The sequence below is a fragment of the Streptomyces sp. NBC_00510 genome, assembly GCA_036013505.1.
Taxonomy (GTDB): domain Bacteria; phylum Actinomycetota; class Actinomycetes; order Streptomycetales; family Streptomycetaceae; genus Actinacidiphila.
Genome location: CP107851.1, coordinates 7,468,283 through 7,581,147, shown reverse-complemented (window position 1 = coordinate 7,581,147; position 112,865 = coordinate 7,468,283). Strand labels below are relative to the sequence as shown.

At 73.5% G+C, this 112,865-nt stretch carries 100 protein-coding genes, 7 tRNA genes and 2 pseudogenes (2 of these 109 running past the window's edge); 37 read left to right on the top strand and 72 right to left on the bottom strand.

Annotated features, from left to right (window positions below; genetic code table 11):
• From pdxT to OG937_34275, 6 genes are all read right to left on the bottom strand, one after another.
• A protein-coding gene (pdxT, locus tag OG937_34300) for a pyridoxal 5'-phosphate synthase glutaminase subunit PdxT (GenBank protein ID WUD76400.1) crosses the window boundary here: on the bottom strand, positions 1 to 523 show its 5' portion. Its footprint begins 77 nt before the window's first position; only the first 523 of its 600 coding nucleotides appear in the window; its start codon is at positions 521 to 523; its stop codon lies beyond the left edge, outside the window.
• Between the two features lie 85 nt (positions 524 to 608).
• Positions 609 to 1,523, bottom strand: coding sequence for a pyridoxal 5'-phosphate synthase lyase subunit PdxS (gene pdxS / locus OG937_34295; GenBank protein ID WUD76399.1), 915 nt, complete (start codon positions 1,521 to 1,523; stop codon positions 609 to 611).
• Positions 1,524 to 1,671: 148 nt separating this feature from the next.
• A complete protein-coding gene (locus tag OG937_34290) occupies positions 1,672 to 2,229 on the bottom strand; it encodes a hypothetical protein (GenBank protein WUD76398.1) in 558 nt (185 codons plus the stop codon).
• A gap of 88 nt (positions 2,230 to 2,317) precedes the next feature.
• Positions 2,318 to 3,529 carry a glycosyltransferase family 4 protein gene (locus tag OG937_34285; GenBank protein WUD76397.1) on the bottom strand — a complete coding sequence of 404 codons (1,212 nt, stop codon included), beginning with the start codon at positions 3,527 to 3,529 and terminating at the stop codon, positions 2,318 to 2,320.
• A complete protein-coding gene (locus OG937_34280; protein WUD76396.1) occupies positions 3,526 to 4,509 on the bottom strand; it encodes a phosphatidylinositol mannoside acyltransferase in 984 nt (327 codons plus the stop codon). Before OG937_34280 ends, OG937_34285 begins: the two co-directional genes overlap by 4 nt.
• On the bottom strand, positions 4,506 to 5,165 hold the full coding sequence (locus OG937_34275) for a CDP-alcohol phosphatidyltransferase family protein (protein WUD76395.1): 660 nt from the start codon (positions 5,163 to 5,165) through the stop codon (positions 4,506 to 4,508). Before OG937_34275 ends, OG937_34280 begins: the two co-directional genes overlap by 4 nt.
• A 247-nt stretch (positions 5,166 to 5,412) precedes the next feature.
• On the opposite strand from OG937_34275, the gene OG937_34270 reads away from it, so the two are divergent.
• Together OG937_34270 and OG937_34265 are read left to right on the top strand one after the other, a co-directional pair.
• Positions 5,413 to 7,617: an elongation factor G-like protein EF-G2 gene (locus OG937_34270; protein ID WUD76394.1), complete on the top strand. Its 2,205-nt coding sequence runs from the start codon at positions 5,413 to 5,415 to the stop codon at positions 7,615 to 7,617.
• 179 nt (positions 7,618 to 7,796) lie between these two features.
• Positions 7,797 to 9,440: a hypothetical protein gene (locus tag OG937_34265; GenBank protein WUD76393.1), complete on the top strand. Its 1,644-nt coding sequence runs from the start codon at positions 7,797 to 7,799 to the stop codon at positions 9,438 to 9,440.
• 60 nt (positions 9,441 to 9,500) lie between these two features.
• Here the strand turns inward: OG937_34265 and OG937_34260 are convergent, their stop codons facing one another.
• Positions 9,501 to 10,061: an HIT domain-containing protein gene (locus OG937_34260; GenBank protein ID WUD76392.1), complete on the bottom strand. Its 561-nt coding sequence runs from the start codon at positions 10,059 to 10,061 to the stop codon at positions 9,501 to 9,503.
• 66 nt (positions 10,062 to 10,127) lie between these two features.
• On the opposite strand from OG937_34260, the gene OG937_34255 reads away from it, so the two are divergent.
• A complete protein-coding gene (locus tag OG937_34255; protein ID WUD76391.1) occupies positions 10,128 to 10,802 on the top strand; it encodes a potassium channel family protein in 675 nt (224 codons plus the stop codon).
• Positions 10,803 to 10,839: 37 nt separating this feature from the next.
• Here the strand turns inward: OG937_34255 and thrS are convergent, their stop codons facing one another.
• The 3 genes from thrS to OG937_34240 all read right to left on the bottom strand — a co-directional run bounded on the left by thrS (position 10,840) and on the right by OG937_34240 (position 14,709).
• The gene (gene thrS, locus OG937_34250) at positions 10,840 to 12,822 is read right to left on the bottom strand and encodes a threonine--tRNA ligase (protein ID WUD76390.1); all 1,983 of its coding nucleotides are present in this window, start codon (positions 12,820 to 12,822) and stop codon (positions 10,840 to 10,842) included.
• Between the two features lie 133 nt (positions 12,823 to 12,955).
• Positions 12,956 to 14,143, bottom strand: a complete 1,188-nt coding sequence (locus OG937_34245) for a hypothetical protein (protein WUD76389.1) — start codon at positions 14,141 to 14,143, stop codon at positions 12,956 to 12,958.
• Positions 14,143 to 14,709, bottom strand: coding sequence for a DUF4365 domain-containing protein (locus OG937_34240; protein WUD76388.1), 567 nt, complete (start codon positions 14,707 to 14,709; stop codon positions 14,143 to 14,145). Before OG937_34240 ends, OG937_34245 begins: the two co-directional genes overlap by 1 nt.
• Before the next feature lie 171 nt (positions 14,710 to 14,880).
• Between OG937_34240 and OG937_34235 the strand changes: the two genes are divergently transcribed.
• Positions 14,881 to 15,621, top strand: coding sequence for an exonuclease domain-containing protein (locus tag OG937_34235; protein ID WUD76387.1), 741 nt, complete (start codon positions 14,881 to 14,883; stop codon positions 15,619 to 15,621).
• Between the two features lie 47 nt (positions 15,622 to 15,668).
• On the opposite strand, the gene OG937_34230 is transcribed toward OG937_34235, so the two are convergent.
• A tRNA-Val gene (locus OG937_34230) sits at positions 15,669 to 15,740 on the bottom strand.
• Positions 15,741 to 15,778: 38 nt separating this feature from the next.
• Positions 15,779 to 16,255: an SRPBCC family protein gene (locus tag OG937_34225; protein WUD76386.1), complete on the bottom strand. Its 477-nt coding sequence runs from the start codon at positions 16,253 to 16,255 to the stop codon at positions 15,779 to 15,781.
• An 80-nt stretch (positions 16,256 to 16,335) separates the two neighbouring features.
• On the opposite strand from OG937_34225, the gene OG937_34220 reads away from it, so the two are divergent.
• Entirely contained in the window at positions 16,336 to 18,681 is a 2,346-nt protein-coding gene (locus OG937_34220) for a hypothetical protein (protein ID WUD76385.1), read from the top strand.
• A 626-nt stretch (positions 18,682 to 19,307) separates the two neighbouring features.
• On the opposite strand, the gene OG937_34215 is transcribed toward OG937_34220, so the two are convergent.
• The 6 genes and pseudogenes from OG937_34215 to OG937_34190 form a co-directional block, all read right to left on the bottom strand.
• Positions 19,308 to 19,877, bottom strand: coding sequence for a hypothetical protein (locus tag OG937_34215; GenBank protein ID WUD76384.1), 570 nt, complete (start codon positions 19,875 to 19,877; stop codon positions 19,308 to 19,310).
• A gap of 5 nt (positions 19,878 to 19,882) precedes the next feature.
• Positions 19,883 to 20,736 (bottom strand): annotated as a pseudogene (locus OG937_34210) (carbohydrate ABC transporter permease).
• Entirely contained in the window at positions 20,733 to 21,713 is a 981-nt protein-coding gene (locus tag OG937_34205; protein ID WUD76383.1) for a sugar ABC transporter permease, read from the bottom strand. The pseudogene OG937_34210 and the gene OG937_34205 overlap by 4 nt, the downstream one beginning before the upstream one ends.
• A gap of 9 nt (positions 21,714 to 21,722) precedes the next feature.
• Positions 21,723 to 22,938, bottom strand: a pseudogene (locus tag OG937_34200) (extracellular solute-binding protein).
• A gap of 297 nt (positions 22,939 to 23,235) precedes the next feature.
• Positions 23,236 to 23,307: transfer RNA gene (locus OG937_34195), tRNA-Val, on the bottom strand.
• Positions 23,308 to 23,369: 62 nt separating this feature from the next.
• The gene (locus OG937_34190; protein WUD76382.1) at positions 23,370 to 23,843 is read right to left on the bottom strand and encodes a TIGR02611 family protein; all 474 of its coding nucleotides are present in this window, start codon (positions 23,841 to 23,843) and stop codon (positions 23,370 to 23,372) included.
• A 190-nt stretch (positions 23,844 to 24,033) separates the two neighbouring features.
• Between OG937_34190 and OG937_34185 the strand changes: the two genes are divergently transcribed.
• The gene (locus OG937_34185; protein WUD76381.1) at positions 24,034 to 24,447 is read left to right on the top strand and encodes an SsgA family sporulation/cell division regulator; all 414 of its coding nucleotides are present in this window, start codon (positions 24,034 to 24,036) and stop codon (positions 24,445 to 24,447) included.
• A 156-nt stretch (positions 24,448 to 24,603) separates the two neighbouring features.
• A complete protein-coding gene (locus tag OG937_34180; GenBank protein WUD76380.1) occupies positions 24,604 to 25,188 on the top strand; it encodes a CGNR zinc finger domain-containing protein in 585 nt (194 codons plus the stop codon).
• Here the strand turns inward: OG937_34180 and OG937_34175 are convergent.
• Together OG937_34175 and OG937_34170 are read right to left on the bottom strand one after the other, a co-directional pair.
• Positions 25,167 to 25,301 (bottom strand): hypothetical protein, encoded by a 135-nt coding sequence (locus OG937_34175; protein WUD76379.1) that lies wholly within the window; start codon positions 25,299 to 25,301, stop codon positions 25,167 to 25,169. The genes OG937_34180 and OG937_34175 overlap by 22 nt on opposite strands.
• 143 nt (positions 25,302 to 25,444) lie before the next feature.
• Complete coding sequence (locus OG937_34170) at positions 25,445 to 25,891, bottom strand: hypothetical protein (protein WUD76378.1); 447 nt, start codon at positions 25,889 to 25,891, stop codon at positions 25,445 to 25,447.
• A 126-nt stretch (positions 25,892 to 26,017) separates the two neighbouring features.
• Between OG937_34170 and OG937_34165 the strand changes: the two genes are divergently transcribed.
• Complete coding sequence (locus OG937_34165; GenBank protein WUD76377.1) at positions 26,018 to 26,524, top strand: DsbA family protein; 507 nt, start codon at positions 26,018 to 26,020, stop codon at positions 26,522 to 26,524.
• A gap of 373 nt (positions 26,525 to 26,897) precedes the next feature.
• Here OG937_34165 and OG937_34160 read toward each other — a convergent pair whose 3' ends face one another.
• The 3 genes from OG937_34160 to OG937_34150 form a co-directional block, all read right to left on the bottom strand.
• A complete protein-coding gene (locus tag OG937_34160) occupies positions 26,898 to 27,758 on the bottom strand; it encodes a GNAT family N-acetyltransferase (protein WUD76376.1) in 861 nt (286 codons plus the stop codon).
• A gap of 65 nt (positions 27,759 to 27,823) precedes the next feature.
• Positions 27,824 to 28,687: an aminodeoxychorismate lyase gene (locus OG937_34155; GenBank protein WUD76375.1), complete on the bottom strand. Its 864-nt coding sequence runs from the start codon at positions 28,685 to 28,687 to the stop codon at positions 27,824 to 27,826.
• Positions 28,674 to 29,741 carry a chorismate-binding protein gene (locus OG937_34150; protein WUD76374.1) on the bottom strand — a complete coding sequence of 356 codons (1,068 nt, stop codon included), beginning with the start codon at positions 29,739 to 29,741 and terminating at the stop codon, positions 28,674 to 28,676. The genes OG937_34155 and OG937_34150 overlap by 14 nt, the downstream gene beginning before the upstream one ends.
• Before the next feature lie 202 nt (positions 29,742 to 29,943).
• Here OG937_34150 and OG937_34145 point away from each other — a divergent pair.
• The 5 genes from OG937_34145 (at position 29,944) to OG937_34125 (ending at position 30,413) form a co-directional block, all read left to right on the top strand.
• Positions 29,944 to 30,016, top strand: a tRNA-Gly gene (locus OG937_34145).
• 27 nt (positions 30,017 to 30,043) lie between these two features.
• A tRNA-Cys gene (locus tag OG937_34140) sits at positions 30,044 to 30,114 on the top strand.
• A 4-nt stretch (positions 30,115 to 30,118) separates the two neighbouring features.
• A tRNA-Val gene (locus tag OG937_34135) sits at positions 30,119 to 30,190 on the top strand.
• A gap of 47 nt (positions 30,191 to 30,237) precedes the next feature.
• Positions 30,238 to 30,309, top strand: a tRNA-Val gene (locus OG937_34130).
• Positions 30,310 to 30,338: 29 nt separating this feature from the next.
• Positions 30,339 to 30,413 (top strand) — tRNA-Val (locus tag OG937_34125).
• 41 nt (positions 30,414 to 30,454) lie between these two features.
• On the opposite strand, the gene OG937_34120 is transcribed toward OG937_34125, so the two are convergent.
• The 4 genes from OG937_34120 to OG937_34105 all read right to left on the bottom strand — a co-directional run bounded on the left by OG937_34120 (position 30,455) and on the right by OG937_34105 (position 32,633).
• Positions 30,455 to 30,745: a zf-TFIIB domain-containing protein gene (locus OG937_34120; GenBank protein ID WUD76373.1), complete on the bottom strand. Its 291-nt coding sequence runs from the start codon at positions 30,743 to 30,745 to the stop codon at positions 30,455 to 30,457.
• A gap of 7 nt (positions 30,746 to 30,752) precedes the next feature.
• A complete protein-coding gene (locus OG937_34115) occupies positions 30,753 to 31,697 on the bottom strand; it encodes an aminoglycoside phosphotransferase family protein (GenBank protein ID WUD78979.1) in 945 nt (314 codons plus the stop codon).
• Positions 31,698 to 31,922: 225 nt separating this feature from the next.
• Positions 31,923 to 32,126 carry a hypothetical protein gene (locus OG937_34110; GenBank protein ID WUD76372.1) on the bottom strand — a complete coding sequence of 68 codons (204 nt, stop codon included), beginning with the start codon at positions 32,124 to 32,126 and terminating at the stop codon, positions 31,923 to 31,925.
• Positions 32,127 to 32,390: 264 nt separating this feature from the next.
• Positions 32,391 to 32,633, bottom strand: a complete 243-nt coding sequence (locus OG937_34105) for a hypothetical protein (GenBank protein ID WUD76371.1) — start codon at positions 32,631 to 32,633, stop codon at positions 32,391 to 32,393.
• A 208-nt stretch (positions 32,634 to 32,841) separates the two neighbouring features.
• Here OG937_34105 and OG937_34100 point away from each other — a divergent pair, with 208 nt between their 5' ends.
• The 3 genes from OG937_34100 to OG937_34090 all read left to right on the top strand — a co-directional run bounded on the left by OG937_34100 (position 32,842) and on the right by OG937_34090 (position 37,097).
• Positions 32,842 to 34,077, top strand: coding sequence for a protein kinase (locus tag OG937_34100; protein ID WUD78978.1), 1,236 nt, complete (start codon positions 32,842 to 32,844; stop codon positions 34,075 to 34,077).
• Positions 34,078 to 34,791: 714 nt separating this feature from the next.
• Entirely contained in the window at positions 34,792 to 35,976 is a 1,185-nt protein-coding gene (locus OG937_34095) for an acyl-CoA dehydrogenase family protein (protein WUD76370.1), read from the top strand.
• Positions 35,973 to 37,097 carry an acyl-CoA/acyl-ACP dehydrogenase gene (locus OG937_34090; protein WUD76369.1) on the top strand — a complete coding sequence of 375 codons (1,125 nt, stop codon included), beginning with the start codon at positions 35,973 to 35,975 and terminating at the stop codon, positions 37,095 to 37,097. Before OG937_34095 ends, OG937_34090 begins: the two co-directional genes overlap by 4 nt.
• 1 nt (position 37,098) lies before the next feature.
• On the opposite strand, the gene OG937_34085 is transcribed toward OG937_34090, so the two are convergent.
• The 5 genes from OG937_34085 to OG937_34065 form a co-directional block, all read right to left on the bottom strand.
• The gene (locus tag OG937_34085; GenBank protein WUD76368.1) at positions 37,099 to 37,917 is read right to left on the bottom strand and encodes an RNA methyltransferase; all 819 of its coding nucleotides are present in this window, start codon (positions 37,915 to 37,917) and stop codon (positions 37,099 to 37,101) included.
• A gap of 46 nt (positions 37,918 to 37,963) precedes the next feature.
• Positions 37,964 to 39,211, bottom strand: a complete 1,248-nt coding sequence (cobA, locus tag OG937_34080; GenBank protein WUD76367.1) for a uroporphyrinogen-III C-methyltransferase — start codon at positions 39,209 to 39,211, stop codon at positions 37,964 to 37,966.
• A 711-nt stretch (positions 39,212 to 39,922) separates the two neighbouring features.
• Positions 39,923 to 43,102 (bottom strand): nicotinate-nucleotide--dimethylbenzimidazole phosphoribosyltransferase, encoded by a 3,180-nt coding sequence (cobT, locus tag OG937_34075; protein ID WUD76366.1) that lies wholly within the window; start codon positions 43,100 to 43,102, stop codon positions 39,923 to 39,925.
• Between the two features lie 251 nt (positions 43,103 to 43,353).
• Positions 43,354 to 44,577, bottom strand: coding sequence for a precorrin-6y C5,15-methyltransferase (decarboxylating) subunit CbiE (gene cbiE / locus OG937_34070; GenBank protein WUD76365.1), 1,224 nt, complete (start codon positions 44,575 to 44,577; stop codon positions 43,354 to 43,356).
• A 101-nt stretch (positions 44,578 to 44,678) separates the two neighbouring features.
• The gene (locus OG937_34065) at positions 44,679 to 45,314 is read right to left on the bottom strand and encodes a GNAT family N-acetyltransferase (GenBank protein ID WUD76364.1); all 636 of its coding nucleotides are present in this window, start codon (positions 45,312 to 45,314) and stop codon (positions 44,679 to 44,681) included.
• A 212-nt stretch (positions 45,315 to 45,526) separates the two neighbouring features.
• On the opposite strand from OG937_34065, the gene OG937_34060 reads away from it, so the two are divergent.
• Both OG937_34060 and OG937_34055 read left to right on the top strand, forming a co-directional pair.
• The gene (locus tag OG937_34060) at positions 45,527 to 46,294 is read left to right on the top strand and encodes a class I SAM-dependent methyltransferase (GenBank protein WUD76363.1); all 768 of its coding nucleotides are present in this window, start codon (positions 45,527 to 45,529) and stop codon (positions 46,292 to 46,294) included.
• Between the two features lie 39 nt (positions 46,295 to 46,333).
• Positions 46,334 to 46,720 carry an MmcQ/YjbR family DNA-binding protein gene (locus OG937_34055; protein ID WUD76362.1) on the top strand — a complete coding sequence of 129 codons (387 nt, stop codon included), beginning with the start codon at positions 46,334 to 46,336 and terminating at the stop codon, positions 46,718 to 46,720.
• Between the two features lie 34 nt (positions 46,721 to 46,754).
• On the opposite strand, the gene OG937_34050 is transcribed toward OG937_34055, so the two are convergent.
• Genes OG937_34050 through OG937_34040 form a run of 3 tightly spaced genes read right to left on the bottom strand, consistent with a single transcriptional unit; the run spans position 46,755 to position 49,376 of the window.
• Entirely contained in the window at positions 46,755 to 47,585 is an 831-nt protein-coding gene (locus tag OG937_34050; GenBank protein ID WUD76361.1) for a MetQ/NlpA family ABC transporter substrate-binding protein, read from the bottom strand.
• Between the two features lie 37 nt (positions 47,586 to 47,622).
• A complete protein-coding gene (locus OG937_34045) occupies positions 47,623 to 48,342 on the bottom strand; it encodes an ABC transporter permease (protein ID WUD76360.1) in 720 nt (239 codons plus the stop codon).
• Entirely contained in the window at positions 48,339 to 49,376 is a 1,038-nt protein-coding gene (locus OG937_34040) for an ATP-binding cassette domain-containing protein (protein ID WUD76359.1), read from the bottom strand. The genes OG937_34045 and OG937_34040 overlap by 4 nt, the downstream gene beginning before the upstream one ends.
• A 452-nt stretch (positions 49,377 to 49,828) precedes the next feature.
• Here OG937_34040 and OG937_34035 point away from each other — a divergent pair, with 452 nt between their 5' ends.
• The gene (locus OG937_34035) at positions 49,829 to 50,197 is read left to right on the top strand and encodes a hypothetical protein (protein WUD76358.1); all 369 of its coding nucleotides are present in this window, start codon (positions 49,829 to 49,831) and stop codon (positions 50,195 to 50,197) included.
• A complete protein-coding gene (locus OG937_34030) occupies positions 50,190 to 50,630 on the top strand; it encodes a hypothetical protein (protein ID WUD76357.1) in 441 nt (146 codons plus the stop codon). The genes OG937_34035 and OG937_34030 overlap by 8 nt, the downstream gene beginning before the upstream one ends.
• A gap of 16 nt (positions 50,631 to 50,646) precedes the next feature.
• Here the strand turns inward: OG937_34030 and OG937_34025 are convergent, their stop codons facing one another.
• From OG937_34025 to OG937_34015, 3 genes are all read right to left on the bottom strand, one after another.
• A complete protein-coding gene (locus OG937_34025; GenBank protein WUD76356.1) occupies positions 50,647 to 51,156 on the bottom strand; it encodes a GNAT family N-acetyltransferase in 510 nt (169 codons plus the stop codon).
• A gap of 124 nt (positions 51,157 to 51,280) precedes the next feature.
• On the bottom strand, positions 51,281 to 51,805 hold the full coding sequence (locus OG937_34020; GenBank protein WUD76355.1) for a sigma-70 family RNA polymerase sigma factor: 525 nt from the start codon (positions 51,803 to 51,805) through the stop codon (positions 51,281 to 51,283).
• 89 nt (positions 51,806 to 51,894) lie between these two features.
• Entirely contained in the window at positions 51,895 to 53,088 is a 1,194-nt protein-coding gene (locus OG937_34015; GenBank protein WUD76354.1) for a glycerophosphodiester phosphodiesterase, read from the bottom strand.
• 262 nt (positions 53,089 to 53,350) lie between these two features.
• Between OG937_34015 and OG937_34010 the strand changes: the two genes are divergently transcribed.
• A complete protein-coding gene (locus OG937_34010) occupies positions 53,351 to 54,046 on the top strand; it encodes a 1-acyl-sn-glycerol-3-phosphate acyltransferase (protein WUD76353.1) in 696 nt (231 codons plus the stop codon).
• Positions 54,047 to 54,105: 59 nt separating this feature from the next.
• Here the strand turns inward: OG937_34010 and OG937_34005 are convergent, their stop codons facing one another.
• Positions 54,106 to 58,527, bottom strand: a complete 4,422-nt coding sequence (locus OG937_34005; GenBank protein WUD76352.1) for a tetratricopeptide repeat protein — start codon at positions 58,525 to 58,527, stop codon at positions 54,106 to 54,108.
• Positions 58,528 to 58,688: 161 nt separating this feature from the next.
• On the opposite strand from OG937_34005, the gene OG937_34000 reads away from it, so the two are divergent.
• Entirely contained in the window at positions 58,689 to 59,411 is a 723-nt protein-coding gene (locus tag OG937_34000; GenBank protein WUD76351.1) for a hypothetical protein, read from the top strand.
• A gap of 48 nt (positions 59,412 to 59,459) precedes the next feature.
• On the opposite strand, the gene OG937_33995 is transcribed toward OG937_34000, so the two are convergent.
• The 4 genes from OG937_33995 to OG937_33980 form a co-directional block, all read right to left on the bottom strand.
• A complete protein-coding gene (locus OG937_33995) occupies positions 59,460 to 60,908 on the bottom strand; it encodes an MFS transporter (protein ID WUD76350.1) in 1,449 nt (482 codons plus the stop codon).
• Entirely contained in the window at positions 60,905 to 61,462 is a 558-nt protein-coding gene (locus OG937_33990; protein WUD76349.1) for a TetR/AcrR family transcriptional regulator, read from the bottom strand. The genes OG937_33995 and OG937_33990 overlap by 4 nt, the downstream gene beginning before the upstream one ends.
• A 99-nt stretch (positions 61,463 to 61,561) precedes the next feature.
• Positions 61,562 to 62,989 (bottom strand): argininosuccinate lyase, encoded by a 1,428-nt coding sequence (gene argH, locus OG937_33985; protein ID WUD76348.1) that lies wholly within the window; start codon positions 62,987 to 62,989, stop codon positions 61,562 to 61,564.
• A 90-nt stretch (positions 62,990 to 63,079) separates the two neighbouring features.
• Complete coding sequence (locus OG937_33980) at positions 63,080 to 64,273, bottom strand: argininosuccinate synthase (protein ID WUD76347.1); 1,194 nt, start codon at positions 64,271 to 64,273, stop codon at positions 63,080 to 63,082.
• 281 nt (positions 64,274 to 64,554) lie between these two features.
• Here OG937_33980 and OG937_33975 point away from each other — a divergent pair, with 281 nt between their 5' ends.
• Genes OG937_33975 through OG937_33960 form a run of 4 tightly spaced genes read left to right on the top strand, consistent with a single transcriptional unit; the run spans position 64,555 to position 68,077 of the window.
• On the top strand, positions 64,555 to 65,940 hold the full coding sequence (locus tag OG937_33975) for a ferredoxin reductase family protein (protein ID WUD76346.1): 1,386 nt from the start codon (positions 64,555 to 64,557) through the stop codon (positions 65,938 to 65,940).
• A 7-nt stretch (positions 65,941 to 65,947) separates the two neighbouring features.
• A complete protein-coding gene (locus OG937_33970) occupies positions 65,948 to 66,484 on the top strand; it encodes an FMN-binding protein (protein ID WUD76345.1) in 537 nt (178 codons plus the stop codon).
• A gap of 2 nt (positions 66,485 to 66,486) precedes the next feature.
• Positions 66,487 to 67,263 (top strand): FAD:protein FMN transferase, encoded by a 777-nt coding sequence (locus tag OG937_33965; GenBank protein ID WUD76344.1) that lies wholly within the window; start codon positions 66,487 to 66,489, stop codon positions 67,261 to 67,263.
• 34 nt (positions 67,264 to 67,297) lie between these two features.
• The gene (locus OG937_33960) at positions 67,298 to 68,077 is read left to right on the top strand and encodes an SDR family oxidoreductase (GenBank protein WUD76343.1); all 780 of its coding nucleotides are present in this window, start codon (positions 67,298 to 67,300) and stop codon (positions 68,075 to 68,077) included.
• Positions 68,078 to 68,096: 19 nt separating this feature from the next.
• Here the strand turns inward: OG937_33960 and OG937_33955 are convergent, their stop codons facing one another.
• From OG937_33955 to OG937_33925, 7 genes are all read right to left on the bottom strand, one after another.
• A complete protein-coding gene (locus tag OG937_33955; GenBank protein WUD76342.1) occupies positions 68,097 to 68,633 on the bottom strand; it encodes an arginine repressor in 537 nt (178 codons plus the stop codon).
• Positions 68,634 to 68,640: 7 nt separating this feature from the next.
• Positions 68,641 to 69,858 (bottom strand): acetylornithine transaminase, encoded by a 1,218-nt coding sequence (locus tag OG937_33950; protein ID WUD76341.1) that lies wholly within the window; start codon positions 69,856 to 69,858, stop codon positions 68,641 to 68,643.
• Entirely contained in the window at positions 69,855 to 70,787 is a 933-nt protein-coding gene (gene argB, locus OG937_33945) for an acetylglutamate kinase (GenBank protein WUD76340.1), read from the bottom strand. Before argB ends, OG937_33950 begins: the two co-directional genes overlap by 4 nt.
• The gene (gene argJ, locus OG937_33940; protein ID WUD76339.1) at positions 70,784 to 71,935 is read right to left on the bottom strand and encodes a bifunctional glutamate N-acetyltransferase/amino-acid acetyltransferase ArgJ; all 1,152 of its coding nucleotides are present in this window, start codon (positions 71,933 to 71,935) and stop codon (positions 70,784 to 70,786) included. The genes argB and argJ overlap by 4 nt, the downstream gene beginning before the upstream one ends.
• Complete coding sequence (locus OG937_33935; protein WUD76338.1) at positions 71,932 to 72,120, bottom strand: hypothetical protein; 189 nt, start codon at positions 72,118 to 72,120, stop codon at positions 71,932 to 71,934. The genes argJ and OG937_33935 overlap by 4 nt, the downstream gene beginning before the upstream one ends.
• Positions 72,117 to 73,145: an N-acetyl-gamma-glutamyl-phosphate reductase gene (gene argC, locus OG937_33930; protein WUD76337.1), complete on the bottom strand. Its 1,029-nt coding sequence runs from the start codon at positions 73,143 to 73,145 to the stop codon at positions 72,117 to 72,119. Before argC ends, OG937_33935 begins: the two co-directional genes overlap by 4 nt.
• 300 nt (positions 73,146 to 73,445) lie before the next feature.
• On the bottom strand, positions 73,446 to 74,204 hold the full coding sequence (locus OG937_33925) for a LysR substrate-binding domain-containing protein (protein ID WUD76336.1): 759 nt from the start codon (positions 74,202 to 74,204) through the stop codon (positions 73,446 to 73,448).
• A gap of 59 nt (positions 74,205 to 74,263) precedes the next feature.
• Between OG937_33925 and OG937_33920 the strand changes: the two genes are divergently transcribed.
• The 4 genes from OG937_33920 (at position 74,264) to OG937_33905 (ending at position 77,426) form a co-directional block, all read left to right on the top strand.
• Complete coding sequence (locus OG937_33920) at positions 74,264 to 74,659, top strand: DUF5997 family protein (protein ID WUD76335.1); 396 nt, start codon at positions 74,264 to 74,266, stop codon at positions 74,657 to 74,659.
• Between the two features lie 231 nt (positions 74,660 to 74,890).
• Positions 74,891 to 76,351: an aldehyde dehydrogenase family protein gene (locus OG937_33915; protein WUD76334.1), complete on the top strand. Its 1,461-nt coding sequence runs from the start codon at positions 74,891 to 74,893 to the stop codon at positions 76,349 to 76,351.
• A gap of 32 nt (positions 76,352 to 76,383) precedes the next feature.
• Positions 76,384 to 77,127, top strand: coding sequence for a nucleotidyltransferase domain-containing protein (locus tag OG937_33910; protein WUD76333.1), 744 nt, complete (start codon positions 76,384 to 76,386; stop codon positions 77,125 to 77,127).
• 95 nt (positions 77,128 to 77,222) lie between these two features.
• Positions 77,223 to 77,426, top strand: coding sequence for a DUF1918 domain-containing protein (locus OG937_33905; protein WUD76332.1), 204 nt, complete (start codon positions 77,223 to 77,225; stop codon positions 77,424 to 77,426).
• A gap of 71 nt (positions 77,427 to 77,497) precedes the next feature.
• Here OG937_33905 and OG937_33900 read toward each other — a convergent pair whose 3' ends face one another.
• Positions 77,498 to 78,790: a family 10 glycosylhydrolase gene (locus OG937_33900; protein WUD76331.1), complete on the bottom strand. Its 1,293-nt coding sequence runs from the start codon at positions 78,788 to 78,790 to the stop codon at positions 77,498 to 77,500.
• Between the two features lie 314 nt (positions 78,791 to 79,104).
• Here OG937_33900 and OG937_33895 point away from each other — a divergent pair, with 314 nt between their 5' ends.
• On the top strand, positions 79,105 to 79,968 hold the full coding sequence (locus OG937_33895) for a 3-hydroxybutyryl-CoA dehydrogenase (GenBank protein WUD76330.1): 864 nt from the start codon (positions 79,105 to 79,107) through the stop codon (positions 79,966 to 79,968).
• Here OG937_33895 and OG937_33890 read toward each other — a convergent pair.
• From OG937_33890 to infC, 10 genes are all read right to left on the bottom strand, one after another.
• On the bottom strand, positions 79,959 to 82,550 hold the full coding sequence (locus OG937_33890) for an AAA family ATPase (GenBank protein ID WUD76329.1): 2,592 nt from the start codon (positions 82,548 to 82,550) through the stop codon (positions 79,959 to 79,961). The genes OG937_33895 and OG937_33890 overlap by 10 nt on opposite strands.
• Positions 82,551 to 83,429: 879 nt before the next feature.
• A complete protein-coding gene (locus OG937_33885; protein WUD76328.1) occupies positions 83,430 to 83,723 on the bottom strand; it encodes a hypothetical protein in 294 nt (97 codons plus the stop codon).
• Positions 83,724 to 83,812: 89 nt separating this feature from the next.
• Positions 83,813 to 84,988 carry a serine/threonine-protein phosphatase gene (locus OG937_33880; protein ID WUD76327.1) on the bottom strand — a complete coding sequence of 392 codons (1,176 nt, stop codon included), beginning with the start codon at positions 84,986 to 84,988 and terminating at the stop codon, positions 83,813 to 83,815.
• A 218-nt stretch (positions 84,989 to 85,206) separates the two neighbouring features.
• Positions 85,207 to 87,708, bottom strand: a complete 2,502-nt coding sequence (gene pheT, locus OG937_33875; protein WUD76326.1) for a phenylalanine--tRNA ligase subunit beta — start codon at positions 87,706 to 87,708, stop codon at positions 85,207 to 85,209.
• On the bottom strand, positions 87,708 to 88,841 hold the full coding sequence (pheS, locus tag OG937_33870; protein WUD76325.1) for a phenylalanine--tRNA ligase subunit alpha: 1,134 nt from the start codon (positions 88,839 to 88,841) through the stop codon (positions 87,708 to 87,710). The genes pheT and pheS overlap by 1 nt, the downstream gene beginning before the upstream one ends.
• A 135-nt stretch (positions 88,842 to 88,976) precedes the next feature.
• Positions 88,977 to 90,101 (bottom strand): ATP-binding protein, encoded by a 1,125-nt coding sequence (locus OG937_33865; protein WUD76324.1) that lies wholly within the window; start codon positions 90,099 to 90,101, stop codon positions 88,977 to 88,979.
• A gap of 45 nt (positions 90,102 to 90,146) precedes the next feature.
• On the bottom strand, positions 90,147 to 90,980 hold the full coding sequence (locus tag OG937_33860; GenBank protein WUD76323.1) for an RNA methyltransferase: 834 nt from the start codon (positions 90,978 to 90,980) through the stop codon (positions 90,147 to 90,149).
• A 106-nt stretch (positions 90,981 to 91,086) separates the two neighbouring features.
• On the bottom strand, positions 91,087 to 91,470 hold the full coding sequence (gene rplT, locus OG937_33855; protein ID WUD76322.1) for a 50S ribosomal protein L20: 384 nt from the start codon (positions 91,468 to 91,470) through the stop codon (positions 91,087 to 91,089).
• 100 nt (positions 91,471 to 91,570) lie between these two features.
• Positions 91,571 to 91,765, bottom strand: coding sequence for a 50S ribosomal protein L35 (rpmI, locus tag OG937_33850; GenBank protein WUD76321.1), 195 nt, complete (start codon positions 91,763 to 91,765; stop codon positions 91,571 to 91,573).
• Between the two features lie 120 nt (positions 91,766 to 91,885).
• Positions 91,886 to 92,635 (bottom strand): translation initiation factor IF-3, encoded by a 750-nt coding sequence (infC, locus tag OG937_33845; protein WUD78977.1) that lies wholly within the window; start codon positions 92,633 to 92,635, stop codon positions 91,886 to 91,888.
• A gap of 275 nt (positions 92,636 to 92,910) precedes the next feature.
• On the opposite strand from infC, the gene OG937_33840 reads away from it, so the two are divergent.
• Positions 92,911 to 93,288: a DUF1844 domain-containing protein gene (locus tag OG937_33840; protein WUD76320.1), complete on the top strand. Its 378-nt coding sequence runs from the start codon at positions 92,911 to 92,913 to the stop codon at positions 93,286 to 93,288.
• 70 nt (positions 93,289 to 93,358) lie between these two features.
• Here the strand turns inward: OG937_33840 and OG937_33835 are convergent, their stop codons facing one another.
• Positions 93,359 to 94,093 carry an SseB family protein gene (locus OG937_33835; protein ID WUD76319.1) on the bottom strand — a complete coding sequence of 245 codons (735 nt, stop codon included), beginning with the start codon at positions 94,091 to 94,093 and terminating at the stop codon, positions 93,359 to 93,361.
• Between the two features lie 97 nt (positions 94,094 to 94,190).
• Between OG937_33835 and OG937_33830 the strand changes: the two genes are divergently transcribed.
• Positions 94,191 to 95,168, top strand: a complete 978-nt coding sequence (locus tag OG937_33830) for a class A beta-lactamase-related serine hydrolase (protein WUD76318.1) — start codon at positions 94,191 to 94,193, stop codon at positions 95,166 to 95,168.
• On the opposite strand, the gene mycP is transcribed toward OG937_33830, so the two are convergent.
• A complete protein-coding gene (mycP, locus tag OG937_33825) occupies positions 95,134 to 96,327 on the bottom strand; it encodes a type VII secretion-associated serine protease mycosin (GenBank protein ID WUD76317.1) in 1,194 nt (397 codons plus the stop codon). The genes OG937_33830 and mycP overlap by 35 nt on opposite strands.
• Positions 96,324 to 97,547, bottom strand: a complete 1,224-nt coding sequence (locus OG937_33820) for a hypothetical protein (protein ID WUD76316.1) — start codon at positions 97,545 to 97,547, stop codon at positions 96,324 to 96,326. The genes mycP and OG937_33820 overlap by 4 nt, the downstream gene beginning before the upstream one ends.
• A 147-nt stretch (positions 97,548 to 97,694) precedes the next feature.
• Between OG937_33820 and OG937_33815 the strand changes: the two genes are divergently transcribed.
• Positions 97,695 to 98,897 (top strand): amino acid deaminase/aldolase, encoded by a 1,203-nt coding sequence (locus OG937_33815; GenBank protein ID WUD76315.1) that lies wholly within the window; start codon positions 97,695 to 97,697, stop codon positions 98,895 to 98,897.
• A gap of 58 nt (positions 98,898 to 98,955) precedes the next feature.
• Here the strand turns inward: OG937_33815 and OG937_33810 are convergent, their stop codons facing one another.
• The 4 genes from OG937_33810 to OG937_33795 are packed head-to-tail and all read right to left on the bottom strand — an operon-like array spanning position 98,956 to position 103,521.
• Entirely contained in the window at positions 98,956 to 99,906 is a 951-nt protein-coding gene (locus OG937_33810; protein ID WUD76314.1) for a DUF2510 domain-containing protein, read from the bottom strand.
• A 47-nt stretch (positions 99,907 to 99,953) separates the two neighbouring features.
• The gene (locus tag OG937_33805) at positions 99,954 to 100,742 is read right to left on the bottom strand and encodes a 3-oxoacyl-ACP reductase (protein WUD76313.1); all 789 of its coding nucleotides are present in this window, start codon (positions 100,740 to 100,742) and stop codon (positions 99,954 to 99,956) included.
• 8 nt (positions 100,743 to 100,750) lie between these two features.
• Positions 100,751 to 102,136 (bottom strand): aldehyde dehydrogenase family protein, encoded by a 1,386-nt coding sequence (locus tag OG937_33800; protein WUD76312.1) that lies wholly within the window; start codon positions 102,134 to 102,136, stop codon positions 100,751 to 100,753.
• Positions 102,137 to 102,144: 8 nt separating this feature from the next.
• On the bottom strand, positions 102,145 to 103,521 hold the full coding sequence (locus OG937_33795; GenBank protein WUD76311.1) for a glutamine synthetase family protein: 1,377 nt from the start codon (positions 103,519 to 103,521) through the stop codon (positions 102,145 to 102,147).
• Between the two features lie 105 nt (positions 103,522 to 103,626).
• On the opposite strand from OG937_33795, the gene OG937_33790 reads away from it, so the two are divergent.
• Positions 103,627 to 104,322 carry a gamma-glutamyl-gamma-aminobutyrate hydrolase family protein gene (locus OG937_33790; protein WUD76310.1) on the top strand — a complete coding sequence of 232 codons (696 nt, stop codon included), beginning with the start codon at positions 103,627 to 103,629 and terminating at the stop codon, positions 104,320 to 104,322.
• A gap of 5 nt (positions 104,323 to 104,327) precedes the next feature.
• Here the strand turns inward: OG937_33790 and OG937_33785 are convergent, their stop codons facing one another.
• On the bottom strand, positions 104,328 to 104,780 hold the full coding sequence (locus OG937_33785) for a GNAT family N-acetyltransferase (GenBank protein WUD76309.1): 453 nt from the start codon (positions 104,778 to 104,780) through the stop codon (positions 104,328 to 104,330).
• 295 nt (positions 104,781 to 105,075) lie between these two features.
• Between OG937_33785 and OG937_33780 the strand changes: the two genes are divergently transcribed.
• Complete coding sequence (locus OG937_33780) at positions 105,076 to 108,165, top strand: alpha-L-rhamnosidase N-terminal domain-containing protein (protein ID WUD76308.1); 3,090 nt, start codon at positions 105,076 to 105,078, stop codon at positions 108,163 to 108,165.
• 79 nt (positions 108,166 to 108,244) lie between these two features.
• Here OG937_33780 and OG937_33775 read toward each other — a convergent pair whose 3' ends face one another.
• The 3 genes from OG937_33775 to OG937_33765 all read right to left on the bottom strand — a co-directional run bounded on the left by OG937_33775 (position 108,245) and on the right by OG937_33765 (position 112,054).
• Positions 108,245 to 109,006 (bottom strand): helical backbone metal receptor, encoded by a 762-nt coding sequence (locus OG937_33775; protein WUD76307.1) that lies wholly within the window; start codon positions 109,004 to 109,006, stop codon positions 108,245 to 108,247.
• Positions 109,007 to 109,113: 107 nt separating this feature from the next.
• Positions 109,114 to 110,913 (bottom strand): ABC transporter permease/substrate binding protein, encoded by a 1,800-nt coding sequence (locus tag OG937_33770; GenBank protein WUD76306.1) that lies wholly within the window; start codon positions 110,911 to 110,913, stop codon positions 109,114 to 109,116.
• Positions 110,906 to 112,054 carry a glycine betaine/L-proline ABC transporter ATP-binding protein gene (locus tag OG937_33765; GenBank protein WUD78976.1) on the bottom strand — a complete coding sequence of 383 codons (1,149 nt, stop codon included), beginning with the start codon at positions 112,052 to 112,054 and terminating at the stop codon, positions 110,906 to 110,908. Before OG937_33765 ends, OG937_33770 begins: the two co-directional genes overlap by 8 nt.
• A gap of 175 nt (positions 112,055 to 112,229) precedes the next feature.
• On the opposite strand from OG937_33765, the gene OG937_33760 reads away from it, so the two are divergent.
• Positions 112,230 to 112,865, top strand: partial view of a 5'-3' exonuclease gene (locus OG937_33760; GenBank protein WUD78975.1) — the 5' portion only. 282 nt of this gene lie beyond the right edge of the window; 636 of the gene's 918 nt are visible here — the first part of the coding sequence; its start codon is at positions 112,230 to 112,232; its stop codon lies off the right edge, out of view.

Here is a 112,865-nt window from a genome sequence, read left to right as displayed (position 1 = left end):
TGGCCAGGAGGTTGCCCTGGCGCACGGCGACGATCGTTCCGTCGTCGAGCCGGGCCAGCGTGGCGACCCCGCTGCCGGTGGACTCGACCCAGGGCGCACGGATGAAGACGCCCTCGACCGGGCCACCTTCCACGCCCTCGACCTCGACCGCGGTCTCGAAGGACTCGTTCTGCCGGCCGAAAGCGTTGCGGCGCACGATCATGTCGATACCGCCGAAGGTCTCCTGGTCGTCCCTGCCGTCCAGGATCTTGTCGGCGAGCATGATCATCCCGGCGCAGGTGCCGTAGACCGGAAGCCCGTCCCGGATGCGGTCGCGCAGCGGTTCCATCATGCCGAAGAGCGTGGCGAGCTTGGACATCGTGGTCGACTCGCCACCCGGGACCACCAGACCGTCCACCTCGGCCAGTTCCTCGGGCCGCCGCACGGGGCGGGCCAGGGCGTCGGCCTCGGCGAGCGCGACCAGGTGCTCGCGGACGTCGCCCTGCAGGGCGAGGACTCCGATGGTCGGGGGGCTGCTGGACACGGGGTGGGACCTTCCGGAACGTCGGGTGGGGCAACGGACGATGGGCAGGCCATCGCGGGCCTGCCCATCGCGGGGCGTGGGGCGCCTACCAGCCGCGGTTGGCGTAGCGCTCGGCCTCGGGGAGGGTGTCGCAGTTGATGCCGACCATGGCCTCGCCCAGGTTGCGGGAGGCGTCCGCGATGATCTTGGGGTCGTCGTAGAAGGTGGTGGCCTTCACGATGGCGGCGGCCCGCTTGGCGGGGTCGCCGGACTTGAAGATGCCGGAGCCGACGAAGACGCCCTCGGCGCCGAGCTGGCGCATCAGCGCGGCGTCGGCCGGGGTGGCGACACCACCCGCGGAGAACAGCACGACCGGCAGCTTGCCGAGCTCGGCGACCTCCTTGACGAGCTCGTACGGGGCGCGCAGCTCCTTGGCGGCGGCGTACAGCTCGTGGTTGTCGTAGCCGCGCAGGCGGGCGATCTCGTTCTTGATCTGGCGCAGGTGACGGACGGCCTCGACCACGTTGCCGGTGCCGGCCTCGCCCTTGGAGCGGATCATGGCCGCGCCCTCAGCGATGCGGCGCAGGGCCTCGCCCAGGTTGGTGGCGCCGCAGACGAAGGGCGTGGTGAAGGCCCACTTGTCGGAGTGGTTGACCTCGTCGGCCGGGGTGAGCACCTCGGACTCGTCGATGTAGTCGACGCCGAGCGACTGCAGGACCTGGGCCTCGACGAAGTGGCCGATGCGGGACTTGGCCATGACCGGGATCGAGACGGCGTCGATGATGCCCTCGATCATGTCCGGGTCGGACATGCGGGCCACGCCGCCGTCCTTGCGGATGTCGGCGGGGACCCGCTCCAGCGCCATGACGGCGACGGCGCCCGCGTCCTCGGCGATCTTGGCCTGCTCGGGGGTGACGACGTCCATGATCACGCCGCCCTTGAGCTGCTCGGCCATACCGCGCTTGACGCGGGCGGTGCCGGTCTCGGGGGACTCGGGGGTGCTGGGAAGCGTGGTGGACACGGGGACCTCACTCAAAGACGCAACTGCAGGGTCACGGCAGCCCGCGGCGTCTGCGGGCCTCCTCACGGGCGGCCGGCGGAACACCGATGGTTGCTCTGTCTTTCATGGTGGACCGCACGAAGTGGACCGCAAAAGGGCCAATCGCTCCTCAGTGGCCTGCCACGCCCTCCGCGGTCAGGACGACCGGGGGCTCGTCGTCCATCTCGAACGTCACCGGCTGCGCCGCGTGCCCGGCGAGCCGGAACCAGCGCACCTTGCGGTGCTCGCGCAGCGCCCTGGCGGCGCGCACGGCGTCGTTGTGGAAGCGCCGCGCCATCGGCACCCGGCGCACCGCCTGGGTGAGCTCGCGGGCGGCCTCGTCGCCGCCGGGGGCGGCCCGGACGGCGTCGACCGCGTCGGACTCGGCGAAGACCGCGCGCAGTGCCTGGCTCAGTTCGCTCTCGGCCACCTCGCGCTGTTCGTCCAGGGCCTGCCGGGCGGAGTGCGCGGCCTCGTAGAGCACGATGCTCGCCGCCGGGTCCAGCACCCCCGCGGTGGCCAGCTCCTGGGCCACGGAGGCCCTGCGCAGCAGTTGCGCATCCAGCGCGGCGCGGGCGGCGTCGATACGGGCGTGCAGGCGGTCCAGCCGGCCCGCGGTCCAGCTCAGGTAGAGGCCGACGGCGACCAGCGCCACGGCGACCCAGATGAAGGTGGTCACGGGCCGCAAGGCTACCGGTGCGCCCGGTGCGGCCCACCGGGCGGCGGACCGCCGGGGCGCCGGCGGCGGGCTTCGGCCGCGGGTGGCGGCTCCGGTGTCAGTCGCGGGCGAAGCCCAAGCGTGCCCGCAGGCCCACCCGCTCGTCTGCGGCCACCGCCACGGCGCCGGCGGTGACGGTCTCGTACACCGCGAGGATGTCGGCGGCCACGACCGACCAGTCGAAGCGCCGGACGTGCCGGGAGCCCAGCTCGCGCAGCTGCGCACGCCGCTCGTCGTCGCCCAGGAGCCGTACGGCGGAGGCGGCCAGCGCGTCCGGGTCCTCGTTGGGGAAGAGCTCGCCGGCCGCGCCCCCGTCGAGCACCTGGCGGAAGGCGTCCAGGTCGCTGGCGAGCACCGGCGCCCCGGCCGACATGGCCTCGACCAGGATGATGCCGAAGCTCTCACCGCCGGTGTTGGGCGCCACGTACAGGTCGACGCTGCGCAGCAGCCGCGCCTTGTCCTCGTCGCTGACCATGCCGAGGAACTCGACCCGGTCGCGCATCTCCTTGGGCAGGCCCTCCACGGCCTCGGCCTCGTCGCCGCGCCCGGCGACCAGCAGGCGGGTGCCCGGCCGCTCGGCGAGGATCTTCGGCAGGGCCTTCATCAGCACGGGCAGGCCCTTGCGGGGCTCGTCGATCCGCCCGATGAAGCCGATGGTCCTCCCCCTGTCTTCGCCGGGGGGACCCCCGGTGTCGTCGCCGGGGAGACCTCCGCCCTGCCACTCCGTCTTGGGCTCGGCGTCGGCGAAGAAGCCCACGTCGACGCCGTTCGGGATGACCACGGCGTCTCCGCCCAGGTGCTCGACCAGGGTGCGCCGGGCGTACTCGCTGACCGCGATGCGTGCGCTGATCTTCTCCAGCGCCGCCTGCAGGATCGGGTAGGCGGCGATCATGGCCCGGGAGCGCGGGTTGGAGGTGTGGAAGGTGGCCACGATCGGCCCCTGCGCGGCCCAGCAGGTCAGCAGGCCGAGGGAGGGCGAGGAGGGCTCGTGGACGTGGATGACGTCGAAGGCGCCCTCGTGGAGCCAGCGGCGCACCCGCGCGGCCGACAGGAAGCCGAAGTTGAGCCGCGCGACCGAGCCGTTGTACGGCACGGGCACGGCACGGCCGGAGGAGATGACGTAGGGCGGCAGCGGGGTGTCGTCGTCGGCCGGCGCCAGGACGGAGACCTCGTGGCCGAGCGCGATGAGGTGCTCGGCGAGGTCGCGGATGTGGAACTGGACGCCGCCGGGGACGTCCCACGAGTACGGGCTGACGATCCCGATCCTCAAGGCTTCTCCGTTCCGGAGCGGTCGGTGGGGTCGCCGGACACCGGGGAGGACGCCGCGTCGCGCCCTGCGGGTTGCCCGGCCGGCGCGTCCGCCCGCGGTTCGAGGTCGGCGAGCCACAACCGCTGCAGCATGTGCCAGTCCTCGGGGTGCTCGGCGATGCCGGCGGCGAAGACGTCCGCCAGGCGCTGCGTCATGACGGCGGTCCGCTCCGCCCGTGTGCCGTCCTCCGGCACCTCGACCGGTGCGTGGACCTGGCCCTGGAGGGTGGGCGAGTCGTCGTACCACAAGGTGACCGGCAGCAGCAGCGCCCCGGTCTGCTGGGCGAGGAGGGCGGGGCCCGCGGGCATGCGGGTGGCCTCGCCGAAGAAGTCCACCTCGACGCCGGAGGAGGACAGGTCGCGGTCGGCGACCAGGCACACCAGGCCGCCGCCGCGCAGCCGCCGCGCCAGCGCGCCGAAGGCGGCGCCGCCGGTGTGCGGCAGCACCTCCATGCCCAGGCCCTCGCGGTAGGCGACGAAGCGGTCGTACAGGGTCTCGGGCTTGAGCCGCTCGGCGACGGTGGCGAAGGGCACCCCGAGCCGGGTGGTGACCCAGGCGCCCGCGAGGTCCCAGTTGGCCATGTGCGGCAGGGCGAGGACGACGCCGCGGCCGCTGGCCAGGCCGTCCTCGAGGTGGTGCAGGTCCTTGCAGTCGAACGAGGAGCGGATGCGTTCCTTGCTCCAGGCCGGCAGCCGGAAGGACTCCATCCAGTAGCGCAGGTACGAGCGCATGCCGGCCTTCGACAGCTCGCGCAGCCGCGCCTCGTCGGCGTCGGGCACGACCCTGGCCAGGTTGGACTCCAGGCGCTGCACGCCCTTGCCGCGGCGGTTCCAGGCCAGGTCGGCGATGGACCGGCCGAGCCGTGCCGCGGCGGGTTCCGGCAGCCGTTTGACCGCGCCCCAGCCCAGTCCGTACAGCGCGTCGGTCAGCCCGTCCTTCACGCCCGCCCGCTCCCTTCGTGCGCCGCCGCGTCGGCCTCGAAGGCCTCGCGGCGCACGGTGATCACCCGCTGCACCAGCGTCACCAGGCTGCCGACGGCCACGATCCACAGGGCGATCGGCAGCAGCCACTGGATGCCGGGGACGCCGAACTTGTGGAGCCCGGCGAAACCGCAGGCCACCAGTGAGATCACCAGTCGCTCGGCCCGTTCGACCAGACCGTTGACCGCGACCGGCAGTCCGATGCTCTCACCGCGCGCCTTGGTGTACGAGACCACCTGGCCGCTGGCGAGGCAGAAGATCGTCACCGCGCACAGCGCGAGGTCGTCCCCGCCCCCGGCGTACCAGAGCGCCAGCCCGCCGAAGATGGCCGCGTCGGCCACCCGGTCCAGGGTGGAGTCCAGGAAGGCGCCCCAGCGGCTGGAGACGCCCGCCTGGCGGGCCATGTTGCCGTCCACCAGGTCCGAGAAGACGAACAGGGTGATGACGACCGTGCCCCAGAAGAACTCGCCCCTGGGGTAGAAGACCAGCGCTCCCGCGACCACGCCTCCCGTGCCGATCAGCGTGACCGTGTCCGGGCTGACGCCCCGGCGGAGCAGAAACGCGGCGAACGGTGTGAGGACACGCGTGAAGAAAGCACGCGCGTACTTGTTCAGCATGGCCTTCCCGGAGGTTCGTGGGGTGCACCGGCACGACCCCGTCGGCCGTCCGGCTGGCCCATCGTAGCCAGGCGCGTTCCGCGGCAGGTCCGTGGCTCCCGTCCTACCGCGGCACGTACGACGTATGGACGCACCGTGACGGGCGTGGGAAGGTCGAATTACCGCGGGCGTCACTGCAGACCGCCCTGGGCGGGTGGTCTCCCGTGGCGCCAGTCCCCATGCCGTGACGGACCGGGAGGCGAGGCACATGGGCGACAGGAGAGACGCAGGTCCGGGAGCCGCCGGAAGGGCATTGGCGGCCGGCCGGCCCGAGGATGTACGCAACGTGGTGCTGGTCGGCCACAGTGGCTCCGGGAAGACGACGCTGGTCGAGGCGCTCGCCCTGGCGACAGGGGCGGTGAACCGCGCCGGGCACGTGGCCGACGGCGGGACCGTCTCCGACCACGACGAGATCGAGCACCGTCAGCAACGCTCGGTACAGCTCTCGCTGGTACCGGTGGAGTGGGACGGAATCAAGATCAATCTACTGGACACCCCCGGGTACGCCGACTTCGTGGGGGAACTCAGGGCCGGTCTGCGGGCAGCGGACGCGGCCCTCTTCGTCGTCTCGGCGGCCGACGGCGTCGACGGCGCCACCCGGATGGTCTGGGAGGAGTGCGCGGCGGTCGGCATGCCGCGTGCGGTCGTCGTCACGCACCTGGAGGCGGCACGGGCCGACTTCGAGGAGATGACCGAGACGTGCCGTGAGGCCTTCGGGGGCGACTCCCCCGACACGGTGCTGCCGCTGTACCTCCCGCTCCACGGGGAGGAGACCGCGGACGGCCACACGCCCGTGACCGGGCTCATCGGCCTGCTGTCGCAGCGGGTCTACGACTACTCCTCCGGCAAGCGCGAGGAGCGCCCGCCGGACGAGGCGCAGCTGCCCGTGATGGACGACGCGCGCGCCCGGCTCATCGAGGGGATCATCGCCGAGAGCGAGGACGAGACCCTCATGGACCGCTACCTGGGCGGCGAGGAGCTCGACCTCAAGACGCTGGTCCAGGACCTGGAGCGGGCCGTGGCGCGCGGCTCCTTCCACCCCGTGCTGGCCGCGGCGCCGGCCGCGGAGGGCTGCAAGCAGGGCATCGGCACCGTGGAGCTGCTGGAACTGGTCACCGGCGGCTTCCCGACGCCGCTGGAACGTGAGGTCCCCCAGGTCAGCACGCCCCAGGGGACGTCGCACGCGCAGCTCACCTGCGATCCGGACGGACCGCTGGCCGCCGAGGTCGTGAAGACCTCCTCCGACCCGTACGTGGGGCGGATCAGCCTCGTGCGGGTGTTCTCCGGCACCCTGCGCCCCGACGAGACCGTCCACGTCTCCGGCCACGGCCTGGAGGACCGCGGCCACGAGGACCACGACGTCGACGAGCGCGTCGGCGCCCTGTCCTCGCCCTTCGGCAAACAGCAGCGGACGGTGCCGCACTGCGTGGCCGGCGACCTGGCCTGCGTCGCCAAGCTGACCCGCGCGGAGACCGGCGACACGCTCTCCGCCAAGGACGACCCGCTGCTCATGGAGCCCTGGCTGATGCCGGACCCCCTGCTGCCGGTCGCGATCCAGGCGCACAGCAAGGCCGACGAGGACAAGCTCTCCGTAGGCCTGTCCCGGCTCGTCGCCGAGGACCCCACGATGCGGCTGGAGCAGAACCCCGACACCCGGCAGGTCGTGCTGTGGTGCCTGGGCGAGGCCCACATGGACGTGGCGCTGGAGCGGCTGCGCACGCGCTACGGCGTGCAGGTCGACGCCGTGCCGCACAAAGTGGCGCTCCGCGAGACCTTCGGCGAGAAGTCGACGGCGCGCGGACGGCACGTCAAGCAGTCCGGCGGGCACGGCCAGTACGCCATCTGCGACATCGAGGTCGAACCGCTGCCGGTCGGCTCCGGCATCCAGTTCGTCGACAAGGTCGTCGGAGGCGCGGTACCGCGGCAGTTCATCCCCTCGGTGGAGAAGGGCGTCCGCGCCCAGGCCGCCAAGGGCGTGGCCCTCGGCTTCCCGGTCGAGGACATCCGCATCACCCTGGTCGACGGCAAGGCGCACTCGGTGGACTCCTCCGACGCCGCCTTCCAGACCGCGGGCGCGCTCGCCCTGCGCGAGGCGGCCACGCAGTGCCGCATCCACCTGCTGGAACCGGTCAGCGAGATCCGGGTCATGGTGCCGGACGAGTACGTCGGGCCGGTCATGAGCGACCTGTCCGGTCGCCGCGGACGGGTGCTGGGCACCGAACCGGTCGGCCTGGGACGCACCTTGGTGCGGGCCGAGGTACCGGAGATCGAGATCGGGCGCTATGCGGTCGACCTGCGGTCGCTGTCGCACGGCACCGGACGGTACGGCCGCAGCTACGCCCGGCACGAGCCGATGCCACCCCAACTGGCGCAGAAGCTGAGGGAGCAGCACGCCCAGGAGTCCGGCAAGTAACCCCCGCACGAGGGACGTTGGCGGCCCGGCGGAACGATCTTCTTCCGCCGGGCCGATGACGCACGTCACACCCCCCGTATACGCTGGGTGGGCGGCGTCGCAGGTGTGCCGGTGCCGCGACCGGGGAAAGGGCCGGGCGGGTTCGCGTCCGCACGGGCGGGGACCAGAAGGGGGCGGCAGTGACCGACGGTTTCGACTTCCTGAGCCCGGGCGCGCAGATACCGCTGAGCGGTGTCGACGGGCAGACGGGGGCCACCCAGGCCCTCGCGTCGGCCGCGTACCGTGACAGTCCCATGGATGCCCTCTCCACGGCCGACGCGGGCAAGTCGTCGGTCAAGGAGGCGAAGGTCAAGCTGCTGCAGGCGAACCTGGGTGAGGCCTTCGCCCGCGCCGTGCAGAACCGGATGCTGGGCGCCTCCCGCAACGAGCTGGTGCAGTCCTTCGGCGCGGAGCCGCAGACCGTCGTCGAGCACTGCCTGGCCGCCAACCGGATCCGCCAGGAGCGCGACAACAAGCTGACGGCCGTGATGGCCGTGTTCGGCCTGCTCTTCCTGCCCGGGATGCTGGTCTGGCTGGGCGCCTTCCAACTGCGCGCCCTCGTACGGAAGTCCGAGGGCTCCCGGGCAGGGCTCCTCGGCTCGGTGGTGCTGCTCGTGGTCGGCTTCTTCGCCGTCCTCTTCGTCGTCAACCCGCCGCTCACCGGCTTCTGGTCGCAGTACCTGAGGGTGATGATGGTCGCCCCGGTCCTCGGCTGGTTCTGGGCCAAGCGGCTCTGCGAGCAGACCGCCAAGGACCTGCGCGAACGCTGGGCGGGGCTGGTATCGGGCAGCGGCGTCGGCGCGAAGATCCCCGAGGCCGTGCCGCGCAACCCCAACCAGACCCGGGCCGAGAAGCTGCGCCAGAGCCTGGCCAAGCTCTCCGCCGAGCAGCAGAGCAACGTGGTCTTCTACGCGGGCCCCAAGGGCGTGCTCGGCATGGGCGCCCGGTGGGGCGCCTGGCACATGGCCGAGGAACTGACGCCCCGCGAAGGCCTGAGCGAGATCCACCCCTTCCGCAGCTGGGACGTGATCAAGGTGATCCACGGCAAGTTGCGCGGGCTGCAGCGCGGCCCCCTGCACACCGGTGGCTTCCCCAAGCCCCTGATACAGCACTGGGTCGTCTCCCACGTCGGCGAGGGCGCCAAGAAGATCACCCGCCCCACCGGCTCCGACGTCGACGGCTACACCGTCCGCGACTTCGAGATCCAGCGGATCTGCAACGAGCAGCAGTTCGACAAGGGCAACCGGCACTACCTGGGTCTGCAGTTCGTGGTCTGGGACGGTCAGCTGGTGATCACCATGATGGTCACCGTGACCGTGCTGGCGAGCACCCTGCGGATCGAGGTGACCGGGCACGCGCTCGGACCGGTGCACTCCCTGTTCACCACGGCACCGGAGGCCAAGGAGAAGGAGATAGCCCACCCGGTCAAGTTCTGGGAGACGAAGAAGGTGCAGCTGCCGCTCGTGACGAGCGACGAGGTGGTGCGGCTGGCCGCCCGCGCCCCCCTGACCCGTTTCCCCCAGGTGCTCGACCATCTCGGCGGCAAGATCGTCCTGCCCGAGCCCTTCGGTCTGCGGCACAGCTGGGCCTCACAGCCCTGGACGCACCGTTTCATGGCCGACGACGCCCTGCGCGCGGCCACCCCCGTGCTGCGGGCGGTGCACTCCGCGGCCATCACCGTCATGGAGGAGAACGGGGTGGACGTCTCGAAGTTCAACAACCGCTCGGGCATATTGAGCAACATGGTGCAGGACGCCTCGCCCAGCGAGGCCGACGTCTTCTGACGGGGCCCCGGGCCGGACGGCTCGCACGCCGCCCCGGCCCGGTCGGCGGGACGGACCGGGTCAGCCGGCCGGCCAGGCGTCGGCGAGCATCTTGCGGGTGTCGGCGAGGAGCTGCGGCAGCACCTTGGTGTGGCCGACCACCGGCATGAAGTTGGTGTCGCCGCCCCAGCGCGGCACCACGTGCTGGTGCAGGTGCGCGGCGATCCCGGCGCCCGCCACGGTGCCCTGGTTCATGCCGATGTTGAAGCCGTGCGCGCCCGAGGCCGAGCGAAGCGCGCCCATGGCGCGCTTGGTGAACTCGGCGAGCTCGACGGTCTCCGGCCCGTCGAGGTCGGTGTAGTCCGCGACGTGACGGTAGGGCACCACCATCAGGTGGCCGCCGTTGTACGGGTAGAGGTTGAGGACCGCGTAGACGGCGTCGCCGCGCGCGATGACCAGCCCGTCCTCGTCGCTCATCTCCGGAATCGCACAGAAGGGACAGCCGTCGCCGGCCCCGGGGCCGGTCGGCTTGTTCTCGCCCTGGATGTACGCCATGCGGTGCGGCGTCCACAGGCGCTGGAACGCGTCCTGCGTCCCGACTCCGTTCTGCAGTTCCGGCTCACTCGTCATGCCTTGCAGCATATGGCGTCGTCCCGGCCCTGCGTGTCGCCGGGGGCGCTCCCGCCCGCGGGGCACGATGCTGGCCCCATGCCCATGGATGACGAGCGGCGGCTGCGGGAGTGGGAGCGTCGGGGCAGTGTGCCGCTGTCCATCGCGTCCCTGGTGTTCCTCGTCACGTACGCGGTGCGTGTGCTCGTCCCGGACCTGCCGCCCGAATGGTCCGACCTGCTGCTGACGATCACCATCGTGACCTGGGGACTCTTCGTGCTGGACTACCTGGTCCGGGTGGCCGTCGCACCGCACCGCTGGAGTTACGTCCGCCGCCGCTGGCTCGACCTGGTCGTGGTCGTCCTGCCGCTGCTGCGCCCGCTGCGTCTGCTGCAGATCTACGGGAGGGTCCAGGACCTCCACAAGCAGCCGCGGTTCTCCCTGGAGGCCCGGGTGATGGGGTACGCGGGGCTCAGCGCGCTGCTCCTCGGCTTCGCGGCGAGCCTGCAGGTGTACGCGGACGAGCACGACGCGCCCGGCGCGCAGATCCGCACCTACGGCCAGTCGGTGTGGTGGCTGTGCTCCACGATCACCACGACCGGGTACGGCGACCTCGTGCCGGTGACGGTGCGCGGACGGGTGATCGCGGTGGGCGTGATGTTCCTGGGCGTCGTCCTGATCGGCGCGGTCGTCGGGTCGTTCTCGGCCTGGCTCACCCAGAGCTTCCGCCGTGCCGACGAGCGGCCGGACGCGGGCAGGCCCCCGGAGGGCTGACCTCCGGGGGCCCGTCGCCGTTCCTCGTGCCGGCGGCTCAGACCTGGACGCGGTCCTCGACGGCCTTGGCGATCTCGGCGATCGCCTCGTCGCGCGGGATGCCGTTCTTCTGCGAGCCGTCCCGGTAGCGGAAGGAGACCGAGCCCGCCGCCATGTCCTCGTCGCCGACGATGACCATGAACGGCACCTTGCTGCGCTGTGCGTTGCGGATCTTCTTCTGCATCCGGTCGGCGGAGGCGTCCACCTCCACGCGCAGGCCCTTCCTCTTCGCCTCGGCGGCGAACTCCTGCAGGTAGGACACGTGCGCGTCGCCGATCGGGATGCCGACCGCCTGGACGGGGGCCAGCCACGCCGGGAAGGCGCCCGCGTAGTGCTCGAGCAGCACCGCGAAGAAGCGCTCGATGGAACCGAAGAGCGCGCGGTGGATCATGACCGGGCGCTGCTTGGTGCCGTCGGCCGCCGTGTACTCCAGGTCGAAGCGCTCGGGCAGGTTGAAGTCGAGCTGCACGGTCGACATCTGCCAGGTGCGGCCGATGGCGTCCTTGGCCTGGACGGAGATCTTCGGACCGTAGAACGCGGCGCCGCCCGGGTCGGGGACGAGCGGGAGGCCCTGCTTCTCGGCCACCTGCCGCAGCGTCTCGGTGGCCTCCTCCCAGATCTCGTCGGAGCCGACGAACTTCTCCGGGTCCTTGGTGGACAGCTCCAGGTAGAAGTCGGTCAGGCCGTAGTCGCGCAGCAGGTTGAGGACGAAGGTGAGCGTCTTGTCGAGCTCGTCCGCCATCTGCTCCTTGGTGCAGTAGATGTGCGCGTCGTCCTGGGTGAAGCCGCGGGCACGGGTGAGGCCGTGCACGACACCCGACTTCTCGTACCGGTACACGGTGCCGAACTCGAACAGGCGCAGCGGCAGTTCACGGTACGAGCGGCCGCGCGCGTCGAAGATCAGGTTGTGCATCGGGCAGTTCATGGGCTTGAGGTAGTAGTCCACACCCTCGTCGAGCTGCATGGGCGGGTACATGCCGTCGGCGTACCAGTCCAGGTGGCCCGAGGTCTCGAAGAGCTTCCCCTTGGTGGCGTGCGGGGTGTAGACGAACTCGTACCCCTCCTCCTCGTGCCGGCGGCGCGAGTAGTCCTCCATGACCCGGCGGACGATGCCGCCCTTGGGGTGGAAGACCGCCAGGCCCGAGCCGATCTGCTCCGGGATGGAGAACAGGTCGAGCTCGGAGCCGAGCTTGCGGTGGTCGCGCTTCTCGGCCTCGACGAGGAAGTCCAGGTACTCCTTGAGCTCGTCCTTGGACGGCCAGGCGGTGCCGTAGATGCGCTGCAGCTGCTTGTTCTTCTCGCTGCCGCGCCAGTAGGCGGCGGCCGAGCGCATCAGCTTGAACGCCGGGACGAACCTGGTGCTGGGCAGGTGCGGACCGCGGCAGAGGTCCTTCCAGCACAGCTCGCCGGTCTTGGCGTCCAGGTTGTCGTAGATGGTCAGCTCGCCGGCACCGACCTCCGCGGAGGCGCCCTCGGCGGCCTCGGCTGCGGAGCCCTTGAGGCCGATCAGCTCCAGCTTGTACGGCTCGTCGGCGAGTTCCTCGCGGGCCGCGTCGTCGCCGACGGCACGGCGGGAGAAGCGCTGGCCGCGCTTGACGATCTCCTGCATCTTCTTCTCGATGCGCTTGAGGTCGTCGGGGTGGAAGGGCTTCTCGACGTCGAAGTCGTAGTAGAAACCGTCCTTGATCGGCGGGCCGATGCCGAGCTTGGCCTCCGGGAAGAGCTCCTGCACGGCCTGGGCCATCACGTGCGCGGTGGAGTGGCGCAGGATGTTGAGGCCGTCCTCGCTGGCGATCCCGACGGGCTCGACCTCGTCGCCGTCGGCGACCTCGTAGGCGAGGTCCTTCAGCTGGCCCCCGACCCGCGCGGCGACGACGGTGCGGTCGCCGTCGAAGAGCTCGGCGGCCGTCGTGCCCGTCGTGACCAGCCGCTCTTCCTGCTCATCGGAATCGCGCTTGATGATCACACGGACGTCTGACACCGGTCTCTCCTGACGTATGTCCCACTGGGTCCGGCAGCGGAAAGCTGCACCGGTGAATCCTACCGAGCCGGGCGGGTGCCCCGCGAAGCGATGGCCCCCGGCGTCGGGGGCCATCGCCCGGTGCGCCCCCCGGTCAGCCGCCGAAGGAGTCCTCGAAGGTGTCGACGCCGCCGTGCAGGGCCTTCATCAGCCGGTCGCGGTCGGCCTCGTCGACGTGCACGGGGGTCAGCGCCGACGGGTGGGTGAGGTGACGGAAGCCGGTACGCCGCTCCAGCCGCCCGGAGAGCCGGACGGGCAGCCCGACCAGGTGCGCCTGGGCCGCGATGCGGTACCCCTCCTCGGGCAGGCGGATGCGTACGTGGCGGACGTCCGCGCCCGCCAGGACGCGCAGCCGGATGGTGCCGCCCCCGGAGGGGCGCGGCCGGCGCAGCCGGGTGACGGTGCCGGTGACGCGCACGTCGACCGAGGGTTCCTCGCGCACGTAACGCTCACTGGCGGCCTCCAGCGCGGGGAGGTCGCCAGGGGAGAACTCGACCGGCTCCGGCACCCTGGCGAACCCCACGGGCGGCCCGGCCGCCGGGGCCCAGGCGAGGGTGACCACCACGCCCTCGGTGCCGCGCACCATCCGGATCAGGGAGTCGGCCAGTTCGTGGCAGACGCCGAGACCCACCGCCGCGTCGAAGGCCTCCATGCCGCCGGTGGTCCGCTGGTAGTCCACCGCGTCCCGGGCCGCCTGCAGCGCGCGCAGCAGTGTGGTCACGGTGCGGCGGCCCTCGGGGACCGGCGCGTACGCGGTGAGCTGGTGCCCCGGCGCGGCACCGACCAGCACCTGCTCCAGGAAGGCGTTGGCGTGCCCGGTGTGGCGCGCGCCGAAGTAGCCGAAGCGGTCCCGCTCGGCGCGGGCGGCGGACATGAGCATGGCGCGGGCGGCCGCGCGCAGCTGCTCCCCCGCCGTCCACGGCACGGCCGCGCCGGCGGCCGGCGGCAGCTCGCGGTGCCAGTGGATCTCGTCGCCGGGGACGGCGAGCGCGGTCAGCACCTCGCGCGCCGACGGCTCGCCGCAGCGGGCGAGGGCGTCGAGGGCCTCGCCCAGCAGCTCGGCGTGGTCGGCGTAGCGGGCGCCCGCGGTACGCCGCTCCGGCACCAGGAGGCTGGTCCGGGCGGCGGACTCCGGCTCGCCCGGGGGCGTCCAGCGTGTGTAGCGGCCCGGGGCGCCGCCGCGCCGCCGCCAGCCGTGGCGGGCGAGCAGCGCGACGAGGACGCCGGGGTCGACCCGCTCGGGGTCGGGCGGGACGATTGCGTCGTCTGCCGTCCGGCTCATCAGGGCCTCCCTCCCGCCCCGACCCGCGTCATGATCTCGCACAGGGCCCGGTCGTCGAAGATCCGCGCGGTGGGTATCCGCACGGTCGTCTTGCGCTTGCCGGTCGCGGCGTGACCGGCGAGGTTCGTCCAGTAGCAGCAGTGCCGCAGCTCCAGCCGGTCGTGGCCGGCGCGAAGCCATTCCTCCTGGGTGCGCGGCACGAGCATCACCACGAGGATCTTGTGCACCGAGACCGGGGTCCGGGCCAGCTTCACCAGGTGCTCGTTCTCCAGGGTGAAACCGAAGGTCGGACCGGGCGGCCGCGGGGCGACCTGGTAGGTGCACTTGAGCTGCACCTTGATCGTGACCTCGTCGTCCACACCGTGGCCGTGCGAACTGTGGCTTATGTGCCAGTCGATGCCATTGTCCGGGAAGGGCTGGGCGAGCGAACAACCGGCGGCCGCCGCCACCGCGTGCAGATATCCCACTTGGAGGGTTTCCATGCAGCTGGTGGTGGCGAGTCCGCCGCGCAGCGGTGCGTTCGGTTCGGACAGCAGCCCACCCGGGCCGGGCTGCTCGAGCGCCATCGCTCTCCGTGCCTTTCCGGGCGCGGGAATCCAGTGATCCCCGTTGCCCTCTTCATCCCCACCAGCGACAAGTCGCAAACCGTTGCGGTTCGGTGACGTGCGGTCACGGGTACGTACCGTAAGGGCGGCCGCCGGCCGCCCACATCCTGCGATCCGCACGGGAGGTGCGCCATGCCGCACTGGTACGACGGCCCGCTGGCCGCCTTCGACACGGAGACCACGGGGGTCGACGTGGAACACGACCGGGTCGTCTCGGCCGCGTTGGTGGTCGAGGACGCCCCCGGCATACCGGCCAGGACGACCCGCTGGCTGGTGGACCCGGGGGTCCCGGTGCCCGAAGGGGCCCGCGCGGTGCACGGGCTGGACGACGACTACCTCCGGGCGAACGGACGCCGTCCCGGCCCGGTGATGGAGGAACTGGCACGCGCGCTGGCCGACCAGGCCGCGGCCGGCGTGCCGCTCGTGGTGATGAACGCACCCTTCGACCTGACGCTGCTCGACCGGGAGTTGAAGCGCCACCGCGGCATGGCGCTCGACGCCTACCTGGTCCGCGGCCCGCTGCGCGTCCTCGACCCCCGGGTCCTGGACAAGCACCTCGACCGCTACCGCAAGGGCCGCCGCACCCTCACCGACCTGTGCGCGCACTACGGCGTGGTGCTGACCGACGCCCATGACGCCGCGGCGGACGCCCTCGCCGCGCTCGCGCTCGTACGGGTGCTGGGACACCGCTTCGCCACACGGATCGGCGGGGTGCCGCCCGCCGAACTCCACGCCCGCCAAGCCCTCTGGCACGCCGGCCAGGCCCGCGGGCTGCAGGCCTGGTTCGCCCGCAGCGGCACGGACGACCGGGTCGACCCGGCCTGGCCGCTGCGGCCGACGCCCGCACGGACCCCCGAGGAACCGGCGGCCTAGGCACACGACGAAGGGCCGGTCCGTGATGGACCGGCCCTTCGTGAGGGTGGGCGATACTGGGATCGAACCAGTGACCCCTTCGGTGTGAACGAAGTGCTCTCCCGCTGAGCTAATCGCCCGGGACGACCAGAACAATACAGGGCGCGGGCGGCTGCGTTCAAACGGCTTCCCGGCCCGGTGCCCCCGCCGCGCGCAGCCGGGCGGACAGGCCCCGCCGCCCCTGCCGCATCATCAGGGCGTGGTTCGCCCGGAACAGCGGCCGGCACGGGACGGCCAGCCGTCGCATCAGCGGCTTGTTGACGATCACGTCCTCCTCGAAGAGCAGCCGGGTGCCGCCGCCCGGCCCGTCCGCGCCGACCGTCCACCGCACCCACCCCTCCAGGTCCCCGTACATCGCCACCTCCAGGACCCCCGCGCGCGGGTCGCGTCGGGTCTGGTGCGCGGTGACGAACAGGTCGTACGGCAGGACCGAGCGGAAGCGCAGGGTGCCGGCGGTCTCGCCGGTCCGCCGCACCTCGCGGACCTGGGGCCACCAGGCCGGGTACTCGTGCGGGCGCTCCAGGAGGCCGTACACGGCCTCGGGCGGGGCGGCGATCCGCCACAGACTGCGGAAACGGTAACGGCTCCAGTCCATGGAGCCAGTGTGCGTACTCAGCACGGATCTGAGTACCAGCGCGCATGTCCGCGCACGTGGGCCGCGCCACACTCCGAGCCATGGAGACGATGCCCCCGCCGCACGACCGCTGCCCCGCGTGCGGCACCTACCTGCCCGCGACGGCGCCGCCCGCGTGCCCGCGCTGCGCGCTGCCCCTGGTCGGGCCGGTCGCCGAGGAACTGCGCGAGACCGACCGCGCCCTCCTGCGGCTGGACGCCGAACGCGGCCGCCTCATCGCGCGCCGCGGGCAGTTGCTGGCGCAACTGCGTCCGCCGTACCCGCCGGCGCCGTGGGGCACGCCATGGGGTGCCCCGCCGCGCCGCGAGACGTCGCCCCGCGCGGTGCAGAACCTGCTGCTCGCCCTGGGCGGTGTGCTGCTGGCGGTCGCCGCGATCGCGTTCACCGTCATCAGCTGGGGCCACCTCGGCATCGGCGGACGTGCCGCCGTCCTGGGCGCGCTCACCCTCGCGGCGACGGGCGTCCCCGTCCTGCTGCTGCGCCGCACGCTGACCGCGACGGCCGAGGTGGTCGCCTGCCTCGGCCTCGTCCTGCTGCTGCTCGACGCGTACGCGCTGCACCGCGTGGCGTTCTCCGGCGCCGACGGGCTGCGCTTCGCGGCGGTGTCCCTGGCCGTCGTCGCCGCGCTCTGGGCCGGATACGGGAAGGCGCTCGGGCGGCTGGTGCTGCCGGTGCCCCTCGCCGTGGTGATCGGTCAACTCCCCCTGGCGCTTTGGGCGTCGGCCGCGGAGTCGGCGTACGGGCTCGCGGCCGCCCTGCTCGTCACGGCCGCGCTGGACGCGGCGGCCGCCCTCCTCACCGGCGGGCGCGGGACGCGGATCACCGCCGCCGTCGCCGGGACGGCCGTCGGTCTGGGCGCGCTGCTCACCGCGGGCGGGCTCTCCGTCTCGGCCGACGACGGCGGAGCGGCACTGCGCGCGGGCGTGCTGCTGCTGGGCGCCGCCGCGGTGGCGCTCACCGTCGCGCTGCGGCCCGCGGTGCCCGCCTCCGTGTCGGGGATCCTGTCCGGGGTCGCGGCGCTCGCGGTCGTGGGCGCGGCCGGCGGGATCGTACGGTCGGGTGTGCCCGGCGACTGGATCGTGCCGGGATACCTGGCGTGCGCGGCGCTCGTCCTCGGCGCGGCGGCCCTCGCCGTCCCGGCCCGCCTCCGCCCGGTGGCCGCCGGTCTCGCGGCCGGCGCCGCCGCGGTGCACGCCCTGGCACTGCTGTGGGCCCTGCCCTCGCTGATCGTGGGCGTGGTCACGCCCGACGCGTGGGAGGGCCCGTACAGCGCGGTCGCTGTCACCGGCCTGCTCGCCGCGGAACTGGCCACGGCCGCGCGGCTGCACCGCGCCACCCCGTACGCCCCCCTCGCCGCCTCCGGCGCCCTGGTGGCGGCCTCGGTCGCCGTGTGCGTGCCCGGCCCGCTGCCCGTACGGCTCGTCGTCGTGGCCGCCCTGCTCGCGCTGTCGGCCCGGGCGCTCACCTGGACCGCCCTGGTGAGCGCGTGCGGGCTCGCCGTGACGGCCGTCGCGTGGGCCCACCCGGAGCGCACGACGACGCTCACCGTGCTCGCCGTGCTGCTGGCCTGCTTCGGCGCGCTGTACGCCGTGGCCCCGCGCACCCGCGTGGTGAGCGCCGCCGCCGTGGTCGCCTGCGCGGCGGGCCTGGCCTGGACCGGACTGCCCGCCCACGCGGCCGCGTTCACCCTCCTCGCGATCGCCGCGGCCGCCCAGGCCGCCGCCCTCCGCGCCCCCGGACGCCCCTTCGAGCACCCCGGCCACGCCGCGGCCCTGCTCGCGATCGGCCTCGTCGCCGACGACCCCGCACTCCTCGCCCTGGCCCTCGCCCTCGCGGGCGTCCTCGCCGCGGCCGTCGCGGCGCTGCGGGCCGACCGGCGGTGGCTCGGCTACGCCGCGACCTGCCTGATGATCGCCGCGAGTTGGGTACGCCTCGCGGCGTCCGACGTCCACGTCCCGGAGGCGTACACCCTCCCCATCACGGTCGCCGCCCTGGCCGTCGGCGCCCTGCGGCGGCGCCGCGACCCCGCGTTCTCGTCCTGGGCCGCCTACGCCCCCGGGCTCTGCGCGACCCTCCTGCCCAGCCTCGCCGCCGCCTGGGGCGACCCCGGCTGGGTCCGCCCCCTGACCCTGGGCGCGGCCTCGCTCGCCGTGATGCTCCTCGGTGCCCGCCACCGGTTGGCGGCGCCGCTCCTCCTGGGGGCGGGCGTGCTCGCGCTCGACGCGCTGCACGAACTCGCCCCCTACATCGCCCAGGCCCTCGGCGCGGTCCCCCGCTGGGTGCCGCTCGCCCTGGCGGGCGTCCTCCTGCTCGGGGTCGGGGCGACGTACGAGCGCCGTCTGCGCGACGTCCGGCGCGTGCGGGACGCACTGGGGCGCTTCCGCTAAGAATGTGCCGGTGGGTCGTGGTTGCGGCCCGCTTGTCGTGTGCGGGTTCGTTGCGCCTGCGGGCGGCTGCGCCGGGCTGGCCGGTTGTTGCGTGCGGGTTGTTTGCGCCTGCGGCGGGCATCCCCCGCCCGCCCGCCCGATTGCCCGGCGCGGTCAGTGACCGCCTCGCGCGGTCGTTGTGGGGTCGGTGCCGCGCCGGGGTACGCCCCCAGCCTTCGGCCGGGGGGACCCCCATGGGCGCACCCCGCCACACCCCCTCCCGGTCGTGTGGGCGCATGACGGCCGGACGGGGTCAGAAAGCGGTCCGGGGTCACCGCAAGTGCCTTACCCACCCCCCCACCGGCCGTCGTGCGCCCCGACAACCGGAGGGGGTGTGGCGGGGTGCGCCCGGAAGCGACGAGCGGTGAACGCGGTGCCAGAAGATGTGGACGTAAACCGCGAGCGCTGTGGGGGTCCCCCCGGCCGAAGGCTGGGGGAGTGCGCCGGCGCGGCCCCGACCCAGGCACACGATGCGCAGGCCCGCACCAATCGCGCCGGGCAACCGGGAGGGCGGCGGGGAACCGCCCGCCGCAGGCGCAAACAACCCGCACACAGCCACCGGGCCACAAGGGGCACCCCGGCCGCCATCACAGCGCACCCGCACGGCGTTCCACCGCCACGCACCCCAACGCCACCGCCCCCAGCGGCAGAAGCATCCACGCGGCCACCCCGACCACCACCACCCCGCCCGCGAGCAGCAGCGTCCCCCCGGGGTCGCCCACGACGCACCGCACCGCCCGGCCGGCCGCACCCCGGCCGCCCTCCCCGGGCCGCCAGAGCGCAGCCGCGCGAAGCCCCGTCACCACGAGGGCGACCGCTGCCAGGACACCAACACACGTGAACGCTCCCCCACCGGGCATCCCGGAGCGGGCCACCGCCAGGTCGAGCCCGAGCAGCGTGAGCACGCCCCACCACAGCAGCGTCCAGCGCCACCCGGCGCGGGTCGCGACCGCGGTCTCCGCCGCGAAGTCGCGCCATGTGGACCGCTCCCCGTCAAGGTGCCGCCGCAAGTGCCCGCAGGCGGCGGCGAACGCGGGCAGCGCGGTGACCAGCGGCAGCGCGGCGGCCACCAGCCACACCCCGGTCAGCAGGCACTCGGCGAACAGCGCGAACCGGTCCGCACGGGGACGCGCACCGTCGGCACCGCCGAACGCCATGGGCCTCAGCCCTTCAATCCGGAGGTGGCCGCTCCCTCGACCAGGTGGCGCTGGAAGGCGAGGAAGAAGAGGAGCACGGGCAGGAGGGCGACCAGCGACATGGCGACCATGCCGCCATAGTCGGCCACGCTGTCCTGGTCGATGAACATCTTCAGCCCGAGCGAGACCGTGTACTTGTCGGGCTCGTTCAGGTACAGCAGGGGCCCGATGAAATCGTTCCAGGACCAGATGAACGTGAAGATGGCGCTCGCGATGAGGGCGGGCCGGCACAAAGGGAGCACGATGCTCCAATAGATGCGCAGATGTCCGCAGCCGTCGATGCGCGCCGCCTCGTCCAATTCCCGCGGGAGATTGCGCATGAATTGCGCCATGAGAAAGACGAAGAACGCGTCCGCGGCGAGGTATTTCCCGAGCAGCAACGGAACGTAAGTGTTGATCAGGCCGAGCCGGAAGAGCACGTACTGCGGGATGATGAGCACCTGGAAGGGCAGCAGCAGCGTCGAGATCATGACCGCGAAGAGCAGGTTGCGCCCGGCGAAGCGGATCCTGGCGAAGGCGTAGGCCGCCAGCGAGCAGGAGATGAGCACGCCCACCACAGAACCGACGGCCAGGAAGAGCGAGTTGGTGAAGAAGGTGGAGACGGGATGTCGGCGATGCCACGGGTCAGCCGCCGGTAGTTGTCGGCGATGGGGCGGCCGGGCAGCAGTTCCAGGCTGCCGACGATCTCGTCGCCGGGCTTGAGCGAGGCGCCCACCAGCCACACCACCGGGTAGAGGATCACCACGAGCAGGGCCAGGGCGCCCGCGTGCCAGGCGAGGGTGCGCGCCGTGCGGCGGCGGGCCGTGGCGAAGGAGGTCATCGGGCGTCCGTCCCTTCCTCGTAGTGGACCCAGTTGCGCTGGGTGCGGAACAGCAGCGCGGTCAGCAGGCCGATGCCCAGCATCAGCATCCAGGCCATGGCGGACGCGTAGCCCATGCGGAGGTTGCGGAAGCCCTGTTCGTACAGGTACCAGGTGTAGACGAGCAGGGAGTCGGCCGGGCCGCCGGCCCCGCCGCCGCTCCCTCCGAGGACCACCGCCGAGGTGAAGACCTGGAAGGAGTGGATGAGTTCGAGCAGCAGGTTGAAGAAGAGCACCGGCGAGATCAGCGGCAGGGTGATGGACAGGAACCGCCGCCAGGCCCCGGCCCCGTCGACCTCCGCCGCCTCGTACAGTTCCCGCGGCACCTGCTTCAGCCCCGCCAGGAAGATCACCATCGGGGCGCCGAATTGCCAGACGGTCAGGGTGACGAGGGTGGGCAGCGACCAGTCCGGGTCGCCGACCCAGCCGCCGACGTCCCAGCCGGCGAGGTGCAGCGCGCGGTCCACGACGGCGTCGTCCTGGAAGACCGAGCGCCACACGATGCCGATGCTGACGCTCGCCCCGATCAGCGACGGGGCGTAGAAGGCGGAGCGGTAGAAGCCCTGGCCGCGACGGGGCCTGACCAGCAGCAGTGCCACGGCATGTGCCGCGGCGAGCTTGAGCGGGGTGCCGACCAGCACGTACTCCAGCGTCACGCGCACCGAGTGCCACCAGCGGTCGTCGGCGAACATGTCGCGGAAGTTCCTCAGCCCGATCCACCTCGGGGAGTCGAAGAGGTTGTAGTCGGTGAAGGCCAGGTAGAGCGAGACGAGCATCGGGCCCAGCGTCAGCAGCAGGACGCCGATGCACCACGGGGTCAGGAACAGGTGGCCGGCCTGGGTCTCCCGGCGTCCCCGCCGCCGGCCTTCCGGGGGCCGGTCCTGCGGGGTGCGGCGCCGCTCGGCGACATCCGGCCCGGCGGTCTGGGTGCGCGTCACGGGATGTCCTCAGGAGCCGAGCGCGGTCTTCGCCTCGCTGAAGAACTGTGTGACGGCGTCGTCGACCGAGGTCTTGCCCAGGGCGACGTCGCCGTAGATCCGCAGGAAGGCCGCCTCCGCGACGTCCGCACCCGCCGGGTGCGGGGTGATCGGCTCGATGACGCCGCTCACGGACTTCTCGTACGCGGCGATCTGCGCGTCGACGCCGGTCGGCCGGTAGGCGTCGAACTGGGCGTTCGTGGGCAGGACGCCGCGGTTGTAGCCCATGATCTTCCCGACCTCGGGGTCGTGGACCGTGAAGTCGATGAACTCCGCGACCTCCTCAGGGGTGCTCGGTGTGGGCCGAGCCGCTGAGCATGAGCGAGGAGATGTACTGACCGGTCCTGGTGCCGTCGGTGGTCGGGACCGGGGCCAGGGCGAGCTCGGTGCCGGTCTCGGCGGCGTAGCGGACGATGAAGTTGTCCCAGGTGAACTCGGCGGCGGAAAGGTCGCCGCTGACCGAGGACTTGGGCTTGATCTGCTCGCTCTTCTTGGCCGGGACCAGGTCGCCCGCCTTGTTGTCGGCGTAGTGGTCGCCCCACCACTGCCGGAGGTCGGCCTCGGCGAAGCCGAGCTCGTTGTCGGCGGTGAAGAACGCCTTGCCGTTCTGGCGCAGGTAGAGGTCGTACAGGTACATGACCCCGCCGTTGTCGCTGGCGCCGTAGCGGTCGCCCTCGGCGGCGCTGATCTTGTGGACGGCGGCGTCGAACTCGTCCCACGTCCAGCCGGCGGCGGGGGTGACGCCGACGCGCTCGAAGGCCGCGGGGCTGTAGACCAGGGCGAAGGTGTTGCCGCCGACGGGGACGCCGAGCAGCTTGCCGTCGACCTCGCCGGCCTTCTCCAGGCCGGCCCGGAAGTCGTCCATGCCGAGGTTGCCGGCCTTGACCTGGGTGTTCAGGTCGAGCAGCAGGTCCTTCTCGCCGTACTTGCGCAGGAAGGCGACGGAGTTCTGGAAGACGTCGGGGGCGTTGCCGCCGGCGGCCTGCGTGTTGAACTTGCTCCAGAAGTCGGCGTACTCGGCGAAGTCGGTCGTGACCTTGATGTGCGGGTGGCCCCTCTCGAAGAGCGCGACCGTCTTCCGGATCAGCTCCGCCCGGTCCTGGGCGCCCCACCACGAGTAGCGGATGGTCACGGTCCCGCCGTCCGGGTCGCCACCGCCCCCGCAGCCGGCCGCCAGCAGCCCCAGCGCGGCGATCGCGGCCGCGCCGGCCCCAAGGCCCCGCGGCCCCGCGGCCCGCGCACACTCCGTCGAACGCCCACGACATGCCTCCTTCGGGCAGACGCCACCCCGCGTCCCGCGGAGGGCCTGAAACGATTAAGGCAAGCGCTTGCCGAGAAACCGTAGGGAGACCCCGCCGAGGCGTCAATCGGTAAGGCGGAGAATGACGGAAAGCGCTTCCCATGCTCACCGGAACAGCACAACCGCCGGACACGACGACGAGGGCCCGGAAGCCGCTCTCGGCTTCCGGGCCCTCGGTCCGGGTGGGCGATACTGGGATCGAACCAGTGACCCCTTCGGTGTGAACGAAGTGCTCTCCCGCTGAGCTAATCGCCCCGGTGCGGGAACAACATTACCGCATGTCAGCGGGTGCCCCGACCATCGCGGACGGTGCGCCCTCAGTGCAGGTCGGCCTTCCACGGCATCACGAAGCCGAACCGCCAGAGGTAGTACCCCAGCAGGACGCCGATGATCACCAGCCCGATGGCGGTCAGCGTCAGGTTCCGCCGCCGCACCTTCGGGTCGAGCGCCTTCTGTGCCGCCTCGGTCACCTTCCGCTTCGTCCAGCGCAGCACCAGCTGGGCCCAGACGAACTCGGTCGCCCAGACGGCCATGCCGGCGAAGATCACCACCCAGCCGGGCCCCGGCAGCGGGAGCAGGACCACGCCCGTCCCGACGATCGCCAGACCCACCAGGAAGACCCCGACCTGCCAGCTCACGTGCAGCGCGCGGGAGCGCCGGATGAAACGTGGCGCCCTCGACCCCAGCGGGCGCTCGGAGCCCTCGGGCTCCACGTCCCCGCCGTCCCCGTTGTCGACGGTCGCGGGATCCATGGCCACGGCCACCTCCCGCTCGTCACTCTCCGCAGTCATGCTCCCAAACTTACCCGAAGCCACTTCGTCACCGGAATGGCTCGCCGGGGAGGAAAAGAACTCGGCCGGACGAGGTACCGGAACCCTCACAAACCCGTCAGAGGGGTTTACAACGTCCCCGCAGGTGGCATGTCGATTTCGCCGACGTGCGAATCCCCGAGCGCACACTGAGCGAAAGGCCCTGGCGCTTATGAACACCACGGTCAGCTGCGAGCTGCACCTGCGCCTCGTTGTGTCGAGCGAATCGTCACTGCCCGTACCCGCGGGCTTGCGGTACGACACGGCCGATCCCTACGCCGTGCACGCCACCTTCCACACCGGTGCCGAGGAGACAGTCGAATGGGTCTTCGCCCGCGACCTGCTCGCCGAAGGTCTGCACCGGCCCACCGGCACCGGCGACGTCCGGGTCTGGCCGTCCCGCAGTCACGGCCAGGGCGTCGTGTGCATCGCCCTCAGCTCTCCGGAGGGGGAGGCGCTGCTCGAGGCCCCTGCGCGGGCCCTGGAGTCGTTCCTCAAGCGGACCGACGCCGCGGTGCCCCCCGGCACCGAACACCGTCATTTCGACCTGGACACCGAGCTCTCGCACATCCTCGCCGAGAGCTGAGTCCACCGACCGTCCGTCGCCGTACGCATCTCGGGGGTACGGCGCGGACCCGACCTGCCGGAGCCGTCGTCGGGGAGCACCACGCTCCACGGCGACGGCTCTCGCGCTAAAGTCACCGGAACGCCCGACCCACCAGGCCAGGGAGAGAGCGATTCCGTGCTGATCAACCATGACACCAGGTGCGCACTCGACTGCGTGGTGGATCTCATCAACACCACCCCGGAGAGTGACGGCCGCGAGGGTCTGGCCGACCTCGCGGCGCTGCGCGCCTTCGTGGAGCGCAACGAGGTCAGCGACGTCGGATCGCTCGACGAGGACGACCTCGTCGCGGTGCGCGCCGTACGGCAGCTCTTCTCCCAGGTCTTCTCCGCGCCCGCCACGCCCGAGGCCGCGGCGCTGGTCAACTCGCTCGTCGCCGAGGCCGGCACCACGCCCCGGCTCACCGACCACGACGGCTACGACTGGCACGTCCACTACTTCGCCCCGGGCGCCTCCCTCGCCGAGCACCTGGCCGCCGACTGCGGGATGGCCCTGGCCTTCCTCCTCGTCGCCGGGGAGCGGGAGCGGCTGCGCCGCTGCGACGCCCCGGACTGCCGGCGCGCCTTCGTCGACCTGTCACGCAACCGCTCGCGGCGCTACTGCGACAGCCGCACCTGCGGCAACCGGCTCCACGTCGCCGCGTACCGGGCGCGCCGCCGCGAGGCCGTCGCCGTGCCGGCTCAGAACGGCCAGAGGTCGTAGAGCCCGCCGAAGGCGAGCAGACTGCCGATCACGGTCAGGAACAGCATGAGCGGCGGCTGGGAAAGCGCGAACAGGCAGCCGCGGGGCTCGTCGTCGTCTGCTTGGGCTTCCATGGCCTTACGGTGTGCTCGGAGGGGCGCGAACTCGCACAACCGTACGCCCCCGGACACACCAAATCCCGCTCAGGGGGCGGTAGTTGAGGTCCGCCAGGGCGATGATGACGTAACCTCGCCACCCCCTGCCACCAACACGCCGCTCAGATCCCCCTGCGCTTGAGGATCTCCTCGATCTCACCGAATTCGGCCAGGTCGGGATCGGTCTTCGCCGCCTTCGGGACCGGTTTCTTCCCCTGCGCCAGAGCCGGCGCCCCCGCCCCCGACGCGACCGCCCGGCCCGGGCTCGCCTCCGCGACGCCCTTGCGGCGCCCCGACACCCGCGCGAGGAAGTACAGCACGACCGACAGGGCGAGCACGGCGAAGCCCGCCCACACCGACGGCTTGAACACCAGGTCCGCCGCCCAGTCGGCGACGGCCCGGACGACGGTCCCGGCCAGCGAGACCAGGCCCGTCATGTACAGGCCGACGGGCAGCAGCGCCGCCGCCGCGATCATCGTCGCCCTGCGGAACCTGCGCCGGTAGGCGGTGAGCAGGGCGATCGCCAGGCCCGCCGCGGACAGCGCGACACACACGGTCGAGGTCAGCATGCGGAGCTCCTCCGAAAGGGTCTGCTCGCTCCATCGTGCACCCGCCCCCCACCTGCGGGCCACGGCCCGGCGGCAACCTCAGGGTGATCTCCGGGACGGCTCCTCCCCCGGTGGGAGACTGGCCCCATGAACGAAGCGACTCCCCGCACCGTCGTCCTCGAGTACTGGTGCGAACTCCAGTGCCCCGACTGCGCCACCGCCCTCACCGACCTGCACGCCCTGCGCGACCGGTACGGCGACGCCCTGGAGATCCAGCTGCGGCACTTCCCCCTGGAGAAGCACAAGCACGCCTACGCCGCCGCCCAGGCCGCGGAGGAGGCCATCGCCCAGGGCCGCGGCTGGGAGTACGCGGAGGCGGTCCTCGCCCGCACGGACGAGCTGGGCGAACGGGGCGAGGCACTGCTGGTCGAGATCGCGGCGGACCTGGGCCTCGACGCGGAGGAGGTCGACACCGCGCTCGTCGACGGGCGGCACCTCCTCGTCGTCGACGCCGACCAGGCCGAGGGCAAGGCCATCGGCGTCACCGGCACCCCCACCTACGTCATCTCCGGCGAACGCCTCGACGGCGGCACGTCCCAAGACGGCCTCCGCACCCGCATCGAGTCCCTCGCGGACGCCGCCCTGGGCCGGTAACCGACATCCCGACGTGTGCACGCCGGTGGGTAGGACGGCTGCCCGCTACCCCACCTCGTCCGGCCGTCAGTCGCCCACACGACCGGAGGGGGTGTGGCGGGGTGCCCCCGCAGGCGACGAGCGGGGGACCCGGCTCCGAACGACGTAGGGGTAAACCGCGAGCCCCGAGGTGGGGGTCCCCCCGGCCGAAGGCTGGGGGCGTGCCCCGGCGCGGCACCGACCCCACAACGACCGCGCGAGGCGGTCACTGACCGCGCCGGATGGGGGTCCCCCCGGCCGAAGGCTGGGGGAGGGCGGGCGGCGGGGAAACCGCCCGCCGCAGGCGCAAACAACCCGCACGACAACCACCGGCCGCAACCCCCACCCCGGGCACTCAGAGAAGCGGCTTCGCCAAATGCACCTCCGTCACCCCGTACCCCAGCGCCCCGTATAGCCCCTCCGCCGCCTCGTTCCCGGCGAAGACGTTGAGCCCGATCCACCGCAGCCCCGCCGCCAGGCACTCCCGCTCCGCGGCGAGCATGAGCGTGCGCCCGTGGCCCCGGCCCCGGTGCCCCTCGGCGACGTGGACGTCGAACACGAACCCCGTGGTTTCGTCCCTGCGCCCCACCCACAACTCCCCCACCACCTGCCCGGCCTCCCGGGCCTCCCCGGCCCCACCGGCCCCACCGACCTCCAGCACCCTCAGCACCGCGCCGGGCGTCGCGAGCCCCTCGGGGAGGGCGGCCAGGTCGTCCGCCCGGGCCTTGGCGCGGGCCTGCGCCTCGGGCACGCCGCGCCGCGTCCAGGACCGGACGTACTCGTCCTGCTTGCGGGCCGCCCACCCCGGGTACTCCGCCTCCGTCATGGGCCGCACGACGCTGCCGCCGGGCAGCGCGGGCGGCGCGTCGGGCAGCGCCTTGAGCATGTTCCGATTGCGGACGACGTACCCCAGCACGCCCGCGAGCCGGAGCGCGGCCGTGTCTTCCGTCCGCACCGAGACCTCGATGCGGCGGCAGCCCCATCCCCGCAGGACCTCCTCCGCGGCGAGGGCCGCGACCGTGCCGCGGCCGCGGCGCTGCTGGTCGTGGTCGATCCGCAGTGCGGCGATGCGCCCGACCTCGGGCCCGAACCGGGCGTCGGTGCACAGGGTGGTCTCCCCCACCGGGCGCCCGTTGACACAGACGTGGAAGCGGCGGGCGCGTACTCCGCCGCGCCAGCGCTGTTCGGGCTCGGCCGGGCGCAGGGTGGTGGTCATGGTGTGGAGTTCTACCGGGTCGCCGCGGTTACGTCACGGGTTCAACCACCGGGGACCGCCCCGGTTCAGGGGTTCGGGTGCTCCACGGACCGCTCCGCGAAGACCCGCATCGCCTTGGCCGTGACCGGGCCGGGGCGGGCCCCGGTGGCCATCTCGCGGTCGTCGACCCGGTGGACGCCCTGGACGTCGCGGAGCGAGGAGGTCACGAAGATCTCCTCCGCCTCGGCGAGGGACTCGAAGGGCAGGTCGGCCTCCTCGGCGCCGGCCCACTCGATGACGAGCTCCCGGGTGATCCCGGCGAGGCACCCGGAGGCGAGCGGCGGCGTGAGCAGCTTGCCCCCGAGGACGACGAAGACGTTGGAGCCGGTGCCCTCGCAGAGCCGTCCCTGCGTGTTGGCGAAGAGCGCCTCGGAGGCGCCGTGCTGGTGGGCGCGGGCCAGGGCCACGACGTTCTCCCCGTACGAGGTGGTCTTGAGCCCCGCGAGGGCGCCCTTCTCGTTGCGGGTCCAGGGGACGGTGACGACGGCCGTCGTGTCGGGGCGGACGGTCGCGGCGCCGAGGGCGACGACCAGGGTGGGGCCGGTGGTGCCGCGCTCGGAGCCGAGCGGCGAGGTGCCGCCGGTGTACGTGACGCGGAGCCGGCCGTGGGGCGCCGGGTTGGCGGCGAGGACGGCCTCGCAGGCGTGGCGCACCTCGTCCAGGTCGGGCTCGGGCAGGCCGAGGCCGCGCGCGGAGCGGGCCAGCCGGCGCAGGTGGCGGTCCATCGCGAAGGCGGTGCCGCCGGTGGCCTTGAGCGTCTCGAAGACGCCGTCCCCGACGGTCAGACCGTGGTCCATGACGGACACGGACGCCTCGTCGGTCTCGCGCAGCGCGCCGTTGACCCAGATCGCGCCGGCGGTGGTCGTGCTCACGGTGTCACTCTGCCCCATGGTTCCGTTCGCCTTCGTTCGAGTCGTACGTACCCGACGCTACTGCCAGCAGCCGGGAGGCCTTCAGTTCCGTCTCGTCCCACTCCCGCTCGGGATCGGAGCCCCAGGTGATCCCGGCACCGGTGCCGAAGCGCAGCACGGGGCCGCCGGGGGCGGCGCGGTCGATCCAGAAGGTGCGGATGCCCACGGCGAGCTCGCCGGTGCCGCGGTCGGCGTCGACCCAGCCGATGCCGCCGCAGTAGGGGCCGCGGGGGGCGGTCTCCAGTTCGGCGATGATGCGCAGGGCGCTGGACTTGGGCGCGCCGGTGACGGAGCCCGGCGGGAACGCGGCGTCCAGCAGTGCGGCCCAGCCGGCGCCCTCGCGCAGTTCGCCGCGCACGGTGGAGACGAGGTGGACCAGGCCGGGGTGCTTCTCCACGACGCAGAGGTCGGGGACGCTGACCGTGCCGGTGGCGCAGACCTGCCCGAGGTCGTTGCGGACCAGGTCGACGATCATGACGTTCTCGGCGTGGTCCTTGGGGAGCAGGTCGGCCTCGGTGCGGCCGGTGCCCTTGATGGGTCCGGACTCGACCACCTCGCCGCGGCGGCGCAGGAAGAGTTCGGGGGAGGCGCTGGCCACCTCTATGCCGTGCGCGGGCAGCCGGACCGTTCCCGCGTGCGGGGCGGGGTTGCCGCGGGCCAGGACGGCCGCGAGGGCGTCGACGTCGGCGTCCGGATCGGGCAGCGGCGCGGTGAGCACCCGGCAGAGGTTGGCCTGGTAGACCTCGCCGGCCGCGATGTACTCGCGGACGCGGCGCACTCCGGCGGTGTACCCGGCGCGGTCCAGCGAGGACGTCCAGTCGCCGCGGGCGGGGCCCTTCCAGAGCCGGTGCGGGGCGGCCACGGCGGGTTCCGGCCGTACGTTCCCGAAGCGCGCGCAGACCATGTCGCCCTCGAAGCCGGCGACCACCGCCCAGAAGCCGGAGGAGTCCAGCGCGGCCGGGTCGGTGGTGACATCCCGCAGGTCGGAGGCGACGAGGCCGCCGAATCTGGCGAGGGGCTCGAGGTCGGGCACGGGGCTTCCCAGGTCGGTCCGGTGGGGCGAGTGCGAGTCTAAGTCGGCGGCGACGAGCGAGATGCGCTGGTCACCGACCCGGCACGCTGCGGAAACGCGTTTTGGTGGCGGAGCCGTAATCCGCTAGAGTTCAACTCGTCGCCGGGACGCGGAAGCGTACCGGCGGAGGTCCCGCCCGGGTGCGAGCTCCGGGGGAGACACTGCGGACGTGGCTCAGTTGGTAGAGCATCACCTTGCCAAGGTGAGGGTCGCGAGTTCGAATCTCGTCGTCCGCTCGAAGTGGGGGTCACCGCCCCCGCGCTGGTGGAGTGGCCGAGAGGCGAGGCAACGGCCTGCAAAGCCGTCTACACGGGTTCAAATCCCGTCTCCACCTCTGAGGACGATTAGCTCAGCGGGAGAGCGCTTCCCTGACACGGAAGAGGTCACTGGTTCAATCCCAGTATCGTCCACTGGGCCCGGGAGGGCCTTCTCCAACGCTTCGGCACGGGGGACCCGAGCGCGATTAGCTCAGCGGGAGAGCGCTTCCCTGACACGGAAGAGGTCACTGGTTCAATCCCAGTATCGCGCACGCTGCACCAGAACCACCCGCAGTACCGAGGACGATTAGCTCAGCGGGAGAGCGCTTCCCTGACACGGAAGAGGTCACTGGTTCAATCCCAGTATCGTCCACCAGCAGCCGAGGGCCGGAGCGTTCGCTCCGGCCCTCGGTCGTGTCATGACGAGAAGAGCATGTGCGCCCAGCTCTGCTGCTTGTGGTGGCCGTGGTGGCCCCCGTGGTGCCCGCCGTGCGGGGCACCCCAGGCCGGGGCGGCGTGCTGCTGCGGGTACGCCTGCGGGTAACCGGGCGGCGGCGGGGCGGGCTGGGCGTACTGCGACTCCATGCGGGTCAGCGCCTCGAGCTCCCCGTAGTCCAGGAAGATCCCCCGGCAGTTGCCGCACTGCTCGATCTGGACGCCGCTGCGGGTGAACGTCTGCATCGGGCCATGACACTTGGGACAGAGCATCGTCGGCTCATCTCCTCGTTCGCGCCGGCCGGGGGTCCTCCCCCGGCGTAGAACTGCACCTTACTTCCGCGATTCGGCGGCACGTATCGAGGACGGTCCGTTCCGTCCCGTCGAGTGCGCGGCCCTCCTGCGCGGCCTTGGCGACGGCTGTCGCCGCGGTCTGGACCGCCAACGCCCGTGCCGCCACGTCGAGATGCGGCCACGGGTCGCCGTCCGCGGGAACGGCGGGGCCGCCGCCGGCGCGGTACGCGCCGAGGAAGCGGCCCCAGTCGGCGGGGTCGAGCAGCCCGGCGGCGAACCACATCGCCGGCCGGGCCAGGTCCCAGGCGGGCTCGCCGAGCCCGAGGTCGTCCACGTCGATGAGGCACCACGGCCCGTCGGGCGCCGGGTGGCGTACCAGTTGGCCCATGTGCAGGTCGCCGTGGCAGAGCACCTGCCGCGGCTGCGGGGCCTCGCCGCGCGCCCAGGGCGGCAGGCCGTGCCAGGCGGCGAGCACCGCCGGGTCGCCGGTGCCGGCGGCGAGCATCCTCGCGACCGCGCCGGCCGCGCTGCCCGGCCCGCGCATCTGCGGCGGCGGGCCGGGTAGCGCGGACACCGGCACGGTGTGCAGACGGGCCAGGAGCGCGCCGGCCTCCGCCCAGGGCGCGGAGTCCGGGTCGTCGCGGTCGACCGGCTCGCCGAGGGGCCACAGGCTCACGGTGCGGCCGAGGAGCGGGGCGCTCAACGCGCCGCCGTGATCGGGCAGCGGCGCCGGGGGCAGCAGGACGCCGTCCAGCAGAGGATGGGCGGCCACGCGCAGGCGCAGGGCGAGCTCTTGCGGATCGGTGCCCGGGGCGTGGGCCTTGGCGACGAGGCGGCCGCCACGGACGACGGTGGCGTCGGGCCGTTCGGCGAGCACGGCGGGCCGTGCCTGGCCGGGTACCCGCGAGGCCGCTGCCGCGACCGCCCCCAGGGCGTGCGTCAGCGGTGCTCCGCTGCTGGTCACTTCTTCCCCCACCGCCCGTGTCACCGGCCCACTGTGCGGCAGTGCGCCGCACCATGGCAATGCCGGGTGTGATGCCCGGGTACCGCCACGGTACCCGGGCATTCATGCCGTCCGCCGTACCCCCGTCCCCACGGGGTTGGTTCACCGGTCCTCGCGGACCCGGACCGCTCTTCCGGGGCCGCGGGGCGTCTGTCAGCGCCCCATCAGACCGGCTACGGACGACGCCTGTGTGACCACCGCGTCCCAGCCCCCGAAGGCCACCGCGAGCAGCACCGCGAGCGGCAGCACCATCGCCACCGCCACCAGCGGATGCCGGGTGCCCGACGGGCGTATGCCGAAGGCGGCGATCCTGCTGCCGCGCGCCGGCCGCACCGTACGGCTCACCGTGTTCGCCATGGCCCTCTCCCGGGTCGTGGTCCGTGATCATGCACAGTTGTCGGGGCGGCGGGCGTTTGACCTCGGGGGACGAGTGCTCCGCCCGCCGCTTGACCTCAACATTAGGCGCGGCGCCGGCGCCGGTCGTCATGCCCTCGTACCGCTTCCCTGGCCTCCCCGAGGATGACTCCGGGTCCGGTCGCGTACTCCCCTGGGTGGAGGGACCCGGCCGCACCCCCGGGACATCCCCGAGGGGATCTCCCGGGCGGGCGCGGACGGGGCCCGTCAGCCCCGCTCCTCGTCCTCCGCGTCGCCGGTCGGCATGGGCTGCTCGACCAGTGCGAGGACCCGTGTGGCCATGAAGCGCGCGGTGCGCACCACGGAGCCGGACCGGGTGACTTCGCTCACTTCCACCACCCCTCGGCGGACCGCCGTCTCGACCCTGCGGCCCGCCCTGGTGGCGACCACTTCGTACGTCCTCGTCGTGTCGCCCGCGTCGACGACTATCTCCACGCGGTCACCCTTCATGGCGTCAATCCCCCTTGTCCGACGGACTGTTGACGGCATGACGAAATTCCTGGCCCGTCAGCGGCCGGAACTTTCCCCACTCTTCAAGGATCCCATCCGGCACTGACAATCCGCCGCCCCGCGCGGGCGCGGCCTCGCGGCGCGACGGGCGGTCAGTCCGTAAGCTGTCGGCGTCAGACTGGCCAGGCAGGCAGCGGGGATGGACGACATGGCGATGATGCGGCTCCGGCGCGAGGACCCGCGTGTCGTCGGCTCGTTCCGCCTGCACCGGAGGCTGGGCGCGGGCGGCATGGGGGTCGTCTACCTGGGCGCCGACAAGCGCGGCCAGCGGGTCGCGCTGAAGGTGATCCGCCCCGAGCTGGCCGAGGACCAGGAGTTCCGCTCGCGCTTCGCGCGCGAGGTGTCCGCGGCGAGACGCATCCGCGGCGGCTGCACGGCCCGGCTGGTCGCCGCCGATCTGGAGGCGGACCGCCCGTGGTTCGCCACGCAGTACGTTCCCGGGCCCTCCCTGCACGACAAGGTCGCGCGGGACGGCATGCTCCCGGCCGCCGAGACCGCGTCCATCGGCGCCGCGCTGGCGGAGGGACTGGTCGCCGTCCACGAGGCCGGGGTCGTCCACCGCGACCTGAAGCCCTCCAACATCCTGCTGTCGCCCAAGGGCCCCCGGATCATCGACTTCGGCATCGCCTGGTCCACCGGCGCCAGCACCCTCACCCACGTGGGCACCGCCGTCGGCTCCCCCGGGTTCCTCGCGCCGGAGCAGGTCCGCGGGGCGGCGGTCACCCCGGCCACCGACGTCTTCGCCTTCGGCGCGACGCTGGCGTACGCGGCGATGGGCGACTCTCCGTTCGGGCAGGGCAGTTCGGAGGTCATGCTCTACCGGGTCGTCCACGAGGAGCCGGACCTCACCGGTGTGCCGGACTCGCTGGCCCCGCTGGTGTACGCCTGCCTCGCCAAGGACCCGGAGCAGCGGCCCAGCACGGTCCAACTCTCCGAGCGGCTGGCCGAGATCGCCGCCCGTGAGGCCCGTGGCCTCGGCGCGGCGCCGGGCCGGCGCGACATCGTGCCGAGGGCGTCCGGTCCGCGCGCCGAGCGGCCCACCGGCCCGCGGGCGCAGGCGTACGCGGACCAGCAGACCGAGCGGCGGACGGCGGCGGGCACGCCCGCCGCGCCGCGCACCCCGGCTTCCCCCCGCACGCCCGCCACGCCGCGCACCCCGGCCCGGACGCCCTCCGGCCGCACCCCGGCTCCCCGCACCCCGGCCAACCGCCGGCCCGTGGGTGCCGACCGCAGGCTGCTGCGGCAGCGGCTCATCGTCTTCGTCACCGTGACCCTCCTCGTCGCGCTCGGCATCGCCGCCGCCCAGGGCTGCCAGGGCCCCAGCCGCGGCATCGGCCTGCTGCCCGGGGCCGGCGCCGACGCGACGGCGCCGCACGCGCCGTAGGCCTGCCACCGCGTAGGCACTGCCACCGGGACGTCCGCCCTGCGGGTCGGGGTCCTCCGCGAGGGGGACGAGGAGGGCGTCCGAAAAGCCGGGCAGGACGGCGGCGGTCGCCCGGTGTTTGTGTGCGGGTGCGTTGCGCCTGCGGCGGGCGGTTTCCCCGCCGCCCGCCCTCCCCCAGCCTTCGGCCGGGGGGACCCCCATGGGCGCACCCCGCCACACCCCCTCCCGCAGGTTGGGGCGACTGACGGCCGGTGGGGGGTGAGTGAGGCACTTGGGGCGACCCCGGACCGCTTTCTGACCCCCCTCCGGCCGTTGGCCGCCCGCGATAGGGAGGGGGCGGGGTCGTTGGGGGCACCCCCGGACGAAGGCTGGGGGAGGGTGGGCGTTCTGGACGCTGACGTGTATTTGTTGTGCGGCACAGACGGCACAACCTGGACCGCCCGCCATGCACATAAATATGCGGTCCAGAATGCCCAGCCCCGCAGGCCCCGACCCCGGCCCACCACGAACCGCGCGAGGCCCGCACCAACCGCGTCGGATGGGGGTCCCCCGGCCGAAGGCTGGGGGAGGGCGGGCGGGGGGAGAAACCGCAACAGCAACCACCACGGCGCCGCACACGAGACGCGCCGCACCAGGGGGTGACGGGAGGGCACCCCGTGAGCTAGTTTCTAAGCGCTTGCTTAGTGCTACGCACACGCGGAGGGACGCATTCGCATGACGGTCACACCGGAGGAGCTGCGCGAGCGGGTGCGCGCGCTGCTGGCCTCTCACGATCCGGCGGCGACGGACCGCCTGGACTTCCTGCGGGCCAGGTTCGACGCCGGCCTGGCGTGGGTGCACTACCCGGAGGGCCTCGGCGGGCTGGGTGCGCCGCGCACCCAGCAGGGGGTCGTGGACGCCGAACTGACGGCCGCCGGGGCGCCGGACAACGAACCGCGCCGGATCGGCATCGGCCTCGGGATGGCGGCCCCCACCGTCCTCCGGTACGGCACCGAGGAGCAGAAGGCGCACTTCCTGCGCCCGCTGTGGACCGGGGAGGAGGTCTGGTGCCAGCTGTTCAGCGAGCCCGGCGCCGGCTCGGACCTGGCGGGCCTGCGCACCCGCGCGGTGCGCGACGGCGACGGCTGGATCGTCACCGGCCAGAAGGTGTGGACGTCCAACGCCCACAACGCGCGCTGGGCGATCCTGATCGCCCGCACCGACCCGGACGTGCCCAAGCACCAGGGCATCACGTACTTCGTGTGCGACATGACGGACCCGGGCGTCGAGGTGCGGCCGTTGCGGCAGATCACGGGTGAGGCCGAGTTCAACGAGGTCTTCCTCACGGACGTGCGGATCCCCGACGCCCACCGACTCGGCGAGGTCGGTGACGGCTGGCGCGTGGCGCAGACGACGCTGATGAACGAGCGGGTCGCCATCGGCGGCACCGCGCTTCCCCGCGAGGGCGGGATGATCGGCACCGTCACCGCGACGTGGCGGGAGCGGCCCGAGCTGCGCACGCCGGACCTGCACGACCGGCTGCTGCGGCTGTGGGTGGACGCCGAGGTCACCCGCCTCACGGGCGAACGGCTGCGCCAGCAGCTCGCCGTGGGCGCCCCGGGCCCCGAGGGCTCGGGCATGAAGCTGGCGTTCGCCTCGCTCAACCAGCACATCAGCGGTCTGGAGGTCGAGCTGCTGGGCGAGGACGGGCTGCGGTACGGCGACTGGACGATGAGCCGCCCGGAGATCGTCGACTTCTACGGCCGCGACGCCGGTTACCGCTATCTGCGGGCCAAGGGCAACTCGATCGAGGGCGGCACGTCCGAGATCCTCCGCAACATCATCTCCGAGCGCGTCCTCGGCCTGCCCTCCGAGCCCCGTACGGACAAGGACGTCCCCTGGAAGGACCTGCCGCGATGAGCTCCGACCTGCTCTACTCCGACGTCGAGAACGACCTGCGCGCCGCGGTGCGCGGTCTGCTCACCGACCGGTGCGCACCGGCGGACGTCCTGGCGCGCTGCGAGGGCGACGCGCCGTACGACGCGGCGCTGTGGCGGACCCTGGCCCGGGAGGTGGGGGTCGCGGGGCTGCTGGTGCCGGAGAAGCTCGGCGGCCAGGGCGCCTCCGCGCGGGAGGCCGCGGTCGTTCTGGAGGAGCTGGGGGCCTTCGTGGCGCCCGTGCCCTTCCTGGGCAGCGCCGTGCTGGCCACCGCGGCCCTGCTGGCGGCCGGCACCGCGGAGGCCGACGCCGTCGTGACGCGCCTCGCGGAGGGCGAGCAGACGGCCGCCCTGGCCGTGCCGCTGCCCACGGCGCCGGGCGCGGACGTCTCCCAGGGGGTACGGGCCGACGCGGACGGCGTCCTCGCCGGGCGCGTGACCAGCGTCGCCGACGCGACCGCCGCGGACGTGCTGATCGTGCCCGGGAACGGTCCGGACGGGCCCGGGCTCTACGAGGTGCGCACCGACGCGCCCGGGGTCGCCCTGTCCGTACCGGTGCCGCTCGACCTGACCCGGCCGATCGCGGACGTCTCCTTCGACGGGGCGGCGGCCCGCCGGCTCGCCGGGCCCGGGACCGCCGCGGCGGCCGTGGAACGGGCCCTGCTGACGGGGGCGGGGCTGCTGGCCTCCGAGCAACTGGGCCTGGCCCAGTGGTGCCTGGACGAGACGGTGGCGTACCTGAAGGAGCGTCACCAGTTCGGCCGGGTCGTGGGCTCCTTCCAGTCCCTCAAGCACCGGCTCGCGGACCTGTGGCTCGAGGTCGTCCAGTCCCGCGCCGCCGCGCGCAACGCAGCCGACGCGCTCGCGGGCGACAGCGCGGACGCCCCGGTCGCGGTGGCCGTGGCGCAGTCGTTCTGCGCGCCGGTCGCCGTGCGGGCCGCCGAGGAGTGCGTCCAACTGCACGGCGGCATCGGCATGACCTGGGAGCACCCGGCCCACCTGCGGCTGAAGCGCGCCAAGGCCGACGAGATCGCCCTGGGCACGCCCGGCCGCCACCGGGCGGCCCTCGCCGCCCTGGTGGACCTGCCGGCCGCGGCGGGCTGAGTCAGTCCCGGGGGCGGCCGGTCGCCACCGCGTAGAACGCGACCGCGGCGGCCGCCCCCACGTTCAGGGAGTCCACCCCGTGCGCCATGGGGATGCGCACCCACTCGTCGGCGGCGACCAGGGCGCGGGTCGACAGGCCGTCGCCCTCGGCGCCGAGCATCAGCGCCGCGCGTTCCAGGCGGTGCGGGGCGGCCTCGTCGATGTCGGTCGCCTTCTCGTCGGGGGTCAGCGCGAGCAGCTTGAAGCCCGCCTCCCGGACCGCCTCCAGGTCCCGGGGCCAGCTCTCCAGCCGGGCGTACGGGACGGAGAAGACGGCGCCCATCGAGACCTTGACCGACCTGCGGTACAGCGGGTCGGCGCAGTCCGGGGAGAGCAGGACGGCGTCCATGCCGAGGGCGGCGGCGCTGCGGAAGATGGCGCCGATGTTGGTGTGGTCGTTGACCGACTCCATGACGACGATCCGCCGCGCGTCGCCCAGCAGGGCCGCCGCGTCGGGCAGTTGCCTGCGCTGCATCGAGGCGAGGGCCCCGCGGTGCACGTGGTAGCCGGTCACCTGCTCGGCGAGTTCCGGGCTGACCGCGTAGACCGGCGCCGGGACCTCGTCGATGACGTCCCGCATGACGTCGACCCACTTGGCGGACAGCAGCATGGAGCGCATGCGGTAACCGGCCTGCCGGGCGCGCCGGATGACCTTCTCGCCCTCCGCGATGAACAGCCCCTCGGCCGGCTCGCGGCGTCGGCGCAGCTCCACGTCGGTCAGCGACGTGTAGTCGTGCAGACGCGGGTCGTCGGGATCGTCGATGGTGATGAGCTCAGCCACAGGGTGATACTGCCTTGTCCGAAGTGCGGTGCCAACGGCACCGACGTCACTGGTTACCGCCGGTTACGCGATCGCCCACGGCGACGACCTCGCCGATGACGATCACCGCGGGCGGCCGGATGCCCTCCTGCGCCACCCGCTCCCCCACCGTCGCGAGCGTCGCGTCGACCCGGCGCTGGGCCGCCGTCGTGCCCTCCTGGATCACCGCGACGGGGGTGTCCGCGCCCCGGCCGTGCTCCACGAGCGCCGCCGCGATCGAGCCGATCCGCTCCACGGCCATCAGCAGCACCAGCGTTCCGCGCAGCCGGGCGAGGGCCGCCCAGTCCACGAGCGAGCGCGGGTCCTCCGGGGCCACATGGCCGCTGACCACGGTGAACTCGTGCGCCACGCCCCGGTGCGTGACCGGGATGCCGGCGGCGGCCGGGACGCTGATGGAGCTGGAGATCCCCGGCACGACGGTGCACGGGATGCCCGCCTCCGCGAGCGCCTCCGCCTCCTCCATGCCGCGCCCGAACACGTACGGGTCCCCGCCCTTGAGCCGCACGACCGCCTTGCCGGCCTTCGCGTGCTCGATGAGCGCCGCGTTGATCGCCTCCTGGGCCATCGCCCGGCCGTACGGGATCTTCGCGGCGTCGATCACCTCGACGTGCGGCGGCAGTTCGTCGAGCAGGTCGCGGGGGCCGAGCCGGTCGGCGATGACGACGTCCGCCTCCGCGAGCAGCCGGCGGCCGCGCACCGTGATCAGGTCCGGGTCACCCGGGCCGCCGCCGACCAGCGCCACGCCCGGGGTCCTCCCCCGGTGCTGCGGCGCGGCGAGCGAACCGTCGCGCAGGCCCTCCACGATCGCGTCCCGCACGGCCGCGGAACGCCGCGGGTCCCGGCCCGTGAGGACGGCGACGGTCACGCCCTCCGTACGGCCGGTCGCCGGCGTCCACGCGGTCGCCGCCTCGGCGTCGTCGCTGCGGACGCACCACACGCGGCGCTCCTCCGCCTCCGCGGAGGCCGCGGCGTTCGCCTCGGGGTCGGTGGTGGCGATGAGCGCGTACCAGGCGTCGGCCAGGTCGCCCGGCCGGTAACGGCGGCGCTCCCAGCGGATCTCGCCCGCGGCGGCCATCGCGTCGACGGACGGCGTCGCGGACGGGGAGACCAGGACGACCTCGGCGCCGGCCGCGACCAGCGGGGGCAGCCTGCGCTGGGCGACCTGGCCACCGCCGAGGACGACCACGCGGCGGCCCGTGAGGCGCAGTCCGACGGGGTAGGCGGGTGCGTCGTTGCGGTCCTCGGCGGCAGTCATGGCGGTGCGGCTCCTCGGGTGTGCCTTGCGGCGCGACGGGGGGTGGGGTTGCGGGGGTGCGGGGGTGCGGGGCGACCCTGCCCCGCCCCAACCCTACGGTGCGGGGTGGCTGCGCCGCAGCGCCCAAGATCACACCTGCGGTGCGCTTGCCGTTGTTGTCGTGTGCGGGTTGTTTGCGCCTGCGGCGGGCATCCCCCGCCCGCCCGCCCGATTGCCCGGCGCGGTTGGTGCGGGCCTGCGCGCGTGCATGGTGGGCCGGGGGCGGGGCCTCCGGGGCTGGGCATTCTGGACCGCATATTTATGTGCATGGCGGGCGGCACTTGTTGTGCCGTCTGTGCCGCACAACAAATACACGTCAGCGTCCAGAACGCCCACCCCTACGACCCCGCCCCCTCCGTATCGAGCGGCGACCAACGGCCGGTGGGGGGTGAGAAGGCGGTCCGGGGTTGCCGCAAGTGCCTTACTCACCCCCACCGGCCGTCAGTCGCCCATACGACGGGAGGGGGTGCGGCGGGGTGCCGCCGCAGGGGACGAGCGGGGGACTCGGCGCCGAACGATGTAGGGCCAAACCGCGAGCCCCGAGGTGGGGGTCCCCCCGGCCGAAGGATGGGGGGAGGGCGGGTGGTGGGGGATGCCCGCCGCAGGCGCAAACAACCCGCACACACCCACCGGGCCGCAAGGGACACCCCACGCCCACCACGACCGCCCGGGTCAGGACTTCTCGGTGACCCCCGCAGAGTCGAACGTCGCCACCTCGTGCATCGCCCGCGCAGCACTCTGCACCAGCGGCAGCGCCAGCAGCGCGCCGGTGCCCTCGCCGAGGCGCAGGTCGAGTTCGACGAGCGGGCGCAGGCCCAGCTTGGTCAGCGCCGCGCGGTGGCCGGGCTCCGCGCTGCGGTGGCCGGCGATGCAGGCCGCGAGGACCTCGGGGGCGATGGCGCGGGCCACCAGGGCGGCCGCGCCCGCGCTGACGCCGTCGAGGATGACCGGGGTCCGCAGGGACGCGGCGCCGAGCAGCAGGCCCACCATGGCCGCGTGCTCGAGGCCGCCGATCGCCGCGAGGACCTCGATCGGGTCGGACGGGTCGGGCTGGTGGAGTTCGAGGGCGCGCCGCACGACGTCGATCTTGCGGGCGTGCATCTCGTCGTTGATGCCGGTGCCGCGTCCGGTGACCTCCGCCGGGTCGACCCCGGTGTAGACGGAGATCAGGGCCGCGGAGACGGTGGTGTTGGCGACCCCCATCTCCCCGGTGAGCAGCGCCTTGTTGCCCGCGGCGACGAGGTCTCGGGCGGTCTCGATGCCGACCTCGATCGCGCGCAGTGCCTCCTCGCGCGACATGGCGGGCCCGGCCGTCATGTCGGCGGTGCCGGGCCGGACCTTGCGGGGCAGCAGACCGGGGGTGCTGGGCAGGTCGGAGGCGACGCCGACGTCCACCACGCACACCTCGGCGCCCACCTGGTGGGCGAAGGCGTTGCACACGGCCCCGCCGCCGAGGAAGTTGGCGACCATCTGGCCGGTGACCTCCTGGGGCCAGGCGGTGACGCCCTGGGCGTGCACCCCGTGGTCCCCGGCGAAGATCGCGACGGCCGCGGGCTCCGGGATGGGCGGCGGGCACTGCCGGGACAGGCCGCTGAGCTGCGCGGAGATGATCTCCAGCATGCCGAGCGCGCCGGCCGGCTTGGTCATCCGCTTCTGCCGCTCCCAGGCCTCGCCGAGCGCCTTCGCGTCGAGCGGGCGGATGCCGCGGAGGGTCTCCTCCAGGAGGTTGTGCGGCTCCGCGCCGGGCAGGGCCCGGTTGCCGTACTCCTCCTCGTGGACGACCCAGGCCAGCGGGCGCCGCTTGGACCAGCCGGACTGCACCAGTTCGGGGTCCTCGGGGAACTCGTCGACGTAGCCGACGCAGAGGTACGCGACGACCTCGAGGTGCTCGGGGAGCCCGAGTTCGCGGACCATCTCGCGCTCGTCGAAGAAGCTGACCCAGCCGACGCCGAGGCCCTCGGCGCGCGCGGCGAGCCAGAGGTTCTCCACGGCGAGCGCCGACGAGTACGGGGCCATCTGCGGCTGGGTGTAACGCCCCAGCGTGTGGCGGCCGCCGCGGGTGGGGTCGGCGGTGACGACGATGTTGACCGGGGTGTCGAGGATCGCCTCGATCTTCAGCTCGCGGAACTGCTTGGCGCGGCCCTTGGGGAGGGACTTGGCGTACGCCTCGCGCTGCTGCATGGCGAGCTCGTGCATGCGCTCCCGGGTCTTGGCGGAGCGGATGACGACGAAGTCCCACGGCTGGGAGTGGCCGACGCTCGGCGCGGTGTGCGCCGCCTCCAGCACGCGGATCAGCACCTCGTGCGGGATCGGGTCCTTGCGGAAGCCGTTGCGGATGTCCCGGCGCTCGCGGATGACGCGGTGCACGGCGTCCCGTACGGCGGGGTCGTAGCCCTCGGCGGCGGGCAGCAGCAGCTCCGGGTCCTCCTCCTCGTCGGCCTCCGGCGCCTCGGACGCCTGGGGCTCCTCGGGTGCCAGGTCCGCCTCGTGCTGCGGCTCGGCGACGGTGACCGGGGTCTCCTCCTGCACGACCGCGGCGGGTGCGGGCTCGGCGACCGGCTCGACGGCGACGGGCGCCTCCGGCTCCACGGCGGGCACGGGCTCGGGCTCGGGCTCCACCACGGCCTCGACGACCGGCTCCGGCTCCGGCACGACGGCGACCGGCTCGGGCTCGGGCACCACGACCGGCTCGGGCACCACGACGGCTTCGGGCACCACGACCGGCTCGGGCACCTCCGGTACGACCGGTGCCACGGGCACCTCGGCGGCGGGCTCCATGCCGAACGGCAGCGGCTCGTCCGGGGTTTCCAGCGGCGACGCGGGGGCGGCCACCGGCTCGGGTTCCGGGGCGGGAGCGGGCGCGGGCACGACGGCCTCCGGCACCGGGGCCGTCCAGGTCTCGCCGGACGCGGGGGCCGGCACCGGCGCCTGGGTCTCGGCGGGGGCCTCGTCGCGGGGGATGTCCAGGTACTCCGGTCCGATGGTGGGCGGCCCGGACTGGGACATGGGCGCCGGCACCGGCTGCGGCGCGGGCGGCGGCGTGGCCGGGCCGCGGTCGGCCAGGGAGCGCACGATGCCGCCGCCGTTGGACGGGTCCGGGATCGGGGGGCCCATGTGCAGCGGGCGCCGCGGCGGTACGGGAGCGGCCTCCTGCAGCTGCGCCTGCGCGGGCACATGGGGCTGCGGGGCCGGCTCGGCCGCCCGGATCTGGACGGCCTCCTCCGCGGGCCCGGGCTGGGCGACGGGCTCCGCGGCCACGGGCACGGCCTGCTCCGGCACCGCGTGCTCGATCACGAACGGGGCGGGCTGCGGCGGCACGGCCTGCTCGGCCGGGATCGGTTCCGGGGCCGGCATGCCCGGTGCGAGCGGCAGCTCCGTGCGGACGGCGGAGTAGTCGAGGGAGACGGAGTCGCGGCCGCCGCTCTCGTGGGCGTCGTGCTCGATGCCCGCGGGCGCCACCGGGACCCCGTGCGGGGTGTGCTCGACCGGCACGGGGGTGGGGGCGGGGGCCTGCGCCGGGACCGGAGCGGCCGGGGTCACGGGAGCGGGCGCCGGGACGGGTACGGCGACCGGGGTCGGCTGCGGCGGCACGGGCTGCGGGTCGCCCCAGGACCCCTGCAGACCGGGCATCAGCAGCATCTCCTCTTCCTCCTCCGCCGGCACCGGGCCGGACGGCTGGTCGAGGTAGTGGTACTCGGGAGGAACCGGCGCGGTGAGCGGATCGACGTCCCACGAGGGGACGGACTGCTGCTGCGCGCCACTGCCGGGAAGGTCGGCGTGCGGCTGCAGAACCGCTTCTTCGCCTGCGTTCTCCGGCAGTCCCTCACCCGGGACCTGGCCGGTGTCAGTCATGCGTGCCCCTCGCCCATCGGTTTCGCTCCTTCCATCGCTGCGCCGAGCACACTGCCCACAGAGAGAACGAGCGTGGGCGGCAACCGGCACGACGACGGCGATTGACCGGTACTGACCATTACTGATCAGCCCTCACGCGACGTCAATGCGCGACAACGGCACAGCGGTCCGTCAGCCTACCGTGCGTGTGCCCGCGCGTGCTCAGGGGGGTTCACCTCAAACCGGTGCCAATGCGGGCGCAACCCACTGGCTCACCTGCGGTGTCCGAGGAGCGCGAAGACCACCGTGCGCTCCCGCTCGGACCACTCGTCGTCCAGCTCGACTGCCTGCAACAACGTGCGTTCCACGGTGTATCCGCCCTCGTCCAGGGCGCGGCTGACGGCTTCGGCCTCGTCCCGGTTCGCGGCGCTCGCGGCGATTCGCTCCGGCCGGCGCGCGGCGCAGGCGGCGACGACCTCCGGTCCGCCGCCTCCGATGCGCACGATGTCCGGTTCCGGAAGGTCCTCCAGCACGTGCGGGGCCTGGCCGTGGACGACCCGGACCTGCACCCCGAAGTCCCGTGCGGTGTCCTCGATCCGGTCGCACGCCGCGGCGTCGGCCTCCACCGCGATGACGGCCGCGCCGAACCGCGCCGCCTCCACGGCGACGGCCCCGCCGCCGGCGCCGATGTCCCAGAGCAGGTCTCCGGCCCGCGGCCCGAGCCGGGCCAGTTGCAGGGCGCGCAGCTGCGCCGGGCCGTCCCCGGGCACGTACCGCTCGGCGGGCAGCGCCCAGCCCCGTACGCGGTCGGACGAGTCGGGGTCCCCGCCGGCGAGCCAGCCGGCCTGCGCGGCGGCGGCCGGAACCGGAACATGGGCGGGGGCGGCGGCCGGGGCGGCACCGACGACGAGGACGACGTTGGGGTCCCGCCAGGTGTGGTCGGCCACCTTGTCGGAGGTGAGCACGGTGACCTGCTCGTGCTCGGTGCCGAGGGCCTCGCAGATCACGAAGGTGCGGTGCTCGTCGCCGAGCAGCAGGGCGAGTTCGGCCGGCCCGGCGCCGGGGGTCGTGAGCACGGCGACCTTGGGGTGGGCGCGGCAGACGTTGACGGCCCGCCGCAGGGTGCGGGTGTGCGCGACGACCACCCGGGCGTCGTCCCAGGGCATCCCGGCCCGGGCGAAGGCCTGGGCGACCGAGGAGACGCCGGGGACGACCTCGACCTCCAGCCCGTACTCGGGGGTGCGCAGGGCGCGGACGACGCCGAAGAAGCCGGGGTCGCCGTCGGCGAGGACGACAGCGGTGCCGCGGTGCCGCGCGATGCGGCGGGCGGCCAGGTCGATGCTGCCCAGTACGATCCGCTCGGCGTCCTCCGGCACGAACGGCAGTGCCAGGTGGTGCCGGGTCCCGGCCACCAGGGTGGCGGCCGACAGCGCGGAGCGCGCTGCCTCGCCCGGTGGTGAGCCGTCCCACCCGATCACGGTGACGCGGTCGGCCATCGTCGTCCTGCCTCCTGGGCGCGTCGCGGTGTGGTGCCCGGGGGTGAGGTGATCCCGGGGTGTGCACAGTACCCCGGCCAGGATCTTGCGCTAGCGGGTGCTCACTGCCAGTCGGCGTACGCCGCGTAGTCGGAGCCGTCGGCGGACTCCTCCGCGAGGCCGTCGAGGTCCTCCGGGAGCAGGCTCCAGACGATCAGGTCGGTGCGGATCTCCTCCCAGCGGCCGCCCTCCGTCTGCGTGCGGACCAGGCCGGCGTTGCGGAGCACGCCCTCGCTGATGCAGCCGATCTTCTGCGCGACCTGCTGCGAGGCGGCGTTGTCGGCGGCGGTGCGCAGCTCCAGGCGCTCGAACTTCTGGTCGTCGAAGAGCCACTGGGCGGTGGCCTGGACGGCCTCCGCGGCGTACCCCTCACCGCGCGCCCAGGGGGCGATCATGTAGCCCGCCTCGCTGCTGCGGATGCGCCAGTCGGTGCGCTGCAGGTGGACGGTGCCGACCAGCCGCTGGGTGAGGAACTCGGTGACGGCGAGCACGATGCCGCGGCCTTCCGCGCGCTCGGCGGGGGCGAACCCGGCGATGAAGGAGCGGGCCTCCGCCTCGGTGTAGGGATACGGCACGGAGGTCCAGGCGATCACGGACTCGTCGTTCATCATCTCCGCCAGGGCGGGGATGTCGGACTCCTCGTAGGCGCGCAGCACCAGCCGCTCCGTACTGATCGAGATCTCCGGGAAGCTGGTCATTCGACGCTCCGTAGCCAGGGCATGTGTGAAGTGCACAGCATGCAACATCCACCGGGTCACCGCAGGACCGGGTCGGCGCGGGGGCCTGCGCGGCCGTCGCCCCAGCGTACGTGCAACCATCCGCACGACGGGAGCAGTTGGTGTGCTGTTCCCCGGCTTTTCCGCAGGTCCGCTACGCCTGTGGTCATACGGTCCTGCTACCGTCTGCCCGCGTGACGGTGCACCACGCAGCAGGAGTCGGATATCAGCGGGCCGCGGGTGTGTACGAGCGGTCGCGACCCTCGTACCCCATGGCGGCCCTGGCCGAGTTGGCGGACGCGCTGCCCCTCGAGGCGGGCCGCACGGTGGTCGACCTGGGCGCCGGCACCGGCAAGTTCACCCGTCTGCTGGCGCTGACCGGCGCCGAGGTGATCGCGGTCGAGCCGGTGACGGAGATGCGGGAGCGGCTGGCGGAGCTGCTGCCGGGGGTGCGGGTGTCGGCCGGGACGGCCGAGGCCACGGGCCTGCCGGACGGGTGCGCGGACGCGGTGGTGGCCGCGCAGTCCTGGCACTGGTTCCAGGAGGAGGAGGCCCTGGCGGAGGTCGAGCGTCTGCTGCGGCCGGGCGGTTCGCTGGCACTGGTGTGGAACACCTACGACACCTCGGTCCCCTGGGTCCGGGACTACCAGGACATCGTCTTCCGGCTCGCGCCGCGTGACCTGCCGAGCCCTCTGGACGACGGCTGGCGCAAGGCCTTCACCGGCCGCCGGGGCTGGTCACGGGTGCACGAGCGGCACTGGCCGAACCTGCACTCCACGACGGTCTCGGACGTGGTGGAGCGGATGACGTCCTCCAGCCACATCGCGGTGATGGACCCGGCGGAGCAGGAGCGGGTGCTGGCCGAGGTGGAGGCGGTGCTGGCCGGGCACGACGCCACGCGCGGCAAGGACGCCGTGGACATGCCCTACACGACGGACGTGTACTGGGTGCGGCGGCGCTGACCTCGCGGGTCTGTCGGTGGCGCCGTGTTGAATGGGCGCATGGACGCGGACCGGATGAGGGGCTTCTGCCTCGGTTTCAGCGGCGCGGTGGAGGAGAACCCCTTCCCGCGCGACCCGGAGGTGACCGTCTTCAAGGTCGGCGGGAGGATCTTCGCGATCAGCGCGCTGGGGGGCGAGCCGCTGAAGGTGAGCCTGAAGTGCGAGCCCGACCTCGCGGTGCGGCTGCGGGCGGAGCATGCGGCGGTCGCGCCCGGTTGGCACCTGAACAAGCGCCACTGGAACACGGTGACGCTGGACGGCTCGCTGCCCGACGCGTTGGTGTGCGAGCTGGTCGAGGACTCGTACGACCTGGTCGTGGCAGGGCTGCCGCGCGCGCAGCAGCTGCGGCTGGACTGGCCGGGGGCGGCGGGGAGCGGGGCGCGGTGAACGCGCTGCCCGCCCCCCGCCCGGGCCCGGCGGGTCAGAAGGAGGGGATGACGGAGCCGGCGTACTTGTCCTCGATGAACTTCTTCACCTCGGGCGAGGTGAGCAGCTTCTTGAGCTTCAGCACGCGCGGGTCCTTCTCGTCGCCCTCCTTGACGGCGAGGAAGTTGCCGTAGGGGTTGTTGTCGGCGGACTCCAGCACCAGGGCGTCCTCGGCGGGCTTGAGGCCCGCGGAGATGGCGTAGTTGCCGTTGATGACGGCGGCGTCGACGTCCTGCAGGGAGCGCGGCAGCTGGGCGGCCTCCAGCTCCTTGAACTTCAGGTTCTTGGGGTTGGCGGTGATGTCGGCGGGGGTGGCCTCGTTACCGACGCCCTCCTTGAGGGTGATCAGGCCGTTGGCGGCGAGCAGCTTGAGGCCGCGGGCCTCGTTCACCGCGTCGTTGGCGACGGCTATCGTGGCGCCGTTCTTGATCGCGTCGGCCGACTTCAGCTTGTCGGAGTACAGGCCCAGCGGCTCCAGGTGCACCGTGACGACGGGCACGATGTGGGTGCCCTTCTTCTTGTTGAAGTCGTCCAGGTAGGGCTGGTTCTGGAAGTAGTTGGCGTCGACGGAGCCGTCCTCGGTGGCGGTGTTCGGCGTCACGTAGTCGCTGAACTCCTTCACCTCGAGCTTGAGCCCGGCCTTGGCCGCCAGGTTGTCCTTGACGAAGTTGAGGATCTCCGCGTGCGGGACGGGGCTCGCGGCGACGACGAGCGGGTCGCTCGCGCTGTCCTTCTTCGAGCCGGAGTCCGCGCCGCAGGCGGTCAGGCCGAGGGTGAGGCCGGCGGCGGCGAGGACGGCGGTCGTGATCTTGATGCTGGTACGCACGAAAAGTGCCTTTCTGGAACGGTGTTGCGTTGCGGTGTCAGGAGGCTTCGGGGGTCGCGGCCGGGCGCAGCAGGCGCAGCCGGGGCGTGGTGGAGGTGCGGCCGCGGTGCGAGGCGCCGCGGGCGGCGAGGTCGCCGGCGAGCTGGACGGCGGTCACGATGACGATCAGCACGCCGATCGTGACGAGCATCAGGGAGGTCTCGAAACGCTGGTAGCCGTAGCGGATGGCGAGGTCGCCGAGGCCGCCGCCGCCGATGGTGCCGGCCATGGCGGAGTAGCCGATGAGCGCGATCACCGTGGTGGTGAGCCCGGCGATCAGGGAGGGCAGCGACTCGGGCAGCAGGGCCTTGCGGACGACGGTCCAGGTGCTGCCGCCCATGGCCTGGACGGCCTCGACGAGTCCGTCGTCGACCTCGCGGACGGCAGTCTCCACCAGTCGCGCGAGGAACGGGATGGCGCCGATGGAGAGCGGGACGACCATGGCCTCGGCGCCGATGGTGGTGCCGATCACCCAGCGGGTGAAGGGCAGCACCGAGATCATCAGGATGAGGAAGGGCAGCGAGCGGCCGAGGTTCACGACCACGCCGACGACCTTGTTGACCGTGGCGTTGCGCAGCAGTCCGCCGCGGTCGGTCAGCACCAGCAGGACGCCCAGCGGGAGTCCCCCGGCCACCGCGATCAGGGTGGACCAGCCGACCATGATCAGGGTTTCCCAACAGGCCTGCGACAGCAGCGGCTGCATCTGCGACCAGCTCACTTCGCGCCCTCCTTGACCAGCTCGTCCCCGCCGACCGGGGCGACGTCGACCTGGAGGCCCTTCTCGCGGAGGAAGCCGATCGGCACCACGTTGTCCTCGAAGGCGCCGGGCAGCTCGATCCGCATCCGGCCGACCTGGCGGCCGCCGATGGTCTCCAGGGCGGCGCCGAGCACGGAGATGTCGATGTTGTAGGTGCGGGAGAGCTGGGAGATGACGGGCTCGGTGGCGGCCTCACCGTGGAAGGTGAGGTCGACCACGGTGCGGCCGGCACCGGACGGCTCGCCGCCGACCGGGAAGAGTTCGTGGGCCAGTTCGGAGCCGGGCGTGGCGAGCAGGTCGGTGACCTTGCCGGATTCCACGATGCGGCCTCCCTTCATCAGCGCGGCGGAGTCGCAGATGGCCTTGACCACGTCCATCTCGTGGGTGATGAGCAGGATGGTCAGGCCGAGCTGCTGGTTGAGTTCGCGCAGCAGCTGCAGGATGGAGCGGGTCGTCTCGGGGTCGAGCGCCGAGGTGGCCTCGTCGGAGAGCAGCACCTTGGGGTCGCCGGCCAGGGCGCGGGCGATGCCGACGCGCTGCTTCTGGCCGCCGGACAGCTGCGCCGGGAAGGCGCGGGCCTTGTCGGCGAGGCCGACCAGGTCGAGCAGTTCGAGGGCCTTGCGGCGGCGCTCACGGCCGGAGACGCCGAGGATCTCCAGCGGCAGCTCGACGTTGTCCCGGACGGTGCGCGAGGACAGCAGGTTGAAGTGCTGGAAGACCATGCCGATGCCCGTGCGGGCGGTCCGCAACGCGGAGCCCGCCCGGTCGGAGCGGCCGGCGAGCGCGGTCAGGTCCCGGCCGGCCACCTCGACGGTGCCCGACGTGGGCCGCTCCAGCAGGTTGACGCAGCGGATGAGCGTGCTCTTGCCGGCGCCGCTGCGACCGACGACGCCGTACACCTCACCCTCGCGGACGTGCAGATCGACGCCGTCGAGGGCCACCGTCTCCCGGTCACGGGAACGGTAGACCTTGGTCAGGCCCGTTGTGGTGATCACTGGATTTCCGTCACTGTCGAGTGCGCGGCGGACGAAAGCCGCACACGGGGCGTATGGACCGCGGACATGGCATGGCTGCGCCCCTCGGGGGGCGTGCGGGAAAGGTCAGCAGTGGGTGCCGGGCGGCTGGGGGTCGTGCGCCAGCCGGCAGCGGCGGAACGTCTGCTGCAGTTCCAGGTCCATGGGGAGGTGCGATCCGTGGCAGGAGGGGCGGGTCTCGCTTCGGGGCGCGAGACTCAGATGGCGTGGGCCCTCAGCGTGCACACATTCGACACATACGACGAACACCGGGCGTCATCGCCTCGGTCGCGCGGCAGCGGCGGTTCGTCGTGGTCATGCGCACCAGTAAAGCAGACGCCCGTACGGCGTACCAATATCCGATCCCACAGTCCGGAATGTGGACACCCAGGGGGCGGGGACCCGGCGATTCCCGCCCGTAATAGAGTCGCGCCATGCTCGACGCGCTCACGATCGTGGTCTCGGCCACGGCGCTGCTCCTGGCCTCCTGGTGCGGCTACGCGGCCTTCCGCGACCAGCCCACCAAGGACTGGCACTTCATCGGCATGGCCCTGGTGGCGGTGCTGGCGCTGGTCCAGCTGGTGATAGGTGTGGTCAAGCTCACCGGCGGTGAGAAGCCGGTGGACGGCACGACGATCTTCGTGGCGTACCTGATCGGCGCGGCCTGCACCGTCCCGGCGGCGGGCTTCATGTCGCTGACCGAGCGGACCCGCTGGGGCTCGGCGATCGTGGCCGCGGGCGGGGTGATCCTGGCCGTGCTCGAGGTGCGGCTCCACGACATCTGGGGAGGCGTCAGTGCCTGAGACCGCGAAGGGCACCACTGCGCCGGCCGCCGCCGAGCGCGGGATCGGCCGCGGGCCGGGCAGGCTGCTGCTCTCCCTGTACGGCGTCTTCACCGTCGCCGCGCTCTCCCGCGCGGTCGTGCAGATCAGCCTGCAGTTCGACGAGGCGCCGCTGGCCTACCTGCTCTCGCTGCTGGCGGGCGTCCTCTACGCGGTGATCACGGTGGCCCTGTGGCGGGGCGGCGAGGGCGCGCGGAAGGTGGCGCTGGTCAGCTGCACCCTCGAACTGGTCGGCGTGCTGACCGTGGGCACGCTGACGCTGGTCGACTCCGGGGCGTTCCCGGACCAGACCGTGTGGTCCGACTACGGCATGGGCTACCTGTTCCTGCCCGTCGTCGTGCCGGTGACCGGCCTGCTGTGGCTGCGCCGGCAGGCACGGCCACAGCAGGACTGATGATCCTGACGCGGGCTCAGGCGCTCGCGGCGTAGGTCTCGGGCCGGTCGGCCGGCTTCTCCATGTGCACCAGGCTCAGTTGCCGGGTGACCGGTTCGACGCTGCCCACCTGCGCGTAGCCCAGCTTGCGGTACAGCCGCAGGTTGAAGTCGCTGCGGTGACCGGTGAAGAGCCGGTAGCGCTTGGCCTCGCTCTCCGCGGCCAGCCGCTCCTCGATGGCCCGCAGCAGACGGCCGCCGAGTCCGTGCCGCTGCATGCGGGGGTGGACGATCAGCTTGGCGATCCGCGCGGTGCCGTCCTCGTCCACGGAACCGCGGACCGAACCCACCACCTCCTCGCCGAGCCGGGCCACCACCACGACCCCGCCCTCGAGTTCGGCGCGCAGCGCGTCGAGGGTCTGGGTCAGCGGTTCTATGCCGTAGTCCCCGTACAGTGCGGCTTCGTCCTGGTAGCAGAGGTACTGCAGTTTGAGGATCTTCTCGGCGTCGTCGCCGGTCGCCGCAGAGATGGTCACGCTCATGCCCATGTGCGCTGGCCTCTCCTTCGAGTCCGCCCGGGCCGCGGGGGGTGAGGGTGCGGCGCGGGACGTTGCCCTGAATCGTTTCCCGGAAGGCGGCGCGGCCGTGCACAAGCGTCCATACGCCGACTGTTTACGGTGCATTACCCCGTCGTACGGGTGATGCAACCCCGGTTGCGAGGATCGTACGCAGGCAACTCAGGCACCGGGAACGCATCGGCCCGAGGCTGCCCTGTGAGATTCCCAACTCCCGGGAGATTTCCCGGTAAGTGGGGTCGGAACGGGAGATCAGGGCGGATACCAGCTCGGGACAGCGCCCGGGCAGCCGGCGTGCGGCGGCCAGCAGGGTGCGCCGCTGCTCGGCGGCGAGCACCTGCTGTTCGGTGCTCGGCAGGGTCACGGCGGCGGGGTGGCGGCCGGGGCCGTACGGCGTCTCCCGGCGGGCCCGGCGCACCGCGAGGCGGGCCTCGGCCCGCACCGCCCGGCGCAGCCAGCGGGCGGGGTCGGCCGGCGGCTCGGGGAGCTCCAGCAACCGCAGCCACACGGACTGTTCGAGGTCGGCCGCCTCGATGCAGGCGGGGACCGACTCGGCCGCGGCCTCGGCGGCGAGCAGCGGTCGGATGGCGGTCAGTTCTTCGTGACGTACGCGCGGGGTCATGCCCGCCGGGACACCCGTGCCGCGCCGGGTGGTTGCCCCCTGGCGGGGGAACCACCCGTGCGCGGGAGCGGATCACCTCGTGTTGACGATCACTTCCGGCCGAGGAAGTCCGCGCGGGCCAGGAGCGCGGTGTCGCAGTTGTCCGAGAAGATGCCGTCGATGCCCTGCTCGAAGTAGACCTTGAAGGCGCCGAAGGCGTCTCCGTAGGCGTTGGGGTCCGTGCCGACCCGGAAGTCGGCGGGCAGGAAGCTGTTCTCGTTGCGCATCGTGAAGGGGTGCAGGATCAGCCCGGCCTTGTGGGCGTCGCGCACCAGCGTGGTGGGCGTGCCGAGCTTGCCGGCCGCGTCGCGGGGGATGATCAGGTTCAGGGTGGGGCCGATGCCCTGGGCGAAGCCGGCGATCCACTTCAGGCCGGCCGGGGTGACGAGGTCGGCGACCGTGCGCGGGTCCCCGGCGGCGACGAAGTCGTACGGACGGGTGGTCGCCGCGTCCAGCAGGACGACCTTGGGGTTGCGCAGGCCGAGCGCGCCGAGCCGCTGGATGCTGCCGGGCTCGAAGGACTGCAGGAACAGCGGGGAGTTGCGCTTGTCGCGGCCGTAGCGGCGCAGCAGCTTGGCGAGCCGCTCCTCCAGGCCCAGGCCGATGCCGCGGAAGTAGGTGGGGTGCTTGGTCTCGACGTGCAGCCAGACCGCCTTGCCGCGCTTGCGGCCCTGCTCGTCGGCCCAGCGCAGCACCTCCTCGAAGGTGGGCACCTCCCAATGGCCGTCGTAGAGGGTGTTGCGCTGCCGCTGTGCGGGCAGGCGCTCGACCGCGCGCAGGGTCTTGAGCTCGGCGAGGGTGAAGTCCTCGGTGAACCAGCCGGTGGTGGCGACCCCGTCGATGGTCTTGGTGGTCCTGCGGGAGGCGAACTCGGGGTGGGCGGCGACGTCCGTGGTGCCGCCGATCTCCGGCTCGTGGCGGCAGACGAGGTGCCCGTCCTTGGTGGGGACGACGTCCTGCTCGATGACGTCGGCGCCGAGGTCCAGGGCGAGCTGGTACGAGCCCAGGGTGTGCTCGGGGCGGTAGCCGCTCGCGCCGCGGTGGCCGACGACGGTCGGGACCGGCAGCGGGAGGACGGGGACGGAACCGTGCGAGGAGCCGTGCGAGGAGTCCCGCTCGCCGGCCACGGCGGTGCCCGCGCCGCCGAGCACGGTGACGCCGGCGCCGAGCGCCGCGGCCCCGATCAGTGCCCGGCGCCCGGGCCCCCTGCGCTGCTCCCGGCCGCCCTGCTGCTCGTGCGTCATGTGCGCTCCCTCGTGTCGGCCGAACGTCTGTCCGGATCCTGCCAAGCGACGGGCGCATCGTAGGCGGGCCGGTGTTGCCGTCGGGCGGCGAGCGACGGAACGCGACGGAAACGCAGATCAACAATGCGTACCGGTCGTGTGAACCCGGTGTGCGTGTCGCGACGTGGCGGAAGTATCGTCCTCACCGGGGGAGGCGCACACTGGTGGACGAACCCCCGCGGGCGTCCGGCCGGACTCCCGCCGACCACGACCGGAGGACCCGTTGTTCCGCATCATCCTCAAGGCACTGCTCGGAGCACTGATGCGCGTCCTGTTCCGCCCCAGGGTCGAGGGAGCGGAGCATATCCCGGGCGACGGTCCCGTGATCCTCGCCGGCAACCACGTCACGTTCATCGACTCGATGTTCCTGTCCCTGGTCGTGAAGCGTCAGGTCTTCTTCATCGGCAAGGACGAGTACGTCACCACCCCCGGGATCAAGGGCCGGCTGATGGCCGCCTTCTTCACCTCCGTCGGCATGATCCCCGTGGACCGCGACGGCGGTCACGGCGGCGTCGCCGCGCTCATGACCGGTCGTCGCATCCTGGACGAGGGCAGGGTCTTCGGGATCTACCCCGAGGGCACCCGCTCCCCCGACGGCCGTCTCTACCGCGGCCGCACGGGCGTGTCACGGCTGGCGCTGATGACCGGGGCACCGGTCGTCCCGTTCGCGATGGTGGGCACCGAGCGGATCCAGCCGGGTGGCGCCGGCGTCCCGCGGGTGCACCGCTTCACCGTCCGCTTCGGCAAGCCGCTGGAGTTCTCCCGCTACGAGGGCATGGACCGCGACCGCTACGTGCTGCGCGCCGTCACCGACGAGGTCATGAGCCACGTGATGCGGCTGTCCGGCCAGGAGTACGTCGACATCTACGCCACGAAGGCGAAGGCGTCCAAGGCCACGGACCACGCGACGGCGGCGTAACACCCCCGTACCCCCCACCCCGTCCACGCGCCCTTCCCCGCACCCTTTTCCGCCCCCGGTCACAGGCGCGGCATCCGGCCGACCGGCCCGTTGCCGGCGGGCGTCCGTGCCGAGGCGAGCACGACCTCGCCGCGCGGGCCGCGGGAGATCTGGCCGATGCTCGCCGACAGGTCGGCCTCCATCCCCCCGGGGAGTTTGAGCCGGATCAGCACCGGCAGCAGGAACCCGACCGCGATGAGCCCGGCCAGCACCGGCGTCAGCGTCGTGAGCATCACGGCGGTGACGTGGTGCTTCCACAGGAAGTCCACCCAGGCCGCGGCGAGGACGGCGGTCGCCACGAGCACCAGCACCGCACTGCTCAGCCGGCTCCCCCGGGCGGCCCGGGCGTCCTCCTCCAGCAGCCGCAGCGCCCGCTCCGCGTCCTGGTGCGCCGGGTCGAGGCGGCGGCAGCGGGTCAGGAAGCGCCGGGCCCGGCTCCGGTGGAGCAGTTTCAGCCGGACGTCGACGGTCTGCGTGCCCAGGCGCTGCTCCACGACACCGGCCACGAAGTGCGGTTCGGCCTCGCGCTCGGCCAGCCGGATCGCGGCCCGGGCCTCCACGCCCGCGTCGTGGTAGCGGTCGGCGCTCTGCTCGGCGTCGCCGGCCTGCACCAGCAGGCGCGCGAGCGCGAGCCGCAGCTGCCACTGCGGCTGGTCCCGCACCCCGCGCCGGCCCAGCACACGACGCAGTTCCTCCTCGGCGGCGCCGAGGTCCCCCGCGCCCTCCGCCAGCGCCACCGCGAGCCCGAGGGCCGCGCTGCCGCTGTCCGGGTCCACCGCGACGGCCCGGCGGAACTCGCCGGCCGCCTCCGCCAGTGTGGCGTCGCCTCCGCCCTCCCGGGCCCGGTGCAGTGCCAGGCTGCCCAGTTCGACGTGGGCCTGCACGTCGTACCAGTCCAGTTCCACGGCCCGCCGCAGCACGGTCTCGGCCTCCGTGTACCGGCCGAGCTGCACGTGGAGCGCGCCCAGTTCGGTGTGGGAGCGCCCGTACGGGTCCAGTTCCACGGCCCGGGCGAAGTGCCGCTCGGCAGCGGCGGGCTCCCCACGCCGGTGCGCGATCAGCCCGAGGCAGGTGTGGGCGACGGCGTTGCGCGGGTCCTCACGGCTGACGGCACGGCAGTGGGCGGCCGCCTCGGCGAGGCGCTCGTCCGCCCGCGGGCCGCCGGGGGCGAGGTCCGCCAGGCGCACCAGCGACCAGGCGCGGCCGACGCGGAAGTCGTGGTCGTGCGGCCACTGCCGCAGGACCTCCCCGAAGGCGTCCGCCGCGTCCAGCGGACGCTGGTCCATCAGCGCTACCCAGCCGGTCGCGGCACGGGCCTCGGCCCGGCCGAGGGGACCGGGCGCGGACTCCAGCAGCCCGTCCAGGACCCGCCGGGCCGTGGTGTGGTCGCCGCGCTCCGCGTGCACCGCCGCCAGCTCGAACCGGATGGACGTCAGGTGCGGGCGGCCTCGGGTGAACTCCTCGACGCAGCTCTCGGCCTCGTCCAGGCTGCCGCATTCGCGCAGTGCGGTGGCCCGCTGGTCGTGGGCGGCCACGCTGTACGGGTCGTCGGCCAGGGCGCGTTCGCACTGGGCCAGGGCCTCGTCGTACCGGTGCTGCTCGCGGAGCACGGCGGCCAGCCGGCACCGCACGGACACCGCGTCCGGGACCCGGCCGAGCAGCGCCTCCGCGGCCTGTTCCGCCTCCTGGAAACGGCCCAGCCCGGCGAGGGTGCCGACCAGCAGCCGGCACGCCCACTCGTGGTCCGGTTCGAGCTGCAGGGCCCGCCGGAGGTGGGGCAGCGCCTCCTCACGGCGGTAGGTGCCGGCGAGCACCTGGGCGGTCGCGACGTGCGCGGCGGCGATCTCCGGGTGGCTGCCGCGCGCCCGGCGCGCCACGGCCTCCGCCTCGTTCCACCGCCGCAGCGCGCACAGCACCTCCACCTTGAAGGTCAGCGTGCGGACGCGGTCGGGCCGCAGGGCGAGGGCGCGGTCGACGCTCTCCAGGCACTCCGCGTCCCTGTCCTGGTCCCACAGGCAGTAGGCCAGGTCCATGTGGGCGTCCGGCGCCGTGGGACGGCGTTCGACGCTGCGCCGCAGCACCTGCTCCGCCTCGTCCCAGCGCCGTGACCGGCGCAGGACCCAGGCCAGCAGAGCCACGGCGTCGGAGGCGTCGTCGGTGAGTTCGCCGGCGCGCCAGGCGAAGGGCAGCGCGTCGCCGGGGCGTTCCATCGCCGAGTACAGCCGGCCCACGGCGATCAGCACGTCCGGGTCCTCGGGCCGCAGTCCGGCGGCCTCCTCCGCGGCCCGCTCGGCTTCGTCCCAGCGCGCCAGCTTCCGCAGCGCGGAGAGTCTGCCGAGCAGCGCGTCACGGTGGTCCGGTTCACGCCGCAGCGCCTCTTCGTACGCCGTGCACTCCTCTGCCGGGCGGTCCAGCTCGCCGAAGAGCCGGGCGAGCACGCAGGGGCCCGCCGCCGAAAGGGGCGGCGACACGGCGGCGGCCCGGCGCGCGGCGGACTCGGCCGCGGGCGCGTCTCCGCGGCCGAGGTGCGCCAGGGTGAGCAGTTCCAGCGCCTCGGCGTCGTCCGGACGCAGGCGCAGGCACTCCTCGGCCGCGGCCAAAGCCTCATCGTGGTCGTCCCGCCCCAGGGCCGTCCTGGCACGGTGGGCGGCCACGACGTCGGCGGGTACGCCCCGGCGCGCGGCCTCCTCCAGGGCGGCCTCGGCCTCGTCCCACCGTTCCGCCTCCCGGAAGCCGTCGAGCCGCGCGCCGTGCACCTCCGCCGAGTGGCCGTCGAGCAGCAGGGCGCGGTCGACGGCGGCCAGTGCCTCGTCGGTGCGCTCCGCGGCGAACAGGACCGTCGCCAGGAGGGCGTGGGCCTCGGGGTCGTCGGCGGCGGCCTCGGCACACTCCCGGGCGGCGGCCTCGGCGTCGGCGAGACGTCCGAGCCCGCGCAGGGACCGCACGCGCAGGCGGGCCGCGAAGCGGCGTCCCGGTTCCGCCCGCAGCGCGGCCTCGCACTCCTCCAGGGCCCGGGCGTACTGCTCCCGCCCGTAGGACAGGCAGGCCTGTTCCTCCAGGAGCAGGCCCTCCAGGTGCCCTGTACGGTCCGCGGCGCGCAGCGAGGCGATCATGTCCGCCGCATCGTCCCAGCGGTGGGCGCTGCGCAGCAGGGCCAGGGCGCGCTCGATCAGGGAGGTGTCGCCGGGGTCGAACTCCCTGGCGCGTGCCAGGGCGGCGAGCGCCTCGTCGTACCGGGCGGCCGCGCCCAGGGCCCAGGCCAGGCTCGCCAGTGCCTCCGGGTCGGCGGGCCGCAGCGCGGCCGCGTGCGCGACGGCCGCGACGGCCCCGTCCACGTCGCCGCCGCGCAGCAGCAGCTCGGCCCGGACGCCCAGCCCCCAGCCGGAGCAGGGATCGAGTGCCAGCGCCTCCTCGGTGAGGGCCAGGGCGCGGTCGGGTGCTCCGACGGCAAGCTCGGCGACGGCCAGTTCGAGCCGGACGCCCGGCGAGTAACGGCACGCCCGCACCGCCCGCCGGCTCGTGACCAGCGCTCCCGCCAGGTCGCCGCTCAGCCGCTGCACCGCGGCCTTGTACTCCCACGCGAGCCCCCAGTGCGGTTCGAGCGCCAGCGCCCGGTCACAGGCCAGGGCCGCCTCGTCCTGGCGCCCGAGTTCGAGGAGGCAGCGGGCGTGTTCGACGTGGGCGTCGGGCCGGCGGCCGTACCGGGCCACGAGGCGCTCGGCGGCCTCCAGTGCGGCCCGGCCCGTCCCCCGACCGCTCTCGTACCTGGCCTCCGCCGTCAGTACGGCGATGTCGTCCCTGTCCAGGGAGCGGGCGGAGACCAGCTTGGCGTGGGCGACCTCGCCGCCGCTCCGGCTCGCCGCGATCCGTACGGCCGCGCTGCGGACCTCGACGGGGTCGGCGAGGCCGCGCTCGGCGTCCTCCAGGCCCCGCAGCGCGGCCGCGGTGTCGCCCAGCTCGACACGCGTCCACGCGGCGCCGATCCAGCCCTCCGCGTGGCGCGGTCCGACGGCGGTGGCCCGCTCGAAGGCCGCCAGGGCCTCGTCCCAGCGGCAGGCGTTGTGGTGCAGCCAGCCCAACGCGGTGTGGACGTCCACGGCCTCCGGGAGCCGCGCCGCGGCCGCCGTGCCCTCGGCCAGGGCCTCGTCGCGGCGGCCCATGCGGTCGAGGGCCGCCACGCGCCACCCCGCCGCCGCGCCGCATTCCGGGTCATGGCGCAGGGCCGTGGCGAACTCCGAGAGCGCCGCGGGGTGTTCGTACTGGCGCAGCCGCAACCGGCCCCGCGCGACGTGCAGTCGGGCCGTTCGTGCCGGGTCGCCTTCCGCCCGGGCGAGTTCGGCGCCGATGAGGGCCTCGGCCTCCTCGTAGCGGCAGTCGAGGGTGTGCTCCCTCAGGACGGCCAGGACGTCGGTGTCCTGGCCGGACTGTGCGTCCGTGCTCATGGCGCTCCCTCCCCCGCGGCGGGTACCGGCAGCATACGGACTGCAAACCGGCCCCGTGCGCCGGGAGTTGACGTCGGTGGTCCGCGTGGGCGCCGGTGCAACCCCGCGGCTCTCGTGGCGCGTCCTCGCGATTGACGGATCCGCCGGGGGCGGGGGGACGCGTGCAGTACATAGAGGTCACGGAGCTGGCAGGGGTACGGTCTGCGGTCATCCGCTTCCGCAGCCGCGGGACGGCGCTGACCTTCGAGCTGTACCCGATGGTCCACCTGGCGGAGCCGGCGTTCTACGCGGAGGTGACGGCCCGTCTGCGCGCCTCGTGCGACCTGGTGATCGCCGAGGGCGTCCGGGGCGGTACGGCGGCGCTGGCGCTCACGCGGTCGTACCGCAGCCTCGCGGGCCACGAGCGACTGGGACTGGTCGTCCAGGACATCGACTTCGCCACGCTGGGCGTGCCCGTGGTGTGCCCGGACATGACCGGTGAGGAGTTCGACGACGGGTGGCGGCGGGTGCCGCTCAGGGAGCGCGCGACACTGGCCGCGCTCATCCCCGTCTACGTCGCGGGCATGCGGCTGCTCGGCACGCGCCGGTTCCTCGCCCGGCATCTGCAGCTCGAGGACCTGCCCAGCGACGACGAGGAGGAGGCCGCGGAATTCTGGACGGGGACGGACGACCTGGTGGTGCACCGGCGCGACCGCCTGCTGATCGACGCGGTGACGCATGTGCATCACGCCCGCGCCGGCCGTACCGAGCCGTTCACCGCCGGGATCCTGTACGGCGCGGGGCACATGCGCGCGGTGACCACGGCGCTGATGGACCTGGGCTACACGCCCGCCGGCTCGCAGTGGCTGACGGTCTTCACCCTCGACGACCCCCGGGCCGGCTGACCCGGCCCCGGGTACGGGGAAGCGGCACGGCCCCGGACCGTCGGGCCGTCAGGGGCCCACCGGGGTGACCCGGCCGTCCGCGAGCCGCTGGCCGCGCAGCAGGCGCCAGGCGGCGGTGGCGGCCAGCAGCAGGACGGCGCCGCCGGCGCCGGAGGCGGCGCGCAGGCCGTCGGTGAAGGCGGCGGGGTCGGCCGAGGCCGGGCCGCCGGAGATGCCGGTGACGACGGAACCCAGGAGGGCGATGCCGAGGGCGGCGCCGAGTTCGTACGCGGTCTCGGAGACGCCGGAGGCGGCACCGGCCTGCTGCGGCGGGACGCTGGAAAGGATGACGTCGGCCGTGACGGTGAACGACAGCCCGGCTCCGGCGCCGACGACCAGCAGGGCCGCGCCGAGGAAGAGGTAGCCCGTGCCGGGGCGCAGGGCCAGGAGGGCGAGCAAGGCGAGTCCGGTGGCGCCGAGGCCGCCCGTGACGGCGACCCGGACCGACCAGCGGCGCGCGGCGGCGCCCGCGACGAGCCCGGTGGCGGCGGCGCCGAGGGTCGCCGGGAGCTCGCACAGTCCCGCCTGGAGCGGGGAGCGGCCCTGGACGAGCTGCAGGAACTGGGAGAGGAAGAAGACGCTCCCGGCGAGCCCGAGCACGGTGAGCAGGTCCGCCAGCACCGCGCCGGAGAAGCCCCGGTGCCGGAAGAGACGCATGTCCAGCAGCGGCTTGGGCAGGGCGAGTTGCCTGCGGACGAAGGTGTACAGGCAGGCCGCGCCGAGGACTCCGGCACCGGCCGCGCCGGGTCCGGGTCCGTGCACCGCGAGCTGCTTGATGCAGTAGACGACGCCGAACATGCCGAGCAGCGAGAGCAGGACGCTGGCCGGGTCCCAGGGGCCGGGCGCCGGGTCACGGGACTCGGGCAGCAACCGGGCGCCCACGACGAGCAGCAGGGCCATGACGGGCAGGTTGATGAGGAAGACCGAGCCCCACCAGAAGTGCTCGAGGAGGATCCCGCCGACGACCGGGCCGAGGGCGGCGCCCGCGGTCGAGACGGCGCCCCAGACGCCGATGGCGAAGCTCCGCTCGCGCGGGTCGGGGAAGAGGGTGCGGATGAGGGCGAGCGTGGACGGCATGAGGGTGGCGCCCGCGACGCCCATGAGGGCGCGGGCGGTGATGAGCATGCCGGGGGTGGTGGCGTACGCGGCGAGCACGGAGAGCGCGCCGAAGGCGGCGGTGCCGGTGAGCAGCAGCCGCTTGCGGCCGACGCGGTCGCCGAGGCCGCCCATGGAGACGAGCAGGCCGGCGATGACGAAGGAGTAGACGTCGCCGATCCACAGCAGTTGGGTGGAGGTGGGCCGCAGGTCCGCGCTGAGGAAGGGCACGGCCAGGCCGAGCACGGTGGCGTCGACGGCGATGAGCAGCAGCGCGAGGGTGAGGACGCCGAGGGCGAGCCAGCGCCCCGGGTGGCCGCGGTCGTCGTGGCGCGGGGTGGTGACGGGTGCGGCGGTGGTCACGACCCGCTCCCGGGGTCGCGCAGCATGCCGCCGAGCAGCAGTTCGGTGACCATGCGGGCGGAGTCGAGGCGGGCCATGCGGCCGTCCTGGACGGACCAGGCCGAAGCGGCGATGAGCGCGTACAGCGCCTCGACGAGCCAGGCGGGGGTCAGGTCGTAGCGGAACGCCCCGGTTTCCTGGCCGCGCCGGAAGAGGGCGGCGACCCGGGCGTCGATGCGCGCCCAGCCTTCGTTGATCTCGGCGACGTCGTAGATCTGGTTCTCGCCGTAGAGGAAGGCCAGGAAACCGGAGACGGGCACGGCCTCGGTGATGAGCCGGCGGACGGCCTCGACGGGGTCGCCCTCCTCGATGCGCGCGGCGTCCAGGCGCTCCTCGGTCTGCGCGATGCCGAGCAGGCCGAGGGCCCGCACCAGCGCGTCCCGGCCGGGGAAGTGCCGGTGGAGCGTGGCCCGGCTGATGCCGGCGGCCTTGGCGATCTCGTCCATGGAGGCGGTGGCACGCCGCGACAGCAGGTCGGCCGCGTCCCGCAGGACCTGCTCACCATCGAAGCTCATGAGACAAGGGTAATCCAGATGAGACACGAGTGTCTCATGCACGACGACGAAGAAGCCCGGCCGGGTGGACGGACCCGGCCGGGCTCCCTGCTCGCGGGATCAGCCCTTGGCCTGTGCCCACGCCAACTGGACGGCGAGGTCCCGCTTGACCTCGGCGAGCTGGACCACCACCGCCGACGGCGCGGTCCCGCCGCGGCCGTCGCGGGCGGCCAGCGCGCCGGGCACGTTCAGCACGGTGCGCACCTCGGGAGTGAGGTGCGGGGAGATCTTGGCGAACTGCTCGTCGGTCAGCTGGTCCAGCTCGATGTCCTCGGCCTCGCAGACCTTGACGCACTCCCCCGCGACCTCGTGCGCGACACGGAAGGGCACCCCCCGCTTCACCAGCCACTCGGCGATGTCCGTGGCGAGCGAGAAGCCGGCCGGGGCGAGCTCCTCCATGCGCTCCCGGTGGACGGTGAGCGTGGCCATCATGCCCGTGAAGGCGGGCAGCAGGACCTCGAGGGTGTCGCAGGAGTCGAAGACCGGCTCCTTGTCCTCCTGCAGGTCGCGGTTGTACGCCAGGGGCAGCGCCTTCAGCGTGGCGAGCAGGCCGGTCAGGTTGCCGATGAGCCGCCCGGACTTGCCGCGTGCGAGTTCCGCGATGTCCGGGTTCTTCTTCTGCGGCATGATCGACGAGCCGGTGGAGAAGGCGTCGTGGAGGGTGACGAAGGAGAACTCCTTCGTGTTCCAGATGATGACCTCCTCCGCGATCCGCGAGAGGTCGACGCCGATCATGGCGGTGACGAAGGCGAACTCGGCGACGAAGTCGCGCGAGGCCGTGCCGTCGATGGAGTTGGCCACCGAGCCGTGCTCGAAGCCGAGGTCCCTGGCGACCGCCTCCGGGTCGAGCCCGAGCGAGGAACCGGCCAGCGCGCCGGAGCCGTACGGCGAGACCGCGGTCCGCACGTCCCACTGACGCAGCCGCTCGGCGTCCCGGGACAGCGCCTGGACGTGGGCGAGCACATGGTGGGCGAAGAGCACCGGCTGGGCGTGCTGCAGGTGGGTGCGGCCGGGCATGGCGACGTCGATGTGCGTCTCGGCGAGCCGGACCAGGGCGTGCTGCAGCTCGGCGATCAGGCCCCCGACGATCCGGGCGTGGTCGCGCAGGTACATCCGGAAGAGCGTGGCGACCTGGTCGTTGCGGGACCGGCCGGCCCGCAGCTTGCCCCCGAGGTCGGGGCCGAGCCGCTCCAGCAGGCCGCGCTCCAGGGCGGTGTGGACGTCCTCGTCGGCGATGGTCCCGGTGAAGGAGCCGTCGGCGACGTCGGACTCCAGCTGGTCGAGGCCGGCGAGCATGCGGGTCAGCTCGACGTCGCTCAGCAGGCCCGCCTTGTGCAGCACGCGCGCGTGGGCGCGGGAGCCGGCGATGTCGTACGGCGCGAGCCGCCAGTCGAAGTGGACGGACGCGGAGAGTTTGGCCAGCGCCTCCGCGGGACCGTCGGCGAAACGGCCGCCCCAGAGCCGGACGTCGCCGCTGTTGGTGCTCACTGGTCTGCTCGCTTCCCTCGGGGGTGGATGTGCGGCCGCCTCCCCGCCGGCAGGGGCGGGGAGGCGGGCTGCCGTGGTCGAGGCTACTGACTAGGCCAGGTCGCGCTTGGCCGCGATCTTCGACGACATGCCGAAGATCTCGATGAAGCCCTTCGAGAGCGACTGGTCGAACGTGTCGCCGGTGTCGTAGGTCGCCAGGTTGAAGTCGTACAGGGACTGGTCGGACTTCCGGCCGGTGACGACGGCGCGGCCGCCGTGCAGGGTCATCCGGATGTCGCCGGTGACGTGCTGGTTGGCCTCGTCGATGAAGCCGTCCAGGGCCCGCTTGAGCGGGGAGAACCACAGGCCGTCGTAGACCAGCTCGCCCCAGCGCTGCTCGACCTGCCGCTTGTAGCGGGCGAGTTCGCGCTCGACGGTGACGTTCTCCAGCTCCTGGTGGGCGGTGATCAGGGCGATCGCGCCCGGAGCCTCGTACACCTCGCGGGACTTGATGCCGACCAGGCGGTCCTCGACCATGTCGATCCGGCCGACGCCCTGGGCGCCCGCGCGCTCGTTGAGCTGCTGGATGGCCTGCAGGACGGTGACCGGCTTGCCGTCGATGGCGACCGGGACGCCCTGCTTGAAGGTGATGACCACCTCGTCGGCCTCGCGGGGCCCGGCCGGGTTCTGGGTGTACTCGTAGACGTCCTCGATCGGGGCGTTCCAGATGTCCTCGAGGAAGCCCGTCTCCACGGCCCGCCCGAAGACGTTCTGGTCGATCGAGTAGGGGGACTTCTTGGTGGTGGCGATGGGGAGGTTCTTCTCCTCGCAGAACGCGATCGCCTTGTCCCGGGTCATCGCGTAGTCGCGGACCGGCGCGATGCAGGTCAGCTCGGGGGCGAGGGAGGAGATGCCGGCCTCGAAGCGGACCTGGTCGTTGCCCTTGCCGGTGCAGCCGTGGGCGACGATCGAGGCGCCGTGCTTCTTGGCGGCGGCCACCAGGTGCTTGACGATGGTCGGCCGGGAGAGCGCGGAGACCAGCGGGTAGCGGTCCATGTAGAGGGCGTTGGCCTTGATCGCCGGGAGGCAGTACTCGTCGGCGAACTCGTCCTTGGCGTCGGCGACCTCGGCCTCCACCGCGCCGCAGGCGAGCGCCCGCTTGCGGATGACGTCCAGGTCCTCGCCGCCCTGGCCGACGTCCACGGCCACGGCGATGACCTCGGCGCCGGTCTCCTCGGCGATCCATCCGATGGCGACGGAGGTGTCCAGTCCGCCCGAGTAGGCGAGTACGACGCGCTCGGTCACGGGTCTCTCCTTTGGTGCGCGAGGTCCGGTGCGTATGGCGGCGATGGTGATGCATACGCTGATGGGTATAAGTATGCACTCCTCCGCATGATTCGTCAATCGGCCGTGTCGTCGCAGCTCACCGGCGTGCCGGCCGCTCCCCGCGACAGCCGCGCCACGGACGATCGGGCCGCCCGTGCCCGGCCGCCCAGCGGAGCCCACGGCAATACCACATCGACGCACGGCGCGTGGCGGAAAACCGGGCTTTGAGCAGGGGCGCGGAGCCGCGCGTACCCATGCGCATGGCGGCCACGACCACGATGATCCACAACAGCAGGGCGGGCAGGCGGCAGGCCATGCGCCGGATCCGGCCCCGCCGTTCCCCCGCGATCCCGCTGCTCCTCCTGGCCTGGGCGGGCGCCGCCGGGGTCGTGTGGCTGTGGTGGGGCAACACCCCCTACATCCAGCCGACCACCGCCGGCTGGCTCACCGCGGCGGGCCGGATCACCGGCCTGCTCGGCGGCTACGCCATCGCCCTGGTCGTCCTGCAGATGGCGCGCGTCCCCGCGCTGGAGCGGCGCGTGGGCAGCGACCGGGTGGCCCGCTGGCACGCGATGAGCGGCCGGTACGCCGTCTGCCTGGTCGTCGTCCACGTCGCGCTGATCCTGTGGGGCTACTCCGAGCAGTCCGGGCAGCCGCTCGTACAGCAGTCGGTCTCCGTGGTCCTGGACTACCCGCGGATGATCGAGGCGACGGCCGGCACCGTGCTGCTGCTGGTCATCGGCTTCGTCTCGGCGGGCGCCCTGCGCCGCCGGCTGCGCTACGAGACCTGGTACTACGTCCACCTGCTGACCTACGCAGCGGTCTACCTGACCTTCTGGCACCAATTGGCCACCGGCGCCGAGTTCGCGGGCAGCGCCACCGCGCGCGGCATCTGGTACGCGTTGTACGGCTCGGTGACGGGGCTGGTCCTCTGGTACCGGGTGCTGGTGCCGGTCCGGCTCAACATGAGGCACCGCATGCGGGTCGCAGAGACCGTCGAGGAGGCGCCGGGCGTGGTCTCGGTGCTGATCACGGGACGCCGGCTGCACCGCCTGGGCGCCGAGCCCGGCCAGTTCTTCCGCTGGCGCTTCCTCGCCCCGGGGCTGCGCTGGAGCGCCAACCCGTACTCGCTGTCGGCGCCGCCCCGGCCCGACCTGCTGCGGATCACCGTCAAGGCGGTGGGCGGCCACAGCTCCGCGCTGGCCTCGCTCGAACCCGGCACGCGGGTGTGGGCCGAGGGCCCCTACGGCGCCATGACGGCCTCCCGCCGCCGCGGCGGCAAGGTGCTGCTGCTGGCGGGCGGCGCCGGGATCACCCCGCTGCGGGCGTTGTTCGAGACGCTGCCGGCCGCGCCCGGCGACCTCACGCTGCTGTACCGGGCCCGCAGCAGGCAGGACCTCGCGCTGTGGGCGGAGCTGGAGGAGATCGCCGCCGAACGCGGCGCACGCCTGGTGTACGCGGTGAACGGACCCGGCGGCGCCCGCCCGGAGATCACCGCGCAGGGACTGCGGCGAATGCTGCCGGACATCGACCGGCACGACGTGTACCTGTGCGGCCCCCCGGGGCTGGCCGAGGAGTCGTACTCCGCGCTGCGCGAGGCGGGAGTGCCCGAACGCCGTATCCACCACGAGTCCTTCGAGATGTGAGGTCCGAGTGAAGAAGAAGCACCCGCTGCGCCGGATCCTCCTGAGCAGCGTGACGACCGTCTCCGGGGTCGTGCTGCTGCTCGCCCTGAAGCCGACGACGGCGCCCTTCACCTCGCAGGCCGGGGCCCCGGCACAGCAGGTGCCGCCGGTCTCCGCGGCCCCCTCGCCCGCCGGCCCGGACCCGTCGGTGCCGGTGGCCTCGGCCCCCGCGGACGGACGCGGCACCGGCGGGGCGCAGGACCCGGGGAAGCAGGGCGGCGCCCCCGCGCGGAAGACCGTCACCGGGGACGTCGCGCAGACCAGCTACGGTCCCGTCCAGGTCAAGATCACGGTCGACGGGGGGCGGATCGTCTCGGCCGCGGCCGTCCAGGCGCCCGCGGGCACCCCCACCAGCGACCAGCTCACCGCCACCGCCGTCCCGCAGCTCGACCAGGCCGCGGTCACCGCCCAGAGCGCGCAGATCGACACCGTCTCCGGTGCCTCCTTCACCAGCGAGGGCTACCGGAAGTCGCTGCAGAGCGCCCTGGACAAGGCCGGTGCCTGACGATGTCCGACAACCCTCCGCGCCTGCGGCACGTGGAGCACTGCATGGGGACGGTGTTCTCCTTCGACGTGCGCGGTGCCCGCGAGCCGCGCGTCCGGGCGGCCCTGGACGAGGCGGTGGCGGGCCTGCACCGGGTCGACGCGGTGTTCTCCACCTTCCGTGCCGACAGCGAGATCAGCCGGCTGGGCCGTGGTGAACTCGCCCTCGCGCAGTGCTCACCCGAGGTGCGCGAGGTCCTGGGGCGGTGCGAGGACGCCGAGCGCCGCACCGACGGCTGGTTCACCCCGCGCTACGCGGGCCCCGGCACCGCGCTCGACCCCACCGGCCTGGTCAAGGGCTGGGCGGTCGAGCGGGCCGCCAGGACGATCGCGGCGGCGGGCGCCGGGAAGGTCTGCCTCAACGGCGGCGGCGACGTCCAGTTGACCGGCGGCCCCTGGCGGGTCGGCATCGCCGATCCGCTGCGGCCCGGGGGGCTGGCCACCGTCGTCGAGGCGGACGGCGAGCTGGCCGTCGCCACCTCCGGTCCCGCCGAACGCGGCTGCCACATCCTCGACCCGCACACGGGCGCGCCGCCCGCCGGGGGACTCGCGTCGCTCACCGTCGTGTGCGCCTCCCTCACCGAGGCGGACACCTGGGCGACGGCCGGCTACGCCATGGGCGGCCGGGCCCGGGAATGGCTGGAAGGACTCCCCGATGTGGAGGCCTTCGCCGTCACCCCCGACGGCACGACCTGGCACACCTCGGGATTCGGGCGTTTCGTCGCCAAGTTGAGCGCTTGACGATCAGCTGTTCCAGGTGGCAAGAATGCGTCACATGGATCTGCAACTGAACGGCAAGGTCGTGCTGGTCACCGGAGGGTCCGACGGACTCGGCGCGGCCCTTGTCCGGCGGCTGACCGCCGAGGGCGCCAAGGTGGCGCTGTGCGGACGTGACCCCGAGCGCATCGAGCACGTGGTGAAGGAACTGGGCGCCACCGGCGCCGACGTGCTGGGCGTGCCGGCCGACGTCACCCGCCCCGAGGACCTCGAGCGCTTCGTCGCCGCCGCCGACGGGCGCTGGGGACGGATCGACGCCGTGGTCAACAACGCCGGGCGCAGCGCGGCCGGCTTCTTCGAGCGCCAGGACGACTCGGTGTGGGAGGAGGACCTGCAGCTGAAGCTGCACGCCGCGGTACGGCTGACCCGGCTGGCCCTCCCCCACCTGCGCGCCGCGGGGGGCGGCAGCGTCGTCAACACCCTCGCCGTCTCCGCCAAGGCCCCCGGCGCGGGCAGCACCCCGACCTCGGTCTCCCGCGCGGCCGGCCTCGCGCTGACCAAGGCACTGTCCAAGGAGCTCGGGCCCGACAACATCCGGGTCAACGCCGTGCTCGTCGGCCTGGTCGAGAGCGGCCAGTGGACCCGGCAGGCCGAGGAGCGCGGGATCACCGTCGAGGAGCTGTACGCCACGATGGGCCGCGAGTCCGGCATCCCGCTGGGCCGGGTGGGCCGCGCCGAGGAGTTCGCGGACCTCGTGGCCTTCCTGCTGTCCGGCCGGGCCGGCTACGTCACCGGCACCGGCATCAACGTCGACGGGGGCCTGAGCCCGGTCGTCTGACCGGGCCCGGGGCCCGGTCCTAACCGCCCGCGGCCAGGCGCAGCAGGTGGTCGGCGACCGCCTGCCCGCCGGCCGGGTCCCGGCTGATCAGCATGACCGTGTCGTCGCCCGCGATCGTGCCGAGGATGTCGTACACCTCGGCCTGGTCGATCGCGGACGCGAAGAACTGCGCCGCGCCCGGCGGGGTGCGGACGACGACGAGGTTGGCCGAGGCCTCCGCGGAGATCAGCAGCTCGCCGGCGAGGCGGCTCATCCGCTCCTCCTTCACCGACTCCCCGAGCGGCGCCATGGGGGTGCGGAAACCGCCCTCGCTGGGCACTGCGTAGATGAGTTCGCCGTTGTTGGTGCGGATCTTCACCGCGCCCAGTTCGTCGAGGTCACGGGAGAGCGTCGCCTGGGTGACGCTCAGCCCGTCGTCGGAGAGCAGCTTGGCGAGCTGGCTCTGGGACCGCACCGGCAGCCGGTTCAGGATGTCGACGATCCGCCGGTGGCGTGCCATCCGGGTCTGCGGTACGGCGGCGGCTCCCCCGCCGGCCTGCTGCTGCGCCTCGCTCATCGTCGTGTCATTCTCCGGATCGGTGTCCCTCTGCGGCATGTACGGCGTCGAGGACACCCGGCAGCGCCCCCAGGAACGCGTCCACCTCGGCGTCACCGAGGATCAGCGGCGGGGCGAGCCGCACCGTGTCGGGTACGGCGGCGTTCACCAGGAGTCCGGCGTCCTGAGCCGCCTTCTGCACCTGCGCGGAGAGCGGCTCGGTGAGCACGATACCCAGCAGGAGGCCCGCACCGCGCACGTGATCGACCAGAGGGTGGTCCAGCGCCTCGACGCCCTGGCGCAGTTTCTCGCCCTGGCGCTTGACGTTGTCCAGCACGCCCTCCTGGGCGATGGTGTCCAGGACGGCGAGCGCAGCGGCACAGGCCACCGGGTTGCCGCCGAAGGTGGTGCCGTGCTGACCGGGGGTCAGCAGATCGGCCGCGGGGCCGAAGGCGAGGGTGGCGCCGATAGGCAGTCCGCCGCCGAGCGCCTTGGCGAGGGTGACGACGTCCGGCTCGACGCCCTGCGCCTGGTGCTCGAACCAGTGGCCGGTGCGGCCGATGCCGGTCTGCACCTCGTCCATGACGAGCAGGGTGCCGGTGGCGCGGGTGATCTCCCGTGCGGCGGCCAGGTATCCGGCCGGGGGCACGATGACGCCGTTCTCGCCCTGGACGGGCTCGAGCATCACCAGCGCGGTCCGCTCGGTGACGGCGGCGCGCAACGCGTCGGCGTCGCCGTACGGCACATGGGTGACGTCACCGGGCAGCGGGCGGAAGGACTCCTGCTTCCCCGGCTGCCCGGTGAGCGCGAGCGCGCCCATGGTGCGGCCGTGGAAGCCGCCGTCGGTGGCCACCATGTGCGTACGGCCCGTCAGCCGGCCGATCTTGAAGGCTGCTTCGTTGGCCTCGGCGCCGGAGTTGCAGAACAGCACGCGGCCGGGCCGGCCGGACAGCTGGAGCAGCCGCTCGGCGAGGGCGACCGTGGGCTCGGCGATGAAGAAGTTGGAGACGTGGCCGAGGGTCGCGATCTGCTCGGAGACCGCGCGGACGACGGCGGGGTGGGCGGTGCCGAGGGCGTTGACCGCGATGCCGCCGAGGAAGTCCAGGTACTCGTTGCCGTCGGCGTCCCAGTACCGGGCGCCCTCGCCGCGGACCAGGGGCAGCCGCGGGGTGCCGTAGTTGTCCATCAGGGAGCCCTGCCAGCGCCGTGTGAGCGCCTCGTTCCCCTGGTCGCCGGTCCCGGTCATGCCCGTCCCCCTTCGTGTCGCGATGTGCCGCCCGCCGCTTCGACGCCGTCGGGTACCACCATCGTGCCGATTCCCTCGTCGGTGAAGATCTCCAGCAGGATCGAGTGCTGGACCCGCCCGTCGATGACCCGGGCGGTGTGGACGCCGTTGCGCACCGCGTGCAGGCACCCCTCCATCTTGGGCACCATGCCGCTGGACAGCTCGGGCAGCAGTTTCTCCAGCTCGCTCGCGGTGAGCCGGCTGATCACCTCGTCGCTGTTCGGCCAGTCCTCGTACAGGCCCTCGACGTCCGTGAGGACCATCAGGGTCTCCGCGCCGAGCGCGGCCGCGAGCGCCGCCGCGGCGGTGTCGGCGTTGACGTTGTAGATGTGTCCGTCGTCGGCGCTGCGGGCGATGGAGGAGACGACCGGGATGCGGCCGTCGTCCAGCAGGGCCCGGATGGCGCCGGTGTCGATCTCGGTGATCTGCCCGACCCGGCCGATGTCGACGGCCTCGCCGTCGATCATCGGGCGGTGCCGGGTCGCGCTGATGGTGTGGGCGTCCTCGCCGGTCAGGCCGACGGCGAGCGGGCCGTGCTGGTTGAGCAGGTTGACCAGCTCGCGCTGCACCTGCCCGGCGAGCACCATGCGGACGACGTCCATGGCCTCCGGGGTGGTGACCCGCAGCCCCGCCTTGAACTCGCTGACCAGGCCCTGCTTGTCGAGCTGCGCGCTGATCTGCGGGCCGCCGCCGTGCACCACGACCGGCTTGAGGCCGGCGTGCCGCAGGAAGACGACGTCCTGGGCGAAGGCCGCCTTCAGCGCCTCGTCGACCATGGCGTTGCCGCCGAACTTGATGACGACGGTCTTGCCGTGGTGCCGGGTCAGCCAGGGCAGCGCCTCGATCAGGATCTGCGCCTTGGGCAGGGCGGTGTGCTTGCGGGCGCTCATGAGCTGTAGGCGCTGTTCTCGTGGACGTACTCGGCGGTCAGGTCGTTGGTCCAGATGGTCGCGGTCTCGGTGCCGGCGGCGAGGTCGGCGGTGATGTGGACCTCGCGGTAGCGCATGTCGACCAGCTCGCGGTCCTCGCCGACAGAACCGGACTTGCAGACCCACACGCCGTTGATCGCGACGTTGAGGCGGTCCGGCTCGAAGGCGGCGGAGGTGGTGCCGATCGCCGAGAGCACCCGTCCCCAGTTGGGGTCCTCGCCGTGGATCGCGCACTTGAGGAGGTTGTTGCGGGCGATGGAGCGGCCCACCTCGACGGCGTCGTCCTCGGTCGCGGCGTTGACGACCTCGATCTTGATGTCCTTGGAGGCGCCTTCGGCGTCGCGGATCAGCTGGCGGGCGAGGTCGGCGCAGACCTGCTCGACGGCGGCGGCGAAGGGCTCCGGTGCGGGGGTGACGCCGGAGGCGCCGGAGCCGAGCAGCAGCACCGTGTCGTTGGTCGACATGCAGCCGTCGGAGTCGGCCCGGTCGAAGGTGGTGCGGGTGGCGGCGCGCAGCGCCCCGTCGAGGGCGGCGGAGTCCAGGTCGGCGTCGGTGGTGAGGACGACCAGCATGGTGGCCAGGCCCGGTGCGAGCATGCCCGCGCCCTTGGCCATGCCGCCGACCGTCCAGCCCTCGCCCTCGTACACGGCGGTCTTGTGCACGGTGTCGGTGGTCTTGATGGCGATGGCGGCCTTCTCGCCGCCGTGGGCGGAGAGCTCGGCCGCCGCCTTGGCGACGCCCGGCAGCAGCTTGTCCATCGGCAGCCGGACGCCGATCAGCCCGGTGGAGCAGACGGCGACCTCCCCCGCGCTCTGCCCGAGGGCGTCGGCGACCGCCTCGGCGGTGGCGTGGGTGTCCTGGAAGCCCAGGGGGCCCGTACAGGCGTTGGCGCCACCGGAGTTGAGGACGACGGCGGAGACCTGGCCGCCCTTGAGGACCTGCTCCGACCACAGGACGGGGGCGGCCTTGACGCGGTTGGAGGTGAAGACGCCGGCCGCGGCGAGCCGCGGACCGTTGTTCACCACGAGGGCGAGGTCCGGGTTGCCGTTCTCCTTGATCCCGGCGGCGATGCCCGCCGCCGTGAATCCCCGTGCTGCCGTGACGCTCACTGTGTCGTCTCCTTGTCCGCTTGTGGGCCGACGCACCGCAGGGGCGCGGCCTTCGCCGTGATGTCGGTGTACGGCCCGGTCACCGGGGCCGTGCCGTGCGCGTCGGCCGCCGCGCCGCAGGGCGCGGCCCGGGTGAGCAGCTCGGCGACGGCGCGGCGGGCGCGGGCGGCGGGGCGGGGGGTCATGGTGCGACCCCCGCGGTGCTCAGGCCCAGTCCCTCGGGGAGGCCGAGCGCGATGTTCATGCTCTGCACGGCGCCGCCGGCGGTCCCCTTGGTGAGGTTGTCGATGGCGCTGACGACGACGACCCGGCCGGCGGCCTCGTCGTAGGCGACCTGGATCAGCGCGGCGTTCGAGCCGTACACGGCGGCGGTGGCGGGCCACTGGCCCTCCGGCAGCAGGTGCGCGAACGGTTCGTCGGCCAGCGCCTTCTCGTAGGCGGCCCGTACGGCGGCGGCGGTCGTGCCGGGCCTGGCCTTGGCGCTGCAGGTGGCGAGGATGCCGCGGGGCATCGGCGCCAGCGTCGGGGTGAAGGAGACGGAGACCCGCTCCCCGGCCACGCCGGAGAGGTTCTGGATCATCTCGGGGGTGTGCCGGTGCGTACCGCCGACGCCGTACGGGGTCATGTTGCCCATGACCTCGCTGCCCAGCAGGTGCGGCTTGGCGGCCTTGCCCGCACCGGAGGTGCCGGACGCGGCGACGACGACGGCCTCGGGCTCCACCAGGCCCGCCGCGTACGCGGGGAAGAGCGCGAGCGTGACCGCGGTGGGGTAGCAACCGGGCACCGCGATGCGCCTGGAGCCCGCCAGCGCGGCGCGCGCACCCGGCAGCTCCGGAAGGCCGTAAGGCCACGTGCCCGCGTGCGGGGAGCCGTAGAACCGCTCCCAGTCCGCGGCGTCCTCGAGCCGGAAGTCGGCGCCGCAGTCGACGACGAGGGCCGTGTCACCGAGCTGCTCGGCGACGGCGGCCGACTGCCCGTGCGGCAGCGCGAGGAAGACGACGTCGTGTCCGGCCAGCGCCTCCACGCCGGTCGCCTCCAGGACGCGGTCGGCCAGCGGCAGCAGATGCGGCTGCAGGCCGCCGAGGCGCTGCCCCGCGTTGGTGTTCCCGGTGAGCGCGCCGATCTCGATCTCGGGGTGGTTCAGCAACAGGCGCAGGATCTCCCCGCCCGCGTACCCGCTCGCTCCCGCCACCGCTGCCCGGAATGCCATGGACCCTCCTCTTCGATGGCATGACTATACGGCGCTCGGAACTTTTATGCAAAGCTTTCCGGCCCGTTCCGGCCCCTTCCGGCCCCGTTGCCCTGGGGCGCGGTGGGGCGCCCCGGAGTCCGGCGAGTCTCGGCGCCCCGGTTGGCGTCCGGACTTCCGCCCGGTGGCGGCCGCGCGCCGACCGGCGAACACTGGGCGAACTCTCCGCAGGTCAGCCCGGCGGGGCGACGGAGCCCGGCCCGGCGCCTGCCCGCTCCGGCCGGATCCGGGCCGCATCGTCCGTGCCCGTCCTCACCCCGTCTACGAACGGCGGCGGGGCTTGCCGCGCTTCGCGGGGCGGGGGGTCTTGGCGGACGTACGGCCGGACGACCTGCCCGCCGCGGGCTTGCGCCGCGCCGCCCCCTCCTCGGGGCGCTGCTTCTTCGGCTGCGGCTGGGTCTGTGCCTGGGTACGGCCGCGGGAGCTGTTGACGGTGCGGCCGCGCACGATGCCGATGAAGTCCTCGACCCGGTCGGTCGTGGTGTCCTCGCGCCACGACAGGGCCACCCGCGACTGCGGGGCGTCGACGACCGTGCGGTAGGTGAGGTCACGCCGGTGGTGCAGACGCGCCAGCGACTGCGGCACGACCAGCACCCCCACGCCCGCCGCGACGAGCTCGACGGCGTCCGCGGTCGTGGCCGGGCGCTCGATCGCGGGCCGCCCGGGGAGCTCCCCCCAGTCCAGGGTGTCGTCGAGGGGGTGGAACACCACGTCGTCGGCCAGGTCCGCCAGCGACACCTCGTCGGCGGCCGCCACGAGGTGGTCCTTGGGGACGACGACGACCGTCGTCTCCGTGTAGAGGGGGATGGCGCTGAGGTCCGTCCGGTCGATCGGCAGCCGTACGAAGCCCGCGTCCGCGTCGAGGCCGCGGAGCACCCCGGGAACCTCGGCGGCCGTGACCATGACGAGGTCGAGCGGAACGTCCGGCAGCCGCTCCTGCCAGGTCCGCACCCATTTGGCGGGGGTCACGCCCGGGACGTAGGCGAGGCGGAACGAGGGGGGAGCTTCCGAGCCGGTCATCCGGCCAGGCTACCCCGGCGCCGGTCGGGGACCGCTCCCGCGATCGATATCCTTGAGGCATGACGTCGCACCAATCCGCCCAGACCATGAAGCCCGCCACGGCGGCGAAGAAGCTGGGTGTGTACCTCGAGGCCACCCCCGCCGAGTTCCGGGAGGGCGTCGTGTCGCGCGACGAGCTGAACGCGCTGCAGGCCGACCCGCCCGAGTGGCTCCGGGAGCTGCGCCGCAACGGCCCGCACCCGCGCCCGGTGGTGGCGGCGAAGCTGGGCATCTCCAACTCCGGCCTCGCCCGCGGCGGGGTCACCGAGGCGCTCACCACGGAGCAGATCGAGGCGCTGAAGCAGGAAGAGCCCGAGTGGCTGCAGAAGGAGCGCGCAACCCAGGCCGAGGTCCGCAAGGAGGCCGCCCGCCTCAAGGAGCGCGACGCGGAGCGCGCCGACGGCGCCGACGCCTGACGCCCCCACCCTCGCCGCCGTACGCCGCCCCGCGCCCACCGCGCGGGGCGGCGTCGTTTCCACCCGCCACGGCGCTGCACCCTGGACACAGGCGGCTCCCGCCACCCCCACAAAGCGCGTTCCGGTCCGTTGACAGCGCGGTGGGCGCGTCGCAGACTCAGTGCTCAAACGTTCAATGAACGATAGTTCACTGTGCGAACGAGGGCGTTCGCGTGCCAGACAGGGGCTGCCATGACCATCACCCGCGAACTGCTGATCGGCGGCAAGGACGTCCCGGCCGTCTCCGGACGCACGGCCGAGGACGTGAGCCCCTTCACCGGGGAGGTGTACGCGACCGTGGCCGCCGGGGGTGCCGAGGACATCACCCGGGCGGTGGACGCGGCCGAGGCCGCGTTCCCGGAGTGGGCGGCGCTCAGCCCGTTCGCGCGGCGCAAGATCTTCCTGACCGCGGCCGACCTGCTGGAGGCCCGCACCGAGCAGGCCGCCGAGATCATGGCGCACGAGGCCGGCGGCACGCGCCCCTGGGCGTACTTCAACGTCGGGCTGGCCGCCAACATCCTGCGCGAGGTGGCCGCCGCCATCACCGCGCCGCGCGGTGAGGTGCTGAGCGCGCAGGAGGAGGGCGTCCTCGGCATGGCGGTGCGCGAGCCGGTCGGCGTCGTGGGCGCCTTCGCACCGTGGAACGCTCCGGTCATCCTGGGTGTCCGCGCGGTCGCCGCGCCGCTGGCGGCGGGCAACACGGTGGTGGTGAAGCCGAGCGAGGACGCCCCGGTGGCCTGCGGCCTGTTCGTCGCGGACGTGCTGCGCGAGGCCGGGCTGCCCGACGGCGTGCTGAACGTGGTGACCAACGCCCGTGAGGACGCGGCGGCGGTCGCCGAGGCCCTCATCGCCGACCCGAGGGTCCGCATCGTCAACTTCACCGGGTCGACCGAGGTCGGGCGGATCATCGGCACCCATGCCGCGCGCCACCTCAAGCCCGCCGTGCTGGAGCTCGGCGGCAAGAACGCGATCGTCGTGCTGGACGACGCCGACGTGGACTACGCCGTCGACGCCGCCGTCTTCGGCGTCTTCCTCAACTCCGGGCAGATCTGCATGTCCGGCGACCGGATCCTCGTCCACGAGAGCCTCGCCGAGGAGTTCACGGCCAAGTTCGCCGCCAAGGTCGGCACGCTGCCCTCGGGCGACCCCTCGCACCCGCACACCGTGATCGGCCCGCTGGTGAGCTCCGCCTCCGCGCGGCGCGTCGCGGAGCTGGTGCGGGACGCGGTCGCCAAGGGCGCCACCGTGCTGACCGGCGGCGGTGAACCGGACGGCGCGGTGCACCCGGCCACCGTGCTGCGGGACGTGCCCAAGGACGCGGAGGTCTACTACGGGGAGGCCTTCGGCCCCGTCGTCACCGTGGCCTCCTTCGCCGACGACGACGAGGCCGTGGCCCTGGCCAACGACACCGACCACGGTCTGACCGCGGGCGTCATCACCGAGAACGGCACCCACGGGCTCGCCGTCGCCCGCCGGCTGCGCACCGGCATCGTGCACGTCAACGACCAGTCCGTGGCGGACGAGCCGCAGGCGCCGTTCGGCGGCTTCAAGGCCTCCGGCTACGGCCGCTTCGGCGGCCGCTGGGGCCTGGAGGCGTTCTCCAACACCCGCTGGGTCACCCTGGCCACGCAGCAGGCGCACTACCCGTTCTGAACCCCGTGGCGAGCGGGGCGTAGGGTCCGGCCATGGACGATCCGGTCGGCGCGGCCCGCGCCCTGCTCGCAGAACGCTTCCCCGACGCCCTCGGGGGCTTCCTGGGCGGGTCCACGGCCCGCGGTGAGGGGACGGCGACGTCCGACCTGGACGTGGTCGTCGTCCTCGATCCGCCCGCCGGGTGCCACGCGGAATCGCTCGTCTGGGGCTCCTGGCCGGTCGAGCTCTTCGTGCACACGCCCGAGTCCGCGCGCGCCTTCATGGGGTGGGACCGCGACCGCGGCAGCGGCACGATGGCGTTCATGTGCGCGCGGGGCGTCGTCCTGCTCGACCGCGACGGCACCGCCGCCCGGCTGCGCGACACGGCGGAGCGCATCCTCGCCGCCGGCCCGCCCGCCGTCCCGGACGCCGAGCGCGACCACCGGCGCTACGCCGTCACCGACCTGCGCGACGACCTCCTCGGTGCCCGGGACGAGGAGGAACTCCTCGCCGTGGCCGCTGCCCTGCTGGACCGCGCCGCCGACCTGCTGCTCGGTGCGCGCGGCCACTGGCGCGGTGACGGCAAGTGGCTGCCCCGCCGGCTGCGCGAGGCCGACCCCGAGCTCGCGGGGCTCCTGCTCGGCGGTTACCGGGATCTCGTCCGCGGCGGCCCGCGCGAGCCCTTCGCCGCGGCGGTCGACGCGGTGCTGCACGCCTGCGGCGGCCCGCTGTGGGCGGGTCACCGGCGCACCCCCGACCCGCGCATGCTCGCGGAACTCGGCCTGCGGCCGGACTGAGCCCCGGGCCCGGTTCCAGAGGGTGCGGAGCGGACGCCCGAACCTAGACTGGAGGGGCAAGGCTGCGGACCGCCGAGTTCTCAGGAGGTCTACCGATGCACGCGAACAAGGGTGACCGGGTCAGGCAGCACGGGCGGGTAGTCGGCCAGCACGACAAGGTGGCCGAGATCGTCGAGGTCATGGGGCAGGAGGGCGAGCCGCCGTACCGCGTCCGGTACGACGACGGGCACGAGTGCATCCTGTCCCCCGGACCGGACTCGACGGTGGAGCACGGGCGGGGCGCGACCCCCACCCGCTGAACCGTTCCGTGCCGGACCGCGGCCGTCGCACCACGCGGCCGCGGTCCGTCTCGACGGCGCCTGCGCCCCGGTCAGGAACGGGGCGTGCGGACCCGTGTCGTGTAGTGGTCGGCGACGACCCGGGACATCGCCCCGATGGGGTCGGCGGCGACCTCCTTGGCCGAGAAGAAGACGTTGCCGAGCACCTGGGGATGGTTCCGGTCCAGTGCGAGGTGGCGGGAGAGTTCGGCCGGGTCCTGCCAGGCCTTGGCCTCGCCCGCGGCGCCCGCGCGGTACAGGGCCTCGCCGATGTAGAGATGGACGCGGGTGCCGTCGACGACCTGCGCCCACCAGGGCACGAGCGTGGCGTAGTCGGCGACGTCGAAGCCGATGTGCCAGTACACCTGCGGCACGATGTAGTCGATCCAGCCCTTGCGGACCCAGCCGCGCGTGTCGGCGTAGAGGTCGTCGTACGTCTGGACCCCGCCGCGGGTGTCGGAGCCGCGCGGGTCCGTGCGGCGGTTGCGCCAGACGGCGAAGGGGCTGACGCCGAAGCGGGTGGCGGGGCGGAGCGCCCGGATGCGGGCGGCGGTCTCGCTGACGAGCAGGTCGATGTTGTCGCGCCGCCAGGAGGCGAGGTCGTCGAAGCCCTCCCCGTACCGGGCGAAGGCGTCGTCGTCGGCGAAGTGCCGACCGGCGACCGGATACGGGTAGAAGTAGTCGTCCCAGTGCACCCCGTCGACGGGGTAGCGGCGGACGGCGTCGAGCATGGCGTCCTGCACGAAGCGCCGTACCTGGGGAAGCCCCGGGTTGTAGTAGAGCTTGCCGCCGTACGCGACGACCCAGTCGGGGTTGACCCGGGCCGGGTGGTCCGGGGCGAGCCGTTCCGGGTCGTCGTGGGTGGCGACGCGGAACGGGTTGAACCAGGCGTGCAGCTCCAGCCCGCGCGCGTGCGCCTCCGCCACGGCCGTGCCGAGCGGGTCCCAGCCGGGGTCCCGCCCCTGGACACCGGTCAGGAACTCCGACCAGGGCTCGTAAGGGGACGGCCACAGCGCGTCGGCGGTCGGCCGGACCTGCATGACGACCGCGTTGAGGCGCCGCTCGACGGCGAGGTCGAGGAAGCCGAGGAGTTCGTCGTGCTGCTGACGGGCCGACAGCCCGCGGGCCGAGGGCCAGTCGCGGTTGGCGACCGTCGCCAGCCACATGCCGCGGAACTGCCCCGGCGCACCGGGTCCGCCCGTCACCGCCCCGGCCGGGCCCGTCGCCGCCGCGGCCACCGCCCCGGCCGTCCCCTCCGCCGCCCTCGCGACCTCGCCCGCGGCGAGGACGGTGCCGAGTGCCCCGGCGGCGCCCGCGGCGAAGCTCCTGCGTGAGAGTCGGCGCATGGCTGTCCCCTGATCGCCCGTCATATTCATATTTCGCTGATACTGGGCCGAATCGGTCCGTCCGGCAACCTCCCAGGACCCCGGCGTGTCCGGGGCGCCCCCGGGTCCCGCCCGCCCCGTGCGGCGCCCGCGTCGCCTCCGGCGCGCGGGCGTCACCGGCGGTGTCGGGGCCGGTCAACGGGGCGGCCGGGCCCGTCGGAGCGGGCCGCACCGGGACCCGGACCGGTACGCCGGCCGGGTGTAATGTCGAGCGGGCTGGTCCGGACCTCACGACGGTCCGGGTCTCCATCTCGCGATCAGGGAGAGGCTGGGCGTTGAACGACGACATCCGTTATGTCGGTGTGGTGGGCTGTGGCCAGATGGGCGCGGGTATCGCCGAGGTGTGCGCCCGGGCCGGACTGGACGTCCGGGTGGCGGAGACCACCGGCGAGGCCCTGGAGCTGGGCCGGACGCGGCTGACGAGCTCGCTGCAGAAGGCTGCGGAACGCGGCAAGATCACCGAGGAGGAGCGCGACGCCGCGCTCGAGCGCCTCTCCTTCACCACCGACCTGGGCGACTTCGCCGACCGCGACCTCGTCATCGAGGCCGTCGTCGAGAACGAGCAGGTCAAGACCGAGATCTTCCAGGTGCTCGACCAGGTGGTGACCCGCCGCGACGCGATCCTGGCCTCGAACACCTCCTCCATCCCGCTGGTGAAGCTCGCCGTGGCGACCTCCCGCCCGGAGCAGGTGATCGGCATCCACTTCTTCAACCCGGCGCCGGTGCAGAAGCTCGTCGAGCTGATCCCCGCCCTCACCACCGACGGCCAGACGCTGGTGCGCGCCGAGAAGCTCGTCACCGACGTGCTGGGCAAGCACCCGATCCGGGCCCAGGACCGCGCGGGCTTCGTGGTCAACGCGCTGCTCATCCCGTACCTGCTGTCGTCGATCCGGATGTTCGAGACCGGCATCGCCAGCCGCGAGGACATCGACAACGGCATGGAGATGGGCTGCGCCCACCCGATGGGCCCGCTCAAGCTCTCCGACCTGATCGGGCTGGACACCGTGGCCTCGGTCGCCGACTCGATGTACGAGGAGTTCAAGGAGCCGCTGTACGCCGCTCCCCCGCTGCTCCAGCGCATGGTCGACGCGGGCCGGCTGGGCCGCAAGAGCGGCCACGGCTTCTACGACTACGTGTAGTTCGGCGTCCACGCCGTCGTCTCCCGCCGCGCGTCGAGCCGGGCCAGTTCCGCCCTGGCCCGGGCCTCGACCGGGGCGGCGCCGACCGCGGAGCTGATCTCCAGGGCCTCGACCAGGGCGCCCCGGGCCGCCGATGCCCGCCGCGGACGGCGCTCGGCGGCGCCCAGCACGATCAGCGTGCGGGCGAGGTCGATGGGGAGCGACCGGCCGCGCAACCGGTCGGCGGCGGCCTGGATGCGGGTGACGCCCCGCTTGGAACGACCCAGCACGCAGTCGCGCAGCCCCTCGGCGCGGTCCAGGGCGGACTGCACGCTGGCGGAGGGCCGGGCCCCGGCGCGGCGGCGCGCCGCGCGCAGGATCTCGGCGGCGGAGTCCGTGTCGCCGAGGATGACGGTCGCCTCGGCCAGGTCCCCGTACCAGCGCAGCATCACCGGGTCGGCGATGCCCATCGTCTCCCCCAGCCTGCGCACCTGCCGCAGGGTCTCGACGGCCGCCGCGGTGTTCTCCCGCCCCCCGGCCAGCAGTTGCGCCCGGCCGCGGACGCCCAGGGCCCGCAGCAGGAAGAGCTGGTCCCCGTCGGTCATGCAGGCCCGGATGGCGCGGTCGGCGAGCTCCAACGCGCGTTCCAGGCGCCCCCCGGCGGTCTCGGCGAGCGCGGCGGCGTACAGCACCGGCGGTGAGTCGCTGCCGGCCCTGACGGGGAGCACGGCGCAGCGGGCTACGTTGTCCAGGGCCTCGCGGCAGCGTCCGGACCGCACCTGGATGCGGATCAGCGCCACCAGTGTGGCGGCGGTCTCCTCGACCGAGGCGTACTCGCCGGTCCTGCCCAGGAGACCGGACACCTCGCCCTCCGCCTCGGTGATGCGGTCGGCGTCGGCGGCCAGGATCGCGCGGGTGCGCACCAGTTCGCGGGCGCCGGGCCCGTCGGGCGGCACCGGGAGGCCGAACGCCTCGCCCAGCGCGGCCTCGGCGGCCCCCGCCTCGCCGTGCAGCGCGTGCAGCCGGGCGAGCAGCGCCAGGACGGCCACGCGGGTGTCGACGGCGTCCGCCTGGACCGCGATGTCGGCGGCGCGGCGGGCGTGGGCGGAGGCCTGTGCAGGCCGCCCGCCGATGAGGTGCCGCAGGGCGGCCCAGTGGTGCAGCCGGGCCTCCAGCTCGGGATGTCCCTCGGCCTCCACCAGGCCGTCCGAGATGAGGCGGCCAGCGGCGCCGAGCGCCTGGCCGGCGTTGCCGAGCATGATCAGCCGGGCCAGTACCCGCTGCCGGGCGGAGGCGGCCTCGGCGAGCACGGTCTCCGCGGCCCGGTCGGCGTCGCCCCGCAGCCCGGCGTCGCTCGCGTACTCGGCCGCGGCCAGCAGCCGGTCGGCGCGCTCGGCCGGGCGGTCCTCGGGGGTACGGCGGACCGCCAGGGCGGCCAGTTCCGCGGCGGTGGCGGGGGCGCCGCGGCGGCGCGCGGACCCGGCGGCGGCGGTGAGCGTGGCCGCGGTGGCCTCATCGGCGTTCGGGTGGGCCAGGGCCAGGTGCCGCGCCTGCTCCACGGGCTCGGGGACCACGCGGGACAGCAGCTTGTGCGCGGTGCGCCGGCCGTGCTCGGGAGCGTCGGTGTACACGGCGGCCCGGATCAGCGGGTGCTGGAAGCGAATCGTTCCTTCGGCATCGGCCGCGGCGACCCCCAGGCTCTCCGCGGTGCCCAGGTCGCCCTCCGGGTCCGGGATCCCCGCGGCGCCGAGCAGCGGCAGCGTGGGGCGGGCCGCGGCGCTGGCGACCAGCAGGGTCTGCCGGGCGGAGGCGGGCAGCAGCCGCACCCGGTCCAGCAGGAGGTCGCGCAGCCGCGGTGGTACGGACAGCACGTCCCCGGCCTCGAAGGGCGTGCCCTCCCGCAGCAGGGCGCGGCCGAGTTCGAGGGCGTACAGCGGATTGCCCGCGGCCGTGTCCTGGACGGCCCGCACGGCGCGCTCGGGCAGCTCCGCCCCGGTGTCGTCCAGCAGCAGCTCGGCCACGTCGCCGTCGGACAGCGGAGGCACGAGCAGCGCCGTGGTGCCCGGCGGGCAGCACCGCAACCCGGGCGGCTCCTCGCCCTCCGCGACCCGCTCGGCGGCCAGGAAGCGCACGCCCTCGCCCGGCGGGAGCCGCCGCAGCGCGAGCGACAGGACCTCCGCGCTGGGCACGTCGAGCCACTGCAGGTCGTCGACGACGATCAGCACGGGGCCGGCCGCCGCGAGCGCCCGCAACAGCTCGACGGCCGCGTCGCGCACGGCCAGCCGGCTCTGCGTCGCGACCGGCTCGTGCCCCCGCAGCAGCGCCGCCCGCAGTGCGGCCCGGGGCCCCGCGGTCAGCCCGTCGACGTACTCCTCCGGCACACGGGCGAAGAGGTCCATCAGCGCCACGAAGGGCAGCTTGGCGTCCTCCTCGACGGGCACCGCCCGCAGCACGGAGCCTCCCGGCGGGACCTCGTCGGTCAGCGCCGCGAGCAGGGCGGACTTGCCGATCCCGGCCGCTCCGTGGAGCAGTACACCCGGACCGGCGGTCAGCTGTGTCCGGGCATGGTCGAGGATCTCCCGACGCCCGATCAGGGACGGCATATGCTCATGACAACGTTTGCCCAACTGCCTTGTCAATGGCCGCAGTCACGTCGGCCTTCCGGGTTGCCCGGTGTCGCCCCTTGCGGCCGGTTGTCGTGTGCGGGTTGTTCGCGCCTGCGGGCGGCTGCGCCGGGCTGCCCGGTGGTTGGGTGCGGGTGCGTTGCGCCTGCGGCGGGCATCCCCCGCCCTCCCGCCCGATTGCCCGGCGCGGTCGGTGCGGGCCTGCGCGCGGTTCGTGGTGGGCCGGGGTCGGGGCCTCCGGGGCTGGGCATTCTGGACCGCATATTTATGTGCATGGCGGGCGGTCAAGATCGGTGCCGTCTGTGCCGCACAACAAATACACGTCAGCGTCCAGAACGCCCACCCCTCCGACCCCGCCCCCTCCGCCGGTTCCGCGACCAACGGCCGGAGGGGGTGAGGAAGCGGTCCGGGGTGGCCGCAGGTGCCTTACTCACCCCCCACCGGCCGTCAGTCGCCCCAACCCGTGGGAGGGGGTGTGGCGGGGTGCGCCCATGGGGGTCCCCCCGGCCGAAGGCTGGGGAAGACGAGCGGCGAACCCGGCGCCCGACTCTGTTGGGGTAAACCGCGAGCGCTGTGGGGGTCCCCCCGGCCGAAGGCTGAGGGAGTGCGCCGGCGCGGCACCGACCCCACAACGACCGCGCGAGGCGGTCACTGACCGCGCCGGATGGGGGTCCCCCCGGCCGAAGGCTGGGGGAGGGCGGGAGGGCGGGGGACGCCCGCCGCAGGCGCAAACAACCCGCACACGAACGACGGGCCGCACCAGGAACCCCGGTCCGCGAAGTGCAACGCACCCGCACACAACCACAGGCCGCAAGGGGCACCGCGGAGCACAAACGACCCGCACACGGCGACACGGGGTCAGGCGACCCCATCGGGATGAGGCAGCAGCACCACACGGTGCGCCCCCGCATCCGCGGCCACCGCGCTGTCGCACGCCGCGACGACCGTGATCCCCGCGGCCGCCACGCGCCGCAGCTCGCTCCACGCGCCGCGGCTGATGACGGTCGTCGTGACGGAGGGACCCCGGCTCCAGGGTGCGCTGTTGAGGGCGAGCTGCAGCGCCGAGCGCTGCGGGCCGGGCGGGCCGACCACGGCGATCAGTTCTCCCGTGGGCGTGGACAGTTCGGCTCCGGTGACGGTGGAGGTTGCCATGCCTGCCCCTCTCCTCGTTCTGGCCGGTATACGAGCAATGGGCGTTTCGCTCGGGGGATCGACCCAGGTTTACCAAGGATCGGGCCGGATCAAGGGCGCGGCACTCCGGGAACCCCGGTTGCGGTGCGGGCGGCGGCCGTCTGGGCGGGCACCGCGGGGGTGTCCCGGTGGAGCACGAGCAGTGCCATGTCGTCGGTGAGCCGCCCCCGCGTGTGCCGCAGGAACGATGCCCGCACCCCGTCGACCAGGGACCGCGCGCACAACGCGCCGCCGCGGGCGGCCGCCTGGGCGGCCCCCTCCAGGGACGGCAGCAGGGGGAAGAACTCCCCGGCGGCGTCCCGGGCGTCCATCACGCCGTCGGTGTGCAGGAACAGCGCCTGCCCGGGCAGGAGTTCGCCGCACGGGACGGCCTTCGTGCCGGGACCGGGGTCGAACAGACCGAGCGGCGGGAACGGTTCGCCGGCCTCCAGCGGGTGGGCGCGCAGGTGCCCGGGGCGGCCGGGGCAGAGCAGGTACGGTTGCGGATGGCCGCAGTTGATGACCTGGACGTCGCGGTCCTCGCCCAGTTCGAGCAGCATCAGGGTCACGAACTCCTCGGCGGCGTGCGAACGCCCCCGCAGGTGCCGGTGGAGCGCCCGGTCCATGCGCCGGAGCACGCCGCCGAGCTCCGGTTCGTCGTGCGCGGCCTCGCGGAAGCTGCCCAGCAGCGCGGCGACGGTGCCGATGGCCTCGAGACCGTGGCCGCGCACGTCGCCGATGACCGCACGCACCCCGTGGGGCGTGGCGAGCACCTCGTACAGGTCGCCGCCGAGGCGGGCGCCTCGGCTGGCCGAGAGGTAGTCGCCGGCCACCACGAGGCCGTCGACGCGTTGCGGCAGCGGGGGCAGCAGCACCTGCTGGGCCGCGAGGGCGATCTCCCGGGTGCGGTCGAGCTCGGCGGCGAGCCGGGCCCTGCGGTCGACGAGCAGGAAGCAGACGGCCAGGACGGCGAGGACGGCGACCTCGGTGCCGAGCCGTTGCCCCGTGTCCGGCACCGCGACGGCCGCCACGGCGAGCCCGCCGCTGGCCAGGACGCAGCGGCGGCGTCCCGTCCCGGCGCAGGCGATCACGGGGGCCGCGACCACGGCGGGCACCCACTGGACTCCCCCGGGCACCGCGTAGACCAGGCCCAGCACCGCGGCCACCCACAGCCCCGGCAGCGACAGGAGCGCCAACCCCCGTGCCCTGTCGCCGCTCGGGCGGCCCACTGCCCTGGGTCGGATCATGCCTCGGGGCTCCCCCTGAAGCCGTTGACGCGGTCGGCGACGACACAGCCCCCGCGTCGAGTGGGCCCTGGTTCGCGATCGATTGTGGCGACTCGGCGCGACGAACCGGATACCCAGTGGAGCCATTTCACCCGATCGGGCTACGTGACCGGCGGGAACGCCGGTGGGGCGCACCCGGCGGACCGGGGGCGCCCCACAGGGACCCGCATGCGTGCGCCTCAGGCGCCTCGCAGGGCCGCTCCCGTGCTCTCCGCCGCGGCGGCGACGGCGGCGTCACGGGCCGCGGAGGCCTCCTCCGCGGTGAGCGTACGGTCCGGGGCGCGGAAGCGCAGGCTGTAGGCCAGCGACTTCTTGCCCGCGCCGATCTGCTCACCGGTGAAGATGTCGAACAGCCGCAGCGATTCGAGCAGTTCGCCGGCGCCGGAGCGCAGGGCGCCCTCCACCTCGGCGGCCGGGACGGAGGCGTCCACGACCAGGGCGACGTCCTGGGTGGCCACCGGGAAGGTGGACACACGGGGCGCGACGACCGGGCCGCCGGCGGCGCGCTCCAGGCGGTCGAGGTCGAGCTCCATGGCGGAGGTGCGCTCCGGCAGGTGCAGCGCCTTGATCACCCGGGGGTGCAGCTCGCCGGCGTTGCCGACCAGCACCTCCTCGCCGTCGACGACCGCGAGGAGTGCGGCGCAGCGGCCCGGGTGGAAGGGCGCCTGCTGGTCCTGGCGGACGATCAGCTCGACCCCGGCCTCGCGGGCGACGATCCGGCCCGCCTCGATCGCGTCGGCCGACCCCGTGGGACGGCCCGCGCCCCACCAGCCGGCCTGCTCACGGGCTCCGGCCAGGACGACGGCGACGCGCCGCGGCTGCCGCGGCAGGGCCGCGTCCAGCGCGGCGATCTCGGCGTCGGTCGGGCGCCGGTCGACCGGCAGCCGCGGCGGCGCGGGCTCCTCGCCGCTGGGGCGGAAGACCAGTCCGGTCTCGAAGAGCGCGAGGTCGTGCGCGCCGCGCCCGGCGTTGCGGCGCAGGGCGCCGAGCAGGCCGGGGAGCATGGACGTGCGGAGCGCGGGCTCCTCGTCCGACAGCGGGTTGGCCAGCTTGACGGTGATGCGGCGCGGGTCGTCCGCGTCGAGACCGAGCTGGTCGAAGACGGCCTCGCCGAGGAACGGGTAGTTCTGCACCTCGACGTAGCCGGCCCCGGCGAGCGCCCGGCCGACCCGGCGGCGCAGCTTCTGCGACTCGGTCAGACCGCGGCCGGAGGGCAGGTTCGGCAGGGTGGAGGGCAGGTTCTCGTAGCCCTCCAGCCGGATGACCTCCTCGGCGAGGTCGTTGGGGTCGCGCAGGTCGGGCCGCCACGACGGCACGGTGACGATCAGCTCGTCGGCGCCGTAGACGTCGCAGCCGACCTGCTGCAGCCGGCGCACCACGGTCTCGCGGCCGTACGCCATGCCCGCCACCTTGTCCGGGTGGTCGGCGGGGATGGTGAGGGTGTGCGGCGCCGAGGGCGCGATGACCTCGGTGACGCCCGCCTCGGCGGTGCCGCCCGCGAGCAGCACCAGCAGGTCGACGGTGCGCTGCGCGGCGGCGGCCGCGGCCTGCGGGTCCACGCCGCGCTCGAAGCGCTTGGACGCCTCGGAGGACAGCTTGTGGCGGCGCGCGGTGCGGGCGATGGCGACCGGGTCGAAGTGCGCCGCCTCGATGACGACGTCGGTCGTCGAGGCGCCGGTGTCGTCGATCTCGGTGTTGGCGCCGCCCATGACCCCGGCCAGGCCGATCGGCCCGCGGTTGTCGGTGATCACCAGGTCCTCGGGGTCCAGGACGCGGACCTGGCCGTCGAGCGTGGTCAGCTTCTCGCCCGGCTGGGCCCGGCGGACGCCGATGGCGCCCTCGATGCGGTGCCGGTCGTACGCGTGCAGGGGCTGGCCCAGCTCCAGCATCACGTAGTTGGTGACGTCCACGGCGAGCGAGATCGGGCGCATGCCGGCCTTCTGCAGCCTGCGCTGCAGCCAGATCGGCGAGCCGGCCTCCGGGTCCAGGCCGGTGACGGTGCGCGCGGTGAAGCGGTCGCAGCCGACCGGGTCGGCGACCCGCACCTCGTAGCCGTAGGAGTTCGGGCCGGGCACGTCGAGCAGCGCCGGGTCGCGCAGCGGCAGACCGTAGGCGATGGCGGCCTCGCGGGCGACGCCGCGCAGGGACAGGCAGTAGCCGCGGTCCGGGGTGACCGCGATGTCCAGCACCTCGTCGACGAGCTCCAGGAGCTCTATGGCGTCGGTGCCGGCCTCGTGCTCCGGCGGCAGCACGATGATGCCGTCGTGGTCGTCGCCCATGCCGAGCTCGCGGGCGGAGCAGATCATGCCGTGCGAGTTGCGGCCGTAGGTCTTGCGCGCGGAGATCTCGAAGTTACCGGGCAGCACGCCACCGGGGAGGATGACGACGACCTTGTCGCCGACGGCGAAGTTGCTCGCGCCGCAGACGATCTCCTGCGGCTCGCCGGTGCCGTTCGCGGTGCCGACGTCGACGGTGCAGAAGCGGATCGGCTTCTTGAAGCCGCTCAGCTCCTCGATGGTGAGCACCTTGCCGACGACCAGCGGGCCCTTGAGCCCGGCGCCGAGCTGCTCGACGGTCTCGACCTCGAGGCCGGCGGAAATGAGCTTGGCCTGGACGTCGCGGCCGGACTCGCCGGCGGGCAGGTCGACGTACTCCCGCAGCCAAGAAAGCGGGACCCGCATCAGATCTCCATCCCGAACGGAAGGGTGAAGCGCACGTCACCCTCGACGATGTCTCGCATGTCCTCGACGTTGTGACGGAACATCAGCATGCGCTCGATGCCGAAGCCGAAGGCGAAGCCGCTGTACTTCTCCGGGTCGACGCCGCAGGCGGTGAGCACCCGGGGGTTGACCATGCCGCAGCCGCCGAGCTCGATCCAGCCCTCGCTGCCGCAGGTGCGGCAGGGACGGTCCGGGTTGCCGACGGACTCGCCGCGGCAGACGTAGCAGACCATGTCCATCTCGGCGGACGGCTCGGTGAAGGGGAAGTAGTTCGGGCGGAGCCGGGTCGTGATGTCCTCGCCGAAGAGCGACTGGACCATGTGGTCCAGGGTGCCCTTGAGGTCGGCCATGGTCAGGCCCTCGTCGACGGCGAGCAGCTCGACCTGGTTGAACACCGGGGTGTGGGTGGCGTCCAGCTCGTCGGAGCGGTAGACCCGGCCGGGGCAGATCACGTAGACCGGCGGCTCGCGGTCGAGCAGGGAGCGGATCTGCACCGGGGAGGTGTGGGTGCGCAGCACGACGCCGCTCTCCTCCGGGCCGGAGCCCGCGGGCTTGTCGCCCTCGACGAAGAACGTGTCCTGCATGGTGCGGGCCGGGTGGTCCGCCCAGATGTTGAGGGCGTCGAAGTTGAACCACTCGGCCTCGACCTCGGGGCCCTCGGCGACCTCGTAGCCCATGGCCACGAAGACGTCCTCGATGCGCTCGGAGAGCGTGGTCAGCGGGTGCCGGGCGCCGCGCGGGACACGGTCGTACGGCAGGGTGACGTCCACCGCCTCCTCGACCAGCACACGCTCGTCGCGCTCGCTCTCCAGCACCTCCTGCCGGGCCTTGAGCGCCTGGTTGACCGTGCCGCGGGCCTGGCCGACGCGCTTGCCCGCGTCCGCCTTGGCGTGCGGCGGCAGTGCGCCGATCTCACGGTTGGCGAGGGCGAGCGGCGAGCGGTCCCCGGTGTGGGCGACCTTGACCTCGCGCAGCGCGTCAAGGTCGGCGGCCTCCGCGATCGCGGCGAGCGCCTCGTCGCGCCGGCGCTCGATCTCTTCCGGTTTCAGTGCCTCGACCTCGACAGGGTCGTACGACTTGTTCGGTGCCGACATTTCTTCCCGTTCCGATGTGGGTGATGGCGTGGCCGACCTGCCTGCCCGACCGCTGAATGCCAAGGGTCGAGTCTATCGGGGCCACGGGGAAAGGCTGGTCACGCCCGTCGGGGCCGGTGGATCACCACGCGATGCTCAGACCGTGAAGGCCGGCGCCCCGACGGGCAGGATAAATCGGAACTGGGCGCCCTTCCCGGGCGCGCGATCCACCGTGATCGTTCCGCCGTGGGCCTCGACGATGCCCTTGACGATGTAGAGGCCCAGGCCCGTGCCACCGCGTTTGCTGCCCCGCCAGAAGCGGGTGAAGACGCGGTTCATGGACTCCTCCGGGATGCCGGGGCCCTCGTCGCTCACGGTCACTGCCGTTCCGGACCATCCGCGCTCGCGCGGTGACGACGAAGGTGCTACGTCAATGGTGACAGTTCCCTCGCCGTGGCGCACGGCGTTTTCCAGCAGGTTCCCCAGGATCTGGTCGACCTTGTCGGGGTCGGCCCACAGCGACGGCAGCGACTTGGTCACCCGTACGGCGAAGCGGTCCGCGGGCTGTCCGGCGGCGACGAGGGCGTCCACGTGGCGCCGCACCGCGGCGGCGATGTCGACCGGCTGGCGGCGCACCTCAAGGCGGCCGGAGTCGATGCGGGAGATGTCGAGCAGCTCGGCGATCAGCCGGGTGACGCGGTTGGCGTCGGCGTGCACGGTCTCCAGCATGAGCTTCTTCTGGTCCTCGGTGAAGCGTTCCCACTTCGCCAGCAGGGTGGCGGTGAAGCCCTTGACGGAGGTGAGCGGGGAGCGCAGCTCGTGCGCGACGGTGGCGATCAGTTCGGCGTGGCTGCGCTCGGTGCGCCGCCGCGCCTCGGTGCCGCGCAGCGCGACGACCAGCCGGCGCACCGGGCCGGTGGGGTGGTCGCGGACGTACCTGGCGGAGACCAGCACCTCGCGTCCGCCGGGGAGCAGCAGGTTGCGCTCGGGCTGCCCGGTGCGGGTGGCCAGGCCCGCGTACGGGTCGGTGAGCTGCCACCAGCGGCGTCCGTCCAGGTCCTCCAGGGGCAGCGCCTGCTCGAGGGGGCGGCCGAGTACGTCGGCGGGGTCGAGCGCGGTGATCCGGGCGGCGGCGGCGTTGAAGCAGAGGACGAGCCCGTGCTCGTCGGCGACGACGAGGCCGTCCGGGAGCTCGTCGGGCGTGATGCCGAGTTCGGTCAGGACAGTCGGCCAGCCCTCCGGCGCGCTCGGCGGCGTGCCGCCGGTCGTCCTGACGTCCATCCCCGTAACCCCCTCTCCAAGGCGGTCCCCGAGGGCGTCACACTACTAGCTCATTGTTACGGAGCGGCACCCTCCGGGAGCACGCTGCGCGCGGGCGGAGGCGTAAAGGCACACGGCGGCGGCCGTGGCGAGGTTGAGGCTCTCGGCGCGGCCGTGGATGGGCACGCGCACCACTTCGTCCGCGAGTGCGCGGGTCTCCTCCGGCAGACCCCAGGCCTCGTTGCCGAAGATCCAGGCCGTGGGGCCGCCCATCGTGCCCTCGTCCAGTTCGGCGTCCAGGTCGCGCTCCCCCGCGCCGTCGGCGGCGAGCAGCCGGACGCCCGCCCCGCGCAGGCCGTCGACCACCGTCTCCATGGGGACGCCGACGGCGACCGGCAGGTGGAAGAGGCTGCCGACGGAGGCCCGTACGGCCTTGGGGTTGTACAGGTCGACGGAGGCGTCGGTGAGGACGACCGCCTCCGCCCCGGCGGCGTCCGCGCAGCGCAGCACGGTGCCGGCGTTGCCGGGGTCGCGCACGTGCGCCAGGACGGCGACGAGCTTCGGCCGGGCGCGGAGGATCTCCTCGAACGGGGTGTCCAGGAAGCGGCACAGGCCGATGATCCCCTGCGGGGTGACGGTGTCCGACATCTCCGCGACGACCTCGTCGGTCGCGGTGAACACGGGCACCCGGGCGGCGTGGGCCGCGGCGACGATCCCCTCGTGCCGGGCGGCGGCCTCGGGCGTGACGTAGACCTCGACCAGGTGCGCCATGGCCTCGCGCACGGCCTGCGGACCCTCGGCGAGGAAGCGCCGCTCCTTGCCGCGGAAGCTGCGCTTGGCCAGCCGCCGCGCGGCGACGACGCGGGGGGATCGCAGGGAGGTCAGCTCGGGGCCGGGCATGGGGGTGCACTCACTTCGGTCGGGTCCGGCCGGACGCGCGGCGCGGCGCTCCGGGACACAGCACGGACCCGCAGGCACACGGCCTGCGGGTCCGGAAGAGCGTGGGTCAGGCCGCCTTGGGGGCGTTGACGTCACTCGGCAGGGCCTTCTGGGCCACCTCGACCAGCGCGGCGAACGCGTTGGCGTCGTTCACGGCCAGCTCGGCGAGGATCTTGCGGTCGACCTCGACGTTGGCGGCCTTCAGACCCTGGATGAAGCGGTTGTAGGTGATGCCGTTGGCGCGGGCAGCGGCGTTGATGCGCTGGATCCACAGCTGACGGAAGTCGCCCTTGCGCTTCTTGCGGTCGTTGTAGTTGTAGACGAGGGAGTGGGTGACCTGCTCCTTCGCCTTGCGGTACAGGCGGGAACGCTGGCCGCGGTAACCGCTGGCCTGCTCGAGGATCGCCCGGCGCTTCTTCTGGGCGTTGACTGCCCGCTTGACGCGTGCCACTAGATAACTCCTTCTAAGGGACCGTGGGGGTGCTCACACGGCCCGAAAACGAATGGGTCCCGGTCCAGCATCGCGCCCCCTGGTCGAAGGGGGCGTGCCGTCACTTGCCGAGAAGCTTCTTGATCTTCTTGGCGTCGGGCTTGGCCAGGACGACAGTGCCGGTGAGGGCACGGGTCTTCGTCGACGGCTTGTGCTCAAGCAGGTGGCGCTTGCCGGCGCGCTCGCGGATCACCTTGCCGGAGCCGGTGATCTTGAATCGCTTGCTCGCACCGCTGTGGGTCTTGTTCTTCGGCATGCGCCGTAGTCTCCTCGTCGCTGGCCCTCCCGTCCGCCCTGGAGCGGACGGAGAGCGTCAGTCCTTCATTGCGTTACCCGGAGCGGAACTCCGGGTCCTGGCAAACGCCGTCAGACGGCGTCAGCTGGCGTCGGCGGGAGCGTCCTGCACGTGCTCCTGCTCCTCCTCCGACTCCTGCTCCTGATCATCGGGGTCCCTCGGCAGGCGACCGGCCTTGCGGGCGGCCTGCGCCTCGCGGGCTTCGGCCATCGCCTCGGTCTTCTTCTTGTGCGGACCGAGGACCATGATCATGTTGCGGCCGTCCTGCTTCGGCGAGGACTCCACGAAGCCCAGGTCCTGGACGTCGTCGGCGAGCCGCTGCAGCAGTCGGAAACCCAGTTCCGGGCGCGACTGCTCACGACCGCGGAACATGATCGTGATCTTGACCTTGTCGCCCTGCTTGAGGAACCGGACGACATGACCCTTCTTGGTGTCATAGTCGTGCGGATCGATCTTCGGCCGGAGCTTCATCTCCTTGATGACCGTGTGCGCCTGGTTCTTGCGCGCTTCACGGGCCTTCATGGCCGACTCGTACTTGAACTTGCCGTAGTCCATGAGCTTGCAGACCGGCGGGCGTGCGGTCGCCGCCACCTCGACCAGGTCGAGGTCGTACTCCTGCGCAAGCTCCAGTGCCTTGGCAAGCGGCACGATGCCGACCTGCTCGCCACTGGGACCGACGAGTCGCACCTCGGGGACGCGAATCCGGTCGTTGATGCGGGGCTCGGCGCTGATGGGGCCTCCTCGGTAGCACCACGCGTCTGACTGGATTGACAGCCGCGTAACGTCTGAAACTTGGTCCGGCCCGTGAGGAGACGTCAAAAAACGCCCCATACGGGTCACAGGCGGATGCTCCAACAACCGGGAGCACCGCCGCGGAATTCCCCGCGGGGCGCATCGGGCGCCCTGTCCTCGTCCGGGGACACGGCACCTGACCGGTGACCCGCCGCCCTTGAAGAGTCGGCAAGGTGGGAGATCGGAGCCTCCACTTGTGGGCTGGAACGCTCCGTTTCCATGACGTCCACGGGGTGTCCAGCCGGTCGATCGTCAAGCATACCAGCGTCCGACCGCAGACCGTAATCGGCCGACGTGGCCCTATCGTGTGAGGCATGAGTGACGCCAGCCCCCAGCACGAGTCCCCCTCCGCGGACCGCCCCGACTTCGACACGCTGACCCGCGACATCGCGGACGTCCCGGCGGTCGAGGTGATCACCACGGTCGCGGTGCACCTGATGAGCGCGGCGGCGGTGAACCTCGGCCTGGCGGAGGACGGCGAGCGGCACAAGGACCTCGACGAGGCACGCAAGCTGATCACCGCGCTGGCCGGCCTGGTCACCGCCGGCGCGACCGAGATCGGCTCCTACCACGCCGCTCCGCTGCGGGACGGCCTGAAGTCGCTGCAGCTCGCCTTCCGCGAGGAGTCCGTCGTCCCCGACGCGCCGGGCGAGGGCCCGGGCGAGAAGTTCACCGGCCCCGTCCACGGCTAGTCCCCGCACCCGCACCCCGCACCCGCACCCCGCGCTCCTGACGGCGCCGCCCCCCGGTGGGGCGGCGCCGTCAGCGCGTGAAGAGCGGTTCGCCGGGCAACCTGGTGTCGGCGGGGAGCAGCGCCAGTTCGATGCCGCGCACGAGCGCGCCGCGGAGCACCTCGTCCGCCGCGAGCGTCGTCGAGACGCGTTGGGCGACCTGACGCACGTCGGCGCCCGGGTCCAGGACCAGTCCCAGCGTGCCGTCGGAACCGGCGGAGGGGACCAGGTGCGCGCGGACCACCTCCGGCGCCGCGCCCACCGCGGCCCGCAGCGCGGCACGGACCGCCGGGTCGGCCAGCGGGTCCGCGCCCGCGCGGCCCGAGGCGACGGCACGCAGCGCGGCACCGGTCAGCGCGTACGGCACGGGCCCGGCCATGTCGATCAGCAGGGTGTCGGCCTTCTCGTGCGCCAGCGCCTGCAGCGCCTGGCCCAGCGGTACGGCCACCGGCCGCGCGTCCGGCCGCCAGCGCGCGAGGGCCTCGGTGGAGGTGAAGGCCGGCAGCGCCCTGCGTCCGTCGGCCGCCTGGATGGTGGGCACCGCCATGTCGCTGGTCTTCTCGCGGCGCAGCCCTCCGGGGCCCTCCTCGACCTCCCCGAGCAGCGCCACCACCGGCACCAGGAAGCGCGCGCCCGGGAGGGCGGCGAGCACCTCGGGTTCAGCCGACGGGTCGGCGTCGTAGGCGGCGAGCGCCGCCGCGAGCCGGGGGTCGGCGGTGCCGTCGTCGTCGGAGAAACCGGGGTCGGGGATGTTCTTGAGAGCCACCTCCCGAGGGTATCCGGGGTACCGGGCGGAGATTTCTTACGCCCCCTTCATCCGCCTCTCACGGACCGCGCAGTTTCCGTCCCTAGCTTCCGTGGGCATGGCTTCCGAGAAACCCGCCGCACGGCGTCCCGGCCGTGCGGGCGCAGTTGCCCGTGTCCCCCGCGCCCCGCGCGGCATCGTGCGCGGCGTAACCGCGACGGCCTTCCTGGCGTGCGCCGTGCTCGGCACGGTGACGTACGGGTCGGCGTCGCCGCCGCGCACGGCGGCGCTCACTGCGGCCGGGACCGGCGGGGCGGCGGCGAACGTGGCGATCGTGAAGGCGAGCAGGGAGCCCCAGGTGGTGTGGAGCGAGGTGCTGGAGACGGCACTGCGGGACGTGTCGGGGGACCCGCGGGCGCACTGCTCCGTGGCGGTCCTGGACACCGCCTCGGGCGCCCGGGCGGTGCACGGGGACGGGCTGTACGACACGGCGAGCATCGTCAAGGTCGACATCCTGGCGGCGTTGCTGCTCCAGGCGCAGGACGCGGGACGGGACCTGACGGCCCAGGAGGAGGCCCGGGCCGAGGTGATGATCGAGAACAGCGACAACGCCGCGGCCACCGCGCTGTGGCGGGCGATAGGCCAGGGCCCCGGGCTGGACGCCGCCAACCGCCGCCTCGGGCTCACCTCGACCACGGCGGGCAGCGGGCTGCTGTGGGGGCTGACCCAGACCACGGCGGCCGACCAGCTCACCCTGCTGCAGCGGGTGTTCGGCACCGACGGCGCCCTCGACCCGACGTCCCGCGCGTACGTGCGGCGGCTGATGGGCCGCGTCTCGGCCGCGCAGGCCTGGGGCGTGCCGACCGCGGCGGACGGCTCGTTCGAGGTCAAGAACGGCTGGCTGCAACGGAGTACGACCGGGCTGTGGGACATCAACAGCATCGGGCGGGTCCGGGCGGGCGGCCGGACCTACCTGGTCGCCGTGGTCTCCCGCGGCAGTACGACCCAGGCCGCGGGCATCACGCTGGTGGAACGGGCCGCACGGGCGGCGGTGGACGCGTTCAGCCGCGCCGCCGGCCGTTCCGGGGCGTCGTGAGCCGGGGCCGCAGCCACAACAGGGCGGCCGCCGCGACCAGTCCGGTGCCGGCGATCGCGAAGGCCACGGCGATGCCGTCGCCCAGAGCGTCCCCGTCGGCGGCCGCGGCCGCCTTCGCCGCGTCGGGGCCGGCGCCGAAGTACTTGCGCGCGTAGGGGGCGGCGCTCGGCACGGCGCCCTCGGGCTTGAGCTTCGCCGCCGCCTTCAGCGCCGCCGCGGGGTCGACCAGTCCGTACCCGACGGCGTCGTCGCGGCCCTCCGCCGGGGTGTTCCGCGCCGAGTCCTCCAGCAGCCGCTTCACCTGGGCGGGGCTGAGCCGGGGGTAGGCGGAGCGGACGAGTGCGGCGGTGCCCGACACATAGGCGGAGGCGGTGCTGGTGCCCCAGCCCTCGTAGTAGCGGCGGTTGGGGTCGGCGATCACGACGTCGACACCGGGCGCGGCGACCGTCGCGTACCAGCGGCGGGTGGAGAAGGCGGGGCGGGAGCCGTAGCGGTCGACGGCGGCCACCGCGATGACGCCCGGGTACGCCGCGGGGTAGGAGGCCCGGTTGCCCTGCTCGCCGCCGTTCCCCGAGGAGGCGACGACGACCACGCCCTTGCGGAGGGCGTACTGGATCGCGTCGTCCTCCTGCGCTTCGGGATGGGCGGTGCGGCTGTCGTCGCCGAGGGAGAGGTTGATGACGTCGGCGCCGTGGTCGGCGGCCCACCGGATGCCGTCGGCGAGGGCGCTGCCGCGTGTGGTGCGGGCCTTCTTCCGCTGCGGGTCCTTGTCCTCCAGGATCACCCGCACCGGCAGGATCCTGGCCTCCGGGGCGATGCCCAGCACGCCGTCCGAACCGCCGGGGCCGTGGCCGTGGCCGGCGATGATCCCGGCCATGCCCGTGCCGTGCCGGGCCCAGGCGCTGTCGCCGCGGCGGGCCCCGAAGCCGACCATGTCCTTGCCCTTGAGGACCTGCCCGGTCAGGTCCGGGTGGGTGCCGTCCACGCCCGTGTCGAGGACGGCGACGGTGACGCCCGCGCCCTTCGTCCGCTGCCAGGCCTCCTGTGCGTGCAGCGCGTCCAGCGCCCAGTCCGCGTCGCGTACGGCGTCGGCGTGGGCCGGGACGACGGGCAGCAGGGCGAGGGCCGCGGCGGCCATCCCGGTGGCCAGTCGCCTCATCCGGAACCTCCCGTCGGGGTGGCGGTCAGCGAGCGCGCGGCACGGCGGGCCCGGCTGTCGACGGCGTCGGCCAGGGCATCGGCCTCGTGGCCGAGTCCGGCCTGGGCGGGCGCGGCCGTGGCGCCCGCGGTCACGGCCGAGGCGGCGGGCTGCGGGGCGGCGATCTCGCGGCCGTCGGCGAAGCCGCTCACCGCGTACACGACGACGGGGAGGTCGGCGGCGACCGTGACCGTCCAGCTGGCGCGCTGGCGGTCGCCGAAGCCGGCCGAGACGGTGCCCGGGAAGGCGACCGGACGGGGCATCAGATCCGCGCGGGATCCGAGGCGTTCGGCGGACCAGCGGTCGCGCAGTTTCCGCATCACGGGGGTGTCCGCCTTCGTGACGAGCAGTCCGACCGTGGTCACGGCGCTCGACGTGGCGTCGGTGTACGTGGCGCGCAGCAGCTTCACGCAGCCCGCGGGGCGCAGCACCTTGGCCAGCTGCGGGTCGAAGGCCTCCTGGCAGTCCCCGGCCGGCGCCACGCCGATCCGGGTCCACGTGCGTTCGGCGCCGCCCGGGCCGAGGCCCTTGCCGTGCAGGGTGGGCGGGAAGAGCGTGTCGACGGGCGTGCTGTGCCACAGGCCGCGGGCGAGGGCGAAGTCGCGCCTGCTCGCCTCCGCGGCCGTGGGCGTGGGCGCGGCCGGGTCGTGGTTGATCCACATCCCGGCGCCGGCGCCGCCGAGGAGGCCGAGGCCCAGCACCAGGCACAGGGCGGCGGCGGCCGGGCGCGGCCGCGCCCGGCCGGCGTGCGAGGGCGCGTGCGACGGCCGGGGAGGGTGCGGCGGCGGCGCGGAGGGCGGGACGGGCGAGGACCAGGCCGCGGCCGGGGGATGCCCGGGCACGGGCGGCACGCCGGGCACGGCCGAGGGCGGCGGGGGCGGCACGGGGCCGGCCGGGTAGGCGACGCCGACGGGGCCCCGCTCGCCTGCGGGCCACGGGTACGGGGGCGCCGGCGCGGGGGTCGTACCGTACAGCTCCTGGGGCAGCCCGCCATCCGGCTCGCCGGACGCGGCGGGGCCCGCGGCGGCCCAGGGCGCGGACGCCCGGCCGGGGGCTGCGGAGGCGGCCCAGTGGGCCGGGGCGGAGGTGTGCGGGGCGGTGCCCGGGGGCGGCGGTATGGGGCGCGGAGGGGACCAGCTCGGCCGGGGGGTCGCTCCCCCGCTGTCGAAACCGGCGCTCACCCGGTGCCCCCTCACGGCCGCACGGCGGTCGGCCCGTTCACACGATGGACTGCGGCGTCACTCTACTGGGCGCGGCGACGTCACGACGCGTCAGTACGGATCACTTGCCCCTACCGCTCGGTAGGGGCATTCTGGCAAGCTTCGCGCATGTCTGATCGCGGAGCAGCTCGCGCCCGGTACGACCGGGCCACCGCCCACCTCGACGCACCGGTGGCGATCGTGGACCTGGAGGCGTTCGACGCCAACGCGGACGACCTGGTCCGCAGGGCGGGCGGCAAGCCGATCCGGGTGGCGTCCAAGTCGGTCCGCTGCCGCGCGCTCCTGGAGCGGGTGCTGGAGCGGGACGGCTTCGAGGGGATCATGTCGTTCACCCTCGCCGAGTCGCTGTGGCTGGCGCGGTCGGGCTTCGACGACGTCCTGATGGCGTACCCGTCGGCGGATCGTTCCGGCTACGCGGAGCTGGCCGCGGACCCGAAGCTGGCGGCCGCGGTGACCGTCATGGTCGACGACGCGGCGCAGCTCGACCTCATCGACTCCTCGCGCGCGGGCGGTTCCGAGATCGTCCGGGTCTGCCTGGAACTGGACACCTCGCTGAAGATGCTGGGGGGCCGGCTCCGCATCGGGGCGCTGCGCTCCCCGCTCCACCAGCCCGAGCAGATGGCCGCGCTGGCCCGCGAGGTGTCCCGGCGGCCCGGGTTCAGGCTGGTGGGGATCATGGCGTACGAGGGCCATGTGGCCGGCGTCGGCGACTCGGTCACCGGCCGGCCGCTGCGCTCGCGCGCGGTGCGGCTGATGCAGGCGACGGCACGCCGGGAGCTGGCGGCGCGGCGCGCGGAGGTCGTACGGGTGGTGCGGGAGGTGGCGCCCGGGCTGGAGTTCGTCAACGGCGGCGGGACGGGCAGTGTGCAGAGCACGGCCGCCGAGGACGCGGTGACGGAGATCGCCGCCGGGTCGGGCCTTTACGTACCGCGGCTGTTCGACAACTACACCTCCTTCCGGGGCCGTCCGGCCGCGCTGTTCGCGCAGCCCGTGGTGCGCCGCCCGGGTGTGGGCGTCGTCACCGTCCTCGGCGGCGGCTACCCGGCCTCGGGCGCGGCGGGCCGGGACCGGCTGCCGGTACCCCACCTGCCGGAGGGGCTGCGCTACGACCCCCAGGAGGGGCCGGGCGAGGTGCAGACGCCCCTGATCGGGACGGCCGCCGACGACCTGCTCATCGGTGACAAGGTGTGGTTCCGGCACGCCAAGGCGGGCGAGCTGTGCGAGCGCTTCGACACGCTGCAGCTGGTCGAGGGCGACCGGGTGACGCGGGCGGTGCCGACGTACCGCGGCGAGGGCAAGACGTTCCTCTGACGCCCGGACGCCCCGGCCGGACGGACCGGACCGGGGCGCCCGCGCGTGGGGGCGGCGGTCACACGCCGGTGCCGCCGCCGGAGCCCGAGGCCTTGATGCCCTTGGTGATCTCGTCCATCACGGCGAGGCCGGGCGCCTTGGGGTTGATGTCGAAGCCGTAGCGGACCAGGACGAGCCTGTCGGGGTCCGACGGCGAGGGGAACACCAGCGACTGGACGTAGCCGTCGTCGCCCCTTTCGGTGACGACCTTCCAGCGCACCAGGTAGCCCTGCTCGCCGGCGACCGTGACCTTCTGCGACAGCAGCTGCGTGTGCGAGGTGATGTCGCCGTAGACCTTGCCGCCGTAGGCCCCTTCGGCGTTGCCGGCGATGTCCTCCTTGGCCGCCGCCTCGGCGGTGGTGGACTTCAGCTTCACCGACGAGGCGGGCATGGAGAAGACGCCGCCGCGCAGGCAGGTGTTCGAGGTGTCGCCGGGGCAGGCGTACTCGCCCACGCTGAGCTCCGCGAGCCCGTACCGGCTGGTGGCGCCGGTCCAGCCGTCGGGCACGGGCAGGCTGACGCCGTCGACGGCGTCCAGGGCGAAGCCGGGCTCGCTCTTGGGCACGTCCTGCGGGCCGCCGCCGTCCGGACCCCCACCGCCCGGGCCGCCGTCGTCGCCCTCCGGGCCCTGCCCGGGGGCCGTGAGGGAGGGGGCGGGCCGGGCGGAGTCCGCGCTGTCGCCGCCGCCCCTGCCGAGGGCGACGACGCCTCCGATCACCGCGCCGGCCACCACGACCGCGGCGACGACGGCGATCGCTATCAGACCGCCGCGCCGCTTGCGGGGAGCGGCGGGGAACGCGCCGGGGTACTGCGGGTAGCCCGGCGCCCCGGCGCCGAACGCCGGGGCGGGGGGCGGGGCGGTGCGGGTGTACTCGGTCCACGCGGTCCCGTCCCACCAGCGCTCCAGAGCGGGCCCGTTGCCTGTCTGCCCGGGCTCTGGGTACCAGCCGGGCGGGGTCGTCATGGTCACGGCGTCACCCTAAGGCCCGGGCCTTAAGATTCCCGTCAGTCACCCGGTCACAGAGGGGTCACGTACGCCCCCGCGATGCCCCCGTCCACCAGGAACTCCGCTCCGGTGATGAAGGACGCGTCGTCGCTGGCGAGGAAGGCCACGGCGGCGGCGATCTCCTCCGCCTCCGCGAAGCGGCCCACCGGGATGTGCACCAGGCGGCGCGCGGCGCGCTCCGGGTCCTTGGCGAACAGCTCCCGCAGCAGCGGGGTGTTGACCGGCCCCGGGCACAGCGCGTTGACCCGGATGCCCTCCCGGGCGAACTGCACGCCCAGCTCGCGGGACATCGCCAGCACGCCGCCCTTGGAGGCGGTGTACGAGATCTGCGAGGTCGCCGCACCCATGACGGCCACGAAGCTCGCGGTGTTGATGATCGAGCCCTTGCCCTGGCGCTGCATGTACGGCAGCGCCGCCTTGCAGCACAGGTACACCGACGTGAGGTTGACCTCCTGGACGCGGCGCCAGGCGTCGATGCCGGTGGTGAGGATCGAGTCGTCGTCGGGGGGCGAGATGCCCGCGTTGTTGAAGGCGACGTCGACCGAGCCGTAGGTGTCGTACGCCGCCTTGAACAGCGCCTCCACCTGCCCGGCGTCGGTCACGTCGACCTCGACGAACAGCCCGCCGACCTCCTCGGCGGCCGCCTTGCCCGCGGCCTCGTCGATGTCGGCGCACACCACGTGCGCGCCCTCGGAGGCCAGCCGGCGCGCCGAGGCGAGCCCGATGCCGCTGCCGGCGCCGGTGACCACCGCCGTCCGGCCCACCAGGCGGCGGCACACCACTGCTTCTGCTTCCGTCATTGCCGGGATCACTCCTCCGTGCTGATGAAGACGTTCTTGGTCTCGGTGAAGGCGGCCAGCGCGTCCGGGCCGAGCTCGCGCCCGAGCCCCGACTGCTTGAACCCGCCGAACGGTGTCCAGTAGCGCACCGAGCTGTGGGAGTTCACCGACAGGTTGCCGGCGGCGGTGCCCCGGGCCAGCCGCAGGGCGCGGCCGACGTCCCGGGTCCAGATCGAGCCCGACAGGCCGTACGGGGTGGCGTTGGCAAGGCGCAGCGCGTCGGCCTCGTCCTCGAAGGGCAGCACGACGGCCACCGGGCCGAAGACCTCCTCCACCGCGACGCGCTCGGCCGGGTCGGCGGGGGTCAGCACGGTCGGCGGGTACCAGAAGCCCTTGCCCTCCGGAGCCGTGCCGCGGATCGCGACGGGCGCGTCGGGGGCCACGTGGGCGCGGACCCGGTCGCGCTGCACGGCGGAGATGAGCGGGCCCATGCCGGTCGCGGGGTCGGCGGGGTCGCCGACGCCGACGGCCAGGACGGCGGGCTCCAGCAGTTCCATGAGGCGGTCGTACACCTGGCGCTGGACCAGGATCCGGGTGCGGGCGCAGCAGTCCTGCCCGGCGTTGTCGAGGAAGGCCATCGGGGCGGTCGCCGCGGCCTTGTCGAGGTCCGCGTCGGCGAAGACGATGTTCGGCGACTTGCCGCCGAGCTCCAGGGTGACCCGCTTGAGCGTGCCGGCGCACGAGGCCATGATCTGCTTGCCGACGCGGGTCGACCCGGTGAAGACGATCTTCGCGACGCCCGGGTGCTCGACCAGGGCCGCCCCCGCGACCGGGCCCCGGCCGGGCAGCACCTGGAAGAGGTGCTCGGGCAGTCCCGCCTCCAGTGCCAGGTCCGCCAGGCGCAGCGCGGTCAGCGGGGTGGTCTCGGCGGGCTTGAGGATCACCGCGTTGCCCGCCGCTAGCGCCGGGGCGGTCCCCCAGGCGGCGATGGGCAGGGGGAAGTTCCAGGGCGCGATGACGCCGACGACGCCGAGTGGTTCCAGGAACGTGACGTCGATGCCGCCGGGCACCGGGATCTGCCGGCCGCTGAGCCGTTCGACGCCACCCGCCGCGTAGTCGAGCAGATCGCGGACGTTGCCGGCCTCCCAGCGGGCGTTGCCCACCGTGTGGCCCGCCTCTCGCACCTCCAGGGCGGCCAGTTCCTCCACGTGCGCGTCGACCACGGCCGCGAAACGCCGCAGCAGCCGCGCGCGGTCGGCCGGGGCCAGGGCCGCCCAGGCGGTCTGGGCGCGGGCCGCGCGGGTGACGGCGGCGTCGACGTCCTCCCGGCGGGCCGCGGGGACGGTGGCGATCACCTCCTCGGTGGCCGGGTTGAGCACGTCCAGCGCTTCGAGCGGTTCGGGTGCTTCGGGCACTCGCTGCCTCACATGCGTTCGAAGGAGCGGTAGCGCTCCCAGTCGGTCACGGCGGTGTCGTACGCGTCCTGTTCGACGCGGGCCATGTTCAGGTAGTGCTCGACGACCTCGTCGCCGAAGGCCGCCCGGGCGATCGGGCTGGCCTCCCACAGCTCGGCGGCCTCGCGCAGCGTGGCCGGCACGTGCGCCACGCCGTCGCTGGCGTAGGCGTTGCCCGTGACGGGCTCGGGAAGGGTGAGCTTCTGCTCCACGCCGTGCAGGCCGGCGGCGATCATCCCGGCGACGGCGAGGTAGGGGTTGACGTCGCCGCCCGGCACGCGGTTCTCCAGGCGCAGCGCGGACGGGGAGTGCCCGACCACGCGCAGGGCGCAGGTGCGGTTGTCCGGGCCCCAGGCGACGGCGGTGGGGGCGAAGGAGCCGGGCCGGAACCGCTTGTAGGAGTTGATGTTGGGCGCGTACAGCAGGGAGAAGTCGCGCAGCGCGGCGAGCTGCCCGGCCAGGAAGTGCCGCATCGTCTCCGACATGCCGCCCGGCTCGTCGCCCGCGAAGACCGGCCGCCCGTCCTCGTCGCGCAGCGAGAGGTGGATGTGGCAGGAGTTGCCCTCGCGTTCGTTGTACTTCGCCATGAAGGTGAGGGAGTACCCCTCCTGCGCGGCGATCGACTTGGCGCCGGTCTTGTAGACGCTGTGCTGGTCGCAGGTGACCAGGGCCTCGTCGTAGCGGAAGGCGATCTCGTGCTGGCCGAGGTTGCACTCGCCCTTGGCGGACTCCACGCGCATCCCGGCGGCGCCCATCTCGTTGCGGATGCGGCGCAGCAGCGGCTCCACGCGGCCGGTGCCGAGCAGGGAGTAGTCGACGTTGTACTGGTTGGCGGGGGTCAGGTCGCGGTAGCCGTTCGTCCAGGCCTGCTCGTAGGTGTCCTTGAAGACGATGAACTCCAGCTCGGTGCCCGCGTACGCGGACCAGCCGCGCTCGGCGAGCCGCTCGGTCTGGCGGCGCAGGATCTGCCGGGGTGAGGGGGCCACCGGCGTGGAGCCGTGGTCCAGCAGCCGCAGGTCGGCGATGACGAGCGCGGTGGCGGCGTCCCAGGGGGTGATCCGCAGGGTGCCGAGGTCGGGGTGCATGGCGAAGTCGCCGTAGCCCCGTTCCCAGGAGGACAGGGCGTAGCCGTCCACGGTGTTCATGTCGGCGTCGACGGCCAGCAGGTAGTTGCACCCCTCGGTGCCGTGCTCCAGGACGTCGTCGAGGAAGTGCCCTGCGGCGAACCTCTTGCCCTGCAGCCGGCCCTGCATGTCGGTGAAGGCGACGACCACCGTGTCGATCTCTCCGGAGTCGACACGTCGTCGCAGGTCGTCGGTGCTGAGCGGGGCTGTTCGGTGCACCACGGGTGATCACCTCTCCTACCGGCCGACAGGTGATCCAAAAGTACGGGCCCGGGGCCCAGTTGGGTACGGTGCAAGAAGAAATCCGCGCGTCGCAGGGAGGCTCCCGTGGCCCGTCCGCTGATCGGTGTCAGCACCTACTGGGTCGACTCAGCCCGCTGGGGCGGCTGGGACCTGCCCGCCGCCCTGCTCCCCGCCGGGTACCCGCTGCTCGTACGGCGTTCCGGCGGCCTCGCCGCGCTGCTCCCGCCGGACGACCCCGCCCACGCCGCGGACGCCGTGGCCCGGCTGGACGGGCTGGTGATCGCGGGCGGCCCGGACGTCGAGCCCGCGCGCTACGGCGCCGAGCCCGACCCGCGCACCGACCCGCCCGCGCGGGAGCGTGACGCCTGGGAGCTCGCCCTCCTCGACGCCGCCCTAGCCGCCGGGGTGCCCCTGCTGGGCATCTGCCGGGGCATGCAACTGCTCAACGTCGCCCTCGGCGGCACGCTCGTGCAGCACATCGACGGTCACCGCGGCCCCCGGGTGGGCGCGTTCGGCGGCCACACCGTCAAGCCCGTCCCCGGCACGCGCTACGCGGAGGCGGTGCCGGAGGCCATGACGGTGCCCACGTACCACCACCAGGCGGTGGACACCCTGGGCCGGGGGCTGGTGGTCGGCGCCCACGCCGAGGACGGCACGCCGGAGGCCGTGGAGCTGCCGGGCGACCGCTTCGTGCTGGGGGTGCAGTGGCACCCCGAGATGGACGAGGACGAGCGGGTGATGCGGGCGCTGGTCGCCGCGGCGGTCACAGCTGCAGCTTGAAGCGGTCAGAGCTGCAGCTTGAAGCCGACGTGCGAGGCGGTGAAGCCGAGGCGCTCGTAGAAGCGGTGCGCGTCGGCGCGGGCCCGGTCCGAGGTCAGCTGCACCAGCGTGCACCCCAGGCGGCGGGACTCCTCGACCGCCCACTCGATCATCAGCGTCCCCAGGCCGCCGCCGCGGGCGTCGCGGTGCACGCGGACCGCCTCGATGACGGAGCGCGTCGTGCCGCGCCGTGACAGCCCCGGTATCACCGACAGTTGCAGCACCCCGACGAGCGTGCCGTCCCGCTCCGCGACGACCACGTGCTGCCCGGGGTCGGCGACGACACGTTCGTACGCCGCGTAGTAGGGCTCCAGGTCGTCCGGGGTCTCGCGGCCGCGGCCGAGGCCGTCGTCGGCGAACATCGCCACGACGGCGGGGATGTCGTGGCGGGTGACGGGGCGGAAGTGGAGGTCGCTCATGCGTGCAGCGTAGATGTTCTGCGGGGGGTGCCCCGTTGCGGCCTGTTGTCGTGTGCGGGTTGTTTGCGCCCCGGGGTGCCCCGTGCGGCCCGGTTGTTGTGTGCGGCTCGTTTGCGCCTGCGGCGGGCATCCCACCACCGGGCAGCCCGGCGCAGCCGCCCGCAACGGCGCCGCACACGAGGGGGCGTTGACAGCGCACACGGGCCTGCCTAGGCTCACCCCGTTCACAGGATTGAAACGTATCAATAACATACGCCCGCGGATTGAAACGTTCTAACTCCGCCGAGAGGTGTCCATGAAACGACGTCCGCCCATTCCCCGCCGCCGCCTCACCCTCCTCGCCCTCTCACTGGGCCTGACGCTGGCCGCCGCCACCCCCCAGGCCTACGCCGACCACGCGCCGGCGCCCCGCAACCACGCCCCGGGCGCCCCCGGCGGCCTGACGGTCGACGACCGCACCGACCCGCTCGCCCTCGACGGCGCGCCGCGCTTCGGCTGGCTGCCCCGCGACAGCGACTCCGACGAGGTCCAGACCGCCTACCAGGTCGTCGTGCGCGTGCCCGGCGGCCGCACCGTCTGGGACAGCGGCAAGGTCCGCGGTTCCGAGCAGTCCTGGGTGCCGTACGGCGGGCCCGCGCTGGCGCCGGGGACGGCGTACCAGTGGAAGGTGCGGACGTGGGACCGCGCGGGGGAGGCCTCCCCCTACTCGGCCGGCGCGTCCTTCGGCACGGGCCTGACGGACCAGGACTGGTCCGGCGCCCAGTGGATCCGCCGTCCCGCCACCGGGAACGACGCGAGCAACGAGTGGACGGCGGCCCGCAAGGTCGTCCGGGTGTCCGCGGGCAGCCCCGTGGTCGGCACCCGGGTGTACGTCGCGGCCTCCGGCGACTGGCAGGTCGACGTCAACGGCAAGACCGTGCAGCGCAGTTCGTCCTACGAGTACGCCGGCGAGGGCTTCTACGACGTCGCCGCCGTCAAGGGCGTCAAGGCGGGCCGGGACCTGGCCGTGGGCGTGCTGACGCACTACTGGTCCTGCAAGTGCCAGGGCCGGGCCAACGGCCCGAACGCCCCCGAGGGCCCCTCCGGGCTGCTGGTCAAGGTGGTGGTCGAACACGCGGACGGCACCCGGGACGTGGCGGTCTCCGACGGCACCTGGAAGGTCCACCGCTACGAGCCGCAGCGGGTCGACACCCTGACCTACCGCAACGGCGACGCCGGCGACCGCGTCGAGTACTACGACGCCACGGTCGAGCCGACCGGCTGGAACACCCCCGGCTACGACGACTCCGGCTGGGCCGCCGCCACCGTCATCGGTGCCCATCCGCGGCCGAACCCGGGCAACTGCGCTCCCTACGAGGGTGGTTCGTCCCCGTGCGCCTTCACCCACCTGTCGGCGCTGGAGGCCCACCTCACGCAGGAGACCGTCCACCCCGTCTCGCTGCTGCACCTGCCCGACGGCACCGTCCTCGCCGACTTCGGCAAGGTGTACGCCGCGGTGCCCTCGGTACGGCTGCGTTCCGGCACCGCCGGCCGGCAGCTGACGTTCACCACCAGCTACCGGCGCAGCAACTCCACGCTGAGCGCCGCCGTACGGGCCGGGGACACCTCGGTGACGCTCGCCAACGCGGCCAACGTCCACGCCGGCGACGAGATCCTGGTGGACGCGCCCGCCACGGGGTACGGCGCCGGGCACCCCGAGACCCGCACCGTGAGCGCGGTGGACGGCACGACGGTGACCCTGGACCGTCCCCTGGGCAAGGACCACGCCGCCGCGAGCTGGGTGGAGAACTCCCGCGCGGGTACGTCGGGTCTGGACACCCAGGGCAGCAACATGCGCTTCTTCTACACCGAGAAGGACGGCCCGCAGACCGCCCGGGCCTTCACCTATTGGGGCTGGCGCTACCTGCAGATCAGCGACTCGGGCGAGAAGCTGACCACGCGGGACGTCACCGCCGTCGTCCAGAACACCGACGCGGCGCACCCCGCCACGTTCCGCAGCAGCGACGGCACCTTGGACCAGGTCTTCTCGCTGATGCAGCGTTCGGCGCTGCAGTCCGCGCAGAACGTCTTCCTGGACACCCCCACCCGTGAGAAGGGCCAGTTCCTCGGCGACACCGTGGACGAGTCCTTCGCGACGATGGCCGCGTCGGGCGAGCGCAGCCTGACCCGCCAGGCCATCGAGTCCTTCATGAACTCCCAGGCGCGCTACTGGCCCAATGGCGCCCTGAACTCCGTCTACCCCAACGGCGACGCCAAGCGGGACATCCCCGACTACACCGAGATGTTCCCCGAGTGGGTGATGCGCTACTACCGCACGACGGGCGACCGCGAACTGCTCGCCCGGGCCCTGCCCGTGATGCGCAACGTCGCCGACTACGTCTCCTCGGCGGTGGACGACCGCGGTCTGGTCGCCGACCTGCCCGGCGGCAGCGGCGCGTACCTGCACGGCATCATCGACTGGCCCGCCCCGATGCGGTACGGCTACGTCACCGACGGCAACGTGAACCGCACCGTCGTCAACGCCCTCGGGGTGGGCGCGATGCGGTCGGTGGCCGAGGCCGCCGACGCGCTCGGCGACCACGCCACCCGGGACGTCTACGCCGGCCGCGCGGACGAGCTGACGGCGGCGATGCGGGAGCGGCTGCGGGACGGCGGCACCGGGCTGTGGTCGGACGGTCTGTCCTCCGACGGCGCCCTGATCGCGCATCAGGGCGAGCACGCGCAGAGCTTCCCGGTCGCCTACGGCGTCGCGGAGCCCTCCGAGTACGCCGCACTGGGCGCGGAGCTGTCCCGGCAGGGGATGCGGCAGGGGCCGATGACGCTGCGGACCCTGCTGGAGGCGCTGCGGGTCGTCGACCGGCCGGACACGCTGGTGCGGATCCTCACCGATCCCTCCGTCGACGGTCCCGCGCAGGTCCTGGCCGAGGGCGGCACCTTCCTGTGGGAGCAGTGGACTCCGGGTTGCGCGAGCAGTGACTGCGCGCCCGGCCAGGTCTCGCAGAGCAGCAGCGAGAGCATGTCGCACGGCTGGGGCGGCGCGGGTGTCGTCGGAGTGCTGGAGGGCGTGCTCGGCCTCACGGTGACCAGCCCGGGCGGCGCGTCGGTGCGGATCGCCCCGGCGGACGCGGGCGTGAGCCACGCCTCGGGCAGCCAGTGGACCGAGCGCGGCACCGTCGGCGTCGACTGGCGGCGGAACCGGCACGGGGTGGACACGACGGTCGAGGTGCCGGTCAACGTGACGGCGACGGTCGCGCTGCCCGTGGTGGCGGGCGGCCGTTACACCGCGGCCGGCAGCCACGCCACGTACCTGGGCGTCCAGGACGGCCGGGCCGTCTACCGGGTCGGGTCCGGTCGTACCGTCTTCACGGCCGTGACGCGCGGCTGACCCCAGGTCGCTCCCCGGCGCACGCGACGGCCACGGGCCCGCGTGCGCCGGGGGGCTTCCACGACGCGGGCGCCCCGGGTCAGCCGCCGCGCCGGACGGGGGCGGGGCCGGCGAGGGCGGCGGCGAGCACGGCCGGCGCCTCGGCCAGGGACGGGCCGTACCAGGTGAGGTGACGGCCGCTGACCAGGGCCGCGGGTATGTCCGGGAACGCCTCGGGCCCGTCGTCCGCGGTGAACCGGTACGGCTCGTCCGGGAGCACGACGAGGTCCGCCCCGCTGCCGGTGAGCTCGTCGACCGGCACCCGCAGATACCGCTCCTGGTGGGTCCCGTAAACGTTCTCGACGCCCAGCCGGGCCAGCAGGTCGCCGGCGAAGGTGTCCCGGCCGAGCACCATCCACGGCCGGCGCCAGACGGGCACGACGGCCTTGCGGGGGCGGGCCGCGGGCTGCAGCGACGCCCAGGTCTTCTCCGCGGCGTCGAGCCAGGCCGGGCGCGGCAGGCCGCAGGCCTCGACGACGACGCGGTGCAGTTCCCGGAAGGCCTGCGGAAGGCTGCGCACCTCCGTGACCAGCACCGTCAGCCCCGCCGCGCGCAGCGCCGCGAGGTCGGGCTCGCGGTTCTCCTCCTCGTTGGCGATCACCAGGTCGGGGGCGAGCCGCACGATCTCCGCGATGTCGGGGTTCTTCGTGCCCCGGACCCGCGTGACACGCAGGTCGGCCGGCTGGTTGCACCAGTCGGTCGCGCCCACGAGCAGGGCGGGCGCCGTGGTCGCCACCGCCTCGGTGAGCGAGGGGACGAGGGAGACCACACGCCGTGCGGGGCCGGAGTCGCGACGGGTCATGTCCCCACCGTATCCATCCCCGCGGGACGGGGAGGGCCGGACGGCGCGGCTCCGGCACGAGGGAGGGGAAGTGCCGGGTGCCGCGCCGTCCGGGGTCGGGATCCCGGTCAGCCGACCGGGGCGAGCCGGTCCGTGAGACCGGGGTGGGCGTCGAGCCAGTCGCGGACGCCGTCCTGCTCGTGGCCCTGGCCGGCCTTGTGGACGGCGCCTTCCAGTCCGGTCAGCTCCTTCTCGCTCAGCTTGAAGTCCTGGAGCCACTTGGCGACCTTCGGCTCGTCGCCGGCGAAGCCGCCCCGGGCGAGGGTGTGGATGCCGTCGCCCTTGCCCCAGGCGCCGAGCGGGTCCTTCAGCTTCTTCAGGCTGTGCTCGCCGTAGGCCCAGTGCGGGGACCACAGGGTGACGACGACGGGCTCCTTCGCCTTGATGGAGCGGTCGAGCTGGGCGAGCATGCTGGCGGTCGAGCCGGTGGTGACCTCGTATTCGCCCTTCAGGCCGTACCTGTCCAGGACGGTGTCGTTGAGCATCTTCATCATCCCGGCGCCGGGCTCGATGCCGATGATCCGGCCGCCGAACTGCTTGCCCTTGCCCTTGAGGTCGGCCAGCGAGTCGATGCCCTTGACGTAGGAGGGCACCGTCAGTTCGAGCGAGGTGGGGCCGTACCAGGAGCCGTAGTCGTCCAGCTCGTTCTTGTACTTGTCCCAGTACGACCGGTGCGTGACGGGCAGCCAGGAGTCGGTCTCGAAGTCGACCCGCCCGGCGGACATGCCGGTGTACAGGGCGCCGACGTCGTACTGGGTGACCTTCGGCTCGTACCCGCGCCGTTCCAGCAGTTCCTTCCACAGGTAGGTGGAGGCGACGCCCTCGTCCCAGGGGATGTAGCCGATGTCGACCTGGCGGCCCTTGCCGACGTCGTCGGCCTCGGGGACGGCGGTCCCCTCGTCGGCGGCGCCGAAGACGTTCACCCCGCCGGCGACCAGCGCGAGGGCGACGATGCCGACGACGGCGACGGAGGTCTGCGGGCGGTACTTCCACAGCTGCAGGCCGCGCGGGGAGGCGGCCGTGGCCATCGCGCGCCGGCCCAGCGGGGAGACCCGGGTGCCGAGGGCTCCGGTGACGCGGTCCAGGTACATGGCGAGGATGACCACGGACAGGCCCGCCTCGAAGCCGAGGCCGATGTCGACCTGGCTGATGGCGGTGAAGACCGAGGCGCCCAGACCGCCGCCGCCGACCATGCCGGAGATGACGACCATGGACAGCGCCAGCATGATCACCTGGTTGACGCCCGCCATGATCGTGGGGAGCGCGAGCGGCAGCTGCACCCGCAGCAGGGTGCTGCGCGGGGCGGTGCCGAAGGCCTCCGCGGCCTCGACGAGCTCGCCGTCGACCTGCCGGATGCCGAGCTCGGTCATGCGCACGCCCGGCGGCAGGGAGAAGACGATGGTGGCGATGATGCCGGGCACCTGGCCGACGCCGAAGAAGAAGATGCCGGGGATCAGGTAGACGAAGGCGGGCATCGTCTGCATGAAGTCCAGCACCGGGCGCAGGGCGGCGGAGACGGTGCGGTTGCGCGCCGACCAGATGCCGAGCGGCACGGCGAGCACGATGGTGATCACGGTGGCGACCAGCACCAGGGACAGGGTGTCCATGGCCTCGTCCCACTGCTGCACGGAGACGACGACGGCCAGGCCCGCGAAGGAGAGCACGCCCGCGGTCAGACCGCGCAGCCACAGCGCGAGGACCGCGAGGATGCCGGCGAGCAGCAGCGGCGCGGGGGCCTGCAGGACGGCGTCCAGGCCGTCGTACATGCCGGATACGACGGCGCTGATGAGGTCGAAGAGCGGACCGAAGTGGTCGCGCAGGTAGGTGACGGCGCTGTCGGTCCAGTCGCCGAGGGGCAGCCTAGGCACGCGCCGCCTCCTTCCGCGGCCGGCCCGGCACCCTGGGCGCGGCGTCCTGCGGCCCGGCGTCCTTCGCGGGCGGGCCGGCGGCCGCCCGCGCCGTGTCGTCGGTGCACGGCGTCACCGGTCCGTCGTGGTCGCCGAGTGCGGCCAGCAGCCGGTCCTTGGCGATCACGCCGACCACGTCGCCGGCCTCGTCGCGGACGGCCACGGGGTGCGGGACCCGCGCGCTGACCGGCAGGACGTCGGCGAGCGCGGTGCGCGGGGTGACCGTCTCGCAGCGGCAGTCGCCCGCGTCGGGGCGGTGCGGGGGCTCCATGACGGTGCCGGCGGTCAGCACGCGGGAGCGGTCGACGTCGTGCACGAAGGAGCTGACGTAGTCGTCGGCGGGGCGCAGCAGGATGTCCTCGGGGGAACCGATCTGGACGATGCGCCCGTCGCGCATGACGGCGACGCGGTCGCCGAGGCGCATGGCCTCGTTGAGGTCGTGGGTGATGAAGACGATGGTCTTCTTCAGGCTGCGCTGCAGTTCGATCAGCTGGTCCTGCATGTCACGGCGGATGAGCGGGTCCAGGGCGCTGAAGGACTCGTCCATGAGGAGCACGTCGGCGTCGGTGGCCAGGGCGCGGGCCAGGCCCACGCGCTGCTGCATGCCGCCGGAGAGCTCGTCGGGCCAGGAGTCGCCCCAGCCGGACAGGCCGGTGAGTTCCAGGGCCTGCGCGGCGCGCTTCTCGCGTTCCTTGCGGCCCACGCCCTGCACCTCCAGGCCGTACGCGGCGTTCTGGAGGACGCTGCGGTGCGGGAAGAGCGCGAAGTGCTGGAAGACCATGCTGATGCCGTGCGAGCGCACGCGGCGCAGTTCGCGGGCGCTGAGTGCGGTGAGGTCTCGGCCGTCGAAGAGCACCCGCCCCGCGGTGGGGGGATTGAGCCCGTTGAGCGTGCGCAGCAGCGTGGACTTGCCCGACCCGGACAGGCCCATGACGACGAAGATCTCGCCCTCGCGGACGTCGAAGCTCGCGTCGATCACCGCGGCGGTCGTACCGCTCCCGCGCAGTTCGTCGCGTCCGGCTCCGGCCTCCAGACGGCGCACGCCGTCCTCGGGGTCGGCACCGAACACCTTGTACAGATGCTCTGCCTGCAGCCTGTACACATACACCTCACGTGTCGTAGGGAGGACGACCGGCTGCCCCCGCACGCAGGTCGCGGAGCGCTCCTGTCCCGCTCCGGGACGGCGGCTGCCCCGACCCGAGCGGAGCAAACCGTTCCGTGACGGAGGTCACGGTGTCGGCGGCGTGCGGCATCATCGGCGTGTGACTCGACGCCTGATGCTCCTGGACACCGCCAGCCTCTACTTCCGCGCGTACTTCGGCGTGCCCGACTCGGTGCGCGCGCCGGACGGCACGCCGGTCAACGCCGTGCGCGGGCTGCTGGACTTCATCGCCCGCCTGGTCGCCGACCACTCCCCCGACGACCTGGTGGCCTGCATGGACGCGGACTGGCGGCCGCAGTGGCGGGTGGACCTGATCCCCTCGTACAAGGCGCACCGCGTCGCCGAGGAGGTCCCCGGCGGCTCGGACGTCGAGGAGGTCCCGGACACCCTGTCGCCGCAGGTCCCGGTGATCGAGGCGGTGCTGGACGCGCTGGGCATCGCCCGGGTGGGTGTCGCCGGCTACGAGGCGGACGACGTGATCGGCACCCTGACGGGCCGGGCGCCGGGCCCGGTGGACATCGTGACGGGTGACCGCGACCTGTTCCAGCTGGTGGACGACGCCCGCGGGGTGCGGGTGCTGTACCCGGTCAAGGGCGTCGGCTCGCTGGACGTGGTGGACGAGGCCTGGCTGCGCGCCAGGTACGGCGTGGACGGCCCCGGTTACGTGGACCTGGCGCTGCTGCGCGGCGACCCGAGCGACGGCCTGCCGGGCGTGCCGGGGATCGGCGAGAAGACGGCGGCGAAGCTGCTG

Excerpts from the sequence above, each read along its gene's own strand:
- OG937_33890 (WUD76329.1), bottom strand. The coding sequence starts at position 82,550 with ATGCCGTCCCTGATCGGGCGTCGGGAGATCCTCGACCATGCCCGGACA.
- OG937_33950 (WUD76341.1), bottom strand. The coding sequence starts at position 69,858 with ATGACCGGGACCGGCGACCAGGGGAACGAGGCGCTCACACGGCGCTGG.
- OG937_33885 (WUD76328.1), bottom strand. The coding sequence starts at position 83,723 with ATGGCAACCTCCACCGTCACCGGAGCCGAACTGTCCACGCCCACGGGA.
- OG937_34260 (WUD76392.1), bottom strand. The coding sequence starts at position 10,061 with ATGCTGCAAGGCATGACGAGTGAGCCGGAACTGCAGAACGGAGTCGGG.
- OG937_34120 (WUD76373.1), bottom strand. The coding sequence starts at position 30,745 with ATGCTCTGTCCCAAGTGTCATGGCCCGATGCAGACGTTCACCCGCAGC.
- OG937_33920 (WUD76335.1), top strand. The coding sequence starts at position 74,264 with ATGACGTCGCACCAATCCGCCCAGACCATGAAGCCCGCCACGGCGGCG.
- OG937_34240 (WUD76388.1), bottom strand. The coding sequence starts at position 14,709 with ATGGCGCTCGAGCAGCCCGGCCCGGGTGGGCTGCTGTCCGAACCGAAC.
- argB (WUD76340.1), bottom strand. The coding sequence starts at position 70,787 with ATGAGCGCCCGCAAGCACACCGCCCTGCCCAAGGCGCAGATCCTGATC.
- OG937_33775 (WUD76307.1), bottom strand. The coding sequence starts at position 109,006 with ATGACCCGTCGCGACTCCGGCCCCGCACGGCGTGTGGTCTCCCTCGTC.
- OG937_34165 (WUD76377.1), top strand. The coding sequence starts at position 26,018 with ATGAACGAAGCGACTCCCCGCACCGTCGTCCTCGAGTACTGGTGCGAA.
- OG937_33960 (WUD76343.1), top strand. The coding sequence starts at position 67,298 with ATGGATCTGCAACTGAACGGCAAGGTCGTGCTGGTCACCGGAGGGTCC.
- OG937_34160 (WUD76376.1), bottom strand. The coding sequence starts at position 27,758 with ATGACCACCACCCTGCGCCCGGCCGAGCCCGAACAGCGCTGGCGCGGC.
- OG937_34005 (WUD76352.1), bottom strand. The coding sequence starts at position 58,527 with ATGAGCACGGACGCACAGTCCGGCCAGGACACCGACGTCCTGGCCGTC.
- OG937_33815 (WUD76315.1), top strand. The coding sequence starts at position 97,695 with ATGTCTGATCGCGGAGCAGCTCGCGCCCGGTACGACCGGGCCACCGCC.
- OG937_33780 (WUD76308.1), top strand. The coding sequence starts at position 105,076 with ATGAAACGACGTCCGCCCATTCCCCGCCGCCGCCTCACCCTCCTCGCC.
- OG937_34015 (WUD76354.1), bottom strand. The coding sequence starts at position 53,088 with ATGACGCACGAGCAGCAGGGCGGCCGGGAGCAGCGCAGGGGGCCCGGG.
- OG937_34025 (WUD76356.1), bottom strand. The coding sequence starts at position 51,156 with ATGGGCATGAGCGTGACCATCTCTGCGGCGACCGGCGACGACGCCGAG.
- OG937_34020 (WUD76355.1), bottom strand. The coding sequence starts at position 51,805 with ATGACCCCGCGCGTACGTCACGAAGAACTGACCGCCATCCGACCGCTG.
- OG937_34215 (WUD76384.1), bottom strand. The coding sequence starts at position 19,877 with ATGGCGTTCGGCGGTGCCGACGGTGCGCGTCCCCGTGCGGACCGGTTC.
- OG937_33805 (WUD76313.1), bottom strand. The coding sequence starts at position 100,742 with ATGACGGAAGCAGAAGCAGTGGTGTGCCGCCGCCTGGTGGGCCGGACG.
- OG937_34245 (WUD76389.1), bottom strand. The coding sequence starts at position 14,143 with ATGAGCCGGACGGCAGACGACGCAATCGTCCCGCCCGACCCCGAGCGG.
- OG937_34035 (WUD76358.1), top strand. The coding sequence starts at position 49,829 with ATGCTCGACGCGCTCACGATCGTGGTCTCGGCCACGGCGCTGCTCCTG.
- OG937_33955 (WUD76342.1), bottom strand. The coding sequence starts at position 68,633 with ATGAGCGAGGCGCAGCAGCAGGCCGGCGGGGGAGCCGCCGCCGTACCG.
- OG937_33910 (WUD76333.1), top strand. The coding sequence starts at position 76,384 with ATGGACGATCCGGTCGGCGCGGCCCGCGCCCTGCTCGCAGAACGCTTC.
- pheT (WUD76326.1), bottom strand. The coding sequence starts at position 87,708 with ATGCGGGTCCCGCTTTCTTGGCTGCGGGAGTACGTCGACCTGCCCGCC.
- OG937_33880 (WUD76327.1), bottom strand. The coding sequence starts at position 84,988 with ATGATCCGACCCAGGGCAGTGGGCCGCCCGAGCGGCGACAGGGCACGG.
- OG937_33865 (WUD76324.1), bottom strand. The coding sequence starts at position 90,101 with ATGGACGTCAGGACGACCGGCGGCACGCCGCCGAGCGCGCCGGAGGGC.
- OG937_34275 (WUD76395.1), bottom strand. The coding sequence starts at position 5,165 with ATGCTGAACAAGTACGCGCGTGCTTTCTTCACGCGTGTCCTCACACCG.
- OG937_34105 (WUD76371.1), bottom strand. The coding sequence starts at position 32,633 with ATGAAGGGTGACCGCGTGGAGATAGTCGTCGACGCGGGCGACACGACG.
- mycP (WUD76317.1), bottom strand. The coding sequence starts at position 96,327 with ATGAGGCGACTGGCCACCGGGATGGCCGCCGCGGCCCTCGCCCTGCTG.
- cobT (WUD76366.1), bottom strand. The coding sequence starts at position 43,102 with ATGACTGACACCGGCCAGGTCCCGGGTGAGGGACTGCCGGAGAACGCA.
- OG937_33975 (WUD76346.1), top strand. The coding sequence starts at position 64,555 with ATGGCGGCCACGACCACGATGATCCACAACAGCAGGGCGGGCAGGCGG.
- OG937_33900 (WUD76331.1), bottom strand. The coding sequence starts at position 78,790 with ATGCGCCGACTCTCACGCAGGAGCTTCGCCGCGGGCGCCGCCGGGGCA.
- infC (WUD78977.1), bottom strand. The coding sequence starts at position 92,635 with ATGGGGCGTTTTTTGACGTCTCCTCACGGGCCGGACCAAGTTTCAGAC.
- OG937_33935 (WUD76338.1), bottom strand. The coding sequence starts at position 72,120 with ATGACCCCCCGCCCCGCCGCCCGCGCCCGCCGCGCCGTCGCCGAGCTG.
- OG937_34175 (WUD76379.1), bottom strand. The coding sequence starts at position 25,301 with ATGGAAGCCCAAGCAGACGACGACGAGCCCCGCGGCTGCCTGTTCGCG.
- OG937_33830 (WUD76318.1), top strand. The coding sequence starts at position 94,191 with ATGGCTTCCGAGAAACCCGCCGCACGGCGTCCCGGCCGTGCGGGCGCA.
- OG937_34225 (WUD76386.1), bottom strand. The coding sequence starts at position 16,255 with ATGGACTGGAGCCGTTACCGTTTCCGCAGTCTGTGGCGGATCGCCGCC.
- rpmI (WUD76321.1), bottom strand. The coding sequence starts at position 91,765 with ATGCCGAAGAACAAGACCCACAGCGGTGCGAGCAAGCGATTCAAGATC.
- cobA (WUD76367.1), bottom strand. The coding sequence starts at position 39,211 with ATGACTGCCGCCGAGGACCGCAACGACGCACCCGCCTACCCCGTCGGA.
- OG937_33990 (WUD76349.1), bottom strand. The coding sequence starts at position 61,462 with ATGAGCTTCGATGGTGAGCAGGTCCTGCGGGACGCGGCCGACCTGCTG.
- OG937_34235 (WUD76387.1), top strand. The coding sequence starts at position 14,881 with ATGCCGCACTGGTACGACGGCCCGCTGGCCGCCTTCGACACGGAGACC.
- cbiE (WUD76365.1), bottom strand. The coding sequence starts at position 44,577 with ATGGCCGACCGCGTCACCGTGATCGGGTGGGACGGCTCACCACCGGGC.
- OG937_34270 (WUD76394.1), top strand. The coding sequence starts at position 5,413 with ATGGGCGACAGGAGAGACGCAGGTCCGGGAGCCGCCGGAAGGGCATTG.
- OG937_33905 (WUD76332.1), top strand. The coding sequence starts at position 77,223 with ATGCACGCGAACAAGGGTGACCGGGTCAGGCAGCACGGGCGGGTAGTC.
- OG937_34065 (WUD76364.1), bottom strand. The coding sequence starts at position 45,314 with ATGACCAGCTTCCCGGAGATCTCGATCAGTACGGAGCGGCTGGTGCTG.
- OG937_33915 (WUD76334.1), top strand. The coding sequence starts at position 74,891 with ATGACCATCACCCGCGAACTGCTGATCGGCGGCAAGGACGTCCCGGCC.
- OG937_34110 (WUD76372.1), bottom strand. The coding sequence starts at position 32,126 with ATGGCGAACACGGTGAGCCGTACGGTGCGGCCGGCGCGCGGCAGCAGG.
- OG937_34100 (WUD78978.1), top strand. The coding sequence starts at position 32,842 with ATGGCGATGATGCGGCTCCGGCGCGAGGACCCGCGTGTCGTCGGCTCG.
- pheS (WUD76325.1), bottom strand. The coding sequence starts at position 88,841 with ATGTCGGCACCGAACAAGTCGTACGACCCTGTCGAGGTCGAGGCACTG.
- OG937_34185 (WUD76381.1), top strand. The coding sequence starts at position 24,034 with ATGAACACCACGGTCAGCTGCGAGCTGCACCTGCGCCTCGTTGTGTCG.
- OG937_34055 (WUD76362.1), top strand. The coding sequence starts at position 46,334 with ATGGACGCGGACCGGATGAGGGGCTTCTGCCTCGGTTTCAGCGGCGCG.
- OG937_33965 (WUD76344.1), top strand. The coding sequence starts at position 66,487 with ATGTCCGACAACCCTCCGCGCCTGCGGCACGTGGAGCACTGCATGGGG.
- OG937_34190 (WUD76382.1), bottom strand. The coding sequence starts at position 23,843 with ATGACTGCGGAGAGTGACGAGCGGGAGGTGGCCGTGGCCATGGATCCC.
- argC (WUD76337.1), bottom strand. The coding sequence starts at position 73,145 with ATGGCATTCCGGGCAGCGGTGGCGGGAGCGAGCGGGTACGCGGGCGGG.
- OG937_33785 (WUD76309.1), bottom strand. The coding sequence starts at position 104,780 with ATGAGCGACCTCCACTTCCGCCCCGTCACCCGCCACGACATCCCCGCC.
- OG937_34155 (WUD76375.1), bottom strand. The coding sequence starts at position 28,687 with ATGGGGCAGAGTGACACCGTGAGCACGACCACCGCCGGCGCGATCTGG.
- OG937_33925 (WUD76336.1), bottom strand. The coding sequence starts at position 74,204 with ATGACCGGCTCGGAAGCTCCCCCCTCGTTCCGCCTCGCCTACGTCCCG.
- OG937_33860 (WUD76323.1), bottom strand. The coding sequence starts at position 90,980 with ATGCCCGGCCCCGAGCTGACCTCCCTGCGATCCCCCCGCGTCGTCGCC.
- OG937_34090 (WUD76369.1), top strand. The coding sequence starts at position 35,973 with ATGAGCTCCGACCTGCTCTACTCCGACGTCGAGAACGACCTGCGCGCC.
- OG937_34220 (WUD76385.1), top strand. The coding sequence starts at position 16,336 with ATGGAGACGATGCCCCCGCCGCACGACCGCTGCCCCGCGTGCGGCACC.
- OG937_34095 (WUD76370.1), top strand. The coding sequence starts at position 34,792 with ATGACGGTCACACCGGAGGAGCTGCGCGAGCGGGTGCGCGCGCTGCTG.
- OG937_34170 (WUD76378.1), bottom strand. The coding sequence starts at position 25,891 with ATGCTGACCTCGACCGTGTGTGTCGCGCTGTCCGCGGCGGGCCTGGCG.
- OG937_34255 (WUD76391.1), top strand. The coding sequence starts at position 10,128 with ATGCCCATGGATGACGAGCGGCGGCTGCGGGAGTGGGAGCGTCGGGGC.
- OG937_33840 (WUD76320.1), top strand. The coding sequence starts at position 92,911 with ATGAGTGACGCCAGCCCCCAGCACGAGTCCCCCTCCGCGGACCGCCCC.